The following is a 115,343-nucleotide window of genomic DNA, read 5'->3' as shown; positions in this document are numbered from 1 at the left end:
GCGCCGGCATCACCCAGCGCGCCGAGCTGCTCGAGCTCGTGCTGCGCGACATCTATGGCGAGGGCCGCCTCGTTGCGGAAGGCGCGCTGCCCGCGGCCGCGATCGCCGGCAGCCCCGAATATCTCCGCCCCGTCTGCGGCGTGCCGCCGCCCGGCGGGCGCTACCTTTCGATCTATGCTGCCGATGTCGGCCGCGGTCCCGACGGCCGCTGGTGGGTGCTCGGCGACCGCACCCAGGCGCCGTCAGGCGCGGGCTACGCGCTCGAGAACCGCCTGGTGCTCTCGCGCGCCTTCTCCGATCTCTACAAGTCGATGAACGTGCCGCGCGTCGCCCCGTTCTTCGAGGCGTTCCGCGACAGTCTGCGCGCGCGCGCCGATCGCGACGAGCCGCGGATCGGCGTGCTGACGCCCGGCAGCTTCAGCGAGACCTATTTCGAACATGCGACGCTGGCGCGCTATCTCGGCTTCCTCCTGGTCGAGGGCGACGATCTCGCCGTCAGCGACAATCGCATCCACATCCGCACCGTCGCCGGCCTGAAGCGGCTCGACGTGCTCTTGCGCCGCGTCGATTCCAACTCGCTCGATCCGCTCGAGCTCGACGCCTCCTCGCGGCTCGGCGTACCCGGCCTGATCGACGTGCTGCGCAAGGACGGCGTCGTCGTCGCCAATATGCCGGGCTCGGGCGTCTTGGAGGCGCGGGCGATGCTCGGCTTCCTGCCGGCGCTGGGCCGCCGCCTGCTCGGCGAAGAGCTGAAGATGCCGCACATCGCGACCTGGTGGTGCGGCCAGCGCAGCGCGCGCGACGAGGTGTTGTCGCGGCTCGACGAGGTCGCGATCGAGGGCGCCTATCGCCGCGGCGTTCCCGGCTTCTATTCGAGCGGGCCGGTGCTGGCGAGCGAGCTCGATGCCGCCGGGCGCCAGCGCCTGATCGACGCCATCGCCGCGCGCGGCATGGACTATGTCGGCCAGGAGGTGGTGCGGCTCTCGACCATGCCGGTGTGGGAGCAGGGCCAGATCACGCCGCGTCCCTTCGTGCTGCGCGTGTTCGCAGCCGCCACGGCCGACGGCTGGGCTATCATGCCCGGCGGCTTCTGCCGGATCGCCGAGCAGGCCGACGCGCGCGCGGTGTCGATGGGCGACGGCGCGCGCGCCGCCGACGTCTGGGTGGTCTCCGACAAGCAGGTCTCGACCGCGACGCTCTTGCCCGCGACCGACAAGGTCCGCATCCGCCGCATCGCCGGCGTGCTGCCGAGCCGCGCCGCCGACAATCTGTTCTGGCTCGGCCGCTATCTCGAACGCGCCGAGGCGACGCTGCGCCTGGTGCGCGCGCTGGGATCGCCCAGCGGGCCCAACAAGGGCACCGCGGCCTCGCTGCAATCGTCCGAACGCATCCAGCGCATGCTGGTGGCCTGGGGCGCGATCTCGCAGACCTCGCGCGCGGCATCCGGGCGCATCGTCGCCGAAGCGTTGCAGAGCGAGGCGCGCTTCGGCTCGGCGCTGTCGCTGGTGCGCGCGGCGCAGCGCACCGCGACGTCGTTGCGCGAGCGGCTGTCGCCGGACGCCTGGCAGGTCATCACCGAGATGGCCGAGCGGCTCGCTTACGAGGTCGAGGACGACGACAGCGTGCTCAGCGCCGCCGAGTTGACCCTGCAGGAGCTGGCGAGCTTTGCGGGCCTTGCGCAGGAGAACATGAACCGCGCCGCCGGCTGGCGTTTCCTCGACATCGGCCGCCGCACCGAGCGTGCCATCAACACCACGCGCTTTGCACGTCAGTTTGCCTATGACGAGGCCGGCGACGAGGATCTCGACATCCTGCTGACGCTGGTGGATTCCCAGATCACCTACCGCTCGCGCTATTTGCTGGCGCCGATCCTGGCGCCGGTGCGCGACCTCGCGGTGCTCGACAGCTACAATCCGCGCTCGGTGGCGTTCCAGGTCGCGACTCTGAACGAGCACATCGCGGCGCTGCCGAGCCTGAAGGAGCACGGCCTGATCGAGCAGCCGCAGCGGCTTGCCGTGGCGGTGCAGGCGATGCTGGCGACGGCCGAGGCCGAGAAGCTCGAGGTCAAGACGCTGTTCGCGCTGGAGCAGGATCTGCTCAGCCTCGCCGAGGCGATCGGGCTGCACTATTTCCCGCACGGTCCGAACGCCAGCAGGCCGGAAAAGCTGACGGGGCTGGCGTGATCTACGACATCCGTCACGTCACGACCTACGAATACGAAAGTCCGGTCAGCTTCGCCCGCTGCACGCTGCGGCTGGAGCCCAGAAGCGGCAACGGCCAGGAGCTGATCTCGCACCGGGTCGAGATCCGTCCGCGCCCGTCCGAGCGCAACGTCCGTCGCGACTTCTTCGGCACGCTGACCGAGAGCGTCGTCATCGAGGCCGCGCATCGCAATCTGCGCATCGACTCGCGCTCGCGCGTCTCCGTCTTGCGCCAGCCGCCGGCGCGCGATGCGGACAGTCCGCCCTGGGAGAGCATTCGCGACATCGCGTTCGAAGCGACCAGCCTCGGGCCGTCCTCGCCGGTCGGCTATGTCTTTGCGAGCCCCCTGGTGCCGGTGCTGCGCCCGGTCAGCGCCTATGCGGCGGAGAGCTTTCCACCCGGCGAGGGCGTCCTCAAAGGCGCGGTCGATCTCATGCATCGCATTCGCAACCAGTTTCGCTACGACCCCAAGGCCACCGTGATCTCGACGCCGCTGAACGAGGTCTTCGACAAGCGTCACGGGGTCTGCCAGGATTTTGCCCATGTGATGATCGCTGGGCTGCGCGGGCTCGGTCTGCCGGCGGCCTATGTCAGCGGTTACTTGCGGACCATTCCGCCGCCGGGCCAGCCGCGCCTGCAGGGCGCCGACGCCACCCACGCCTGGGTGTCGCTGTGGTGCGGGACGGAGCTGGGCTGGGTCGATTTCGATCCGACCAACGATCTCCTGGTCGCGAACGACCATATCGTGCTTGCGGTCGCACGCGACTTCTCCGACGTCTCGCCGGTCGACGGCATCATCGTCGGCTCGCCCAAGCAGAAGCTCGGCGTCGCCGTCGACGTGCTGCTGGTGGAGTGACGGCGCGCTCCGCCGTCCCGGCCGCGAAGACGATGCAGGCGCATGCGCCAGGCTGCGGTGCATTGCGCCAGCCTTGCGCTGACGTCCGATAAAGCGAATTTGATTTCCGCGCCTGGGCGGAGCCCAAGACCGGTCGGGTCCGGCTGTGTCGAGCCGTGACCGCAACCACGATCTCGCAGGGCACAAGAGTAACTTAATTTACGGATTTTGCGCCCGGGATTTGGTCCCTCGGCCCAAGTTGGGCTATGCTGGCCCTCGCGTCGAGGACAACAATGGGACGTCGGGAGCTGGCGTGGGACACCACCGACAAGCGGGGCTGCATCCATGATGACGTTGCCAAGACTGGCGGCTGAATCCCTGGAGAAGTTGCTGGGCACGTTCATGCGTCGGCGGTACGACGAGGACTCTGCAAGGATTGTAGAGGGGGCGACGCGTACGGCACTTGAGTGCATTGGCAACAGTGACGCGCTCTACCACAATATCGAGCATACCATGCTGGTGACGCTGGCGGGCCAGGCGATCCTCCAGGGCCGCCATCTGCATGCGCACCTCTCGGCGGAGGATTACACCCACATCTTGGTCGCCTGCCTCGCCCACGACATCGGCTATGTCCGTGGCCTGTTCGAGGAGGATGACGAGGACGGCTTCGTGATCGATGCGGCCGGGACCAAGGTCTCGTTGCCGCGCGGTGCATCGGATGCCAGTCTCATGATGTATCACGTTGATCGGTCGAAGCTTTATGTAGAGCAGCGGCTTCAGCCCGTCGAAGGCCTCGACAGTGAGCGCATTGCCCGCGCCATCGAGGGAACGCGTTTTCCGGCCCGCGAGGGCCAGGACTACGACGAGGACGCCTCGATCCTGCGCGCCGCCGATTTCATCGGCCAGCTCGGCGATCCCAACTATCTGCGCAAGGCCAACGCGCTTTACTACGAGTTCGAGGAAGTGGGCATGAACCGGCAGCTCGGCTACGACTCGCCCGCCGACATCGTGAACCGCTATCCACAATTCTACTGGAACAGCGTCGCCCCGCACATCCAGACCGAGATCGGCTATCTCAACAAGACCGAGATCGGCCGGCAGTGGATCGCCAATCTCTACAGCAACGTGTTCCGCGCCGAACGCGACATCTCGCTGTCAGGGCCGCAGAAGTAGGGCTCTTGTAGCCCGGATGAGCGAAGCGATATCCGGGGCCGGCGGCGCGAAGTCCCGGATGTCGCTTCGCTCGTCCGGGCTACAAATGTCCGACCCCGTGAGCAAAGCATGCAACAAAAAACCATCACCACGGATGTCCTCGACATCGCCTATCTCGACTACGGCGCCGCCGATGGCTGGCCCTGCATCATGGGCCACGGCTTTCCCTATGATGTGAACGCCTATGCCGCGGCCGCGCCGATCATCGCGCGGGCCGGCGCACGCGTGCTGGTGCCCTGGCTGCGCGGCTATGGGCCGACGCGATTTCGTTCCGCTGCAACGCTGCGCTCCGGCGAGCAGGCGGCTCTCGGCGCCGATCTCCTTGCCTTCATGCATGCGCTTCACATCGAACGCGCAATCGTCGGGGGCTACGACTGGGGCGGACGCGCGGCCTGCGTGGTCTCTGCGTTGTATCCCGAGCGCGTCGTCGGGCTCGTCTCCGGCAATTCCTACAACATACAGAACATCGCCCGATCCATGGAGCCGGCCTCACCGCCGGAGGAGGCCGCGCTCTGGTATCAATATCTCTTCCACAACGAGCGCGGCCGCCGCGCGCTGGAAGCAACCGGCGCGGCTTCGCCCGCCAGCTCTGGTCGATGTGGTCGCCGACATGGGCCTTCGACGATCCGACGTTCGAGAACAGCGCTGTGTCCTTCGACAACCCCGACTTCGTCGACGTCGTGATCCACTCCTATCGCCACCGCTATGCGCTGGTCGAAGGCGATCCCGCCTATGCCGCGATCGAAGAAAAGCTCGCCGCGCAACCTCCGATCCGCGTCCCGACCATCGCGATCGACGGCGACAGCGACGGCGTCAATCCCGGCACCGCGCACCATGCGCGCAAGTTCGAGGGCTTCTTCGAGCGCCGCGTGTTCGCCGGCGCCGGCCATAACCTGCCGCAGGAGCGGCCGGCCGAATGGGCGCAGGCCGTGCTGGATGTGCGCGCAGCCGGGTCCTGATTTTCGCGATCGCGGGAACTTTTCGCTCATCCCGCCGTCCAATTCCTGAGTTGCGCGTAAGGCTGTCAGGAGGTGACCATGAGCGAGGACAAGAAGCCAAGCGGGCCGGATCTGACCACGGGCGTATCGCTCGCCGACTTCAAGGACGGCAAGCTGCTCGGCCATGTCGGCGAGGAGGAAGTCCTGCTGGTGCAGGCCGGCGGCGAGATCTTTGCGATCGAGCCCGCCTGCAGCCACTATCACGGTCCGCTCGCCGAAGGCCTGGTCGTGGACGACACCATCCGCTGCCCCTGGCATCACGCCTGCTTCTCCTTGCGCACAGGCGAGGCTAGCCGTCCGCCGGCATTGAATGCGCTGGCGGTGTGGGAGGTGACACGGGACCAGGACAGGATTCTGGTTCAGCGCAAGCGTGAGGCGCCGAAGCCGTCGGCAGCGCATCGTACTGCGCCGACATCCGAAAAGTTCGTCATCGTCGGCGGCGGCGCCGCAGGCTTCGCCGCGGCCGAGACGCTCCGGCGCGAAGGCTTTGCCGGCGCCATCACCATGCTGAGCAACGACGGCGCGATGCCGGTTGACCGGCCCAATCTCTCCAAGGATTACCTTGCCGGCAACGCGCCGGAGGACTGGCTGCCGCTGCGGGGCGAGGACTACTATCAGAGCGCCGGCATCGATCTCAGGCTCAGCACCAACGTTGCGGCGATCGATCCAAGAGCACGCAGCGTGACCCTCGGCAATGGCGACAAGCTGCCATTCGACCGCTTGCTGCTCGCGACCGGCGCCGAGCCCATCAAGCTGCAGATCCCGGGCGCGGAGCAGCCGCACGTCCATACCTTGCGCTCCGTCGCCGACAGCCGCGCCATCATCAAGGCCGCCGGCAGCGCGAAGCGTGCTTTGGTGATCGGCGCCAGCTTCATCGGCCTGGAAGTTGCGGCGTCCTTGCGAGCGCGCAAGCTGGAGGTGCATGTCGTCGCGCCCGAGGAGCGACCGATGCAGAAGGTGCTCGGGTCCGAGATGGGCGACTTCATTCGCACGCTGCATGAAGAGAATGGCGTCAACTTCCACCTCAAGGACACGGTGGAGAGGCTCGACGGCGCCCACGCCACGCTGAAGAGCGGCGCCGTGATCGAGGCAGACCTGGTCGTGGTCGGCATCGGCGTCAGGCCGCGCCTTGCGCTGGCCGAGCAGGCGGGGCTTGCCGCCGATCGCGGCGTCAGCGTGACTGAATTTCTCGAAACCAGCGTCGCCGGCATCTTTGCCGCCGGCGACATCGCGCGCTGGCCCGATCCGCATTCGCGGCACACCATCCGCGTCGAGCATTGGGTGGTCGCGGAGCGCCAGGGCCAGACCGCGGCGCGCAACATGCTCGGCAGGCGCGAACGCTTCGACGCCGTGCCGTTCTTCTGGTCCCAGCACTACGACGTCCCGATCAACTATGTCGGCCACGCCGAGAGCTTCGACGACGTCGCCATCGACGGCAGCATTTCCGGCAGGGACTGCCTGCTGAAGTACCGCAAGGGCGGCCACGTGCTTGCCGTCGCTTCAATTTATCGCGATCTCGACAATCTCAGGGCCGAGCTCGAGATGGAGCGCTCGCGCGGCTGATGCACCGCATTCGACCTTGATTTGCGTCAATGTTGCTGCCGGTACCGGTGCTCTGCTGGCTGTCGTCCCGGCACGGTACGTGCTATTCTGGCGCGTGCCCCCGGGCTACGCAAGCAGGAGTGGCCGTCATGACCAGTGCTTCGGACACGTCTCATCACCCAAGTCTCGGCTCCGGCATCGCGGCGCTGCATGCCAAATGGGGCTGGATCGTCGCGCTCGGCGTCGTCTATCTCATCGCCGGCTTTGTCGCGCTCGGCAGCATGGTGATGGCGACGGTGGCAAGCGTGATCGTGGTCGGCGCCATGATGATCGTCGCCGGCGTCACCGAGATCATCGGCGCGTTCCAGATGAAGAGCTGGGGCAAGTTCCTGATCTGGGCCTTGCTCGGCGTGCTCTACGTGATCGCGGGCTTCCTGACCTTCGAGAATCCGCTGTTCGCGGCCGTCCTGCTGACGCTGTTTCTCGGCGTCTCGCTGATCGCCTCGGGCGCCGTCAGGCTGTTTCTCGCCTTCAGCATGAAGCGCGAGAGTCCGTGGATCTGGGTGGCGCTGTCGGCCGTCATCACGCTGCTGCTTGGCCTGCTGATCGTGGCGCGCTGGCCGGTGAACAGCGTCTATATCCTCGGCCTGTTCCTCGGCATCGATCTGATCATGGCCGGTGCCGGCTGGATCGGCCTCGGCTTCAGCCTGAAGCGGCGCGGCTGAAACCTCCGGCGAAGTGCGCGGTGCTGAAGCGCGATCAGATTCGGATGGATCGTCATCGCGCTTCGGGGTGACGTTTGCGCATGACCTTTCCGGTCAACCGCTTCGCACCTTGCCGGATCATGCTTTGGCAGATCAATCCAGTGGCATCTCGTCGAGCGGCCAAATCGGGCGGCGAACCTTGCGATAGGTGAGGGTCGTGTAGTCATTCGTGGCAAGGCCGCCGCTGTCGGCCAGGATCACCTCCTTGGCCATCGGTCCGAAAGCGGCGCGGAAGTGGTGGGCGGACTTGACCGCGACGACCCGAAACCGCGCCGGCTCCGCGCCGAGAATTCGGAACATTTCCTGATCATAGGTTTGCAGCGTGTTGGTCGACAGGGCGATCGAGATGCCGTTCACCTCGAGCAGGGCGGAGGGGCCGAGCGTCATGGGCTGCCCGGCATTCATCGGTCCCTCGCAGACGAAGGCACCGCCCGACAGCGCGGCGACGCGTCCGGCCAGCGCGAGTGGCGGCCCGTAGCTCGCGGGATCGCGCTTGGCGCCGACAACGACGTCGAGGCTGGCTCCGAGACCTGCGGCATGACAGCGGGCGGCGGCTTCGGGATCGCCGAGGACGCCGAGGAGCACGCCTTTGACGTTCGCCTTCAGCAGCGCCTCCAACAGCCGGACGCCGTCGCCATAGGCGCCTGAACCGGGGTTGTCGCTGTAGTCGGAAATGACAAGGGGACGGGTATCGGCGACATCGGCTGCGGCCTCCACGGCAAGCCTGGTCGCGGTCGGCAAATCATACACGGCGACAGTGACCTCGGCGCGGCGACGGTACATCTCGTCATAGAGCGCGGCCGCAGCCTGCCGCGCCGCCGTCTCGGCGGCGTTATGCGAGGCATCGTAGGTCACCTGCACGCTGGGGCCGACCTCGGCAATGTCCGAGCGGCTGAAACCCGCGCAGACGTCGACCGACAACAAGCCGGGCGTTTGTGCCTCCATGCCTGCTGCGCGCGCCAACAGATCGCTCATCACGCCGCCCTGGGTTCGTCCGTGATTGCATCCGTCGAGCAGCGGTCCTTGCAGGTGGACGACCTTCGGACGGATCTTGCCGTCCATCGCCGATTGCAGCAGATCGGCTGCGCGGAGTGCGGTCTCGTATTGGTCGATATGCGGATAGGTCCGGTAGGGCAGCATGATGTTGGCCAGCCGACCCATGCGTTCGGTGACGTTGGCATGCAGGTCGAGCGTCACCGCGATCGGAATCGTCTCGCCGAGCCGCTTGCGCAATCCTTCCAGCAGCGCACCCTCGGCATCCTCGTCGGTCTCGGTCACCATCGCGCCGTGCAATGCGAGGATGACGCCGTCGAGCGGTCCCGTCTCGCAGGCCTCGTAGACCAGGCGTTGCAGTTCGGCCCAGCAGTCGGCCGTCACCTTGCCGGACGGCGTGGCCGAGGCTGCAATCGGCTGCACCAGGGTCCAGCCGTAGCGTTTGGCCGCAGCCAGATGCCCGGCAATCTCCATCTTGGTAGCGCCGAGCGCGGGGGCGATCTCGGCTCCCAGGAGAAACAGCCGCTTGCGATAATCATCGAGCGTGGTCGGAACGATCGAGAACGTGTTGGTCTCGTGGGCGATCTGCGCGGAGAGCACACGTCGCGTCTGGCTCATGGGGGCTCCTCGTTGTTCATGGAAGCCGCGGGGCCTGATCTCGCGTCCTCACAAGGCACTTCGCTAGCATCGAATCGGGCTGCCCCACCAGCAACTCGACGCAAGACCATCTTGCGGAACTCCGCTGATCTGGCGCGCTGACAAAAGCAGCGCGCAGCGCGGCCGCTTCGCCGCGCGGCGATCATCATCGGGGAGACACCATGAGAGCCGCTTTGGCCCTGGCCGCAGCTTTGGCTGCCGCCTGCCTGTCCACGCCTGCTTCCGCACAAAAATCCTACGGTCCTGGCGTCAGCGACACCGAGATCAAGATCGGCAACACCATGCCCTATAGCGGGCCGGCCTCGCCGCTCAGCATCACCGGAAAGGTGATCGCGGCCTATTTCGACGAGGTCAACGAGAAGGGCGGCGTCAATGGCCGCAAGCTCAATCTGATCTCGCTGGATGATGCCTTCTCGCCGCCCAAGACCATGGAGGCCGCGCGGCGCCTCGTCGAGGGCGACGGCGTCGCCTTCATCTTCGCCACCATGGGCACTGCGCCGAGCTCGGCGATCGCAAAATATCTCAACAGCAACAAGGTGCCGCAGCTCTTTTTGATCAGCTCGGCCTCGAAGTGGAACGATCCCGCCAACATGCCCTGGTCGATGGCGCTGCCCTGGGCGCCGAACTACACCAGCGAGGCCGCGATCGACGTCGCCTATGCCCGCGCCAAGAACCCGCATGCGCGCTTTGCGGTGCTCTATCAGAACGACGACGCCGGCAAGGAATATCTGCGCGGCGTCAGGGAGGCGCTCGGCGCCGACGCCGACAAGGCGATCGCAATGGCCTCCAGTTTCGAGGTTGCCGATCCCACCGTCGATTCCCAGGTCCTGACGCTCGCCAACACCAAGGCCGACGTCTTCATGATCTACTCCGTGACGCCGCGCGCCTGCGCGCAGGCAATCCGCAAGGCGCACGAGGTCGGCTGGCAGCCGACGCGCTTCCTCGCCTCGGGCTGTGCCAACAAGGCGACCGTGATGGCGCCGGCCGGCCTCGATGCCGGCAAGGGCGTGCTGTCGCTCGGCGCGCTCAAGCCGTTCGTCGAACAGCCCAAGGACGACCCGGCGATGACGGCCTATATCGACTTCATGAAGAAGCGCCTGCCCAACGCCGACATCAACAACGTCGCCGGCCTCTACGGCTACACCGTCGCCGAGGCCCTGGTGGTGCTGCTGAAGCAGTGCAAGGACAATCTGACGCGCGAGAACATCATGGCGCAGGCGGCCAACCTGAAGAACGTGCCGCTGTCGCTTCTGATGCCCGGCATCACCCTCAACACCACGCCGCAGGATTTCCGCCCGATCAAGGACGGCTACATGCTCCAGTTCGACGGCAACGACTGGGTCGTGGCGAGCGAGCTGTTGCGCGGGACGTGAGGCGGCGCTCTCTCCGCGAACTCGGAATCGTAGGGTGGGCAAAGGCGCACTTGCGCCGTGCCCACCACCTATCAATGATTATCGAGAGAAAGCGTGGGCACGCTTCCGCCTTCGCTCTTCGAGCTACGGCGGACAAGTCGCTTTGCCCACCCTACGGACTGACGCGCGCGTCGGCGCGCGGGAGGATTAAGATGGACTTTCAACACTCCGCCCGTTCGCTGGAGCTGCAGGAGCGCGTGCGCCAGTTCATGCGAGCGCATGTCGAGCCGGTCGAGGAGCTCTATTACGAGCAGCTCAAGCCGGAGGCCGCGCGCTACAGGACGCCGCAGGTGCTGCAGGACCTGAAACGGCTCGCGCGCGAGCAGGGGCTCTGGAACCTGTTTCTATCCGGCGAGCACGGCCCGGGTCTCTCCAATCTCGAATACGCGCCGGTGAAGGAGATCATGGGCCGCATCCTCTGGGCGCCCGAGGTCTTCAATTGCTCGGCGCCCGATGTCGGCAACATGGAGGTGCTCGCCAACTACGGCACGAAGGCGCAGCAGGAGCGCTGGCTGACGCCGCTGCTGGAGGGGCGCATCCGCTCCGGCTTCTCGATGACGGAGCCGCAGGTCGCCTCCAGCGATGCCACCAACATCCAGTGCGAGATCAAACGCGACGGCGGCGATTACGTCATCAACGGCCGCAAATGGTTCACGTCAGGCGCGATGAACGAGGATTGCGAGATCCTGATCGTGATGGGCAAGACAGCGCCCGACCATCCTGACCGCCATCGCCAGCAATCCATGATCCTGGTGCCGAAGGCGACGCCGGGCGTGCGCATCGTCCGTGACATGCTCACTTACGGCTATGACGACGCCCCGGTCGGCCACCCCGAGATCGTCTACGACAACGTCCGCGTGCCCGCGGAGAACATCCTGCTCGGCGAAGGCCGCGGCTTCGAGATCGCGCAAGGCCGGCTCGGTCCCGGCCGCATCCACCATTGCATGCGCCTGATCGGCTGCGCCCAGCGCGCGCTGGAATTGATGTGCCGGCGATCGGTCTCCCGCGTCGCGTTCGGCAAGCCGCTCGCAGACCAGGGCTCGGTACGCGAGGACATCGCGAACTCCTTCTGCGAGATCGCGCAGGCGCGGCTGCTCACCCTGCAAGCCGCCGACAAGATGGACTGCGAAGGCAACAAGGCCGCGCGCGATCTGATCGCGGCGGCCAAGATCGTGGTCCCCAGCATGGCCGCCCGCGTCATCGACCGCGCCATCCAGATCCACGGCGCCGCCGGCGTCTCGCAGGACACGTTCCTCGCGCGCGCCTACGTCTACGCCCGCTTCATTCGCATCGGCGACGGGCCGGACCAGGTGCATCTGGCGGCCTTGGGCAAGGAGCTGATCAGGCGCGGCGGAGTGATGGTGGGGTAGAGGTGTTGCCCCGCGCCCGGATTCATGGATGTAAGCATAGAAGAACGCCGCGGATCCGGGCAAGGAACTGCGTGTTTCGGCTTGTAGCGGAAATTAACGTTGTGCGGTCAAGATGCCCGACATGCACTCCGAACGGCTTCGTCAGCTGCCCTATCTGGTCCACACCAACAGAGAACTCGGCCTGATGCTGAGGGGTGCGAAGCCTCTCGCATATTTCATGGATATCGTTGGTCGTGAGCCGGACGTCTGTCTTCGGTATTGGCGCATGTTCGACAGGCACGTTGCCGTAGGTCGCCTGATGAGACGCGAGGTGATTGAACCATGTCCGGACCTGCCGCAGCTCGAATATCGGATGCTGTTCTACACCTTGCCGGGCCACGAGTGGCGGGTTGATGCCATGCTCGCGCTCCTGAAGGAATCCGGCGCCTGGTCCGACGATCGCGAACGGCGCTTTGGCGAATTGCTCGGCTACGAGGGCTGGCAGATCGACTACTGGCTGACCTATCGTCGCTCGCATGCTTAAGCGGTAGCTGACTGCCGCTCATTCACGGCCTCGGCGCGCGGCCGGTCGCCGGGGCCTGGCTAATTTTTCATCGCGATGGCCGTTCCGAGTGTTTCGGAGAGTTACCACTTTTGGGAAGGCTTGCCGCGCCGGGTCCATTCGGCGACACTGCTCGTATTTCAAGTAGTTGTTTTAAAGGGGGCCTTTGATGCCCGAGACATTGGAAAGCCTGTTGTGGTGTGCCGCGCTGGCGACGTGGCTGATGCTTCTCTTCGGGATCATGGCTGAGCGCTTGAAGCCGCTCTCGAAACGCTTCGGCCATCTGCTCGAAGTTGCCTTCAGGCCAAAAGCGAAGTGATGCGGTAACGGCCTTCCTTCAAGGCCACATCGTGCTGCCCCAGCGCATTCGCAGCTCCGCGAGTGGCGAAGACATTTGCGCCGCGATTCCAGGCGGGTTCGGGCAAGTTGTCGGCCGCACACCGCGGAAGCGGCCGAAACGAACGTCGCGGCTAGCCCAGTCTCCGATCGAGGGAGAACCGGCCCCCTCCGGTGACAAACATCAACAGAGCGCCGCCCATGATCGTGATGTTCTTCAGGAAATGATTGTACTGCCCGATCTGTTGCGCGCCGGCCGGATATTCCCAGTAACGATGTCCGATTGCAGTCGCCGAGAGTACGAACAAGAACATCACGACTGCGCAGTAGCGCGTGCCGATGCCGAGGATCAGACAAGCCGACATCACTATTTCCAGCGCGACGGTGAAGGTCGTGAACAGCACGGGCGCGGGAACGTTGAGCGACCGGAAATAGCCTACGGAGCCGCTGAAGTTGGTAAGCGCGCCGTACGCGCTGCCGACGAAGACCCAGGCCAGCAGGATGCGGCCGACCAGGATCAGCAGGTCGGCACCGCCGGTGGCGACCTTGTCGATCGCAGATGTGGACCAGGTAGAGCGCAATAACATGGTGGCTGCCTTATCGCTGAGGACGGCACCTGAATATCGATGATCGTAGCACGATCGGCGAACCGCATGAAGGGCGCCTGGCGGATGCATGATGCGCTGCAAGCGCCCCCCTTGCTGATGCTTGTGCGAGCGCGAGCCGCCGACAACTTCGCAAGGCCGCGTCCGCGTCGTGACGACCCCGGCGAGGCGACCCTCCGCATTCCCCGGAGCGAAGCGACGGGAACTCCAGCGCTTTGGCCCTGAAGCAATATTGTTTCAGATTATTGTAGGACAATAGTAACGACTACTGATTGAGAGTAGCGCATCCTGCACCTTGCGAGTCTACGCAAGTTGAACGAGAGCAAGCCGCTTCCGCGCGACGAGAGGGCTTTGCCTGCGTCGGAGGAGGCAGTCCCTGGACTATGCCTGGAAGCAGCTACGGCATGAATCAGCGTTGGATCATCGTGGCCGCGATCCTCCTGACGGCCCTGCTTGTTCAAATACCCGCCGTTCTCAACCCGGACTTGAGCTGCCTGCTTTCTGAAGGAGAGCAAATTCTCGATGGCCGGAAGTTGGGGGGCGACCTCTTCGAACTGAACCCGCCGCTATCGATCTACCTGTACATGCCGGCGGCGCAGCTTGCGCGATTGACCGGCATCGCGCCCGAGATCATCGTGATCGTCCTGGTGATGATCGAGATCATTGGCTCGCTTGTCGTGGTCGATCGCGCCGCTGCGGCGGCAAAGCTGGGTGAAGAGCGAAGTATTTGGACGTGCCTGCTCGCTTTCTTGTTCGCAGTCCTTCCGAGTGCCGTATTCGGGCAACGTGAACACATAGCCGTCATTGCACTGACTCCCTTTGTCGCCGTCACTGCCATTCGCTGGCGTCGGCTTTCCCCCGGACCGGTCGCGATCCTGGCAGGACTGGGGGCCGGTCTGGCCATCAGCATCAAGCCCCAGCTTGCTCTCGTGGCAGGGCTTCCGATCATCCTTGGCGCCATCCACCAACGTTCTCTCAGGCCGTTGCTCACCCCTGAAGCGTGCGCAGCCGCCGCTGTTGTCATCGGTTATGGGGCGCTGCTCGTTGTCGTCTTTCCCGACTATCTGTTGACCCATGCCCCGATGGTCGCTGCCGCCTATCTGCCAATGAGGCGCGATTTAGCGGGCCTGCTTCCTTTCCCGATCGTCGTGATAACTGCCTCCATTTTGTTTCTGCGCCAGGTGGCGCCGCAAGGCCTCAGAATGGGAGGCGATGCAACCCCGTGGCTGGCAGCAGCCATTGGCGGTGCCGTGAGTTTCGTTCTTCAGGGCAAGGGCTGGACCTACACGCTCTACGCGCTTTGCGTGTTCGCGATTGCCGCACCGTTGCTGCATGTTCGCACCAGGACGTTGCCGGCCTCGGTCAGGATCGGCGGCTTTGCTGGCGTTGTGCTCATCGGATTCTGCCTGTCCTTGTCGGTCCGCGAGTTTCCGTCGCTGGAGCGGCACATTCAGGCGCTTGCAAAACATCCGAGGCTGCTCACGATCACCGATCACATCGCGCTGGGGCATCCGCTCGTTCGCCAGATCGACGGGACGTGGGTGGGCAGTTCGTGTGCCCAGTTGCTGACGGCCGGCGCAATCTTGGCCCAGAACGGCTCCCAGCCGACCCAGGGAGAGCGGGCAAAACTCGACGGCATCATCCATTTCGAGCGGCGGCACTTGTTGGCAGACCTGCGAAACGGTCGCCCGGACGTGATTCTCGTGGATACCTATCTGCAGAGCTCGGTCCCGTTCGATTGGCTGGCTTGGGCCAATAAAGATCCCGAGCTCGAAATCGAGTTGCGTCGCTATCGTGAGGTTGAGGATGTCGGCCGCGTTCGAATATTCGTCGATCAATCGAGAGCGGAGCGACAACCCACTCTTGCTCGACGCCTCGAGGGCGAGGAAGGTGCGCAGTAACGCCCAATGGCCATGCTGACATCATGCCAGTGTTTTGCCCGACGGGTCAAATCGAATTCGTAAAATCAGCAGCTGTCGGGCCGGCGGCCAAGCCATTGATAAGGCTGCTGCCGGCTACTGTGCATGGGGTTGTTTTCGCACTTTTTGTCTGCGCGCGAGCCGCCGATCTTTCGCGCGCCCTATCCCGCCCTGGCGATACGATCGTCCGCCGCCCCCGCGCGCAGGTTCTGGAAGAACGTCTCCACCTCCCGCGACAGCGTCTGCGCCGTCTCGGTCAGGCTGCTCGCCGCCGTCAGCACGGATGCGGCCGCCGTATCGGTCTCGCCGATGGCGTCCCGCAGCGAGGTGATGTTGGCGACCAGAGTCTCGTTGCCCTGGGCTGCGCTTTGCGCGTTGGACGAGATCTCACGCGTGGCTTGGTCCTGCTGGCCGACGGCACCGGCAATGGCTGACGTGACCTCGTTGATCTCGCGCACCGCGCCGCCGATCTCGCGCACGGCGTCGACCGCGTTGCGCGTGGAGGCCTGGATCTGGCTGACGTTCTCGCCGATCTCCGCGGTCGCCTTCGCCGTTTGCCCCGCGAGCGCTTTCACTTCATGCGCGACCACGGCAAAGCCGCGGCCGGCTTCGCCAGCGCGTGCGGCCTCGATGGTGGCGTTGAGCGCGAGCAGGTTGGTCTGCTCGGCGATCGCCTGGATCAGGTTGAGCACGCCGTCGATGCGCTGGGTGGCGGCCGCAAGGCTCTCGATCTCCGCGATCGATTTCTCGGTGCGCTGGCCGGTCTGCTCGACCGCGCCGGCGCTCTGGCGCACCTGGCGGCCGATCTCCTCGACCGAGGCCGACAGCTCCTCGGCCGCGCCCGCGACCGCAGTGACGTTGTGCGAGGCTTGCTCGGTGGCGCTCGCCGCCGTGCCGGCGCGGCTGCTCGCGTCCGCCGTGACGCGGGTGATGGTCTGTGCGGTCTCGCGCATGACGGAGGCGTTGTCGCTGAGGCCGCGCATGATGGCGCCGATCGCCTCGCGGAAGGCTTCGACGGATTGCTCGATGTGACGGCTGCGCGCCTCGCGCGCGGCCGAGTCCTGTGAGACCTGCGAGGCGAGGTTGCGGTTGCGCCCCATCGCGTCCTGGAACACCTGGATCGCGCGGGCGAGCGCGCCGATCTCGTCGGCGCGGCCGGAGTGCGGCACCTCGACGTTCTCGGCGCCGTCGGCGACCTGCTTGATGGTCGCGGTGATCGCGGCGAGCGGCCGGGCGATCGAGCGGGCGATGATGACGATGCCGATCACGACGAGGGCCAGCGCCACGCCGCCGAGGCAGGTCAGGACGAAGGACAGGGTGCGGTTGGTCTCGGTTTGCTGGGCGATCTGCCTGGCGCGCTCGGCATAGACCTTGGAGAGCGCCTCGAGATCCTTGTTCAGCGCCGAGCGCACCGCGCGGTTGGCGTCGTTGTCGCCCCATTCGCGGCCCGCGGCCGCGTTGATCTCGACGCCGCGGCGCACCAGCTCCTTGCGAAACTCGACGAACTGCTCGATGCGCTTCTTGAAGGTCGCGAACTGCTCGGCATCGTCGGCTTTGACGATGGTCTCCCAGCGCTTCACGACATCGAGGATCTGGGCGTTGAACTTGAGCAGGCCCTCGCCGTATTTCTTCACCACGGCGGGCTCGGTCGACATGTAGACGCCGCGCGATTCCATCACCACCGCATAGACCAGCGAGTTGACGCGCTCGACGTTCAGCGCGGCCGCATTCGCGGTCTCGATCGCGCTGGTCAGCTCGGCGCTGCGGCGGCTGTTGTAGTCGGACAGCATCGCGATCGCCGCCGTCAGCAGCGCGAACAGCGCGAAGATCGCGTAGAGCTTGGTGGCAAGCGTAAAGCGGCCCGCCAGGGTGGCGGCATTCCCAGATCGGTCGGATGTCATGGTGTTCAAGGGCCCGGAATGGCCGGAAGCGGCCGGTGAGCGCGGTCGTGCGGAATTGATGCAAAACTATGCGAAACGAAGATGGACGCGGCGTTAACGCGCCGCTTGGCGCCCTTCGTCCTTAGTCGAAAGAAAGGTAAGTTATTTCAGCGTCTTGATCAGGAGGTATAGTTTCAGGATAGTGCTGGAGTCGGCCGTTGGCCGACGAGCCCCGGAGAGGTCCTTGGTCTACCGCCACACCATCGACGCCACGACCTACACTTTCCCTGACCTGCGCGACCTGCTCGCCAAGGCGACCCCGCCGCGCTCCGGGGACCGGCTGGCCGGAATTGCCGCTGCCAGCTCCGAGCAGATGATCGCGGCGCGGATGGCGCTCGCGGATGTGCCGCTCGGGCAGTTCCTGCAGGAAGCCGTCATTCCCTACGAGACCGACGAGGTCACCCGTCTCGTCATCGACAGCCATGACGCCAGGGCCTTTGCGCCGGTGGCATCGCTGACCGTCGGGGCCTTCCGCGACTGGTTGCTGTCCGATGCCGCAACGCCCGACATCCTGCGCAAGCTGGCCCCCGGAATCACCCCGGAGATGGCGGCCGCAGTGTCAAAACTGATGCGCAACCAGGACCTGATCCTGGCGGCACGGAAATGCGAGGTCACCACCGCCTTCCGCAATACCGTCGGCCTGAGGGGGCGGATGAGCACGCGGCTGCAGCCCAACCATCCCTTCGACGACGCCAGGGGCATCACCGCCTCGATCCTCGACGGCATCCTGCTCGGCGCGGGCGATGCCTGCATCGGCATCAATCCGGCCAGCGACGATCCGGCCGTCATCGCCCAGTTGCTGCGGCTGCTCGACGAGATCATCGCGCGGCTGAAAATCCCGACGCAAGCCTGTGTGCTCACCCATGTCACGACAACGCTGTCGCTGATCGGGCAGGGCGTGCCGGTCGATCTCGTCTTCCAGTCGGTCGCCGGCACCGAGGCTGCCAACCGCAGCTTTGGCATCGACCTCGCGCTGCTGAAGGAGGGGCAGGCGGCCGGGCTGTCGCAGGGGCGCGGCACGGTCGGGCAGAACGTGATGTATTTCGAGACGGGCCAAGGCTCCGCGCTGTCGGCGGGCGCCCATCACGGCGTCGACCAGCAGACCTGCGAGGCCCGCGCCTACGCGGTCGCGCGCGCCTTTTCGCCGCTGCTCGTCAACAGCGTGGTCGGCTTCATCGGCCCGGAATATCTCTATGACGGCAAGGAAATCATCCGGGCGGGCCTGGAGGATCATTTTTGCGGCAAGCTGCTCGGCCTGCCGCTCGGCATCGACATCTGCTATACCAACCATGCCGAGGCGGACCAGGACGACATGGACAATCTGCTGACGCTGCTTGCGGCCGCCGGCGTCACCTTCATCATGGGCGTGCCCGGCGCCGACGACGTCATGCTGAACTACCAGTCCACGTCTTTTCACGACGCGCTCTATGTCCGCGACGTCTTCGCCTTGCGCCGCGCGCCGGAATTCGACGACTGGCTGGTGCAGTCGGGGATTGCGGGCGCCGATTTCCGCCTTGTCGGCGATGCAGGCCTGCTACCCGATTTCGCCTCGCGGCTGATCGCGTGACGCGACGCCCCGGGGCCGTGAGGAAACCATTGGTCCCTCTCGGAATTATGCTCACGCCACAATATTGAGAAATTCCGGCGACCGCATTACGCTATGTGTCTGGCTGGCAATTTCCGCAACCAGGTCGAGCGTGGCGGGGGAGCTTAGATGCGAGCTGAAAACAACGGTACGTCCCGGCGGATTCTCTGCGTGTTTCCGCGCTACACCTCTTCGTTCGGTACCTTCGAGCATTCCTATCCCCTGACCGATGGCGTCCGCGCCTTCATGCCGCCGCAGGGCCTGCTGCTGATCTCCGCCTATCTTCCGAAGGACTGGCAGGTCAAATTCGTCGACGAGAACCTCCGCCGCACGACCAAGGAAGAGTTCGAATGGGCGGAAGCCGTCTTCGTCAGCGGCATGCACATCCAGCGCCAGCAGATGAACGACATCTGCCGCCGCGCCCATGAGTTCGATCTGCCGGTCGCGCTCGGCGGTCCCTCCGTCAGCGCCTGTCCGGACTACTATCCGTCGTTCGACTATCTCCATGTCGGCGAGCTCGGCGATGCCACCAACCAGCTGATCCAGATTCTGTCGCGCGACGCCTCGCGTCCTGATGAACAGGTGGTCCTCACCACCAAGGACCGCGTGCCGATGACGGAGTTTCCGATTCCCGCCTACGAGCTTGCCGACGTGAAGAAATACTTCCTCGGCAGCATCCAGTATTCCAGCGGCTGTCCCTATCAGTGCGAGTTCTGCGACATCCCCGGCCTCTACGGGCGCAATCCGCGCATCAAGACGCCGGAGCAGATCATCGCCGAGCTCGATCGGCTGCGCGAATGCGGCATGACCGACACGGTCTACTTCGTCGACGACAATTTCATCGGCAACCGCAAGGCGGCGATGGATCTGCTGCCGCATCTGATCGAATGGCAGAAGCGGACGGGCTACGTGGTGCGGCTCGCCTGCGAGGCGACGCTCAACATCGCCAAGCGGCCCGAGATCCTCGAGAAGATGCGCGAGGCCTTTTTCATCACCATCTTCTGCGGCATCGAGACGCCCGACCCCGATGCGCTGAAGGCGATGCACAAGGACCACAACATGATGGTCCCGATCCTGGAGGGCGTGCACACCATCAACTCCTACGGCATGGAAGTGGTCTCGGGCATCATCATGGGGCTCGACACCGACAAGCCGAATACCTCGGACGCGCTGCTTGCCTTCGTCGAGGAGTCGCACATCCCGCTGCTCACCATCAACCTGCTCCAGGCGCTGCCGAAGACGCCGCTGTGGGACCGGCTGGAGAAGGAAGGGCGCCTGGTCGAGGACGACGGGCGCGATTCCAACGTCGACTTCCTGTTGCCCTATGACGAGGTCGTCGCATCCTGGAAGCACGCCATGGCGGTCGCTTACGAGCCCGAGAAGGTCTACGCGCGCTTCCAGTATCAATGCGACCACGTCTATCCTCACCGCCTCAAGGTGCCGGTGGCGGACGAGATGAAGACCTGGCCCAACATCAGGCGCGGCCTCGTCATGCTGCGCAACATCTTCTGGAAGGTCGGCGTGCTCGGCGACTACAAGCGCGTGTTCTGGAAGTTCGCGTTCGGACGCATCAAGCGCGCCGACATCGAAGGCCTGATCGGCTGCACCCTCATCGCGCACCATCTCATCACCTTTGCGCGCGCGGCCTCCAGCGGCAAGCAGAACGCCTCGAACTACTCGATCCGGCTGCGCGAGGCCGCCGTTCCCGCCGAATGAGTGACAAGCCCGTTCCGGCCCGTCCGACCCTCGACCTCAGGTCGTTCACGCCCGCGCGCGTTGCGCTGGGCCGCAGTGGTGCGAGCGTGCCGACAAAGCCGCTGCTCGATTTTACGCTGGACCATGCCCGCGCCCGCGATGCCGTGCATGCGGCCTTTGACGCGCCGCGCCTGGTCGCCGATCTCGGCGCGCTCGGTCTCACCGTCAGCGAGGCGAGGAGCCAAGCCGTCGACCGCGGGGACTATCTGCGGCGGCCGGATCTCGGACGACAGCTCGATCCAGGGTCCGCCGAAGCCCTCGCCCGAGACGCTGCCGGGCCATGCCAGCTCGCGCTCGTCATCGGCGACGGCCTGTCGGCGGCGGCGGTCCACGCCCATGCGGTGGCGCTGGTGGCCCGTCTGCTGCCGCTGCTCGCGGAGGGTGATGCTGTCGCGCTCGGCCATGTCGTCGTCGCCTCGGGCGCCCGGGTCGCGCTCGGCGACGAGATCGGCGCGATTCTCAGCGCCCGCATGGTCGTGATGCTGATCGGCGAACGGCCCGGCCTGTCCGCACCCGACAGTCTCGGCGCCTATCTGACCTTCGCGCCGAAGCCGGGCCGCACCGATGCCGAGCGCAATTGCGTGTCGAACATCCACAATGCTGGGTTGAGTCATGACGAGGCTGCCTTCAAGATCGCCTGGCTCATCCGCGAGGGCCTGGCCCGGGAGGTCACCGGCGTGGCGCTGAAGGACGAGAGCGCGGACCGGGCGCCGCGTCGAATTGGCACAACGCGGCCGGAATGACGGGCATTCCGGCAAAATCGCCGCATCTTGATCGATTCGGCCACCCTCCGCCTGCTTGCGAAAAGGCCTTTTGACCTGCTAAACCGCTGCCGGCGATTTTCCGCGCATTTTCAGGGGGCAAGCCTCCCATTGGTATGGCGTTTTCAAGCCGTTCGCGGGGCGCAATAAGCTCACAAGACCGAGCCGATTTAGGAACTGGATAAGGCATGCTCGAAAAGCACCGCGAGAATGAGGTTCATGTCGACAAGGTCGAGCAGGGACCTGCGTCCTCCATCGCCTTCGGGCTGGAGCGCATCGGGCTGATCGCCGTCCGGGCCCCGATCCTCTCCTGCGTCGTCCTGCTCGCCCTGATTGTCGGTGCCGTATTCGGCATCTACCGGATCAAGATCGACGATTCGCTGTCGCAGCTGTTCCGTTCCGACACACGCGAATTCAAGCAGTATGAAGAGGTGACCAAGAAGTTCCCGGCCGAGGAATTCGACGTCCTCGTCGTGGTCGAGGGCAAGACCCTGCTGGCGCGGAACAACCTCGAGAAGCTGCGTGACTTCGTCACCGACCTGCAGCTGGTCGAAGGCACGCGTGGCCTCGTCTCGCTGTTCTCGGCGCGCCAGGCCCCGGCGCCGGGCAAGCTGCCGGCGGCGCTGTTCCCGCCCGAGCTGCCCGAGGGCGCGGCCTATGACAAGTTCATCGAGACCGTCAAGAACAACGAGATCATTCGCGGCAAGCTTCTGTCGGAGGACGGCACGCTGGCGCTGATCGTGCTCTCGCTCGATCCCGAAGTGGTCGCCTCCAGCAAGCTGACCAAGACCGTCGCCGACATCCGTGCGCTGATGAAGGAAGATCTCAGCGACACCGGGCTCAACGTGCAGCTCTCCGGCGTGCCGGTGATGCAGCTCGAGATCCGCAACGCGGTCGAGCGCGACGGGCTTACCTACAACATCCTCGGCATTCTCGCCGGCTGCGTCATCGCCATCATCTTCTTCCGCAAGATCTCCTTCATGATCGCGGCGGCGTTCCCGCCGATGATCGCGATCTTGCTGGCGCTCGGCGCGCTCGGCTGGGCCAATTTCAACCTCAACATGTTCCTGAACGTGATGACGCCGCTCATCATGGTCATCAGCTTCTCGGACTCGATGCAGCTGACCTTCGCCGCACGCGACCGGCTGATCGCCGGCCAGGACAAGTTCACTGCGTTCAAGAACGCAGTGCTGGTGGTGGGGCCGGCCTGCGTGCTGACGCACGGCACCGCCGGCATTTCCTTCATCGCGCTGCAGTTCTCCGACTCCGACCTGATCCGCAAGTTCGGCGAGGCGGGCCTTGCCGCGACCATCATCGCGCTGGTCGCGGTGTTGTCGCTGGTGCCTGTTTTCGGCGTGCTGTTCGTACGCAACGAGAAGGTCTTCGCGGTCAAGTTCCAGGGCGCCGATGCCGGCGTCCAGGCGCTGCGCAACTTCTGCTACTGGATCGCGGTGCGCATGGTAGGCCGGCCCGGCCTGTTCAGCCTGATCGCAGTGCTGTTCGTCGGCGGCCTCGGCGTCATCTATGCCAATCTGGAGCCGCGCTACCGGCTCGCCGACCAGGTGCCGGACAAGCGCCAGGCGGTCGCCGCCAGCGACCGGCTCGATGCCAAGCTGACCGGCGCCAACCCGGTCAACGTGCTGATCGCGTTCCCCAAGGGTGAAACGCTCTATTCGCCGGAGACGCTGCAGACCATCGCGGACGTGCATGCGACCGTGGAGAAGGCGGCCGGCGTTGGCAACGTCTGGTCGCTCGAGACCCTGCGCCGCTGGCTCGCGGAAAAGGCCGGCAGCGCCGACGTGGCGACGCTGAAGGAATATGTCAGCGTCATCCCCGAGCATCTGGTGCGGCGTTTCATCGACGCCGAGCAGGATGCCGTCGTGGTCGCGGGCCGCGTGCCGGACAAGGATTCCAGCCAGCTGCTGCCGATCGTCGACAAGCTCGATACCGAGCTCGATGCCGTCCGCAAGAAGCATCCCGGCTACGAGATCGCGGTGACCGGTCTTGCCGCCATTGCCGCGCGCAACTCGGCCAGCATGATCGAGAAGCTGAACCGCGGCCTGACCGTCGAATTCGCGCTGGTCGCGATCTTCATCGGCCTTGCCTTCCGCTCCTGGGTCGTGATGCTCGCCTGCATCCTGCCGGGCATCTTCCCGGTGGTGATGTCGGGCACGGTGCTGTGGGCGATGGGCGAGGGGCTGCAATTCGCCAGCGTCGTCGCGCTCACCGTCTCGTTCGGCCTGGGCCTCAGCGCCACCATCCACTTCCTCAACCGCCTCCGGCTCGAGAGCAAGCCGGGCGTCGGCTCGGCGCTCGCGGTGGAGCGGGCGACCGTGCTGGTGGGACCTGCGCTGATCCTGACCACGGTGGTGCTGGCCTGCGGCCTCGTCGTCACCGTGTTCTCCGACCTGCCGTCGCTGCGGCTGTTCGGCTGGCTGAGCGCCTTCTCGATGGTCATGGCGCTCGTCGCCGACCTCTTCATCCTCAGGCCGACGGCGATGTGGCTGATCAACCTGCACGGCAAGCTGCAGGGCCCGGACAAGCCGGCGATCTGAGGGAGGGGCGGCAGACGCCGCCTCGCACTCACGTCTCGATCCGGACGATCCCGTACGGATTGAACTTGAAATCGTCCTCGGCGTAGTCCTGCTCCCGCGAAAGCGTGAGCTTGCGGTCGCGCAGCGTCGCCTCAACGCCGTACTCCGCCATGGCATTGGCGATCTCTTCCATCAGCATCACCGCGGACCATTCGTTGCCGCGCGATTTCGCGACATAGACCTCCGGCAGGCCGACGAGGTGATAGCCGACGGTCTCGTAGTAGCGATCGCCGCCGAGCGGCCGCTTGGCCAACGCAAGACGACAGGCCTTTACGACGGCGAGGGTCATGTTGAGGCCCTGGCTGGTCTTCGCGCCCTTGCGCGCCTGATCGGCGAGACTGCGCCACCGCGCGATGCCGTGGGCGACGCCGGCGCTTTCGCCTTTCGCAGCGATGGCGCCCGCGTCGAACATCTCGTCCACGATCTGCAAGGCGGCCGCTGAATAGGCTGTCGCCTTCTGCTGATCCATCGGTGGGCTCAGCACGTAGAGCACCGCCTTGTGATTGACGACGGCCGCTTCGTCTGCCGCGGACCACGCTTTCGGGAAGACGCGGTCCCAGCACACGCCGAACGACCGCTCCATGTGCTGATCGGGCTTGGCTTGCGAATAGGTGCGGTCGATCTCGAAGCCGAAATCGGTAATCGTCTTGGCCACCGCCTTCGGTGGTTGCAGCAGGCTTTCATTCTTGCCGAGGAAACAGAGCACGTGACGCGGCTTCACGGACGAAGGCTGCATGTTCGTTTCCCGCTGAGTTGGCGGTTTATCGTCGGCGAAGGCGCGACCGGCCACCACGAAGAGCCCGGCGGCTTTCAGCAGATGTCTGCGAATTGGATCCATCTCAGCAGGTCCATCCGGGCAAGTTCATGTCAGCAAAAAGCCCCCGGCTCGCGGAGAACCGGGGGCGTGTTCCTCATCGGTGGGGAAGGGCAATCAGCCCTTCGTCATCGTGATGTTGACGCCGCGAATCTCGCCCTTGGAAGAGATCTGCACCGTCTGCTTGGTGCCGTTGGTGCGCAGCGACAGATTGGCGGCGAAGCCGTTGGCCTCGACGAACACGTCGATCTGGCCGCCGCCGGCGGTGCCCTGCAGATTGCCGAAGATGTTGCGGCTCGCCTCGCTCCAATTGCCGGAGATGCGGTCGCCCTGGCTCGTCACGTCGCTGGTGAGGTCGAACTTGTAGCTGTCGGAGGCGCAGTGCAGGGCCTGCTTGAGGTTGAGGCCACTGCCGGCGACCTTGTAGTCGGCCTTGCAGCGGATGCGTTCGGTGGACCCGTCGGACAGCGAGACCGTGCCGGTGCCGGTCCACGCGCCGTCGAAGCCGGCAAACGGTCCGGACGACTGTGCGTGGCTCGCCGAAACCGAGAAGAGCAGCGCAGCGCCAATGCCGGCCGCGGTGATTGCCAGTCCAGATCGCCCAAAGAATTTCATCACAAATATCCCGTTTTGGAACGACGTCCGTTGAGGGTTAAGGACGTCTCGCCACATCGAAGGTTTAGTGTTCCGAGCCTGTGTCAGGTTCAACGCGCCAGGACCAGAGATGGCGGCTCATCGGGCGCCGGCGAGGGGCCCGGACCTTGCGATTTGCTGTGTTTCGGCGTGTTTCTGGCCGAAACGGCGGGGCGGAGAGATGCAGCGCTGCAACAGCCGTGCAGTAAAATGCGAACCTTCTGAATTATGACGTAGTATCAAACCCTTACATCTGCCAATGAAGGTGCAGGGAAGACCTGATTTGGTGGGGACGGCGCCAATTTGGCCGCATTTGCCAGTGCTTGTGCCTTCTCTGAGGCCGCTACCCTGCGGCGACTTGCCATCAGAACAATCGGTTACGGTCCTCCGCCCAGTGCTGTCCGGGATTGGTGCGATTCTGCCGTCAGAATGAAGGAATACAATGCGTAAGCTTCTCGTCGCTCTCACCCTGCTGTCGGCATCCCTTTCGACGGCGGCGTTCGCCCAGCAAGGGCGCGGCACGGACGCCGAGCAGAAGGCCTGCACGCGCGATGTGCAGAAGTTCTGCCGTCCGGTCATCGACCAGGGCGATTTCACCATCCTGGCCTGCCTGAAGGAGAACCGGGCCAAGATCTCACAGGCCTGCGACCAGGTCCTGAAGAACCACAACCAGTAAGCTCGGCCACTGGCCCACCCAAGGCGGCCCCCGGGCCGCCTTTTTCGGGCCGGATCCGCGAAGGGCAGCCATCGAGAGCAGGATTGGTTTTGCGGCCGTATTCCCCTATATGGGGGCCGCGGCGGCATCGCCGGCATGAGCCCGCGCGTGCGAAAAAGCCCTTCCTGTCCAAACGATTGTAAACCAGCCCTCGATGACCTCTGCGAGCGAATTGCGATCCGGCAAAGGTGACCGCGACGAGAATTTTCCCGTCGCGTCCTGGATCATTCATCCGCGTCATCGCGCCCTGATCCTGGCCTATTACAATTTCGTCCGCACCGCCGACGACATCGCCGACCACGCCACGCTGCCGCCCGATCAGAAGCTCGCTTATCTCGACCTGCTCGAGGCGGAACTGCTCGGCAAGGGCGATACCCAGGCTGAGGCCGTCACGCTGCGCCGTGCGCTGGCCGAGCGCGGCATGGCGCCGCGCCACGCGCTCGACGTGCTGATCGCGTTCCGCATGGATGTGACCAAGCTGCGCTACGAGACTTGGGACGAGGTCATCCATTATTGCCGCTATTCGGCGATGCCGGTCGGCCGCTTCATGCTCGACGTTCACGGTGAGAGCACCTCGACCTGGGCCGCCTCCGATGCGCTCTGCGCAGGCCTCCAGATCAACAATCACCTGCAGGATTGCGGCAAGGATTTCCGCGAGCTCAACCGCGTCTATCTCCCGCGCGACGCGCTGGCCGCGAGCGGCGCCTCGGTCGAGCAGCTTGGGCTTGCGCAATCGCCGCCGGCGATGCTGGCCTGCCTGCAGTCGCTCGCCGCGCGTAACGAGGCGCTGCTCGACGAGGGCAGGTCGCTAGCCGCGGAGATCCGCGATTTCCGCCTCGGGGTCGACGTCGCAGTGATCCAGGCCTATGCCGACCGCATCGTGCGCCTCCTGAAGGTGCGCGATCCCCTGCGTGAGCGCGTGCATCTGAACAAGTTCGAGCTTCTCACCTTCAGCCTCGCCGGCATGATCGGCGAAGTCGGCCGCCGCGCGATCGGACGCAAGGCCATAACCAGACCGGGGACTGCACATGACGCTTGAGGCGGCCACGCCCGGCGCCAGTTATGGCTCGACCGCATCCGGCAGCTCGTTCTATGCCGCGATGCGCATCCTGCCGCACGACCAGCGCGAAGCGATGTTCCAGATCTACAGCTTCTGCCGCCAGGTCGACGACATCGCCGATTCCGACGGTCCGCGCGACGAGCGGCTCGCTGCGCTCCAGCAATGGCGTAACGACATCGACGCGCTCTACCAGGGCAATCCGCCGCCGCGGCTGAAGGACTACGTCGCCTCGGTGAAGACCTTCGCCCTCAAGCGCGAGGATTTCCTGGCCATCGTCGACGGCATGGAGATGGACGTGCCGCAGGACATCCGCGCGCCCGACATGGCGACGCTGGATCTCTACTGCGATCGCGTCGCCAGCGCCGTGGGGCGTTTGTCGGTGCGCGTGTTCGGCATGCCGGAAGAAGACGGCATCCTGCTCGCCTACCATCTCGGCCGCGCGCTTCAGCTCACCAACATCCTGCGCGACATCGACGAGGACGCCGGCCTCGGCCGGCTCTATCTGCCGCGCGAGGCGCTGCTGCATGCCGGCATCACCTCCAATGATCCGAGCCGTGTGATCGCCGAGCGCGCGCTGCCGAAGGTCTGTGTGCCGTTGACGCAGCGCGCGAAGATGCATTTCGAGAAGTCGGACGAGATCATGAACCGCAACAAGCGCCGCGCCGTGCGCGCGCCGCGGATCATGTCGAAATACTATCATTCCATTCTGGACCTCCTGATCGCGCGCGGTTTCAACGCGCCGCGCGAGCCGGTGCGTGTGTCGAAGATCACACGCATCCTGATCCTGCTCCGTTACGCTTTCATCTGATGCAAAACACAGCTCACATCATCGGTGCTGGAATTTCCGGCCTCTCCGCCGCCGTGCGGCTCGCCAATGCCGGCTTCAAGGTCGCCGTGCACGAGGCGACGCACCAGGCCGGCGGCCGCTGCCGCTCCTATTTCGACGGCGCCACCAATCTCACCATCGACAACGGCAATCATCTGCTGCTGTCGGGCAACAGCCACGCACGCGCCTATGCGCGCGCAATCGGCACCGAGGCGGGACTCGTCGGGCCGGATCGCGCACAATTTCCGTTCGTCGACATCAAGACCGGGCAGCGCTGGCAGATCGATCTCGGCGATGGACGATGGCCGACCTGGGTGCTCGACGAAGGCCGCCGCGTGCCCGACACCGGCCTCACCGATTATCTCAAGCTGGCGCCGCTGGTCTGGGCGTCGGAGGAGACGCTGGTCGGCAAGTCCATTCCGACCGAAGGCATCCTCTACCAGCGCCTGGTGCAGCCGCTGCTGCTCGCGGCGCTCAACGTCGATCCGCCCGAGGGATCGGCCGGGCTTGCCGGTGCGATCGTGCGCGAGACGCTGCTTGCGGGCGGGAAGGCCTGCCGTCCCCTGATCGCGCGCGACGGTCTCAGCGCCGTGCTGATCGAGCCGGCGGTGAAGTTCTTGGCTGAGCGTGGCCACACCGTTCAGCTCGGCCATGAGCTGCGTTCGTTCGTAAGCACCGACGGCAAGGTGACCGCGCTGAACTTCGGCGGCGAGGATGTGATCCAGCTCGGTGCAGGTGACGTCATTGTGATGGCAGTGCCGCCGCGCGCGGCAGCTAGCCTGCTGCCGGGCCTGAAGACGCCGACCGAATTCCGCGCCATCGTGAATGCGCATTTCCGTTTTGAGCCGCCGCCGGGCTCGGCGCCGATCCTCGGAGTGATCGGCGGCGTCGTGGAATGGCTGTTCGCGTTCCCGAACCGGCTCTCGGTGACCATCAGCAACGGCGACCGTCTCGTCGACATGCCGCGCGAGGAACTCGCGCAGCAGATCTGGAGCGACGTCTGCAAGGCCGGCGGTGTCTCCGGTGATCTGCCCCCTTGGCAGATCGTGCGCGAACGCCGCGCCACATTTGCGGCGACGCCTGCTCAGAATGCCCTGCGTCCGGGGCCGGTCACGGCGCTGAAAAACCTGTTCCTCGCCGGCGACTGGACTGCTACGGGATTGCCGGCAACCATCGAGGGATCGGTCCGGTCCGGTGACCGCGCCGCCGATCTGGTTCTGGCCGCCAAAGGATCCTGAAAAGCGGCCCTGACGGGCAATGTCCCGGTCAACTTTCAATCGACTATCGGAGCAATCGAGCGACATGGATTCCGTGAACGCGACCAGCCGCGAAGCTTTGGAATCGAGCATTGCGTCGGCGACGCAAGGCGTCATCGGCTTCCAGCAGGCCGACGGCCATTGGGTGTTCGAGCTCGAGGCCGATTGCACGATTCCGGCCGAGTACATCCTGCTGCGCCACTATCTCGCCGAGCCGGTCGACACCGTGCTCGAGGCCAAGATAGGCAATTATCTGCGTCGCGTGCAGGGCGCCCATGGCGGCTGGCCCCTCGTGCATGACGGCGAGTTCGACATGAGCGCCAGCGTGAAGGCGTACTTCGCACTGAAGATGATCGGCGACTCCGTCGACGCCCCGCACATGGTGCGCGCGCGCGAGGCGATCCATGCCCGCGGCGGCGCGATCAACAGCAACGTCTTCACCCGCTTCCTGCTGGCGACGTTCGGCGTCGTGACCTGGCGCGCGGTGCCGGTGCTGCCGATCGAGATCGTGCTGCTGCCGTTCTGGTCGCCGTTCCATCTCAACAAGATCTCCTACTGGGCGCGCACCACCATGGTGCCGCTGATGGTGATCGCCGCGCTGAAGCCGCGCGCGAGGAATCCGAAGGGCGTCGGCATCGACGAGTTGTTCCTGCAGGATCCGCGCTCGATCGGCATGACCGCGAAGGCGCCGCACCAGAGCATGGCCTGGTTCCTGCTGTTTCGTTCGCTCGATGCGATCCTGCGCGTGATCGAGCCGCTGTTTCCGAAGAGCCTGCGCAAGCGCGCGATCGACGCCGCGCTCGCCTTCACCGAGGAGCGGCTCAACGGCGAGGACGGCATGGGCGCGATCTATCCGCCGATGGCCAACATCGTCATGATGTACGACGCGCTCGGCAAGGACGAGAACTTCCCGCCGCGCGCGATCACGCGCCGCGGCATCGACAAGCTGCTCGTGATCGGCGACGACGAAGCCTATTGTCAGCCCTGTGTCTCGCCGGTGTGGGACACGACGCTGACCGCGCACGCGCTGCTGGAAGCCGGCGGCGACAAGGCGGTGCCTGCGGCGAAGCAGGGCCTCGACTGGCTGATCCCGAGGCAGGAGCTCGAGGTGAAGGGCGACTGGGCGGCGAAGCGGCCCGACGTTCGCCCCGGCGGCTGGGCCTTCCAGTACAACAACGCCCATTACCCCGACCTCGACGACACCGCCGTGGTGGTGATGTCGATGGACCGCATGCGCCGCGAGCACGGCGCGACCGGTTATGATTCCGCGATCGCCCGCGGCCGGGAATGGATCGAGGGCATGCAGAGCGACGACGGCGGCTGGGCCGCCTTCGACGTCAACAACCTCGAATATTACCTCAACAACATCCCGTTCTCGGACCATGGCGCGCTGCTCGATCCGCCGACCGAGGACGTCACCGCGCGCTGCATCTCGATGCTGGCCCAGCTCGGCGAGACCGAGAAGACCAGCAAGCACGTCGCCGACGGCGTCGCCTACCTCAGGAAGACCCAGCACCCCGAGGGGTCCTGGTACGGCCGCTGGGGCATGAACTTCATCTATGGAACCTGGTCGGTGGTCTGCGCCCTCAACATGGCCGGCGTCCGCCACGACGACCCCATGATCCGGAAAGCCGCTGACTGGCTGGCCTCGATCCAGAACGACGACGGCGGCTGGGGTGAGGACGCTGTCAGCTACCGCCTGGACTACAAGGGCTGGGAAGCCGCCCCGTCGACCGCCTCGCAAACGGCATGGGCCTTGCTTGCCCTGATGGCGGCAGGCGAGGTTGATCACCCGGCCGTCGCCCGCGGGGTGGAGTACCTGATTGCAACACAGAACGAAAAAGGACTGTGGGACGAGCAGCGGTATACCGCCACAGGCTTCCCCCGCGTGTTCTATCTACGGTATCATGGTTACCCAAAGTTCTTTCCGCTGTGGGCGTTGGCGCGGTATCGGAACTTGCGGAACACCAACAGCAGGGTGGTAGGGGTCGGAATGTGACTTTGGGGATGGGGGACTATATTACCGCGGGTAATGCCATCGACCCGCGGCCGATACTGATCGTGACCGGATTGGTGCAGGAGGCCCGTATTGCGGCCGGTCCTGGCATGGCGGTCATCTGTTCATCCAGCAGCCCGGCCCAGTTGCGGGCGCTGCTGACGGTGGTGGACCCTGAAACGATTCGCGGCGTGATCTCGTTCGGCGTGGCCGGCGGGCTCGACCCGACGCTGCGCTCCGGCGACGTCGTGCTGGCGACCGAGGTGCTGTCCGGCGACACCCGCTGGGCCGCCGGCCTGTCGCTCGGCGACGACCTGATCGAGCGCCTGACCTCGGGCCGCCGCCGCGTGGTGCGCGGCAGCCTCGCCGGCGCCGAGGAGGTGGTCACGAAGCGGTCCTGCAAGGCGGCGCTGCACTCCGAAACCGGAGCCTCCGCCGTCGATATGGAAAGCCACATCGCGGCGGCCTACGCCGCCGAGGCCGGGCTGCCCTTCGCCGCGGTCCGCGTCATCAGCGACCCCGCCCACCGCGCGCTGCCGGCGCTCGCCCGCGCCGCGATCAAGCCGAACGGCCAGATCGACCTCGCCGCAGTGCTGCGCGGCATCGTCCGCAATCCGGCAACGCTGCATGCGCTGGTCTCGACCGGCATCGACTTCAACCGCGCGCTGCGCTCACTGCGCGGCTGCCGCGACTATCTGATCGGCACTGAGCTCGTCGACAGCGAGGCTTTGGTCTCCAAGGCGGCCTGATCTCTTGATGCGATAAAACAAAAGGCCCGGTCATCATTGGCGACCGGGCCTTTTGCGTTTTGGTGCATGCTCACTCGGTCGCCTCCATGCGGTTTCGGTCCACGACCCATAGGGTCCGTCGCACCATGCCCTCGACGATTGCCGCCGACTCGCTTGGACGCAGATAGATCGCCGTGGACTTGAGCAGCCACGGCAACACCGCTTGCTCGAGCCGCTCCTCATAGGCGCGGCGCATCATGTCAAATGCCTGCAGGCCGGGTCCCGCCAGGATCACATGGTGTGGGCGCAGCACCGATATCGTTGCCGCGACCGCCTCGGCAAGCGCGCGACCTGCCTGCTGGAAGACGTGCTCGAGACGGGGATCGCCGCTCCGCGCTCGCTCGCGCAGGAGGGCCATCTGCACCTCGGAGGGCTGTTGCGCCGCCGCCGGCGGCAAGTCGAGAAAGGTGCGAGCGTCGCGGTAGAGCGCATAGTCGGCGAGATGGGCCTCGATGCAGCCGCGCTGGCCGCAGCGACATTGCGGCCCGTTCGATCCCAATTTGATATGGCCAATCTCGCTGCCGGCGCCGGCGCCCCAGCGCGCTTCACCGTCGACTACGACGCCCATGCCGACGCCGTGGCCGACCATGATGGTGGCCGAGAGGCCCTGCGCCAGTGACGGCTCCGCGGCGGTGAGGGCGAGCGCAACCGCGACAGCGTCATTCGCCATCACGACTTCGGCGTCGAAAGCCTGGCGCACCGGCTTCACCAGATCGACATCGGTGACGGACAGCGCCGGACTCCACAGGTGCCGGCCAGTGTCCGCGTTCACGATTCCTTGGAGGGCAATCCCTATTCCCAACAGGCGATGGCGCGGTGTGGCCGTCGCCTCGAGCATCGCATCGATCTGCGCAATCACGAGATCGCATAACGCGCCCGTATCGAGAGCCCGCGTCGCGATTTCGAGCCGCGATTGTGCCAGGCCGGAGCCGCTGAAATCCGCGATCAGTGTTTCAATCAGATTCATGCGGAGCGAGACCGCAATGATGCGGCCGAACTCCGGATTCAGGGTCAGCAGCACGGCCGGCCGGCCACGGCGGCGGCCGTTCAGCCCGTCCGCATCGTCTTCGTCCGTGTCGTCGGACCATGAGGTTGCCGCCGTTTCCGTCTCGCACAGCAACTCTTCCGCGATCAGCCTCGACGTCAAGCCAGACACGGCGGGGAAGCTCAATCCCGTGCTCCGGGCGAGTTCCACACGCGGCAACGGCCCCTGGCGTCGCAAGACCTCGACGAGGCGGCCGCGATTCGAGCCGCGGGACATGCCTGAAATACGTTTCGGGGGCTCAATTTGGTCAGCCATGTTGTCTCTTTAATTCAGTAGGTGAAATTAATAGGCGCGCATCTCATGAAGTGTTGTTGAAAAGGCACAGCTATGGTGCGTCGTTACGTCGCTATATTTACTATTATCATACCTCATGTACTATTTCCGCTTGAAGAAGGAGCCAGTGCATCCTGATTTTGATGTTTTTGCTCTGCGACATTTCTTCGCTTCGTGAATAAAACAAGGCGCAAAAGCGTCGTGAAGCCCCTCATCCGGGGCACCAAAGGGAGGTGCACATGAACGGATCGATGAAGAAATTGCTAGTGCCGTTGCTCGCGACCGCCGCGCTCGCGATGGCGACGGGGATGGCGCAGGCCCAGCAGAAAAAGACCATCGCGCTGGTCACCAATGTTGCGGCCGACTTCTGGACCATCGCCGGCCGCGGGCTCGAGAAGGCTCAGAAGGAGCACCCGGACTACAATATCGAATTGATCGTCACCAACGAAGGCACGGCGGCGGGCCAGCGGCGCGAGCTGGACGACCTGCTGGTGCGTGGCGTCGCCGGCATCTCCATCTCGGTCGACGATGCGCCGCACGCGACCGAACAGCTCAACAAGGTTGCAGCCAAGACCGTGTTGATCACGACGGACAGCGACGCGCCGCAGAGCAATCGTCTCGCCTATATCGGCACCGACAACGTCGCGGCCGGGCGGCAAGCAGGCGAGGAGATCAAGAAGGCGCTGCCGAACGGCGGCAAGATCGCGCTGTTCGTCGGCACGATGGACGCGGACAATGCCCGCGAGCGGGTGCAGGGGATCAAGGACGCGATCGCCGGCACCAAGGTCGAACTGGTCGACGTGTTCACGGACCAAGTGGATTTCGCCAAGGCCAAGGCGAATATGGAGAACGTGCTCGTCAAATATCCCGACATTGCGCTGTTGTCCGGTCTTTGGAGCTACGAGACACCGCTGATCTATGACGCGGTCAAGGCGGCGGGCAAGGCCGGCAAGGTGAAGATCGTCGGCTTCGACGAGGACCAGCGCACGCTGCGGGGAATATCCGACGGCACAATCGAATCCACGGTCGTGCAGCAGCCGTACGAATTCGGGTATCTCTCCGCCACCAACATCATCAAGACGCTGAACGGCGACAAGTCCTGGATTCCGCCGGGCGGCAAGCTGATCGTGCCAACGCAAGTGATCAGCAAGTCCAACGTCGCGGACTTCACCGCAAATCTGAAGGGGCTGCTGAAGAAGTGACTTTCAGCGCCTTTCGACGCCCGGCTGGCACAGTCGGGCGTCGTGCGGGAGGAAACGAATGGCGGAAATCCTGTTCGAACTCGCCGGGATCAGCAAGTCCTATCCCGGGGTCATGGCCCTCGACGATGTCAGCCTGCGTGTGTACCGCGGCGAGGTCTTGGGCCTGATCGGCGAGAACGGCGCCGGCAAATCGACGCTGATGCGCGTGCTGGGTGGCGTGATCGCGCCGAGCGAGGGCGTGATCCGCATCGGCGGCACCGAGCGCGTCCGTATGACGGTGAACGAGGCGACGCAGGCCGGCATCGCCTTCGTGCATCAGGAATTGAACCTTTTCGAAAATCTCGACGTCGCCGCCAACGTCTTCATTGGACGCGAGAGGCTCGTCGGCGGCCCGCTGAAGCTGGTGGACGACGCGGAGATGCGCGCCCGCGTGACGCCGCTGCTGGAGCGGCTGGGCGCCGATTTCACCCCGGACACGCTGGTCGACAATTTGTCGATCGCCGAGCGTCAGCTGGTGGAGATCGCCAAGGCGCTCTCGATCGACGCCCGCGTAATCATCATGGACGAGCCGACCTCCAGCCTGACGATTTCGGAGACGGAACGGCTGCTGGAGGTGATTGCCGATCTGAAGGCGCACGGCATCTCGGTGATCTACATCTCTCACCGGCTCAGCGAGATCATGACCTGCGCCGACCGCGTCGTGGTGCTCCGCGACGGGCGCACGGTGGGAGAGCTGGCGCGGGACAGGCTGAGCCACGCCGCAATGATCCGGCTGATGATCGGTCGCGACCTGAAAGCGCTGCATACACCGCCGAAGCGGCCGCCGCAGCCGGGCGGCTGCGACATCGTCGGCCTCGTGACATCGGCCTTTCCCGACCGGCAGATCGATCTTTCCGTGCGGCATGGCGAGATACTCGGGCTGGCAGGGCTCGTGGGCGCCGGTCGCACCTCCCTGGCGCGCGCGGCTTTCGGCATTGACCCGCCGCTGGGCGGCGAGATCAGGATCGACAACGCGCCGGTCAATGTCGCATCGCCGCGGGACGCGATCAGGCAAGGCATCTATCTGATGCCGGAAGACCGCAAGAAATCCGGGCTCGTGCTGGAGCTGCCGATCCGGGAGAACGTGACGCTGGCCAACCTGCTGAACTATGCGCGGATGTGGCTGGTCAGCGGCCCGGCCGAGCGCAAGGTCGCGACAGAGCAGGTGAGGCGCCTCTCCATCAAGGTGCCGAGCATCGATATGGAGGCCGTGACGCTCTCCGGCGGCAACCAGCAAAAGGTCGTGCTGGGCAAGTGGCTTTCGATGCAGCCGCGCGTGATGTTCTTCGACGAGCCGACCCGTGGCGTCGATGTCGGTGCCAAGAGCGAGATCTACGCGCTGATGCGAGAGCTCGCCGACCAGGGCGTCGCGATCGTGATGATTTCTTCGGACATGGAGGAGGTCATTGGCGTCTCCGACCGGATCGCGGTGATGCACGAAGGGAGCGTCAGCGGCGTGCTGGAGCGAGCGCAGTTCAGCGAATACAACGTGTTGCAGCTTGCAATCGGCCAGGCGCTGGAAACCGTGGAAGCGGCTGCGCCATGAACAAGAAAGAACTCGGCCTGGGCCTGCTGCTCCTGGTGATCGCCGCCGTCACGGGCGCGATCAATCCGGCCTTCCTGTCGCTGGTGAACTTGCTGAACATGGCCAACCTGATCGGCCTGTTCGGTGTGTTTGCGCTCGGCGAGGGGCTCGTAATCATCACCGGCGGCATCGATCTCTCGCTTGGCTCGATGTTCGCGCTGCTCGGCGTCATCTTCATCGACCTTCTGACGACGTATCAGGTTCCCTGGCCCTTGGCGCTGCTGGCCGTGTTGCTGGGCGGGCTGGTGCTGGGAGCAATTCAGGGTTTCCTCGTCACCCGGCTGAAGATGCAGCCCTTCATCGTGACGCTGTGCGGGTTGCTGATCTATCGCGGCGCCGCCCGCTACTATACGTCCGACTCGACACGCGGCTTCGGTTACGGCGACGAGGCCGCGACGTTGAGCAGCATTGCCTCCGGCAATGTGGCGGGCATCCCGAACACCTTTATCCTTCTGATCATCCTTGCGCTCGTCCTCGGCGTGGTGCTGCACCGCTCGGTCTACGGGCGCTGGCTTTATGCCGTCGGCAAGAACGAGGAAGCGGCGCGCTTCTCGGGCATCAACACCGATCTCGTGATCGCAACCGCCTACATCATCAGCGGTTTGCTCGCCGGAGTTTCAACTGTCTTGTTCGTGTTCTACACGAACTCGGTGTCTCCGAGCTCCTTCGGCAATTTCTATGAGCTCTACGCAATCGCGGCTGCCGTCCTCGGCGGGTGCAGCCTGCGCGGCGGCGAAGGCTCCATCCTCGGCATCGTGCTGGGGACTGCGCTGCTGCAGGTGCTGCAGAACCTCGTGAATATCCTGGGCATCCCCAATTCCCTGAACTTTGCGGTGATGGGGACGGTGATTCTGATCGGCGTGTTGGCGGATCATCAGTTGCAGGCCCGGCGGCGGCGCAAGATGGCGCTGGCCGGCCTCGCCCGCACGGCGCCGAGATCGACACTTGAAGGACAGCAGGGCGCAGCACCGCGCGGCGTGGGCGCGCTGCCGGTGAGAACGGGCGACCAGGCATGACGGATCCAGGCTCCAGTTGACACAAGGCAGCTTCGTGGGCGCGCGGCTGTGACGATGTGTGCTGGGGAAGGAGCACGTTCCAGGCTCGAGGGCTTGGCGGGAACGTGAGGCAAGAACGACAAAGCCTGAGACGGCGGGAGGACGAGTAAAATGTTGCGCTGGTTAGTGAGCACTGCACGTGTGTGCGGTGTCGGGATCGCTTTGTCATCGCTGATGGCTGGTGGAGTGCATGCGGCGGATATGGTGACGAAAGCTGCGCCTGTTCCTTATGCTGAAACCGATGATTTCTGGACGAGGCCATACCTGTTCGGCGATCTCGGCAGGACAAAGCTGAAGGAGCAGGGCATCGAGCTGGGCCTGACGCTGGGTAACGAATCCGTCGGCAACGTCACGGGCGGAAGCAAGAACACTGCGGCGAACGCTGGTCAGTTGTGGTTCGGCGCGAAGCTCGACATGGGGAAGCTCGCCGGCATCCAGGGCGGCACCGTCGGCCTTACGCTGGTCGATCGCTTCGGCCGCAACCTGAATGATCAGGCGGGCATTCCCGCCTTGCAGCTGACCAACGAAGTGTTCGGCCGCGGCAACATTCTGCGCCTGACCCAGCTCTACTATTCGCAGAAACTTTTCGATGACCGCCTTGAACTCAAGGGCGGCCGTCTTCCCGTCGGCTCCGACTTCTTCTTCGGTTTGTGCGAGTTCATCAACCTGACCTTCTGCGGCGGCCAGCCCGGCAACATCCAGGGCGGCTACATCTACAACTGGCCAGTGAGCCAATGGGCCGGCGTCGTCCACTACAAGCTGGCGCCGGAATTCACGATTTCGGTCGGCGTCTACGACGCCAATCCGAATTACCTGACGACGTCAGACCCGACCGTCTACTTCTTGCCCGGCGTCCCTCACTCGACCCCCGCCAGTGGCGTGATGGTCCCCGTGGAGTTGGTCTGGGCGCCGACGGGGCCCTTGAACGGGACCTGGAGGTTTGGCGGCTGGTACGACAGCGCGTCGACCATTGATGGTGGCCTTCCCGGTATCATCTCCACCATCCCCGGCGTTGGAGGCGTCCCGGATCAAAATCTCGGAAGTCAAAGGGGCCGCTACGGCGTCTACGAGTCGATCCTGCAGCGGCTGACCGTCGACGGCCCCGGTGCGGTGGGTTGGTATACCTTCCTCAATACGACCGTTGCCGATCACCGGACGTCTTACCAGGACTACCAGATCGCCCTCGGCTTCCGGCATACCGGAACGTTCTCCTGGCGTCCCCAGGACGAAGTCGGCTTCGCGGTGGGCACGACCCACGTGAATTCGGCGGCCTTCGGCCCCAACGCCGGCGGCAACGAAGTTCCGCTCGAAGTCTGGTACGGATGGCAGGCCACCGGCTGGATGAACCTCAAGTTCGACGCGCAATATGTGATCAATCCCGGCGGGCGCGGCTACAACGCCGCGGGCGTGAAGACCGACAATGCCGTGGTTCTCGGCATGCGCACCGAGGTCCACTTCTGATGTGAACGCGAAGCCGCCTGATGCGAAAGCCAGGGCATGCCCGTCGACGGGCATGTCAGGAAGCATCGGAGCGTAAGCAACATGCGGCGGCCCCGCCCTTGGCGAAGCCGCCCTGCAAGTGAGATTTCAGTCATCCCGCACGTTGTCGCTGCCGGTGCAACCCATGCGACGAACGCGAAGCTGAACAAAGCAAAAGGCCCGCTCGCCATTAGCGACCGGGCCTTTGTGTTTCGATGTTCGTAGCCGGCGCTTACGCGGCCGTCGAAGCCTTCCGTGCAGCCTTCTCCTGCGCAGCGGCGGCCTCGTCCTTGCGGATCTCGGAGAGCTTCTTCTGGACCTGCTCGGAGAAGATGTACTGCGCCGGGCGCTGCTTGCTCATGTCGATCTCCGGCACCATCGGGCCAGTGGTCTTGATGCCGCGCAGCGACACCCACATCGCCTTCAGCGGGTTGTTGAGGGCCGCGGTCGCCGCCGTCGGCTCGTAGCCGCAATGGGCCATACAGTCGGCGCACTTCTCGTACTTGCCGGTGCCGTAGGTTTCCCAGTCGGTGGTGTCCATCAGCTCCTTGAAGGTTTTTGCGTAGCCTTCACCGAGCAGGTAGCAGGGCTTCTGCCAACCGAAGATGTTGCGCGCGGGCATGCCCCAGGGTGTGCACTCGTATTCCTGGTTGCCGGCGAGGAAGTCCAGGAACAGGCCGGAATGCATGAAATTCCACTTCTTGCCCTTGCCCATCGCGAAGACGTCGCGGAACAGCTTCTTGGTCTTGGTGCGGTTGAGGAAGTGCTCCTGGTCCGGCGCGCGCTCATAGGCGTAGCCCGGCGACATCGAGACGCCGACACCGAGCTCGACGGTGAGGTCCAGGAACTTCGCGATCTCCTCGGCCGGATGGCCGTCGAAGATGGTGGCGTTGACGTTGACGGTGAAGCCGCGCGCCTTGGCCGCCTTGATCGCGGAGACGGCGCGGTCGAACACGCCCTTCTGCGACACCGCCTTGTCGTGGTGGTCGCGCAGGCCGTCGAGATGCACCGAGAAGAACAGGTAGGGCGAGGGCTCGAACAAATCGAGCTTCTTCTCCAGCAGCAGCGCGTTGGTGCAGAGCGAGACGAACTTCTTGCGCGCGACGAGGCCGCGCACGATCTCGCCGATCTCCTTGTGGATCAGCGGCTCGCCGCCGGGAATGGCGACCATCGGCGCGCCGCACTCGTCGGCGGCGTCCCAGCACTCCTGCGCCGTCATGCGGCGGTTCAGGATCGCGTCGGGATAGTCGATCTTGCCGCAGCCGACGCAGGCGAGGTTGCAGCGGAACAGCGGCTCCAGCATCAGCACGAGCGGGTAGCGCTTGCGGCCAAGCAGTTTCTGCTTGAGCAAATAGCCGCCGATACGCATTTCCTTGAAGAAGGGGATTGCCATTACACGTTTCTTTCTGGGCTTGAAATTCGGGTGGGTCAGCTCGCGGCCAGTTGGGCCGGAAGCCGGAATTCGATGTTTTCCTCGCGACCGGGGAGCACCTGGACCTTGACCGGTCCGATCCGCCGCATCGCTTCGATCACGTCATCCACGAGTACCTCAGGCGCCGAAGCGCCGGCCGTGACGCCGACGGTCCTGGCATCTTTCAACCACTCCGGATTGAGCTCGCTGCCGTCGGCAATCAAATAACTCGCGACGCCGGCTTCAGTGCCGATTTCGCGGAGCCTGTTCGAGTTCGAGCTGTTGGCAGCGCCCACCACCAAGATCACGTCGACCAGCTTGCTCAAGTCCCTTACCGCAGATTGGCGGTTCTGTGTCGCATAGCAGATATCCCGGATATCCGGGCCTTGAATATCTGTAAAGCGGGCCTGGAGGGCCGCGATGATGTCCCTTGTGTCGTCGACCGACAGGGTGGTCTGGGTGATGTAGGCCACTGGGCTATCCGCCGGCAGCGTCAGGGCGTTAACCTCTTCAACGCTTTGAACAAGTAGCACCGGCCCGGGGACCTGGCCCATCGTGCCCTCGACTTCGGGGTGGCCGGCATGGCCGATCAGGATCAGGGTGCGGCCCTTGGTGATGTAGCGCTTCCCCTGATTGTGAACTTTCGTGACCAGCGGGCAGGTGGCATTGAGCACCGGAAGGTCGCGCGCGGCGGCCTCTTCCTCGACGCTGCGGGCGACGCCATGGGCGCTGAAGACCGTGACCGATTTCGGTGGAACCTCGGACAGCTCCTCGACGAAAATGGCGCCTTTGTTCTTCAGGCTCTCCACCACGTATTTGTTATGCACGATCTCGTGGCGCACGTAGACGGGCGGGCCGTATTTCTCCAGGGCCCGTTCCACGATCTCGATTGCACGCACCACACCCGCACAGAAGCCGCGCGGCTGCGCCAGATAAACTTCCATAGGACGCCCATCACGCAAGTTGCACCAATCCGCTTCCTTGTCCCCAGCGGCACCCAAACCTGACCAATGGGTTGCAATAAACGCACCACTGGCCTCGCGCACGCGGTAACTGCCCACCCCAACTGGGCCCGACGCATGGAGGCACAGCACTTTGTGTCAAAAAATCGGCAGAAAGGAAAGCTCAGATGAAACTATAGTTCCCCGCCAGCTGAGTTTTGCGGTAGCATAGTATAGGAAATGCCGTGAGCAGAATGGCGACATTTGTGCTCACCCCTTCGTCACTTTCCCGCCTCAACTGCACGGCTATACCGACCGCCCCGCATGATTTTGCCACGGTCTTCCGCCGTTTACCTCGAACCTTCTTGCGGCGAGAACCACTCAAAACAGCAATAGGTTTCGCCCGGGAACTCCGATAAACAGCGGGCGTTTCCGGCAAGCTGTTAACCGCAGAAAGAAAAGAAGTGCTGCAAAGCGTAGTCGTTGCCATCGTCAGGGCCTGCACCCGGCTTGCCTCCCTCGTCGTCGTTCTCGGGCTCCTGCTGTCGGTGGCCGCGGGCTATTACGCTGCGCGCCATTTCGCCATCAACACCGACATCAATTCGCTGATTGCCAAAAATCTCGACTGGCGGCAGCGCGACCAGCAGTTCGACCGCGCCTTCGACCGCGATGCGACGATTCTGGCGGTCGTCGAGGCGAGGACGCCGGAGATGGCGACCGCCGCGGCGGATGCGCTCTACGCGAAGCTGAAAGACGACAAGACCAATTTCGTGTCGATGCAGCAGCTCGGCACCGGCGAGTTCTTCGAGCGGAATGGCCTGTTGTTCCTGCCGACCGAAGAGGTTGCCAAGGCGACCAGTCAATTCGAATCCGCAGCGCCCCTGATCGAGATCATGGCGGGCGATCCCTCGATCCGCGGCCTGACCGGCGCGCTCGAGACCGGGCTTGCCGGCGTCAAGCGGGGGCAGGTGAACCTCGACGGCACCGCGCGACCCTTCAACCAGATCGCGCAGACCGTCGAGACCGTGCTCAACAAGGGCAATGCGAGCTTCTCCTGGCGCGAGCTGGTCAGCGACGAGCCGCTGTCGGATTCGGACAAGCGGGCCTTCATCGAGTTCAAGCCGATCCTCGACTACAACGCGCTGGAGCCCGGCAAGGACGCCACCGACGCAATCCGCAAGGCGGCCGCCGACCTCGATTTCCCGACCAAATTCCAGGCACGGGTGCGCCTGACCGGTCCGGTCCCGATCGCGAACGAGGAATACGCGACCGTCCAGGAAGGCGCTGTCGTCAACGGCGTCGGCACCGTCCTCGTCGTGCTGCTGATCCTGTGGCTGGCGCTGCATTCGGCGAAGATCATCTTCGCCGTGTTCGTCAATCTCTTCGTCGGCCTCGCGATCACGACCGCAGCCGGCCTGATGATGGTCGGATCGTTCAATCTGCTGTCGATCGCGTTCGCGGTGCTGTTCGTCGGCCTCGGCGTCGATTTCGGCATCCAGTACAGCGTCCGCTATCGCTCGGAGCGCTACAAGCACAACGACCTCTCCGGTGCGCTGGTGCTGGCTGCGAAACGCTCGGCGGTGCCACTGTCGCTCGCGGCGATGGCGACCGCAGCCGGCTTCCTTTGCTTCATGCCGACGGACTACCAGGGCATCGCGGAGCTGGGCCAGATCGCCGGCGTCGGCATGCTGGTGGCCTTCCTCTCCTCGATCACCGTTCTGCCGGCGCTGCTGAAGCTTCTGAACCCGCCCGGCGAGATGGAGCCGGTCGGTTACGCCTTTCTGGCACCGCTCGACCACTTTCTGGAGAAGCACCGCGTGCTGGTCGTCGGGGGCACGCTGCTGCTCGCGCTCGCCGGCCTGCCGCTGCTCTACTTCATGAAGTTCGACTTCAACCCGATGAATCTGCGCAATCCGCACGCCGAGTCGATCGCGACCTTCCTCGACCTGCGCAAGGATCCCAACACCGGCGCCAATGCCATCAACGTGATGACCACGACGGAGGAGCAGGCAAGACAGGTCCAGGCGAAGCTGGAGAAGGTGCCCGAGGTGCTCCGGGTGATGTCACTCGACAGCTTCGTGCCGCAGGACCAGCAGCCGAAGCTGAAGCTGATCGCGCAGGGCGCCAAGGTGCTGAACCCCGCGCTCAATCCTGATCAGATCGATGCGGCGCCGACGGACCAGGAGAACGTGGAATCGCTGAAATCGTCGGTCGACAATCTGCGCCGGACCGCCGGTGACGCGAAGGGCCCGGGCGCGGTCGCCTCGCGCCGGCTCGCCGATGCGCTCGAGAAGCTCGCCAATGGCGACGAGGCCACGCGCAACAAGGCGCAGGACGTCTTCGTCACGCCGATGAAGATCGTGTTCGACCAGCTCAGGAACGCGTTGCAGGCAGGCCCCGTCACCCTGAGCTCACTGCCGCCCGACCTCGTCAGCGCCTGGAAGAGCAAGGACGGCATCATCCGCGTCGAGGCGCTGCCCAAGGGCGATCCCAACGACAACGACACGCTGCGCAAGTTTGCGGCGGCGGTGCTCAAGGCCGAGCCGACCGCGATCGGCGGGCCGGTCTCGATCCTGAAGTCCGGCGACACCGTGGTGAAGGCGTTCATCCACGCCGGCATCTACGCGCTGCTCGTAATCGGCCTCTTGCTGTGGATCACGCTGCGCCGGTTCGTGGACGTGCTGATGACACTGGTGCCGCTTCTGGTTGCCGGCGCCGTGACGCTCGAAATCTGCGTGTTGATCGGTCTGCCGCTCAACTTCGCCAACATCGTCGCGTTCCCGCTGCTGCTCGGCGTCGGCGTCGCGTTCAAGATCTATTATGTCGTGGCCTGGCGCTCCGGCAGAACAAACCTGCTTCAGACCAGCCTGACGCGCGCGATCTTCTTCAGCGCGCTGACGACGGCGACCGCGTTCGGCAGCCTGTGGCTGTCGAGCCATCCCGGCACGTCGAGCATGGGCAAGCTGCTGGCGCTCTCGCTGGTGACGACGCTCGCCGCGGTGCTGCTGTTCCAGCCGGCCCTAATGGGCAAGCCCCGCAATGTCAGGGAGTAGGCAGATGTCGCCGACGGGATCGGCGGCGGCCTTCTGACCGGGCTTGGTCGCGGCGGTCTTCGCGGCCGGCGCAGACGCTGTGGCGCCCGTGGTGGCTTGGGGGGGCGGGGCTGCTTGTTGCGCTGCCTGTTGTGCTCCCTGGGCTTTCGGCGCCGCGCCGGCGGACTTCGGCGCGCCCTTGGCCATGGCATTGGCGGGGCTCAAGGGGATCGGCGGCCCGACTCGGGTCCAGGTCTCGCCACCACAGAGGAAGCCCATCACGCAGCCCTTGATTTCGAGCTGGTCGGTGCCGACAGGTGTGATGGTCGCACTGTAGGTCTGGCCGTCTTGCGCGTTATAGACCTGTCCTTCCCACTGATCGGCGCCGGGCTTCTTCTTCATGTCGATCAGGGTCGGCATGCCCAGCGTGGGCCTGTTCTTTTTCGAGACATCCGGGTTGTTCTCGTCGCGACCGCCGGGCTTCTTTTCCCAGGAAACCGCGCCCCACATGCTGCCATTGCACTGGGCGACGCGGATGTTGGCGACGCCGTCGGCGACCCGCCAGTCGCCGGTGGGATCGGCGGCGAGGGCCGGAGTCAGGTAGGCGTAACCGCCAGCCAGTATAATTCCGGTGTAAAGGGCCAAACGCATGAGTGTTCCTTGGCAGTGCAACATGATCTAAAAGCTGTGCTTGCGAAGATGGTCCGAAAAAGGGCAAAAGGCCGCACAGACCGTTTACAGTAACGGTCCGTTTTCCAGTTGACGAGACGGCCCTCAACCGAAGTATGTAGCGGATGCACAGTCCAAATCCAGACATGTCTCAGCTGTTCGCGGACCGGCAGGCCCAGCGCAGCGCCCTGCATAATCGGTATCTGAACGAGCAGTTCGTCCGGGTCCTGAAGACCATCGGCTACGATGTCGGCTTTCAGAAGGGGCAGGGGCAGTACCTCTACGACCGCGAGGGCGCGCGCTACCTAGACCTGTTGTCCGGCTTTGGCGTGTTTGCGATCGGGCGCAACCATCCGGTCATGCGCGAGGCGCTCAAGAGCGTGCTCGATGCCGACCTGCCCAACCTCGTCCAGTTCGACGTCTCGACGCTCGCCGGCGTGCTGGCCGAGCGCCTGCTGAAATACGTCCCCTATCTCGACAAGGTGTTCTTTGCCAATTCCGGCGCGGAATGCGTTGAGGCCGCGATCAAGTTCGCACGGGGGGCCACCGGCCGCCCCGGCATCGTCTATTGCGCCCACGGCTATCACGGCCTGACCTATGGCGCGCTGTCGCTGACGGGTGATTCGAACTTCCGCACCGGTTTCGAGCCGCTGCTGCCGGGCTGCACCCCGGTCCCGTTCAACGACCTGGCCGCGCTCGAAAAGGCGCTGGCCTCGCGCGAGGTCGCGGCGTTCATCGTCGAGCCGATCCAGGGCAAGGGCGTCAACCTGCCCACCGACGAGTTCCTGCCCGGCGCCGCCGCGCTCTGCAAGAAGTACGGCACGCTGTTCGTTGCCGACGAGATCCAGACCGGCATGGGCCGCACCGGCCGCTTCCTCGCGGTCGAGCACTGGAACGTCGAGCCCGACATGGTGCTGCTGTCGAAGTCGCTCTCGGGCGGCCACGTGCCGGTCGGCGCGGTGCTGACGCGCAAGAGCATCTTCGACAAGATCTTCAACCAGATGGACCGTGCGGTCGTGCACGGCTCCACCTTCTCCAAGAACGACCTCGCCATGGCCGCGGGCATCGCCACGCTCGACGTGATGGAATCGGAGAAGCTCATCGATGCGGCCGCCAAGCGCGGCGCCGAGCTGCGCCTGGCGCTGACGCGCATGGTGCCCGGCTACGAGCTGTTGAAGGAAGTCCGCGGCAAGGGCCTGATGATCGGCATCGAGTTCGGCCCGCCGAAATCGCTGCGCCTGCGCGCCTCGTGGAACGTGCTGGAGGCCGCCAACAAGGGCCTGTTCTGCCAGCTCATCACCGTGCCGCTGTTCAAGGATCACAAGATCCTCACGCAAGTCGCCGGCCACGGCAGCCACACCATCAAGCTGCTGCCGCCGCTCACCATCACCGAGGAAGATTGCAGCTGGATCGAGAAGGCGTTCGACGACGTCATCGCCGGCAGCCACAAGGTCCCCGGTGCGATCTGGTCGCTCGGCAAGACGCTGGTGGACAACGCGGTGCGGCGGTCGGCCTGAGGCTCCGCCGCGGCCTGGTGTCGCGACCTGCGACCTGCTGAAGCAGTCCGCCTCCTGAAACTCCAAATCGGCCTTACCTTCCCGGCATTGGCCTGACCGGGAGAGGAGTGAGCCATGCCCGTGACTGGCGGCTGTCATTGCGGTGCGATCCGCTATGAAGTGAACGGCGACATGATAGTGCACGCACTCTGCCATTGCGTGGATTGCCGTCGTCACGCCGGAGCACCGATGGTCGGCTGGGCGATGTATTCGCTCGATGCAGTCAAGGTGGTCCGCGGCCAGCCCAAGATCTATCATTCCTCCGAGCACGGACGCCGGCACTTCTGCGCCGATTGCGGCACGGGGCTGTTCTACATCAACGAGAACCTGATGCCTGGCGTCATCGACATCCAGAGCGGCACCTACGACGACCCCGACGCCGTTCCGGCGACGATGCACATCCAGGTCGCCGAGCGGATCGGCTGGATGGAGCAGGTTCATGAGCTGCCGGTGTTCGAACGGTTTCCTCCGCTCGAATGACGGCGTGTATCGGCGCAGCTACCCCTCCACATTCGCCTTCATTGCCGCTTCGAACTTGTCGACGAATTCGGCGAGCTCGTCGGCGCCGAGATCGCTGACGGCCCAGAAGTTCAGGCCGCGGCCGCCCCAGCGGCGGCAGTTGAAGCCCTGCATGGTCTGGGTCTTCGGCGGGCGGTGCTCGGTGCTCGCGGTTTGCGACACGAACAGATTGATCACGTGTTGCCGGCGCCGGTAGACCACCGCGCCGATCGCGCGGGCGTCGATGTAGTCGAGCCGGCCGCCGACCAGCGTAAAACCTTGGGCGGTGAGGTCGATCACCGGCGGGGCGACGTCGAGCTTGCCGTTGAACCAGGGCTTGACGGTGTGCTGGTCGGTCGAGACCACGTCGGTGAGGTGTCCGGCCTGGAGCGAGCGCAGATGCGCGGAGACGACCTCCGACAGGATGCGCTGCTGGTCGTCCTGGCGTAGCACCACGGCGACCACGCCGGAGGCGGCAAGCGCAGAGACGGCCGAGCCCATCGCAAAGCCGCGCAGCACGGAGCGGCGGCTCGGTTGCTGGCGTTGCGGCTGCGGCAGCGAGGCCTCGATGCGGGCGCGCAAGTCCGCCGGCGCGGTGTAGCGCAGATTGGTATCTGCCAGCGCGCGGTGCATCTCGCGCTGCGCGGCAAGCTCGGCGGCGCAGGCCGGGCAGCTCGCGATATGCGCTTCGACCTCGCGCGCATGGCCGGCGTCGAGCTCGTTGTCGAGCAGCGCGTGAAGCAGGATCCTTGCTTCGTCGCAGGTCATTTCGCTTGCTCCTCTTCCGCCGTCCAGGCTGCGCGCAGCATGGCGCGGGCGCGGGCGAGGCGGGACATCACGGTGCCGACGGGGACGCCGACGGCCTCGGCGATTTCACGATAGGACAGGTTGTTGATCTCACGCAGCACGAGGGTTTCCTTGAATGGCTCGGCGAGCGCGTCGATCAGCTTGCGGATCGCGCCGGCATCGCGGCTGCGCAGCACTTCAGTCTCGGGGCTCGCCTCGGTCTCCTGCCAGAGCGGCGTCTGCTCGTCGGCGCCGGGCGTGTCCTCGATCGCGCTGGGCCGGTGCGCGCGCCTTGCGTATTCTGCGTTGCAGACGTTGCGCAGGATCGCGAACAGCCAGGGCTTCATCGCCGGCCCGCGGTAGCTGTCAAAATGCTTCAGCGCGCGCAGATAGCACTCCTGCACCGCATCCTCGGCGTCGGAAGCATCGCGCAGCAGATAGCGCGCGAGCGTGTAGACGTCGTCGAGATAGGGCAGCGCCGCCTCGCGGAAGCGCCGTGCCTTCTGCACATCGTCGGTGGCGGGCATCGCTCCTCGCTTTGCCTCTGGTTCTTCTTTTGCCGTGACCGCGGGCGCATGCGCCCGGCCGGCGTGGGACCACCGGCCGGGCAGGACGTTGATGCCTTGGTTGGAGACGTTACTCAACCTTGATCATCCCCGTCATGTGCGGGTGCAGCGAACAAAAATATTTGTAGTCGCCCGCATTGGTGAAGGTGAAGGAGAACTTGTCGTCGGTATCCAGGGTCTTGGACCTGAACTTGCCGGCGGACACGATGGTGTGCGGAATGTCGTCCCGGTTGGTCCAGGTCACGGTGGTGCCGACCTTGATCTTGAGCTCGGCCGGCTGGAACACGAAATTATCGATATGCACGTCCAGGTCGTCGGCGCGGGCTTTGGTTGCGGGCAACAGCATGGCCGCGGCCAGCGCGAGACCGAGGTCGACACCGAAGTCGCGGCGGTTGAGTGTCTTCATTGTTAGCGTCCGTTCAACCTTAGCCCTGCAGCGGCGTGTCGATGATCGCGAGCCGCTGCTCGTTCTGCTTGAAGTTGATGCTGGCTACCCCAAGCATGGAGCGGAGCTTTGCGTCCTCGACCTTCATCGGTCCGGGTGAAGGGGCAGCTCCCGGCGCCGGCTGCGGGAAGGCGGTGGAGCGCGCGGTGTGGAAGGTGACGTTGCCCTCGACCTTCTGCATCACCTGGTGGATATGCCCATTCAGCACGGTGACCGAGCCGAAACCCTTGACGTGTTCCAGCGCGCGACCGCCGTCCTCGGTGCCCCAGCCCCATTCGGGATAGACGGTCCAGAGCGGGATGTGGGCGAACAGCACGATCGGTGTCGATTTCGACTTGCCGCGCAGGTCGTCCTCGAGCCAGGCGAGCTGCTCGGCGCCGAGATTGCCGAGACCGCCGGCCTTGAGGTCGACGACGTTGACGAGGCCGACGAAGTGCACGCCGCCGGCGTCGAACGAGTACCAGCCGTGGCCCTTGGTGCCGCGGCCGTAGCGCTCACGATAGAGCTTCACCTCCTCATCGATGAAGTCGTGCTCGCCGGGAACGTAGTGCACGTCGAGCTTGGTCTGCGAGATGATGCGCTCGGCGTTGTCGAATTCGGCCGCTTTCGACAGATGCGTGATGTCGCCGGTGTGGATCATGAACGATGGCTTTGCCGGCATCGCGTTGATCTTGTTCACGGCCTCCTCCAGCGTGCCGAGCGCGTTGGGATTGGCCGGCTTGTCGAAGCCGACATGGCTGTCGCTGATCTGGAGGAAGCTCATGCCGGGCGTCGCCGCCGTTGCGGCCTCGGCGGAATCGATGATGCCGAGCGAGCGTGGCACGCCGCCCGTCACGGTCCAGAGCACCCCGGTGCCGGCCCAGGTCATGCATTCCAGCACCTTGCGGCGGCTGACGCCGTCATCCCCGTGATCTTGTCCGCTCATCGCGCATCTCCTCTCACCCGGAATTGGGCTTCGGGGAGGTGATTGCGGAAGCGGGGGAGTTATTCCCGGATGCGATGACGATTTCGTGAGGGGGATTTCGTGTCCCGGACGGGGTGCAGCGCCTTTTGGCGGTGCGCCGCAGAGCCGGGACCCACGCGGCTCGGGCGGTCTAGGCCCCGGCTCTGCGCAGCAGCGTTGCACGCTGCAGCGCGTCCGGGGCACGAGATCTATTTCGCGAACTCATTCACGGCCTTCACCACGGCCGCGGGCACTTCCTGCGCCACACAATGCCCGGCACCTTCAAAGACCAGCGTGCTGACCCGCGGTATCAGCGACACGGCGCGTTGCACCATCTCCTTGTAGATTGGCCCCGATTTTGTGGCGGTCGTGATGCGCACCGGGCAGTCGATCTCGGCCAGCCCTCCAAACGGATTGCCGCGGGCATCGCCAACGTAAACCTGCGTCATCGCCTCGTAGATCGGACGCAGCATCGCGAACTCAATCTCGGGCGTGCAGCAAAGCCGTACACGGCCATCATCGAGGGGCACGAAGCCGTGTTGCACATAGGCGCGCAGCGAGGCCTCTGTCCAATCCGCAAATGCCGGTGCCGCGCGGTAGCGGTTGAAGACGGCATCGGGGCTGTCGAATTCTGCCTGACGGCGCAGCGCGCCTTGCACGCGGGACAGGGAGTCTTCGTCCAATCCGCCGGAGCGTGCCACGCGCGGGTCCATGATGGTCGGCTCCATCACGAACAGGCGTGTGAAACGGCCGGGCAATAGCGTTGCCGCCAGCACAAGATCGGTCGCGCCGGCGCTGTGGCCGATGCCGTAGATGTCGCGCAGCCCGAGCGCATCGATGACCCGACAGACGTCCTCGGCAAAGTCCAGGAAGTGATAGGCTCCAGGCTTGTGGCTAGCGCCGTGGCCGCGGCGATCGAGTGCATAGACGGTATAGATCGATGCAAGCTCGCGCGCGACCTCGTCCCAGACATCGGCGACGAAACCGGTGCCGTGCACGAGCAGAGCAGGTGGTTTCGCGCTCTCGCCCCATTGCAACACGGCGATCTCTCCGCCGGCGGGGCCGATTGAAAAGCGCTGGCTGACCATGGGGACGGATGCTACTTCGCATCCTCCAGGATCATGGTCGCGCCCTTCTCCGCAATCATCGCCGTCGGCGTGTTGGTGTTGCCCGAGGTGATGGTCGGCATGATCGAGGCATCGACGATGCGCAAATTGCCAAGGCCGTAGAAGCGCAGGCGTTCGTCGACCACGGCCATCGGGTCGTTCGCCGTGCCCATCTTGGCCGTGCCGACGGGGTGGAAGATGGTGGTGCCGATATCGCCGGCGGCCTTCGCGAGCGAGGCGTCGTCGTCGCCGACGGAGGGGCCGGGCAGATATTCGCTCGGGCGATATTTTGCCAGCGCCTTCTGCTGCATCAGGCGCCGCGTGGTGCGGATGGCGTCGGCGGCGACCTGGCGGTCGTCCTCGGTCGACAGGTAGTTTGGCGCGATGATCGGCTTCTCATCAGGCGTTGTCGCGCGCAGCCGCACGGTGCCGCGGGAGGTCGGCTGCAGATTGCAGGCGCTGACCGTGATGGCGGGGAAGCGGTGCAGGGGATCGCCGAACTTGTCGAGCGACAGCGGCTGCACATGGAACTGAATGTTGGCACGGGCGCGCGTCGCATCGGAGCGCGTGAAGATGCCGAGCTGCGACGGCGCCATGGTCAGAGGACCGCGGCGGCGGAAAGCATAGTCGAGCCCCATCAGGCCGCGGCGGAACAGATTGTAATAGGTCTCATTCAGCGTGCGTACGCCCTCCACCTTGTAGATCGCGCGCTGCTGCAGATGGTCCTGCAGATTGCGGCCGACGCCGGGCTTGTCCATGACGATGTCGATGCCGAGCGGCGAGAGCCAGTCGGCCGGCCCGATGCCGGAGCGATGCAGCACCTGCACCGAGCCGATGGAGCCTGCCGAGAGCACCACCTCGCGTTTCGCGCGCGCCTCGATGATCTCGCCGTTCTGGATGAAGCGCACGCCGACGGCGCGGCCCTGCTCTATGATGAGGCGGTCGACCAGCACGTGCTTCTCGAGCCGCAAATTGGGGCGGTTCAGCGCGGGCTTGAGGAAGCCGCGCGCCGAGGACCAGCGCCGTCCGCGCTTCTGGTTGACGTGGAAATAGCTGGTGCCTTCGTTGTCGCCGGTGTTGAAGTCCGGGATGCGCTTGATGCCCATTTCTTCCGCGGCGTCCCCGACGGCATCGAGAACGGCCCAGGACAGCCGCGGTGCCTCGATGCGCCAGCCGCCGCCGGCGCCGTGATGTTCGCTGGCGCCGAGGAAGTGGTCTTCGAGGCGCTTGAACAGTGGGAGAACGTCGTCATAGCCCCAGCCGGTCATGCCGAGCTGACGCCAGTGATCGTAGTCGGCGGCCTGGCCGCGCATCGAGATCATGGCGTTGATCGCCGAGCAGCCGCCGATCACCTTGCCGCGGGGATAGGCCAGCGCGCGGCCGTTCAGGCCCGGTTCGGCCTCGGTCTTGAACATCCAGTCGGAGCGCGGATTGCCGATCGCGAAGAGGTAGCCGACGGGGATGTGGAACCAGATCCAGTTGTCGTCGCCGCCGGCTTCGAGGATGAGCACCCGGTTGCGGGAATCTGCCGAGAGCCGGTTGGCGATGACGCAGCCGGCCGTGCCGGCGCCGACGACAATGTAGTCAAATTCACCTTCGAGCCGTCTCGGCATTCTGCTTCCACCCGTCGCTTAACGTTCCGTCCTAATAGGCAGACCTGCCGGACCGGGACAAGCCCGGCCATGTCTGTTCGTCAGGGCCAGACCCCGATCGCAGGGAGTTGGGTGGACTGACGCTTGCATGGTAGACAGTCCTGTATTCCCAACAAAGCTTGAGACCCTCCATGCCCATCGTGAACCGTGTCGCCGACCTTCAACCCGATATTCAGGCCTGGCGCCGGGACATCCACCAGCACCCCGAGCTGCTGTATGACGTCCACCGCACCGCAGCATTCGTGGCGGACCGGCTGCGCGAGTTCGGCTGCGACGAGGTCGTGACCGGCCTTGGCCAGACCGGCGTGGTCGGCGTGATCAAGGGCAGCAAGCCGGCCGGCGAGGGGCTCAAGGTGATCGGCCTGCGCGCCGACATGGACGCGCTGCCGGTCGAGGAGCAGACCAACCTGCCTTACGCCTCCAAGACCCCGGGCAAGATGCACGCCTGCGGCCATGACGGCCACACCGCGATGCTGCTTGGTGCCGCCCGCTATCTCGCCGAGACCCGCAACTTCGCCGGCGATGCGATCGTGATCTTCCAGCCCGCCGAGGAGGGCGGCGCCGGCGGCGCGGCCATGGTCAAGGACGGCCTGATGGAACGCTTCGGCATCGAGCAGGTCTACGGCATGCACAACGGTCCGGGCATCCCGATCGGCTCGTTCGCGATCCGGCAGGGGCCGATCATGGCGGCGACCGACGAGGTCGACATCATGATCGAGGGTCTCGGCGGCCATGCCGCGCGCCCGCACAAATGCATCGATTCCGTGCTGGTCGGCGCGCAGGTGATCACGGCGCTGCAGTCGATCGTGGCGCGCAGCGTCGATCCGCTGGAATCGGCGGTGATCTCGATCTGCGAATTCCACGCCGGCAACGCCCGCAACGTCATTCCGCAGACCGCGACGCTGCGGGGCACCATCCGGACGCTGTCGCCGGAGGTGCGCAAGCTGGTCGAGAAGCGCGTGCACGAGGTGGTGGCGGGCGTGGCGCAGATCACCGGCGCCAAGATCGACCTGCACTACAAGCGCAATTATCCCGTCGTGAACAACCACGCCGCCGAGACCGAGGTGGCGCGGGGTATTGCCAAGCAGGTCGCAGGCGATGCCAACGTGCACGAGATGCCGCCGCTGATGGGCGGCGAGGATTTCGCCTACATGCTGGAAGCGCGCCCCGGCGCCTTCATCTTCTGTGGCAACGGCGACAGCGCCGGCCTGCATCACCCCGCCTACAATTTCAACGACGAGGCGATCGTGTTCGGCACGTCCTACTGGGTGAAGCTGGTCGAGGAACAGCTGGCGGCGTCGTAAGGTCTCTTGTTCACCTCGCCCCGCTTGCGGGGAGAGGTCGATCGCGTAAGCGATCGGGTGAGGGGGACTCTCCGCGAGCCCGTCTCTCACTGTGATCGCGGAAGCAGCCCCTCACCCCAACCCTCTCCCCGTAAGAACGGGGAGAGGGAGAGGAACTCAGAAGATCCGTGAGAAGATCACGTAGAGCGTGGCCGACAGCATGATCGCGCAGGGCAGCGTCAGCACCCAGGCCATCAGCAGGTTGCGGATCGTCGACCATTGCAGGCCCGAACCGTTCGCGGCCATGGTCCCCGCGACGCCCGACGACAGCACATGCGTGGTCGAGACCGGCAGGCCGAACACGTCGGCGGCGCCGATCGTGGCGGCGGCCACGAGCTCGGCCGAGGCGCCCTGCGCGTAGGTGAGATGGGACTTGCCGATCTTCTCACCGACGGTGATGACGATGCGCTTCCAGCCGATCATGGTGCCGAGGCCGAGCGCGATGGCGACCGCGATCTTCACCCAGTTCGGGATGAACTTCGTGGCAGAGTCGAGCGAGCCCTTGTAGGCGTTGAGGGTCGCGATCTCCTCCTTGTTGAGATCGTTCTCCTTGTCCTTCATCAGGAAGCGGATCGCTTCCGACGTCATGTACATGTCGTTGCGGGTGTTGCCGACGGCTTCCGCCGGGACCTTGTTCAGCGAACCGTACTTGGCAACCTGGTCGCCGACGTCCTTCACCAGCACGGCGAGCGAGGGATAGGTGCCCTCGTTGATGTGGCGCAGCGTGATGTACTGCGTCACCGCCGGACGGGGATCGCCGATGATGCTGTGGCCGGCGCCTTTCGCCGAGATCACCTTCGAGGCGGCTTCCGAGGTCTTCTGGAACTGGGCGACCTGGGATTCCGGCAGCGCGCGGTTGAGCGCGTAGGCGGTCGGCACGGTGCCGATCAGGATCAGCATGATCAGGCCCATGCCCTTCTGGCCGTCATTCGAGCCGTGCGCGAAGCTGACGCCGGTGCAGGTGGCGATCAGCAGCCCGCGGATCCAGAGCGGCGGGGCCTTGTTGCCCTCGGGCGCAGAGTACAGGGCCGGGTTGCGTACGATGAACTTGAGCAGCAGCAGCAGCACGGCGGCGCAGATGAAGCCGAACAGCGGCGACAGCAGCAGCGCGTAGCCGATCTCGGTGGCTTTGGTCCAATCCACGCCCGAGGTGCCGTCGCGGCCGCGCATGACGGCGTTGGCGATGCCGACGCCGATGATCGAGCCGATCAGCGTGTGCGAGGAGGAGGCGGGCAGGCCGAAGAACCAGGTGCCGAGATTCCACAGGATCGCCGCGATCAGCAGCGCGAACACCATGGCGAAGCCGGCGCTGGAGCCGACCTGGAGGATCAGCTCGACCGGCAGCAGCGAGACGATGCCGAAGGCGACGGCGCCGGAGGACAGGAGCACGCCGAGGAAGTTGAAGAAGCCCGACCACATCACGGCGACTTCGGCTGGCAGTGAGTGGGTGTAGATCACGGTCGCCACCGCGTTGGCGGTGTCGTGGAAGCCGTTGACGAATTCGAAGCCGAGCGCGATCAGCAGCGCGACGAACAACAGGATGTAGGGCAGGAAGGTCGTCACGCGCGTGCCGGTCGCGTTGACGTCGATATAGATGCTGTAGGCGACGAACAGCAGGCCCGCGGCGAGGATGCCGAAGAACAGGATCATCGTCAGCGGATTGAAGCCCTTGTCGAGATTTGGCCGCGAGGCCGGCTGGATCGGCGCGGGATCGGCTACCGCGCGGTCGAATGCTACATCGGTCATGTCAGGACGCCCCTTAACTTTCAGGTAAGGGTATTGTCCGCGATGGATTTGAAGGCTGGATGACAAGCGGTGGTTGAAAAGCGTTTTCCCGCCAGTATTTAGGCGGCGCGCGCGGATTTCCTCTGCAGGCTGGCGGCGATCTTCAGGTCTTCGACAAAGCGCTGATATTCCAGCATCTTGGCCTCCGGATCGGGCAGCCGCAGCAGATAGGACGGGTGCACCGTCACCAGCGCCTTGCGGCCGTCGGGAAGGTCGATCAGCCGGCCGCGGTTCTTGCCGATAGGCGTGATCTTGCCGAACACACTCTGCGCGGCGGTCGCGCCCATCGCGACGATGAGGTCGGGCTGGAGTGCCGAAACTTCCCGCTCATACCATTGCCGGCACGCCCGGATCTCCGGCGTATTCGGCTTCTGGTGCAGGCGGATCTTGCCGCGCGGCACGAATTTGAAGTGCTTCACGGCGTTGGTGACATAGACCTTCTTGCGGTCGACGCCGGCCTCCTCCAGCGCGCGGTCGAGCATCTGGCCGGCCGGGCCGACGAAGGGGTGGCCGGCGAGGTCTTCCTTGTCGCCGGGCTGCTCGCCGACCAGCATGATATTGGCGTTCTTCGGACCCTCGCCGAACACGGTCTGCGTCGCGTCCTTGTAGAGATGGCAGGCGCGGCAATGAGCGGCTTCCTCGCGGAGCGCTTCGAGATCGTCGGCAGCAATTTTGCGTGTCATCGGAGCCTCCGGCCGCTTCTGAGGCTTGTGCGGATCGGTTGCGGCATGGGCGATCATGGCGCCGGTCATGCGCTCGGCATCCTCGATCAAGGGCTTAATGATCGAAGCCTCGGGCAGGTTCCTCCAGTATTTCTTCGGCATCTCGGTCTGCATCGCCTTCACCTTGAGCCGGGCCGGATTGAAGATGCTGGCATAATAGCGCCGCCAGGTTTCCTCCAGCCGGTCTTCGCCGGGCGCTTCGCTCTTGCTGACACCTGATGTGAACGAGAGCGCATGGCCGTCCCAATGCGCGCACAGATCGGGGGTGAGGATCGACCAGGGCATGTCGGCAAAGCGCTTGGCGAAGAACGGGGCTGCGAGCTCGACGATGTGGTGCTCCGGCTCGAACCAGGCGACGTAATGCGCTGCGCGTTCCCTTCCGATTTCGCGGAAGCGCACGAAGGCGTGCATCTTGTGCTCGTCGCGATGGACGGCTCTTGCCATCGCCGTCACCTGCGCGACGTCAGGATCGGTCGCGACCTCGATGAGATCGTGGTTGTCCTTCAGTCGGAACAGCAGGCGATAGAGGATGGCAAAGCGTTGGAGATCGCGATGCAGGATCGCGGCCTTCGCCAGCTCGACGAATTTTGCCGAGACGTTGAAGGTGCCGTCGTTCACCTCGAGGATCGGAGACGGCGCGGGCGGTGCAAACAACTCCGCTTCGCCGCCTTTCACGGTCCAGGTGACATCGCTGGGCTGCACGTGGTGAAGCACGAGGCTACGCGCGGCTTGGCGCCAGCCGTCGAAATCGGTTTCGGTATCGAGGGTAATGTACTGCATCAGAAGCCAAATCCCAGTTGCGTTGCCTTCGGCTTGAATCGTTCGATCAGCCCGGCAGCGTCGAGCCGATGTGGTGAGGGACGGTGATCGCTGAGGACGATGAACGGCAGCGCCTTGTTGCGGGGCACGTGCAGCCGCGCGAGATCGGCGAGGCGGATCGTGGTGGTACGCCGCGTTGCGATGATGCGTTCGACCGCCTTGGTGCCGAAGCCCGGCACGCGCAGCAGCTCCTCGCGGCTGGCGCGGTTGACGTCCAGCGGGAAGCGGTCGCGATGGCGCAGCGCCCAGGCGAGCTTCGGATCGATGTCCAGCGGCAGCATGGCGCTGTCGTCGACAATCTCGCCGACATCAAAGCCGTAGAACCGCATCAGCCAGTCGGCCTGGTAGAGCCGGTGCTCGCGCAGCAGCGGTGGCTGTACCAGAGGCAAAGCGCGGCTCGCATCGGGGATCGGGCTGAAGGCGGAGTAGTAGACGCGCCTCAACTTGTATGAGCCGTAGAGATTGGCGCTGGTGTGGAGAATGGTGTGATCGGAGGCGCTATCGGCGCCGACGATCATCTGCGTGCTCTGGCCGGCCGGCGCGAAGCGCTGCGGCTTTGCCTTCGTCTTCGCGCTACGATCTTCCTCGGCCTCGTCGAGCTTCAGCCGCAGCCGGCCCATGGTGCGGCGGATCGCGCGGACGTCCTTCTCGGGCGCGAATTGCTTAAGGCTCGTTTCCTCAGGCATCTCGATGTTGATGGAGAGACGATCGGCATATTTGCCGGCTTCCGCGATCAGGGCGTCGTCGGCCTCGGGAATGGTCTTGAGGTGGATATAGCCGCGGAAGTGATGCTCCTCGCGCAGCTTTCGCGCGACGCTGACCACCTGCTCCATGGTGTAGTCGGGGCTGCGGATGATGCCGGAGGAGAGGAACAGGCCCTCGATGTAATTGCGCCGGTAGAAGTCGAGCGTCAGCTTGACCACCTCCTCGATGGTGAAGCGGGCGCGCGGCACGTTGGAGGAGGCGCGGTTGACGCAATAGAGGCAATCGTAATTGCAGGCGTTGGTCAGCAGTACCTTGAGCAAGGAGATGCAGCGTCCATCGGGCGCATAGGAATGGCAGATGCCCATGCCGGGCGCGGTCGAGCCCATGCCCTTGCCGTCGCTGGAATCCCGCGTCTCGGTGCCGCTGGAGGCGCAAGACGCGTCGTATTTGGCGGCATCCGCCAGAATCTCCAGCTTGCGTTGTACGTCCATCCTGGAATCCCTTTGATTTAGCTCATGAATCCCTGGCCCGCCAATTCGATTGACTCTTCGGCCGCCGTTAGCTTTATATTAGAACATATCATGAACAAATGAGCCAGTCGTTGGTTCTCTTTTGGAGAGCCATTGGCAATCACCCCTGAAGGAGCGGCGAGCATGAGCGGCGCACGGACAAGCGCGCTTGCGACCTTGCGCGGCCAGATCGAGCGCATCGAGACGGCGGAGGTCGTGCATCAGCAAGACCGCGTCGCCCTCGGCCACGGCGAAGTCGATCGCGTGCTGAAGGGCGGGCTCGCGCGCGCGGCGGTCCACGAGGTGTTTTGCGAAGGGCGCCAGGGCGCGGCCGCGACCGGCTTCGTCATGGGGCTTGCGGGGCGTGTCTCAGCGCGCCGGCCGCTGCTGTGGGTGCGGCAGGATTTTTCGGAAGTCGAGGCCGGCGCGCTGTCGATGAGCGGGCTCGCCGAGCTCGGCCTCGATCCGCGCCGCGTGGTGATGGTGCGCGCCGCCGATGTCGAGAGTGCGCTGCGCACCTCGGCCGATGCGCTCGCCTGCGATGCGCTCGGCGTCGTCGTGCTCGAGCTCTGGGGCGATATCAGGCAGTTCGATCTCGTGGCGAGCCGCAAGCTGACGCTGGCTGCGCAAGGCTCCGGCGTCACCGGTCTGATGCTGCGCATGGCCGCCCAGCCGCTGCCTTCGACCGCGGAGACGCGATGGATGCTGCGCGCGGCGCATTCGCCGCCGGGCTCAGCTTCAATGCCTGCGGCGCCTTGGAGCGCCTGGGGCGCGCCGCGCTTCGATGCCGAGCTCTTGCGCAATCGTCATGGCCCGTGCGGCCGGTGGATCATGGAATGGAATTGTGATGAGTGCCAGTTCAGTGAACCCTCGACGTATTCTCAGCCTGTGGCTGCCGCGCCTGCCCATCGACCGGATCCAGCGGTTCTTCAACAGCGCCGGGCTGGGTAAGGCCAATCATGAGCCGAGCATTGTCGTCATCAAGAACAACAATGCGCTGGTGATCCATGCGGTCGACGAAACCGCCGAGCGTCTCGGCCTGTACATCGGCCAGCCGCTCGCCAATGCGCGGGCGATGTGCCCGGACCTGAAAGTGTTCGACGCCGATGTCGTGGCCGATGCCAAGACGCTCAGTGACATCGCCGACTGGTGCGACCGCTTCACGCCGCTGGTGGCGCTCGATCCGCCGCATGGGCTGTTTCTCGACATCACCGGTTGCGCGCATCTGTTCGGCGGCGAAGCGGCACTGTTGCAGACACTGGTTCGTGCCCTCGCACGTCAGGGCTTTGCCGTCAGCGCGGCGATCGCCGGCACTTCGATTTGCGCGCGCACGCTGACACGGCAGGCATCCGGCACCATCGTGGCCGATGGCGGGGAGGGGGCGGCGATCGACCGGTTTCCGGTGTCCGCGCTCGGTGCGGGCGAGGCCATCACCACCGGCCTGCGTCGTGCCGGCCTGAAGACCATCGGCGATGTCGCCTCGCGCAGCCCCTCCGAGATCACGGCACGGTTCGGTGCGCGGTTTTCGACTTTGCTCGCGCATGCGCTGGGGCAGGGCGATGCGCCGATCAATCCGCGCAAGCCGCTGCCCGATTACATCGTCGAGAAGCGCTTTGCCGAGCCGATCGCGACCGACACCATGATTGCGATTACGCTGTCGCGGCTTGCGGACACGCTGATCGCGTCCATGGAGAAGCAGGGCAAGGGCGCGCGGCGGCTGGAAGCCGCCTTCTTCCGCACCGACGGCGCGGTGCGCGCGATCATGGTCGAGACCGGGCGTCCGGTGACGCGCAGCGCGGTGATCGACCGCCTGTTCCGCGAGCGTCTCGATGCGCTCGCCGATCCCTTGGATCCCGGGTTCGGCTTCGACATGGTGCGCCTGTCGGCGAGCCGCACCGAGATCGTGGTGCAGGAACAGCGCGACCTCGACGCCCATGTCCACGACAATGACGAGCTCGCCGCTTTGATCGATCGCATCGCCGCGCGCATCGGGGGAAAACGCGTCGTCGTGCACCTGCCTGAGGATACCCATATCCCCGAAAGCGCGGTGCTGGCCGCGCCTGCACAGCATCATCTCGCCGCCGCCATGCAGGCCGAATGGCCTGTTCGCACCGAGAGCGAGCCGCCGCTGCGTCCCTTGCGGCTGTTCGACAAGCCGGAGCCGATCAAGGTGCCGTTCGCGACCGTACCCGACGGCCCGCCGCATCAGTTCACCTGGCGCCGTGCGCTGCATGCGGTGGTGCGGGTGGAAGGACCCGAGCGCATCGCCATGGAATGGTGGCGGCAGGACGGCAAGCAGCTGACGCGGGATTATTTCCGCATCGAGGATGCCGAGGGCCTGCGCTTCTGGATCTTTCGCGACGGTCTCTACGAGGGAGAGGTGTTCGACGGTGACGGCAAGCCCGCGTCTCCCGGCTGGTATGTGCACGGTCTCTTCGCATGATTACGTCCGCCTATGCCGAGATCGGCATCACCACGAATTTCTCCTTCCTGTGCGGCGGCTCGGATCCGCGCGCCTATGTGCATCAGGCGAGCGCTTTGGGAATTCCGGTGATCGGCATTGCCGATCACAACACGCTCGCCGGCGTGGTGCGGGCCTACAAGGAGCTCGACAATGACAAGGTGCTGCACAAGCCAAAACTGCTGATCGGCGTGCGCATCGTTTTCATCGACGGCACACCCGACATTCTGGTCTATCCGCGCGATCGCGCGGCCTATGGCCGGCTCTGCCAGCTCCTCACCCGGGGCAAGCGCGGCGACGACATCACGCGGATCGAGAAGGGCGAGTGTCATCTCACCTTTGCCGATCTCCTGGAGTTTTCGCAAGGCCAGCTCCTGGTGTTGACGCTACCCCATCGTTTCGAGCCGGCGCAGGCGCTGGATGTCCTCGCCAAGCTCAAAGCCAGCCGCGCCGAGGGCGTATGGCTGGCGGCGAGCCTGCTCTATCGCGGCGACGACCGGCGGCGCCTGGCGCGGCTCGACGATCTCGCCGCCAAGGCAAAGGTGCCGCTGCTCGCGACCAACGAGGTGCTCTATCACGACCCCGGCCGCCGTCCGCTGCAGGACGTGCTGACCTGCATCCGGGAGAAGACCACGATCGAGGCGGTCGGGCGGAAGCTCGAGGCCAATGCCGAGCGCTTCCTGAAGGAACCCCGCGAGATGGTGCGGCTGTTCCGCGATTTCCCCGACGCCATCGCGGAGACCATGCGGTTTGCGGACAGGATCGACTTCTCGCTCGATCAGCTCAAATACCAGTATCCGGACGAGCCGGTGCCGCCGGGCAAGACCGCGCAGGGGCATCTGGAGGACCTGACCTGGGCGGGCGTGCAAAAGTATTTCGGCGGCGAGATCGACGACAAGCTGCGCGCCACTCTGAAGAAAGAGCTCGCGCTGATCGCCGAGCTGAAATACGCGCACTATTTCCTCACCGTGCACGACATCGTCCACTATGCGCGCAGCCAGAACATCCTGTGCCAGGGCCGCGGCTCGGCGGCGAATTCGGCCGTCTGCTACGTGCTCGGCATCACCTCGGTCGACCCGACCAAGGTCGACCTGCTGTTCGAGCGCTTCATCTCCAAGGAGCGGCTGGAGCCGCCCGACATCGACGTCGATTTCGAGCATTCGCGGCGCGAGGAGGTGATGCAATATGTCTATCGTCGCTATGGCCGCCACCGCGCCGCGATCATCGCCACCGTCATCCATTACCGCCCGCGCAGTGCCATCCGTGATGTCGGCAAGGCGCTGGGTCTGACCGAGGACGTCACCGCTGCGCTCGCCGATACCGTCTGGGGCAGCTGGGGCAAGGGCCTCAACGACATGCAGGTCAGGCAGGCCGGGCTCGATCCGCAAAACCCGATGATCAACCTCGCGGTCGAGCTTGCGACCGAGCTGATCGAATTCCCGCGCCATCTCTCCCAGCATGTCGGCGGCTATGTGCTGACCCAGGACCGGCTCGACACCTATGTGCCGATCGGCAACGCCGCGATGGACGACCGCACCTTCATCGAATGGGACAAGGACGACGTCGATGCGCTCAGCATGATGAAGGTCGACGTGCTCGCGCTGGGCATGCTGACCTGCATCAGGAAATGTTTTGACCTGATCGATCTGCACAAGGGCAAGCGTTGGGTTCTGGCGAGTGTCCCGCAGGATGACCCCAGGGTTTACGACATGCTGTGCGCCGGGGAGTCGCTGGGCGTGTTCCAGGTCGAGAGCCGCGCGCAGATGAACATGCTGCCCCGGTTGAAGCCGCGGACCTTCTACGATCTCGTCATTGAAGTTGCGATCGTGCGGCCGGGTCCGATCCAGGGCGACATGGTGCATCCTTATTTGCGGCGGCGAAATGGGCTCGAGAAGGTGAGCTATCCGTCTCCGTCGCCGGACCAAGGCGACAAGGACGAGCTTTACAATGTGCTGCACAAAACCTTGGGCGTTCCGCTGTTCCAGGAGCAGGCGATGCGGATCGCGATCGAGGCCGCACATTTTACGTCCGAGGAAGCCAACGGCCTGCGCCGCTCGATGGCGACCTTCCGCAATGTCGGCACCATCGGTCAATACGAGGAGAAGCTGATCGGCAACATGGTGGCGCGCGGCTACGATCCCAACTTTGCCAGAAGCTGCTTTGACCAGATCAAGGGTTTTGGCTCCTACGGCTTTCCGGAGAGCCATGCCGCGAGCTTCGCGCAACTGGTCTACATCTCGTCGTGGCTGAAGCATTACCATCCCGACGCCTTCTGCTGCGGCCTCCTGAATTCGCAGCCGATGGGCTTTTACGCCCCGGCGCAGATCGTCGGCGATGCCCGCAAGAACGGTATCGAGATCCGCGACATCGACGTGTCCTTTAGCTTTGCGCAGAACACGCTGGAAAATGCAGAAGACAAGTATTGCGCCGTGCGCCTGGGCTTCCGCCAGATCGACGGCTTCCATTGGCTGGATGAAGATGAAGAGAGGCTAAAACGTTCTCAGTCGTCATTCCGGGGCGCGCCGTTCGGCGCGAGCCCGGAATCCATTGGGCCGCATACGCCTGGAGGAATGGATTCCGGGCTCGACGCTGCCGCGTCGCCCCGGAATGACAGGAGAGAAGACTGGGCCGACCGCATCGTCGCGGCCCGCAACCGCCGCCCCTTCACCTCGCTGGAAGATTTCGCCCGCGACACCGGCCTGCCCAAGCGCGCGCTGATCCTGCTGGCCGATGCCGATGCGTTCCGCTCGCTCGGGCTCGACCGCCGCGAGGCGTTGTGGCAGGTGCGGCGGCTGCCCGACGACGTGCCGCTGCCGCTGTTCGAGGCGGCGACCGCGCGCGAGCAGCCGGACGAAGGCGCAAAGCCGCTGCCGGCGATGCCGCGTTCCGAGCAGGTGGTCGCGGACTACCAGACCATCCGGCTGTCGCTGAAGGGCCATCCGATGGAATTCTTGCGCGAGATGTTTACGCGCGAGCGCGTCGTCGCCTGCAAGGATGTCAGCCACGAGAACGAGCGGCGCCGCGTCCGCTGCGCCGGCGTGGTCCTGGTGCGGCAGCGGCCGGGCAGCGCCAGCGGTGTCGTGTTCATGACGCTGGAGGACGAAACCGGCATCGCCAATGTCGTGGTCTGGCCAAAGATCATGGAGCAGTACCGCAAGGAGGTGATGGGCGCGCGGCTCATCCTGGTCGAGGGCTATATCCAGAGCAGCCCCGAAAAGGTGACGCATCTCATCGCCCAGCGCATGATCGACCGCTCGTACGATCTGGTCGGCCTCGCCAACGATGCCCTAAGCGGCAAACATCCGGTGCCGGCAGGCGCCACCGTCGTCGAGCCGCTCAACGAAGACCCCCGCGCCCTCGCGGACATGCCCGCACAAAAAATCCGCCACCCCCGCAACGTCCGCATCCTGCCGCCGTCGCGAGATTTTCATTGAGTGTTGTAAGGCGGGCTGCCCACTACGCCGTCATTGCGAGCGCAGCGAAGCAATCCAGACTGTTACCGCGGAAAGATTCTGGATTGCTTCGCTACGCTCGCAATGACGAGTGTGTCGCAGCGGTGCGCGCCACACTTTCAGTCGTCAAGCCCGGCCATGACGGCAGAGGGAGCCTGAGCGATCGTACTAAAAATTCACCCGGTTCGAAATTGCGCCGTCCACGACGAGGTTCGACCCCGTCGTGAACCCCGACACCGGGCTCGCCAGAAACACCGCCGCGCTGGCGATCTCCTGCGGCGTCGCCATCCGGCCGGTCGGGTTGCGCTTCATCGCGTCCTGGTAACGCTCGGGCATGTTCTTCTCGACCATCTCCCAGACGCCGCCCTTGAAATAGACGGTGCCGGGCGACACGACATTCACGCGGATCTTCTTCTTCGCATGTTGCCGCGCCAGTCCCTTGGCCATGTGGATCAGCGCGGCCTTGATCGGGCCGTAGGAGCTCGCCGTGTCCGCCTGCGCCGCGGAGATCGACGAGATGATCACGAAGGCCGCATCGCCGCTGCTCGCGCCACTTGTCTCGAGAAACGGCCGCGCGGCGTCGAAGGCGTGCACGGCACCGAGCACGTCGAGCCGGAAATTCTGCTCCCAGGACGCGGGATCGCCGCCCTGCGCCATTGCGCCGGCATTGGAGAACAGCATGTCGATGCCGCCGAGCTCTTTTGCGGCACCCTCGATCCAGCTTTTCAGCGCCGCGCCGTCGGTCACATCCACCGGGCTGCCGGTGGCTCGGATTCCGCTCGCCTTCAGCTCCGCGACCGTTGTCGCAACCTGATCCGCGTTGCGCGCGCACACCGCGACATTGCTGCCTTCACCGGCCAGCGTCGCCGCAATCGCCCGCCCAATGCCGCGCGTGCCGCCGAGGACGATGGCGTTCTTGCCTTTGAGACCGAGATCCATTGTTGGTTTTCCTTGTTGTTGGTGCAATGAGTGTAACTGTTTCAGAAGACCCGCAGAAGCCTCCACATCGTCATTGCGAGCGCAGCGAAGCAATCCAGAAATGCATCTGCGGAAACCAGTCTGGATTGGTTCGTCGCAAGGGCTCCTCGCAATGACGTGGAGAGAGGCGGGCCCCCCCTCATTCCGGCGACGCCCCAACTGGCGGGCCGCCGGGCGGCCGGTGCAGGAAGGTCAGCGAGGCGTAGGCGCCGGCCCATGAGCCGATTGCAGCGAAAGCGACATAGAACGGGTTCTCAGTGTAGCTGATCACGGCGTAGGAGGAGAGCATGTACCAGACGGCGCTCCAGTTCGCTGCTGACATGCGCTTGCGCGCGATCACGGCCGAGGTGAACATGACATAGACCGCGTCTGTGGCCGCCGTTGCGATGAACACGGCACCTGCGGTGAGAGGGTCGATGGCGGCCATTGCATTTCCTTATGTGCTAATAGGATGCTGAAGGCTAAAGGGAGAGAAGGGTCATGCAAAGCCCCGCCGATATTCTTAGGGATATCTGGACCTCTGCCGGTGGTGACGCGGCTGCGCTCGACCGCGTGCACCTGACCGGGGACGAGCCGCAAATCCCGTCCTCATTTCGTGTCGCCGTTGCCGGACAAGCCACGATCGCTGCCGCCGGCCTCGCAGCGGTCGAAATCTGGCGCTTGCGCAGCGGCGAGGCGCAAAATGTCACCGTCGACATGCGCCACGCCGTCGCCGAATGCCGTTCCGAGCGCTATCTGCGCCTCGACGACAAGCCACCGCCGCCGGCCTGGGACGCGATCGCCGGTGTCTACCGGACCGGCGATGGCCGCTTCGTCCGCTGCCACACCAATTTCCCGCATCACCGCGAGGCCGTCTGCAAGGTGCTTGCTTGCGAGCCTGAGCGCGAGAAGGTGCAGGCCGTGCTGATGCAGTGGAAGGGCGAGGATTTCGAGACTGCGGCTTACGCCGCGGGCGGCGTTGTCGCGCTGATGCGCTCTCACGACGAATGGTCGGCGCTGCCGCAGGCGCGTGCGCTCGCGGAGTTGCCGCTGATCTCGATCGAGAAGATCGGCGAGGCCCCGCCAAGGCCGTGGCCGAAAGGCGATCGTCCACTCGCGGGCCTGCGCGTGCTCGATCTCTCCCGCGTCATCGCTGGCCCCGTTGCCGGCCGCACGCTCGCCGCGCACGGTGCGGATGTGCTGCTGGTGTCCGGGCCCGAGCTGCCGGCCATTCCCTGGCTCACCATCGACACCGGCCGCGGCAAGCTCACCACCTTCATCGAGCTCAAGAGCGCGGCGGGCAGGGCGCAATTGCGCGAACTGCTGAAGGACGCCGACATCTTCTCGCAGGGCTATCGCCCGCGCTCGCTCGCCGCCCTCGGCTTTGCGCCCGAAGAGGTCGCCACGATCAGTCCCGGCATCGTCTACGTCACGCTGTCAGCCTATGGCCATGCCGGCCCCTGGGCCGAGCGGCGCGGTTTCGACTCGCTGGTGCAGACCACGACCGGGTTCAACCAGGCCGAGGGAGAGGCCGCCGGCATCCACGGTCCCAAGGAATTGCCGGCGCAGATGCTCGACCACGCCACCGGCTATCTGATGGCGTTCGGCGCGATGATGGCCAAGACACGCCAAGCGCGCGAAGGCGGCAGCTGGCACGTCCGCGTGTCGCTGGCGCAGACCGGCCGCTGGCTGTGGAATCTCGGCCGGCTCGACGGCGGACTGAACACCCCGGATCTTACGGGTGAGGCTGTACATACGGCGTTCATCGAGCCCATGCCATCTGGCTTCGGCACATTGAAGGCGGTGCAGCATTCGGCACTGCTGTCCAAGACGCCGGCGCAATGGAGCCGTCCGGCGATGCCGCTCGGCAGTCATTCGGCACAGTGGCCGGCCCGAAACTGACGTGGGGCTGACGCGTCGCAAAATTTTAACGCAAACGGAAAGGCGCGAAGCGTTTTTTAGGTTGTTTGAACTCTCAATTCGGCACTATTAGCGCGACCGATGAGGCTATCGTTTGCCGACATCGTCGCAGACAAGACCGGGCCCTATGGTAGTTGAAAATACCAAGCGATTGCAGGTGCTTACAAAACAGCGGGTGATCACATCCGTAGTTTTACTAGCTCTTGCCGGCGGTGGGGCCTACGGCTTTCTCCGCGCGGGCGCCAAGGAGAAGAGCCACTCCGAGATTTCCAGCCAGTCGCGCAGGAATGCGCAGAATTTCACGCCGACGCCGTCCGAGTGGGCGACGCTGACGATCGAGCCGGTCAAGGCCAAGACCTTCCGGGCCGAATATGTCACCGAGGGCAAGGTCGCGGTCGATGAGGATCGCTCGACGCCGGTGTTCTCGCCTTATGCGGGTAGGGTCACCAAGCTGCTCGCCAAGCCCGGCGAGACCCTGACACAAGGTCAACCGCTGTTCACAATCGAGGCCGCCGACACCGTGCAGGCCCAGAACGATTTCATCGCCGCGATGACCGCGCAGAACAAGGCGAAGTCTGCGATCGATCTCGCCGACATCCAGTTCAAGCGCGCCAAGGATCTCTATGAGGGCCACGCCATCCCGCTGAAGGACTATCAGCAGGCGGAAGCGACCCAGGTCCAGGCGCAAAACGACATGCGCTCCTCGGTGACGGCGCTGGAGGCCGCACGCAACAAGCTGCGCATCCTCGGCTTCACCGACGACACCATCAAGGCGTTCCAGGACAAGGGCACCATCAATCGGGAGATCACGATCTACTCGCCGATCTCCGGCACGGTCGTGCAGCGCAAGATCGGCCCGGGCCAGTACGTCAATTCCGGCGCCAGCGATCCGGTGTTCGTGATCGGCGATCTCTCGACGGTCTGGCTCACCGCTTTCGTGCGCGAGAGCGATGCGGCCGCGGTGTGCATCGGCCAGGACATCACCGTCAACGTGATGGCGCTGCCGGGCCGCCCGCTCACCGCGAAGATCAACTACGTGGCCGCGGCGATCGATCCGACCACCCGCCGCCTCTTGGTCCGCGCCACCATCGACAACAAGGATGGCCTGCTCAAGCCGGAGATGTTCGCCAACGTCACGATCTATTCGGCCGGCGACCGTGCCGCGCCGGCGGTGCCCAAGCAGGCTCTGATCTACGAGGCCGACAAGGTCCGTCTCTGGGTCGCGCGCGAGGACAAGTCGGTCGAGCTGCGCGAGATCAAGATCGGCCTCATCAACGGCAATCTCGTCGAGGTCACCAGCAACCTGAAGCCCGGCGAGCAGATCGTCGTCAAGGGCAGCCTGTTCATCGACCGCGCGGCGTCCGGCAGCTGATCGACGACCCAAGAAACAAGACAAGCTGAAGACCTGAATGGATCGCCTCGTCGCCCTTGCCGTCAACCGGCGCTACCTGATGGTCGGCATGTTCGTCGCTGTGCTGATCGGCGGCCTGATCGCGTTCAACCAGCTCAATATCGAGGCCTATCCCGACCCGACCCCGCCGATGGTCGACATCGTGACGCAGAGCCCGGGTCTGTCGGCCGAGGAAATCGAGCGTTACATCACGATCCCGATCGAGACCCAGGTCGCGGGCCTGAAGAACATCACCACCATCCGCACCATCTCGCTCTATGGTCTCTCCGACGTCAAAATTCAGTTCTCCTTCGCCTATACCTATGACGAGGCGTTGCAGCAGGTCCTGAACCGCCTGGCGCAGCTCGCGCCGCTGCCGGGCAATGTGCAGCCGCAGATCTCGCCGCTCAGCCCGATCGGCGAAATCTTCCGCTACCGCCTGGTCGGCCCGCCGAACTACAGCGTGCTCGATCTCAAGACCATCCAGGACTGGATTCTGCAGCGCCGCTTCCGCGCCGTGCCCGGCGTCATCGACGTCACCGGATGGGGCGGCAAGAGCAAGACCTACGAGCTCCAAGTCGATTTCAACAAGCTCGTCGCCAACGGCCTGACGCTGCCGCAGCTGCTCCAGGCGGTCGGCAATTCCAACGTCAATGTCGGCGGCAACACCGTCAATATCGGCCAGCAGTCGGCCGTGGTGCGCGGCGTCGGCCTGATCCGCTCGATCGACGATCTCGCCAACACCATGGTCTCGCAGACCAACGGCAACCCCGTGCTGGTCAAGGACGTCGCCACCGTCACCGTGGGGCAACGGCCCCGTCTCGGCATCGCCGGCCTCGATGATTCCGACGACATCGTGCAGGGCATCGTCCTGATGCGCCGCGGCGAGCAGAGCTCGCCGACCATCAAGCGCGTCCACCAGCTGGTTCAGACCATCAACAACTCCAGCATCCTGCCGCCCGGTGTGCGCATCGAGCGCATCTACGATCGCGGCGACCTGATCGAGCTCACCACCCACACCGTGCTGCACAACATGGTGGTCGGCATCCTGCTGATCGTGCTGTTGCAATGGATCTTCCTCGGTGACCTCCGCAGCGCGCTGATCGTCGGCGCCACCATTCCGTTCGCGCTGTTCTTCGCCGTGATCATCCTGGTGCTGCGCGGGGAATCGGCGAACCTGTTGTCGGTCGGCGCGATCGATTTCGGCCTGATCGTCGATGCCACCGTCATCATGGTGGAGGCGATCTTCCGCCGCCTGACGCAGACGACGCCGGTGTCGGAACACGAGCATATGTCGAACGAGACGCTGTTCGGCATGAAGAGCCACGCCATCCTCAGCGCGGCCGCCGACGTCTCGCGCTCGATCTTCTTTGCCGCCGCGATCATCATCGCGGCCTTCCTGCCGCTGTTCACGCTCTCCGGCGTCGAGGGCAACATCTTCGGGCCGATGGCGCGGACCTATGCCTACGCGCTGGCCGGCGGCCTGCTTGCCACCTTCACCGTCACGCCTGCGCTGTCCGCCATCATCCTGCCCGCGCATGTCGAGGAGACCGAGACCAAGGTCATGCTGATCCTGCACCGGATTTACATGCCGGTGCTGAACTGGGCCGTGGCCAACCGCAGCATCGTGCTTGGCGGCGCGATCGGCCTCGTGGTGATGACGGTGGCGCTGGGCCGCCTGCTCGGCCTCGAATTCCTGCCGAAGCTGGAAGAGGGCAATCTCTGGATCCGCGCCACGCTGCCGCCGACCATCTCGCTCCAGGAAGGCAACAGCTACGTCAACGAGATGCGCAAGGTGATCCGGGCCCGGCCCGAGGTGGAATCCGTGGTGTCGCAGCACGGCCGCCCCGACGACGGCACCGACGCCGCCGGCTTCTTCAACGCCGAGTTCTTCGCGCCGCTCAAGCCCGTCAGCCAATGGCCGGGCACGCGCGACAAGGAAGAGCTGACCGCGGAACTGCTCAAGCAGCTCGACGACCGCTTCCCCGGCGTCGAGTTCAACTTCTCGCAATATCTGCAGGACAACGTCTCCGAAGCCGTCTCCGGCGTGAAGGGCGAGAACTCGATCAAGCTGTTCGGCAGCGATCTGCAGGCGCTCACCGACACCGCCAACAAGATCAAGCAGGTGCTGTCGACCGTGCAGGGCGTCACCGACCTTGCGGTGTTCACCTCGCTTGGCCAGCCGACCGTCCAGATCGACATCGACCGCGCCAAGGCCGCGCGCTACGGGCTCGCGCCCGGCGACATCAACGCCACCATCAAGGTCGCGATCGGCGGTGACACCGCGGGCGATCTGTACGAGCCTGGAAGCGACCGCCACTTCCCGATCATCGTTCGCCTTGCGCCGGAATTCCGCAGGAGTGCCGAGGCGATCCAGAATTTGCGCATCGGCGCGCCCGGGCCGAACGGCACCGTCACGCAGATCCCGCTCAGCGAGGTCGCCACCATCAGCCTTGTCTCGGGCGCGGCTTATATCTATCGCGAGCAGCAGGAACGCTATTTGCCGATCAAGTTCTCGGTGCGCGAGCGCGACCTCGGCAGCGCGATCCGCGAGGCGCAGCAGAAGATCGCCGACCAGGTGCAGTTGCCCCCGGGCTCGCACATGGAATGGGTCGGCGAGTTCGGCAATCTCCAGGACGCGATCCGGCGGCTGTCGATCGTGGTGCCGATCTCGCTGGCGCTGATCGGCGTCCTGCTCTGGTTCAATTTCGGCTCGATGACCGACACGCTGCTCGCGATGAGCGTGATCCCCATGGCGATCTTCGGTGGCGTGCTGGGGCTGCTGATTACCGGCACTGCGTTCAGCGTGTCCGCGGCGATCGGCTTCATCGCGCTGTTCGGCATCGCGGTCATGGACGGCATCATCATCCTGTCGCAGTTCAACCAGCTGATCGAAGAGGGCATGGACCGCATGAGCGCGGTGATCCGCACCGGTGAGCTGCAGCTCCGCCCCGTGCTGATGACCTGCGTGGTCGCGGGCGTCGGCCTGCTGCCGGCGGCGCTGTCCGAAGGCATCGGCTCCCAGGTGCAGAAGCCGCTCGCGGTCGTCGTCGTCACCGGCATGATGCTGGCGCCGGTCGTGATCCTGGTGACGCTGCCGGTGCTGATCTCCTTCTTCTCCCGCCGCGCGCGCTGACGTCAGAAACCGTAGAGTCGCGCCGGATTGTCGACCAGGATCTTCTTGCGCACATCCGCATCCGGCGCCCACACCGGAAGCTGATTGAGCAGGCGGGCGTCGTCGATCTGGTAGAGCGGGGCGATGTCGGTGGCTTTGCGTCCCTCGACACGGCTCGAATCCGGATGCGGCCAGTCGGTGCCCCAGACGATGCGGTCCGGGTTGGCCGCGATCAGCGCCCGCGCGAACGGCACGATGTCCTGATAATCCGGCGCGAGCTTCGACGAGCGATAGGCGCCGGAGATCTTCGCATAGGCCTTGCCGGACTTCACCAGCGCAGCGAGATCGGAGAAACCCGGCTGCTCCAGGCCGAGCGAAGCTTCCAGCCCGCCGAAATGGTCGAACACGACAGGTACCGGCGCGCTCTCGACGAGGTCCTTGATCGCCGAGATCATGGGAAGCGTGGTGTAGAGCTGCACGTGCCAGCCGCGCGCCTTCATGCGCTCGACGGCGGTGGTGAAGCGTGACCTGCCGACATTGGGGTCGTTGACGCCGCCGGTTGCGAGATTGAGGCGCATGCCGCGGAAACCGTCCGCCTGCATCGCATCGAGCTGCGCCTCGGTCGTCTTGTCGTCGATCACGGCGACGCCGCGCGCATTGGCGCCGCGCGCCTTCATGCCGAACAAGGTCGCCGAATTGTCGGTGCCGTAGACACTGGGGGTGACGATCACCACGCGTTCCATATGCAGCGCCTTGTGCAGTGCAGCCATTTCTTCAGGGCTTGCCGGTTCCGGCGTGTAGACGCGCCCGGCAAAGAACGGAAACTTCTCGACATCGCCATGAATGTGAGTGTGGCAGTCGCAGGCATGCGCGGGGACGTCGAAATTCACCGGCGTCGCAGGCTGCGCCGCGCGGGCGTGGGCTCTGTTGGTCATGGCTACTCCGGCGGCAAGGGAGGCAAGCAGGACGCTGCGTCGGTTGAGCACGGTTCTCTCCCTGGTTGTTTTATTTGGCAGTGTGCCGGGACGGTATCACATCAGCCGGACAGAAGCTGCGCTTCGTTGCATAGCTGCTCGACAAGGTCCGCAAGCAGACGTGAGCCGTCGACGCGCACGACCGGGCAGGGCAGGCCCGCGAGCCAGGCCTCATCTCTTGCGAGACTGCGGCCCTCGCGATCGCCGGCTTCGTAGCGCGAGGCCCATTCGACGAACGACTCCGTCTCCTCATGACGCCAGCCGCCCTGTGCGACGGCATCAGCTCCGAAATGCGCAGCCTCGCGGCCACGGAGGCGCTGCAAGCGAAGCTCGCGCGGCGTCGTCACAAAGACGACGAGATCGAAGAACGGGATGAGCTCGTTGCCCCAGCCGGTGACGGTACCGCTCAGCACCCAATCGAGACGCGGCAGAAACATCTCGCGCATCAGGCGCAGACGATCGGCGGCGGAGCGCGTCGTCTGGTAGGGCGGCACGGTCGGCAGCCAGAAATAATCGTCGCTGTCGTGATGCGGCAGTGCAAGCCGGCCCGCCAGCGCCCGGCCGAGCGTCGTCACGCCGGAGCCCGAAGCTCCCATCAGATGGATGCGGCGGCTTTTCATATTCCCATCTCGAGGACTCGAACCGGTTTGGTGGGCGGTGACGGCGACCACGACGTTTTGGAGCGCCGGACCGTGGCGCGTTCCCTCAAGCGGCGCGACGGCGCTTTGGCGTTCGTCCGCTTGTCGCGGGTTGGGCTGATAGTGTCAGACCCAACGCTCCGACAATGCGCATGACCGTGCCGAACTCGGGATTTCCGGTCTCTCCGAGGGCCTTGTACAGGCTCTCGCGGTTCAAGCCGGCTTTCTTCGCGATCGCACTCATGCCGCGCGCACGCGCGACGAGGCCAAGCGCGTCACGCACGAAATCGGCGTCGCCGGTTTCGAGGGCCGCTGCGATATAGGCGGCCTGACGCTCTTCGGTGTTGAGATAGTCGGCGGCGTCGAAACGCGTCGTCTTGGATGCCGTTTTGGCCGTCGTTTTTGCTGCCTTTGGCATCACGATGTCTCCGCCAGTTGCTGGGCTAGCTCGATGTCTTGTCGTTGTGTGCGCTTGTCGCCGCCACACAGCAGGATCACGATCTGCGCGCCGCGCTGTACATAGTAAATCCGGTAGCCCGGGCCGTAATCGATGCGCATTTCCCGGATGTTGCGGCCGACGCTCTTGCTGTCACCGGGATTGCCCATCTCCATGCGGCGAATCCGGACGGTGATCCTGGCTACCGCGCTGGCGTCCCTGAGGCGGCTCAGCCACTCCGAGAAATGCTCAGTCTGCCTCACCTCGACCATGAAGCGAGATTGTAGCTCATGGGCTACAGAATGTCAAAGAGGCCGCGCGGCGCATCGAGATGGCGAGCGGTGCAGAGAGCTTTGAAGGCGCTGTGGGACGCCTACTGCCCCGACGGCGTGCGCAGGCCGTGCCAGGCGTCGCGGACCTGCTGGTAGTGCACCTCGGGCAGATAGTCCGGGGTGTTCAGGTTCAAGGTCTTGACGTCGAGGTGGCCGACGGCGCTGAGCAGCGTGTAGGAGGCAATCACGCGGTCGCGCAGTGCGCCGATCAGGCGGGCCTTCGCCTGGATCAAATCGGCCTGCGAGTTCAGCACGTCCACAGTCGTGCGCTGTCCGCCGGCGGCTTCGCGCTGCACGCCCTGGAGCGCGACGGTTGCCGCCTTCACCTCGGACTCCGAGGCCGAGACCGCGATCTTGGCGCCTTCATTGGCGACCCAGGCGCTGACCGCCGCCGTGCGCGCCTGGTTGCGCACCTGGTCGAGCACGAGCCGGCTCTGTGCCGTGACCTCCTTGGCCTGCCGGGTCTGCGCGGCGGCCTGGCCGCCGTCATAGATCGGCACGGTGACATTGGCGACGATCGAGGCCTGGTCCTCGGCGAAGGTTCCGAGCGTCGGGTCGTTGTTGCGGCTCTTGCTGGCGCTGCCCTGGACGCTGGCGCTCGGCAGCAGCGCGCCTTCGGCGACGCGGATGTTGGTGGAGGCGACGTCGACGTCGAAACCTGCGGCCATCACTGCCGGGTGCTGGCGGATCGCCACCGAGAGCGCATCCTCGCGGCTCTTCGGCAGATAGCGGTCGACCACCTCGGCGGGCTTGAGCTGCGACGGCGCGTTGCCGATCACCTGGGCATAGGTCGCCTGGCTGACCGCAAGCGCGACCTCGGCGGCATTGAGGTCGGCGAGGCCGCGGTTGAGCCGCGCCTCGGCTTGCGCGCTGTCGGTCGGCGTGACGTCGCCGGCATTGAGGCGGCGCTGGGTGACCGCGAGGGTCTCGCGCAGGAAAGCCACGTTGGAGCGCTGCGCCTCGACCAGCGACTGGTTTGCCAGCACGTTGGTATAGGCGGTGACGGCGTCGAGCAGCACGCCCTGGCCGACATTGCGCAGCGCCTCGCGGCCCGACTGCACCTGGAGCTCGGCGGCCCGCACATTGTTGGCGGTGCGGAAGCCGTTGAACAGGGTCTGCGTCACCGTGACGCCGATGACCCACGGCTTCAGATCGGCGGTCTGGATCGTGTTGTTGGGCAAGAGGTTGCGCACCGATTGCAGGCCGGCGCTGAGGCTCGCCACGAGCTGCGGCCGGTAGCCGGCGAGCGCCTGCGGCACGTTCTCGTCGGTCGCGCGCTGGCGCGCGCGCTCGGCATTGAGCTGCGGGTTGGTCTGGTAGGCTTTTGCCAATGCCTCCGGCAGGGCCTCGGCAGTTGCGGCCGAGGGCAGGGCGCACGAGAGCGCCAGCGTGGTCCATGTCGCAAGCACAGGACCCACGCCCGATCGACGCCGCGTCATCACGCGACCAGCTCTGGCGGCACGCCCAATCATGTAATCCCGCTAAACCCCGGCTGTCCGCCCCCGCCGACGGTGGCCTCTTAACTGTTTAACCAGCCGGGGTCGCGCAGGCAAACTGCCGCGGGGAAAACTCCCATCTATTCCGTGCTTGTTGCAGGTGCGTCACAGCATTTTTGCGAAAAGACGCCAGAGCCTTACACCAGCCTGACCGCGCGCTCGCGTCACCGGTTCTTGTTCACCGGCTTGCGCTTCTCGATGAACGCCGCCATGCCCTCGGAGCGGTCTTCGAGTGCGAAGGTCGAGTGGAACAGGTTGCGCTCGACGCTCATGCCCTCGGCAAGCGTCGTCTCGAAGGCGCGGTTGACCGCCTCCTTGGCCATCGCGGCTGCCGGGCGCGACATCGACGCAATCTTCTCGGCGGCGGCCATGACCTCGTCCATCAGCTTGTCCGCGGGCACGATGCGGCTGACGAGGCCCGAGCGCTCGGCTTCGGCTGCATCCATCATCCGCCCGGTGAGGCAGAGGTCCATCGCCTTGGACTTGCCGATGGCGCGGGTCAGGCGCTGGGTGCCGCCGATGCCGGGAATGGTGCCGAGGGTGATTTCGGGCTGGCCGAACTTGGCGGTGTCGGCGGCGATGATGAAGTCGCACATCATGGCGAGCTCGCAGCCGCCGCCGAGCGCGTAACCGGCGACCGCGGCGATGGTCGGCTTGCGGCAGCGCGCGACGCGGTCGCCGCCGATCGCGGCGAAGTCTTCGGAGAACATGTCGATGAAGCCCTTCGGCTGCATCTCCTTGATGTCGGCGCCGGCGGCAAAGGCCTTCTCGCTGCCGGTCACCACGATGCAGCCGATGGCGTCATCGGCCTCGAGATCGTCGACCGCAGCGGCGATCTCGCGGAAGACGCCGAAGGAGAGCGCGTTGAGCATCTTCGGCCGGTTCAGCTTGACGATGCCCACCGCGCCTTTGCCTTCGACGATGATGTGTTCGAACGTGCTCATGCTCCACCCACGCTTTTTGATTGGGCGGGCAATGTGCCTGCTGGCGCGGTGGGCTTCAAGAGCCCAAGGAAGCCTTCGGAACAAGGCCGGAACACGCTGCAAGTCGCGCGTTCCAGGCCAGGAAACTTAGGCCGGGAAACTTAGGCCATGAACATGCGCGCGGCGGACGCCAAGGTCAGCAGCGTGCCGACGCCGATGAAGATCTTGCCGATCAAGGAGCTCTGGTCCCAGGCCGAGCTCTGATGGCTGCTGGCCATCACCGGCGCGGGACGCGGCTGCGCCTCGGTTGCGGCAAGCACCGCCTTCTGGGCGGGTGGGTTGTCCTGTTGCGCGGCGCGGTCGAGATCGTTCGGCTGGTCGGGGGCGACGATCTGGCTCTCGGCATTCGGGGCCGCGGTATTATCGGCTGCGGCCTGGACGTTGTCGTTAGCGCGGCCGGTCATGGCGGAGGCCGCAGCCGCGGGCGGCGTATCGGCGGCGGCAAGCTGCGCATTGGCGTTGGCGACCTCCTGCGGCATCTGGCTCCATGCGGGCAGGCCGCTATCGGCCTTATCGGCAGTCTTGGCCTCGCCGGCCTTGGCCGCGGTGTCCTTGCTGTCGGCCTTGTCCCCGGAGGACTTCTGCGCCGTCTTGCTGCTGGTGCGGCGAGAAGACTGGTGCCGGTGCTTGCTCGGTTTGACTGCATCGGCCTGTTTGCCCGCGCTGTCCGATTGGCTGCTCGCGGTCGAGGCTGGCGCCGCCTGTGCAGCGCCTCCGAACAGCAGGAAAAGCCCGGCAAGAAGAATCAGGGCAGCGCGCCCGCTGGTATTCATCATGTGACGATCTCCCCAATTCACCCCTCCCCAGGACCGAACAGAGACGCCGCGAGGTGACGACAGCGGGGCAGAAAAGGGGAATCTTCGGGCCACACGGGGCGAAAGCGGGGCAGGCCGTCCGTTGCGGCCGGCCGCCGGGTGCGGACGGGACCGATCGGTGTTATGAGCCGTCGCGAGTTTTCGCGGCCGCATCGGAGCACCGGTTCTCAGTGTCGATCACGAGTTCGTGATCGTACGGGTCCGGCGTAACAAATTGAAAGAGCGGCCGAATTGCATGGTGAGGGGCGCGCGTGCGCGGACGTGAGGACGAATGGACCGGCCTGATGCGGTCGGCCATGGCAGGCGATGATGCGGCGTATCATCGCCTGTTGAAGGCGGTCACGCCGGTGCTGCGCGCTGCCGCGAGGCGCGGCCTGGCGCGGGCCGGGCAGCCTCCCGACCAGGCCGAGGATATCGTGCAGGAGATTTTGTTGGCGGTGCACCTGAAGCGGCACACCTGGGACAGCGAAGCGCCCTTCGCGCCCTGGCTGTTCGCGATCGCCCGCAACAAGCTGATCGATGCGCTCAGGCGCCGCGGCAGGCGCGTCTTCGTCAACATCGACGATTTCGCCGAGACGCTGCCGGGCGAGGCGCCGCAGGAGACGGCTTCCGCGGGCGAGGTTGCGGCGCAGCTGGGCGCGCTGCCGCAGCGCCAGCGCGACGTGCTGCAGTCGATCGCGGTCGAGGCCGCCTCGATCAAGGACACGGCGGCGAAGTTCTCGATGAGCGAAGGTGCCGTGCGGGTCGCGCTGCACCGCGGCCTTGCCGCACTGACTGCCAAACTGCGGGACCACTAGTCATGGATACCGATCAACTCATTCGCTCGCTCGCGGCCGACAACGCCCATCGCGCGCCGCGCGTCGGCGCCGTGCTGACGATGGCGCTGCTGGTGGCCGCGCCGCTGTCGATCCTGATCTTCGCGACCTTCCTCGGTGTGCGCGCCGACGTGATGAGCGCGATGGGTAATCCGTTCTTCGACATGAAGTTCGCGGTGACGCTGTCGCTCGCGATTCCCGCGATCATCGTCAGTCTGCATCTGTCGCGGCCCGAAGCCCTGCTGCGCGGCTGGGGCTGGCTGTTGCTGCTTCCCGTCGGCCTGCTTGCAGTTGCGATCGGCAGCGAGGCGATGATGGCGCCTGCCATGCCGATGACGATGCGGCTGATGGGCAAGAACTCCAGGACTTGCCTGATGGCGATCCCCGCGATGTCGCTGCCGCTGCTTGCGGGGGCGCTGATCGGCCTTCGCCACGGCGCGCCGTCGCGCCCTGCGCTTGCCGGTGCACTCGCCGGCCTGGTCTCGGCCGGACTTGCCGCGACGCTCTATGCCTCGCACTGCACCGACGATTCACCGCTGTTCGTCGCGACCTGGTACACGATCGCGACCGCGGTGGTGACCGTGATCGGCGCGGCGATCGGCTCCAGGGTTTTGCGGTATTAGAGCGTTTTCGAGTGAAGTGGATACCGGTTCGCGTAAAGAAAACGCATCAAAACAAGAACCGACCCGGCGGCCTCAAGCCGCCGGCGTGGCGCCCTGCATGCGGTGGAAGCGCAGCACCTGCTGCGCGGTGGAGCTGCGCAGGGCCTCGTAGGTGTCGCGCAGCGCCAGCATGTCCGCCGTCGCGCCGCCTGCCAGTTTCTCGCGCATCGCGATGATCGCGCGCACGCTCGACCATTGCATGCCCGCGACCTTGGCGAGGATCATCACGCCCTCGGTGCGGCTTTCGATCATCATGGTCTCGGCGGTCTCGACCGCGACGCCCGCGAGCGCGGCGAGCCCGGCATTGGTCTCGTCGAACTTGCCCTGTTCGGCGAATGTGGTGACCTGGAATTCGTTGAGGCGGCCGTCCTCGTGCAGCGACTTCACCAGCGCGCGCGCCATTTCCGTTTGCCTGGTCATGGCGGCGGCGCGGACCCGCTGAGCCGCCTCCTGCACCACGCTCGATACCTCGTCCGCGAGCTCGGGATGGGCAGCCTCCAGCTTCCTGCGCACGCTCAAGGACGCCTTCGCAACCAGCTTCAGGTAGTGATGGCGCGGCAGGCTGGGCCGCAGGCCGATGCAGGTGGCGAGGCCGTCGTCGCGCTCGGCGCGCGTGACGAGGTCGGTGAGACTTTCCTCGGAGAGCCGCGCGCCCGGATTGCTGACGGTCGATTGCACGACGTCCTCGTCGCCGCGCGTCACCAGCACGTCGGTCAGCGCTTCCGACAGAACCCGCCGCAGCGAGATCGCCTTCAGATGGGCCTGGCCGCGCGTGCGCGCGATCTGGATCAGCGTCGCCTCGTCCAGCCGTTCCGATTTCGTCAGCACGGGTCCTGCGACCTCGATGACCTCGTCGAGCGCGAGCGTGCGGATGATCTTGGGCGGTGCGGCCGCGATCGGTGCGAGGCGGTCGGCAAGCAGCGCCCTGGCCGACGTCTCGATCTGCTCGATCAGGCATTCGAACACGTCGTCGAACACGCGAATGTGGTCGTCGGAATAGTCCACCGCGTTGCCCACGAAGAGATCGGTGACGCGGCGCAATGTCTCGACTCGCCGCGCGACGGTGCCGTGCGAGAGCGCGGCCTGCAATTCTTCAAGCAAATTCTCGGATGATTTCTCGGATTTGGATCTCATTGCCCTGTCCTGGAGCGTTCGGTCCGGTGGAGCCTCTGGCGCCCCGGGAGAAAATGGATTGGTCAGTTCGTTACGATGCGGTTGCGCCCTTGCGCCTTTGCGGAATAAAGCGCGCTGTCGGCGCGCGCGAGAAACGTGTCGGCAGTATCATTGTCGCGAAGCGTCACGACGCCCGCTGAAATCGTCACGTGCATGCCCGGAGAAAATGCGCTCCAGTCGAGCTCGGCGACGACGCGGCGCAGGCGCTCGAGCATGCGCGAGGCGGCGCCGCCTTCGGTATCCGGCAGCAGCAGCAGGAATTCCTCGCCGCCGTAGCGGCCGAAGCTGTCGGCCGGACGGATGTTGGCGAAAATCGTGATCGCGAAGGTGCGCAGCACCTCGTCGCCGACGGGATGGCCGTGGGCGTCGTTGATGCGCTTGAACCAGTCGAGGTCGATCAGCGCGATCGCGCAAGGCCTCGATGTCCGCCGCGACGTTTCGATCTCGGCGTCGAGCAGACGCATGATGCAGCCGCGGTTGTAGGAGCCGGTCAGCTCGTCGAGCTCGGCCAGTTCCTCGATGCGCTGATAGGCGGCCTTCAGCTCGATGCTGCGCTGATACAGGATCTTGCGCAGCGTGGCGCCGAACAGGCCGAGGAAGGCGCACTGGCCGATCACCAGCACGAAGCACAGCATCGAGGCGGTCCGCTGGAGCTTCGTCGCAACGGGCATGCCGATCGGCAGGTCGGAGGCGAGGAACACGGCGGCAAGGCCGACGGTCGCAAGCGCCCAGGTCAGCATCGCCTGGGTCGAGGTCATGCGCAGCGTGCCGAAGGCGAAGATCAGGAACAGCACGCTGATGAAGGCGATGCCGATGGTCGGGGCCGACAGCAGGAATACGAATTGCAGCGCCATATGCGCCGAGATCTGGAAAACGGTGAGATAATGGTCGGTGAATTTGTCGCCGATGCCGGCCTCCGACAGCACGGTGAAGGTGCCGATGATCAGCAGGCCGCCGACCCAGAACAGCGAGGCAATGTCGATCGAGATCACGCCGTCATAGGCGTAGAGCAGCAGGACGGAGGCGCCGAGCGAGTAGCTTGCCACCTGGCCGATATACATCTGGCGGCGCTGCCAGGCCCGGCGCGCCCGGACCGCCGGCGCCGCCGCCGCGGGCGTGAGGACGAGATCCGCGACCTCAGCGGCATTCCTCTCGGGAAGCGACGTCGCGGCCGTGTTCATGGTCCCGCCAATGGTGGATGTCAGCCCAAAAATCTACGTGGCAAGCCTTTAGGTTTGGTATCCTTGGAAATCGAATCCGAAGCGTGCAGCGCGGAACAGGATGACCTTGGCCGGACGGGGGAATTTGCCGGCGGTTAGGCATCGTTTGCGATGCGGTCGAGCCAAAGCGGGGGGTCGTGAGACATACGTCGTGCAGGACTGCTATGGAACCGGACTTGATCGGCCCGCCCGTGCCGGGCAGGCAATCCGCAGGAAAGTGTTTCAGTATTATGTTACCGATCTGGATTGATGCGGGCGCCCGCCGCGGGTGGGGCAAGAAAAGCACATGTATGTGGGACAGATCACACGGGTCCCCGTACGATCGCGGTAGCTTGAACAATTTTGCACCGCCCGTCGAACCCTCCGCCGCATCGACCCGACCAACCTTGCGAGACGAGCTTTGAGCGTGACACAGGCGGCTTCGGACGAGGTCCTGATCGCCAGGATCGCTCAGGGCGACCGGCTCGCCATGCAGGTGCTGTACGGGCGGCACCATGTCAGGGTCTACAGGTTCGGGCTGAGGCTCGTGCGGGACGAGCAGGCGGCGGAAGACCTCATCAGCGAGGTGTTTCTCGACGTCTGGCGTCAAGCCGGCAAGTTTGAAGGCCGATCCGCCGTTTCCACCTGGCTGCTGGCAATCACCCGATTCAAGGCCCTCTCGGCGCTTCGGCGCAGGAAGGATTTTGAACTGGACGAAGACGCCGCGAACGCGATCGAGGACCAGTCCGACGATCCGGAAACGGTGGTGCAGAAGAAGGATACCAGTGCAGCGTTACGGGAGTGCCTGACGGGCCTCTCGCCGGAACATCGGGAAATCGTCGATCTCGTCTACTACCACGAGAAGTCCGTGGAAGAAGTCGCCGAAATCGTCGGGATCCCGGAGAACACTGTGAAGACGCGCTTGTTCTATGCGCGCAAGAAACTGGCCGAACTGCTAAAGGCAGCCGGCGTTGAGCGAGGCTGGCCATGATGGCTTTGAGCAAGAAGATGCTGGAGCAAGAGCCCAGTGAAATTGAACTGCTGCTGCCCTGGCACGCCGCCGGCACGCTGAACGCGCGCGATGCCCGCCGCGTCGAGGACGCGCTGGCGCGCGATCCGGAGCTCGCCAAGCAGTATGCCGCGATCCGCGGCGAGTACGAAGAGACCATCCATCTGAACGAGAGCTTAGGGGCTCCGTCGGCGCGCGCGATGCAGAAGCTGTTCACCGCGATCGATGCCGAGCCGGCGCGTGCGGTCGGTTCGCTGCCGCTGTCGGCGCGCATTGCGACCTTCTTCGCGAGCCTGTCGCCGCGGACGCTGGCCTGGTCGGCGAGCCTGGGCGCCATCGCGCTGCTGCTGCAGGCCGGCATCATCGGCGCGGTGCTGATGAAGACCCAGACCGCGACCTTCCAGACCGCCTCGCTGTCGACCGGCGCGCCGATCACGCGCGAACTCGGTGCATCCGCAGCACCGGCTCGCGCCCTGGTGCGCTTCACGCCCGAGGCGCGTGTCGCCGACATCACGGCATTGCTCGACGGCTACCAGGCGTCGATCATCGGCGATGCCAAGGGCGGCATGTTCCGCCTCCAGTTCGACAAGGCGATGAGCCAGGACGAGCTCGCCGCGCTGCTCGCCAGGATGCAGCGCGAGAAGTTCGTCAACCTCGCCGTTGCGGCGCCGTAGGGCGCCCCTGAACCGATGACGCGCAAGTCCGAGAGTAAGTTGCGAGCCGCGGCCTACGCCTCGTCGGTCGGGGCCGCGCTGCTGCTCGCCGCCTGCCTCGGCGTCGAGGTCGCGCAGGCGCAGGCAATCATGCGCACGCCCACGATCAGCGTTCCCTCGCGCACGCCCACGATCTCTCCCAGCATCGCCGCGCGGGCGGTGAGCGTCAGCCGCGGCCCGGGCCCGATCACGACGACCGCCCGGATCCCTTCGACGCGGATCGGGACGCCGGTGCTGCCCTATGCGCGCTATTCGCCCAATCTCTACCCCAGCTGCACGGCGCCCTATCGCGGTGCCGACGGCGAATGCCTGGCGCAGCCGAATGCGGGCGGCGAGGGCAACGGAAAATCGGGCAAGAAGGTTGCCAGCAAGGGACGCGGCAACAACACGCCGGTTGCGGTGAACCAGCGCATCTTCGCAGGCGAATTCGTCGCCGAGATCGACGGCGCCCTGTCGGTGACGGAGGCCGACGAGCTCGCGCGCCGCCATGGCCTCGCGCGCGTCGCATCCGAGAATTTTCCGCTAATCGGGGCCACGTTCGGCCTGTTCCGCATCACCGATGGCCGGCCCACCGAGACGGTGCGGCGCGAATTCGCCGCAGACGGCAGTGTGCGCTCGGTTCAGCCGAACTTCCGCTACGCGCTCCAGGACCAGAAACCCGCCGTGCCGGTCGAAGGCGACCCGGCGCAATACGCGCTGGCAAAGCTTCGCCTGCCGCAGGCGCACACGCTGGCGCATGGCGCCAATGTGACGGTTGCGGTGATCGACTCCGGGATCGATGCCAAGCACCCCGAGCTCGCCAATTCCATCTCCGATAATTTCGACGCGCTCGGCAGCGCCGAGGGCCCGCATGTGCACGGCACCGGCATTGCCGGCGCCATCGTGGCGCATGCCAAGCTGATGGGCAGCGCGCCCGAGGCGCGCATCATCGCCATCCGCGCCTTCGGCGGCACCACGGGCGGCGCCGAGAGCTCGTCCTACATCATCCTGCGTTCGCTGAATTACGCCGCCGAGCACGGCGCGCAGATCGTCAATATGAGCTTTGCAGGCCCGAAGGACGCCGTGATCGAGCGCGCCATCGCGGCGACCGCCGCGCGCGGCCTCGTGCTGATCGCCGCGGCCGGCAATGCCGGCGCGAAATCGCCGCCGCTATATCCCGCCGCCAACCCCAATGTGATCGCGGTCAGCGCGACCGACCAGCAGGACAGACTGTTCTCGGCCTCCAACCGCGGCAATTACATCGCGCTGGCCGCACCCGGCGTCGACATCTTCCTGCCGGCGCCCGAGGGCAAATACCAGATGACGTCGGGAACCTCGTTCTCGGCCGCCTATGTCTCCGGCGTCGCGGCGCTGCTGCTCGAGCGCAATTACACACTCAAGCCGGAAGCGCTGCGCATGACGCTCGCGAAGACCGCGCGCGATCTCGGATCACCCGGGCGTGATGATCTGTTCGGCGACGGCGAGGCCGATGCGTTTGCCGCGGTGACGGCCGTTCCCGCCAACAGTGCGACGCCGGTTGCGGCTGCGTCCGGTACAACAAAACGTGAAGATGCCGACAAGCGTCACGACGAGCCGGGCATCCGCGCGATCGAGCAACCCTCGCTGTCGAGCGCAGGCGATAAAGCCGCGATATCTCAGGCGGATAGGCCGGCGACGCGATAGTCGCTGCGACAACTTTGCGCGCACGCCGAAGGTTAAAAAATCAAACCCCGCATTTGAACGTTCAGCCGGCCAGCACGACCAAATTATGTGGGAGCGGTCATCCCTCCCCATCAGTCATATCAGGCGCGAGCGCCCATCCACCCCAAGCGCCCATATGGCTCGACCCGTCCGGTTGTCCCCCCGGACGGGTCTTTTCTTTTGGGCATCCGATTCCTTGAAGCGATATTCGGAATCAGCTTCCGGTTGAGCGATCGCGGTGGCGCCGAGCGCCAGCGTCGATCAAGTGCCGCGCACGTCCGTCATGCTTGTGCGAAGCTTGACTCGAAATCACAGCAATTCTCCGCGCGACTACGGTCTTTCATGACGGACGGCGCGCCGTTGCTGGACAAGTCAAAACTTTTCCACAAAATATTCATGTCGCGTCTAAATTGATTCGTGTGCGTTGCGTCCCCCGCGTCCGTGTTTTCTCCCAACGGGCTGGTTCATGACACATCGCCAAGAGTCTGGTTACGCGCCTTTCCGCGCGGAGGCTTGCAGCCGCGAAGTTGCGGCGCGCTGGTGCACTCTCGCCGAACAGCGGCTGGAACATCTCTCCGAGATGTTCGAGACCGGACGCTGGCGCCGCTATCACTCCGAGCTCGCCTTTCTCGAAAACATCCAGGAAGCCAAGCGCGCCGTCCAGACCTGGCGCGCCATCGCCACGGGCGGGGACGTCGCCGCGGCAGCCGCGAGCGTCACCTCCGCATTCGGCTGGTCGCCGGCGACGATGCCTCGCGTGTTTCCGCGCGAGCAGCAGGTGCAGACCGTGCAGCCCAAGACCTTGGAGCCCAAGACCTTGCAGCCCAAGACCTTGCAGCCAAAGGCCGTCCACATTACCGCCGAGACCGCCGTGCCGGTCAGGCTCGATCCCAAGCCGGATGTTCTCGCCGAAGTCCCCGAAGCCCCGCTCGTGCCGCTGGCTGCGCCCGTGGCGATGGCCTCGTTCACCGCTCCGTTCGAGATGCCGCCGCTCAGGGCTCCCGCTGCGAGGACGGCGTCAGCCGCGTCCGCTGTGAGGCCGCCGGTCGCCGCGCCCGCTGCACTGGCCCCGCGCACCGCACCTGCCGTAAGGCCACCGGTCGCCGCGCCTGCCGCGATGGCGCCATTCACAACGCCCGCTGTGAAGCCGCCGGTCGCGACGCCTGCCGCAATGGCAACCCTCCTGCCACAGTTCGCTCCGCCGGCCGCCGAAATCGTCGCAGCCCCCGAGCGCGTCGTCGAATTCACCCTCAGCCTCGACGGCATCGAAGCGAAGTACCCGCTGCTGCGAAACGCGTTCTAGCGCCTGGAAGCTGGAGGCGAAGGGCGGCACCTACCGCCGCACCGCATTCCCGCCAACCATGACCTGCGCAAAGCGCTGGGCGCCGTCGGCCGACAGGTCCGCCGTCACCGCGCGGGCGTGGTCGAGGCCGACGACGGCGCCGCGCGGGGTCTCCGAGATCATGTTGTTGTTGACGAGCGCGGTGCCGGCGCCGGGCACCACGGAGACGCCGACGCCGGCCAGCGCCTTGCGGATCACGTTGCCCGTGATCGCGACGTCGCGCAGATATTTGCCCCAGCCGGCGACGATGCCGTAGGAGGGCGCATTCTCGATCACGTTGCCGGTCACCGAGGTGTCCGCCTCGATGTAGATGCCGACGCCGGCATCGTCGTCCGGCGCGGTGCCGATGGGGCGCTTCGGGATCAGATTGCGGATGATGTTGCCCTGGACCACCGCGATGCGGCCGCCCTCGTTGAAATTGCAGACGGAGACGCCGACCGCGGCGCCATCGACTGTGTTGTTGGCGATCACGGCGGCTTCGAACGCGAACTCGGAATACAGCGCGACCTCGCGCACGTCGCTGACGCTGTTGCCTGTTATGTGGATGTTGGAGGCCGAATTGCCGCGCACCGCGGAATAGTCGCAGTTCCTGATGCGGTTGCCGCGCACGATCACATTGCCGGCGCGGAAGGCGTTGATGGCATTGCCGTACTGCCCGGAGCCGCCGGGCCCGGCCTTGATGTTCTCGATACGGTTGTCGGCCACCAGCGTGCCGTCGTCGCCGATCGCGGTGCGCAGGATCTCGATGCCGTTGTCATTGGTGCCGAGAATTGTGTTGCGCGAGACGCTGAGGCCCCTGGCGTCGAAGGAGACGACCGCCGTCACCGCAATGTTGGTGCAGATGTTGCCCGAGATGTCGCCCGTGACCTGCTCCAGCCAGATGCCGCTGCCGCCGGAGTTCGTGATCTCGCAATCGGTGATGCGCACATCGCGCCCGCCGAGCACATGGATCAGCCCGCGCCGCGTCGGCAGCGCAATGCCGCCGCCGTCGAAGGTGATGCCGGTGAGACCGATCGCATCGGAGCCGTCGCTCTGGATCGCCGAGGCGCCGCCGGTGAAGACGAGTTTGGTCGCGCCGCGCACGCCGATCAGTTGCGCGCCGTTCGGCAGCCGCAGCAATCCGCTGCGGTAGACACCGGGCGGCAAGGCGAGCGGCATTTGCGCCCGCGCGGCCTCGTCGATCGCGCGCTGCAGCGCGCGCGTCTGGTCCTCGCTGCTGCCGGGCCGCACGCCATATTGCGTGGCATCGCGGCCGAGCAGCGACGTCAGCGGCGCCGCGCGCGCGGCGTCGGCCGGCATGGCCAGCGCGCCGGCGATGCCAGCGGTCGAAGCCCCGATGAGGTGACGGCGATTGAGGTCCATGACGCGTCCTCCGGCGGACGCGGGGGCCCGCAGCGGATTAGGTAGCGCAGGGCGGCGGGGGTCGTGAGGATTGTTCGCGGTAGGGTTAAATGTTTACGCAAAGCGAGGTGCCGTAGGGTGGGTTAGCCGTAGGCGTAACCCACCATGTCACCGCGAGTACGGAACCGTTGATGGAGAAGAGGTGGATTACGCTTCGCTAATCCACCCTACGAAGCGCGCCGCTTCCTTGCCAACGCCACCATCTCCATCAGCATCGCTTCCCCCGCATCCACCAGCTCGTCCAGCGTGATGCGCGGCGCCCCCTTGCGCCGCACCGCGCCGCTGCGCGCGAGCAGGGGAATGTGGATGAACGCCGCCAACTTTGGCCCGCCCGCCCTGACGTTCTCGATCGCGCGCCAGCTCAGATAGTTGCAGAGATAGGCGCCGGCATCGCGCGAGGCGCGCGCGTCGGTGCCGGTGAGGCGCGCGGCGCGCAGCAGCCTTGCCGTGTGCGGGCCGAACATCATCGCGTCGGCATGGCCGGCGATGCCGCGCTTGCTGGAGCGGGTGTTGGCCGCATCGGGCCAGAGCATGGTGACCGCGTTGCGTGCGCGGGTCTCGATGCGCAGATATGGCGTGCGCGCGGCGAGGCCGAACATAAGCAGTGCGTCAGGCTTTTGCGCAGCGAGCACGTCAGGCAATTGCCGGTCGACGGCAGCATAGGTGACCGGGAAGATGTGGCTCGTGATCGCGACATTATCGAGCGCCGGACGGCGCAGTTGGGCCAGCCGTGCCACCAGCGGCTGGGTCGGATTATAGGGCGCGCCGGGGAACGGACCAAAACCGGTGAGGAGAATGCGGAGCTTGTCGCTCATTGCAGCAACTCCAGGATCTGCTCGGCGGCGAGCGCCGGCGTGAGATGGCCATCGGCGACTTCTGTCTCGATCTTGCGGACCTTGGTCCGCACCGAGGCCTCGGTACGCAGCCGTGCCAGCATGCGCTGCTCCAGCATCGACCACATCCACTTCACTTGCTGCTCGCGCCGCCGCGCGGCGAAATCGCCGGACGCATTCATCGCCTTGCGGTGATCCAGAACCTTCTGCCACAACTCGGCGATGCCGGTGCCGGCCAACGCCGAATAGGTGACAACGGGTGGATGCCAATGCTCGGATCGCGGCGCCAAAATATGCAGCGCGCCGCGATAGTCGGCAGCGGTGATGTTGGCGCGCTTGAGGTTGTCGCCGTCGGCCTTGTTGATCGCGATCATGTCGGCGAGCTCGACCAGGCCCTTCTTGATGCCCTGCAGCTCGTCGCCGCCGCCCGGCAGCATAAGAGCGAGGAAGAAATCGGTCATGTCGCAGACAGCAGTCTCGGACTGGCCGATGCCGACCGTCTCGACCAGCACGACGCCGAAGCCGGCCGCCTCGCACAAGAGCATCGCCTCGCGCGTCTTGGCGGCGACGCCGCCGAGCGTGCCCGAGGACGGCGAGGGGCGGATGAAGGCGTCGGCGGAGGCCGACAACCGCGCCATCCTGGTCTTGTCGCCGAGGATCGAGCCGCCACTCCGTGCCGAGGATGGATCCACCGCGAGCACCGCAACCTTGTGGCCCTGCTCGATCAGATAGGTCCCGAGCGCGTCGATGGTGGTGGACTTGCCGACGCCGGGCGAGCCGGTGATGCCGACACGAAACGCCTTGCCGGTGTCGGGGAGCAGCTTCTGCACCAGCTCCCGCGCCAGCGCCTGGTGGTCGCTGCGACGGCTCTCCACCAGCGTGATGGCCCGCGCGAGCGCCGCGCGGCTGCCGGCGCGCAGGTCGCGGGTGAGGGTCTTGATGTCGATGGATTTGCTACTGGTCATCGTTGTTTTCGCGTCCAGCCGCTAGCGGCCCGACATGCGAATGTGTCTTTCAGCGCAGGATTTCAACGGCGGAAGGTGAGTTTGAATGATGTCCCAAACGATCTCGGCTTTCGTCATGTGGTAGGCATGACGCAGAAGATTTCCGAAGTCGATCATCTTGCGCCAGTCGATTCCGGGCTCGGTTCGCTTGACCTCATCTGGGATGAATCTCGATGCCTCGCAGATGATCTCGAGCAGCCGTTCATCGAAAGTGAGACCCTTCACGACACTTTCGATGTCGGTGATGCCTTCCAGAATATCTCGCAGCCGGTCTTCAACGGTCGGCGGCATTCAGAAGACCTCGACCAGATCATCCGCGATCCGCTCAGCCATGCGCGGCTTCAGCAAGTCTCGCATTGATATCTGAGCTCGAAGGCCGACCTGATCCTCGATCAGGTGCAGGACCCTGAAGTAGTCGAACCGCGGCGTTTGCTCGCGCGAGGTCGTCTCGACCAGCACGTCGAGGTCGCTGTCAGGCAGGGCGTCGCCGCGCGCACGGGACCCGAACAGGTAAAGCCGGGTGACACCCGCAGCCCTCAGGGCGGGAGCAAGCTCTCGGAGCTTCCCGACAAGTGTCTGGAGTGGAATGTCTGCGACCTCGGTCATGGCCGGACACTAGCACAGGGCGCCCGCCCGGCCCAGCAATAGCGAGGCCGGGCCGACCACCCAGGAGGGGGCAGGCGAGGGCCGCCCGCCCGATATCACCGGGATGTCGCCGCGGCCGTCTGCATCGGTTTCACCTTCCGCCACACCCACACCATCACCGGCCAGAGCAGGGCGCCGATCGCCATGGCGGCGAGGATTGCGGCGACGGGGCGCTCGAAGAACGGCAGGATGCTGCCATCCGACTTGATCAGCGAGGTGACGAAGGCCTGCTCGACCATGGTGCCCATGACGATGCCGAGCACCATCGCGGCGACGGGATAGCCGTTGGCTTCCATGACGTAGCCGATCACGCCGAAGGCGGCGACGGTGACGACGCCGAACATGTTGTTGCCGATCGCGAACGAGCCGACCGCGCAGCACAGCATGATGATCGGCATCACGGTCGAGCGTGGCGCCAGCAGGATGTAGGCCGCGACGCGGATCATGGCGATGCCGAGCGGGATCATCAGGATGTTGGCGATGATGAACATCAGATAGATCGCGTACATGCTCGACGCCTTCTCGGTGAACAGCGTCGGGCCGGGATTGAGGCCCTTCATGTAGAGCACGCCGATCGCGATCGCGGCGATGGTGTCGCCGGGGATGCCGAACAGCAGCGAGGGCACCCAGCCGGAGGCGATGCTGGCATTGTTGCTGGCGCCGGCCTCGACCAGGCCCTCGACATGGCCGGTGCCGAACTTTTCCTTCTCCTTGGAGAAGCGCTTCGACATCGCGTAGGAGACCCACGCCGCCATGTCGGCACCGGCGCCGGGCAGCACGCCGATGATGATGCCGACGATGTTCCCGCGCGTCATCTGCCAGTGGTATTTTCGGGTCAGCCTCCACTGGCCGGCCATGATGCTTCCGAATTTTCGGCGCGGCAGCGGCGGCGGCTCGGGCGTCAGCATCGTACGCATCACCTGCGCCACCGCGAATACGCCGACGAGGGCCGGGATCGGCTCGATGCCGCCGAACAGATCGGTGATGCCAAAGGTGAAGCGCGGGATACCGCCGGGATTCTCGATGCCGATGCAGGAGACCAGCAGGCCGAGGAACATGCCGGCGATCGCCTTCACCGGCGAGGAGCGCGCCACCAGCGTGGCGCACATCAGGCCGAGCAGCGCCAGCCAGAAATATTCGAAGGTCGAGAACGACAGCGCGATCTCGGCGAGCGGAGGCGCCAGGATCATCAGCGACAGCACGCCGGCAATGCCGCCGACGGCGGAGAACCAGACACCGGCACCGAGCGCGAGCTCGGCCTGGCCCTTGCGCGTCATGGCATAGGCTTCGTCCGCGTAAGCAGCGGAGGCGGGCGTGCCGGGAATGCGCAAGAGCGCGCCGGGAATGTCGCCGGAGAAGATCGCCATCGAGGACGCCGCCACGATGGTCGCGATCGCCGCGATCGGCGACAGGTAGAAGGTGACGGGGACGAGCAGGGCAGTCGCCATGGTCGCCGACAGGCCCGGCAGCGAGCCGATGACGAGGCCGTACACGGAGGCCGCGAACATCGCGATGATGACCTCCCAGGTGGAGATCAGCGCGAAGGCATCAATCAGGGTCTTGAGCATGGGATTACCAGGGCGTCGGCAACAGGCCGGCGGGCAGCGGCACGCGCAACAGTTTGCCGAAGATGAGGTGGATGGCGAAGGGCGACAGCGCGGCGAGCGGCAGCGCCAGCTTCCACTTGGCGCCGAGCGCCGTCGAGGTGACGTAGACCATGATCGCCGCGGTGATGATGAAGCCGAGCCGGTCGGCGGCAAAGACGTAGAACAGCAGCAGCGCCGGCGGCAGCAAGGCGCGCAGGCCGTAGAACCTGCCCTGCGGCGGCGGGGCAGCTGCCTGGCCGTCCTCCATCGGGATCAGCTCTTCCTCCTCCTCGAAGGAGTGGCCGATGCCGAACACGATCGCGAGCCCGCATAGCGCAAGGCCCGTACCGATCACGAGCGGAAACACGTTGGGGCCGACCGGCTGCCCCGGCACCGGCGGCAGGATGTAGCCGCCATAGGCGGCAGCCGCGCCGAGCACGACGAGAAACGATCCCGTGACGGAGTCGGGAAGACGCATGACGAGGGGTCCTGTGGGCTATCTTCTCCCTCTCCCCGTTCTTACGGGGAGAGGGTTGGGGTGAGGGGACTTTCCGCGCGAACGGTGAGAGTTGGATTCGCGGAGATCCCCCTCATCCGAACGTCACGCCTTGCTCAGCCCCGCGGCCTTCATCGCTTCGCCCATCTGGGCATCGCCCTTGTCCATGAAGCCGGCGAAATGGGCCGCGTCGCCCCAGACGGTGCCGAAGCCGCGATTGCTCATGAAGTCCTTGAACTCGGCGGAGTCGTAGACCTTCTTCAGCGCCGCGGTGAGCTTGGTGGCGATCTCCGGCGGCAGGTTCTTCGGTGCGCCGATGCCGCGCCAGGCGCCGGTCGCGTAGTCGATGCCCATCGCCTCCTTCAGCGTCGGCACGTCCTTGAAGATCGGGTTGCGCGCCGGCGCCATGATGGCAAGGCTCCTGGCCTTGCCGGCCTCGATGATGGCGCGCGCCTCCGGCACCGAGCAGGTGGTGAGGTCAAGGCCGCCGGCGGCGAGATCCTGCATCGCAGGGGCCGCGCCGTTCGAGGGCACCCAGGCGACCTGGTTGGCGGGCAGGCCCATGGCCTGCATCCAGCCGACGAGCGCCAGGTGCCAGATGCCGCCCTGACCGGTGCCCGAGGCCTTGAACTTGCCGGGAGGCGCCGCCTTGATCGCTTCGGCGAGCTCCTTCACCGTCTTGTAGGGCGAGGAGGAGGAGACCTGGATGCCCGGCGGGTCCTCGTTCATCAGCGCCAGTGGGGTGTAGCTCTTCGGCGTCAGCTCGGTGAGGCCCTGCCAATGCATCATCGAAATCTCGACCGTGAGCATGCCGATGGTGTAGCCGTCGGGCTGCGCGGTCGCGATCGCGCTATGGCCGACCACGCCGGAGCCACCGGTGCGGTTGACCACGTTGAAGGGCTGGCCGAGATCCTTTTCCAGCAGTGCTGCGACAATGCGCGCCGTCGCATCGGTACCGCCACCGGCGCCCCAGGGCACGATCACGGTGACCGGCCGGGCCGGATAGGCCTGCGCGAGCGCGGGCTTGAACCCGAATGCAGCGGATGCCGCAACGGCGGCGGTCGAAGCCGCAAACGTGCGGCGCGAAATCTTGGACATGAATGCCTCCCAGCGGCGCCCGTAACACCGGGCGCTCTTGTCAATGGCGACATTCTAGTCGGCTTTGCAGCGAGGCTGCAAGGTAGCGCTACCAGTGAGACCAATGCGCTGTGCGAAACCCGGATGCCCACCGGCTGAGCAGTCGGAAATCGGGTGGGTTTACCCACGCGGATCGCGATCAATGGGCGCATCGCCGAAGCCAAGGGCAACCTCCGATGACCCAAGCCTATTACAGCGCCGTGCTGGACCATCCACTGGACACCGTCTGGTCGCTGATCCGCGATTTCAACAACTATCCCGCTTATATCGACGGGGTGAGCGAGAGCGTGATCGAAGACGACAAGCGCGGCGACGAAGTCGGCGCCATCAGACGCTTCTGTTATCTTGGAAACTGGATTCGCCAGCGCCTGGTCGAACACTCGGACCGGCAGCACATCCTGACCTATGCCGGTCTCGAAGCGCTGCCATATCCGCAAGATGACAGAAGCCAGAGCGCAGCGCCGACGCGCTACCAGGGCACGATGCACCTGCGCCCGATCATCGACGGCGACCGCACCCTCATCGAATGGTCGGTCGCCCTCGATACCGAACCGACGGACGCCGATCGCTGGCAGGCCCTGTTTGCCTCCTGGATCCCTGATTGGACGGATTCACTCGCGCGGACACTGGCTCGGGTGCGTCCGCAACACGATTAGCGCCCGCTCACTGCGCCTCCGCGTCACCTTTGGGTCGCGCGCCGCCGAAGACGCGCGCGCCTTCCGCGGTGAGGTAAGGCTTCAGCGTCTCCCAGGGCACGAACGCGACATATTCGCCCTCGGCATAGGGGCCGACCGCATAGGGCGGATAGTGGAAGGAGAGCCCGGAGCTCATGCCCGCCTCGGTCGACGGGGCGAGCGTCACCGCACCGATCTTGAGCAGGCTCGGCTCGACGCCCTTGAACCATTCGTCGGTCGCGGTCTCGCTGGTGTCGCGCTTCTTCTTCTCAGCCTTGAGCGAGGCGATCACGGCCTTGACCATCGCCTTCATGGCGGGACCGCCATCGGCGGTCTCGGTGAAGAACGGGCGGATCGAGATGCGCTTGTTCGCCGTCCTGTCCCACAGGATCGTGTTCACGTCCGAATTGGGGTGGGCGCCGTGGGTGTCCATGTAGTCGTTGCGCAGGATGCTGACATAGCGGTCGGCCACGACGGAACGGATGCTGTATTTGCGCTCAAAGTCCCAGCCGCCGTTCTTGAAGAACTGTGGATCCTCCTTGCGCGAGGCGGCAGCTTCCGCTGCGTTCTTGTCGAGCCACTTCTTGCCCTCGGTCAGGCAGTCCGCAGCCAGCGCCGCATCCGCCTTGATCCCGTCATCGAGGAAGATGCGCGCCTCGATGCTCTTGTTCTTCAGGACGGCATCGGGCTTGGGGTCGGCGGCGAGGGCGGAAAACGCGCATGTTGCGCTCAGCGCCAGGGCGACGCTCAAACCGGTCATGAACTTCAAGGATGGTGCTCCTGCGTGAGCGTCAGAATATTTCGAAAATGTCGCCCGCAATGTGCTCCACAAAGCGAGGTGAAATGGAGTGCCGGACGGTCGCCTGCGTCTGCAAGCCAGTCGCATCCTCGATGATCTGCTCGACATCGATCAAATTGAGCAGCGAGAAGGATGTCTCCGGTTCGACCTCGACAAGGACGTCGATGTCATTGTCCGGGCGGTAATCCTCATTGGCGCGTAAACCCAATACGGCAAGCTTTGACACGCCCTTGCCTTTGATGGCATCGGCGTTCTTGCGTATCGCGGCGACGATCTCGTCACGTGTCATGATACAATCTGGCCGGTTACGCGGCCAGTCTAGCATTTACTCCGCCGCCTCGCTATGCCCGAGCCGCGCGTTCAGCTTCCGGATCAGCTCCTCGGCCGCATCCGCGATCACCGTGCCCGGCGGGAAGATCGCTTCCGCTCCGGCGGCATAGAGCGCGTCGTAATCCTGCGGCGGCACCACGCCGCCGACGATGATCATGATGTCGTCGCGGCCCTGCTTCTTCAGCGCGGCCTTCAGCTCGGGCACGGCCGTGAGGTGGGCGGCGGCCAGCGAAGAGACGCCGAGGATGTGCACGTCGTTCTCGACCGCCTGGCGCGCGGCTTCATCGGCTGTCGCGAACAGCGGGCCGATGTCGACGTCGAAGCCGATATCGGCAAAGGCCGACGCAATTACCTTCTGGCCGCGGTCATGGCCGTCCTGGCCGATCTTGGCGACGAGGATGCGGGGGCGGCGGCCCTCCGCCTCCTCGAACGCGTCGATCAGCGCCTGAACCTTCTCGACCTGGTTGCCCATGCTGGACGCCTCTCGCTTGTAGACGCCGGTGATGGATTTTATTTCGGCGCGGTGGCGGCCGAACACTTTTTCCATTGCGTCAGAGATTTCACCGACGGTCGCCTTTGCCCGGGCCGCGTCGATGGCGAGCGCGAGCAGATTGCCGTTGCCTTCGCCGGCCGACCGCGTCAGCGCGGCGAGCGCGGCTTCGACGTCCTTCTGGTTGCGCTCGGACTTCAGCCGCGTCAGCTTGTCGATCTGCAAGCGCCGGACATTGGTGTTGTCGACCTTCAGGATCTCGATCCTGTCCTCGTCGGTCGGCTTGTACTTGTTGACGCCGATCACCGCCTGCTTGCCGGCATCGATCCGGGCCTGGGTCTTGGCCGAGGCCTCCTCGATGCGCAGTTTCGGCACGCCGGCTTCGATGGCTTTCGCCATGCCGCCGAGCTCCTCGACCTCCTGGATGTGGCTCCAGGCCTTTGCGGCGAGATCGCGCGTGAGGCGTTCGACATAATAGGAGCCGCCCCAGGGATCGATGATCCGCGTGGTGCCGCTTTCTTGCTGCAGGAACAGCTGGGTGTTGCGGGCGATCCGCGCCGAGAAATCCGTCGGCAAGGCCAGCGCCTCGTCGAGCGCGTTGGTGTGCAGGGACTGGGTGTGGCCTTGCGTCGCCGCCATCGCCTCCACCGTCGTGCGCATCACGTTGTTGAAGACGTCCTGCGCGGTCAGCGACCAGCCCGAGGTCTGGCTGTGCGTGCGCAGCGACAGCGAGCGCGGGTCCTTCGGATTGAACGGCTTGAGCAGCTTCGCCCAGAGCAGGCGTGCGGCACGCAGCTTGGCGACTTCCATGAAGAAGTTCATGCCGATCGCCCAGAAGAACGACAGCCGCGGCGCGAAGCGGTCGACATCGAGGCCTGCGGCAAGACCGGCACGCAGATATTCGACGCCGTCGGCGAGCGTATAGGCGAGCTCGAGATCCTGCGTCGCGCCGGCCTCCTGCATGTGGTAGCCGGAAATCGAGATCGAATTGTATTTTGGCATCCTCGTGGAGGTGTAGGCGAAGATGTCCGAGATGATCCGCATCGAGGGCGCAGGTGGATAGATGTAGGTGTTGCGCACCATGAACTCTTTCAGAATGTCGTTCTGAATCGTCCCTGAGAGCTTCTCCGGCGGCACGCCCTGTTCCTCGGCGGCGGCGACGTAGAGCGCGAGGATCGGCAGCACCGCGCCGTTCATGGTCATGGACACGCTCATCTGGTCGAGCGGAATCCCCGCAAACAGCGTGCGCATGTCGTAGATGGAATCGATGGCAACCCCGGCCATGCCGACATCGCCGCCGACGCGCGGATGGTCGCTGTCATAGCCACGATGGGTGGCGAGATCGAAGGCGACCGAGAGGCCCTTCTGTCCGGCCGCGAGGTTACGGCGGTAGAACGCGTTGGAATCCTCAGCCGTCGAGAAGCCGGCATATTGCCTGACGGTCCAGGGCTGGTTGACATACATGGTCGGGTAGGGGCCGCGCAGATAGGGCGCGATGCCCGGATAGGTCTCAAGGAAATCGAGCCCGGCGAGATCCGCCTCGCCATAGGCAGGCTTCACCAGAATGCCCTCCGGCGTCAGCCAAGGCTCGGCGCTGCCTGACGTCGCGGCGGTGGCGCTGCGCTCGAAGGCGACATTTGCGAAATTGGGAATGCGGTTCATGGCTTCAACCATATCATAGGCGCTCAATCATAATCCGGATGCTGATGGCTGACGATGGTCGCCATCTTCTCCGGTCCGTAATTCTGCTGCGTGGTCTGGCTCGGCAAATTGGCGATGCCGACCACCCAGCCGAGGCGGGATTCAGTGCCGTATTGCCGTGTCGGCACCACGTGGTCCGGCCGGTCGAAGGCGCCGGTCATGATCTCGATGCGCGGGCCATCAATGCGGCGGAAGCTCAGGGGCGTGCCGCAGGCGGCGCAGAAATCGCGCATCGCGATCGACGAGGATTGGAACGCCGATGGCGTGCCCTTGGTCCATGCAAAGTCCGTCTTCTCGATGTCCGCGAAGGAGGCAAACGGCGCGCCGCTGGCCTTCTGGCACATCCGGCAATGGCAGATCGAAATCTTGTTCGGCGACGCCGTCAGCGCAAAGCGCACCGCGCCGCATTGGCAGCCACCGGTAAGAACGGGTTTGCTGGTCTCGGTCATGCCATTTCCATCCGTCGATAGGCGTCCTGCAACGTGGCAACCGCATCACCCCCGGCGAAGACAAAACCCGTGACGCCGGCGGCCCGCAGAGCCGCCTCGGCCTCAGTCGGGCGGCCTGCCAGATAGATATGTCGCCCGCCGGCCGATTGCAGGGCCTTCGCCGCAGCTTCGGCGTGTTCCGCATAGACCTTGTCGCTGGAACAAAGGCAGGCAAGCGCAGCGCCGGAGGCCTTGAAGGCGGCGGCCAGCTTGGCCGGATCGGCCAAACCCTCGCTCTCGACGGCCTGGATGCCGCCGGCCTCGAAGAAGCTTTTCGCAAAGGTCGCGCGCGCCGTGAAATCGGCAGGCGTGCCGAGATTGGCCAGGAACACCTTTGGCCGCGCACCGCGCGCCTTCAGCGCCGCATCGGATTTGTCGCGCAGCGCCTCGAACGGCTCTGCCAGCCGGATCGGCGGCAGCGCCTCGAACTTGTATTTCTGTTCCCCGTAAGGCGCGAGCGTAACAGGCGTTGCCTTCAGCACCGCGGTTTCGCTCTCCTGCAAGTTCGGAAACTCGCTGGCGCCGGTCAGAACGTCGCGCCGCTTTGCGATGTTGGCATCGCGCGCCTTTCGCGCGGCCGCGACCTTGCTCTGGAACAGGCCCTGCTGGAGCGCGGCGAAGGCGCCACCGGCTTTCTCGCTCTCCTGGAACAGCGCCCAGGCCGCTTCGCACAGCTGCGCGGTCAGCGTCTCGATGCCGCCTGCGCCGGCCGCGGGATCGCTGACCTTGGCGAGATTGCTCTCCTCCAGCAGCAGGAGTTGCGTGTTGCGCGCCACGCGACGCGCGAACGGATCGGGCAGACCGAGTGTCAGCGTATGCGGCTGCACGGTGATGGCATTGGCACCGGCGAGTCCCGCCGCGAACGTCGCCATGGTCGCGCGCAGCATGTTCACGTAAGGGTCGCGCTGCGTCAGCATGCGCCAAGCCGTATCCGCGGCAATGAACAGCGGCTTTGGCGTCAGCCCGCATGCGGTCTCGATGCGCGCCCACAACAGCCGCAGCGCGCGGAATTTAGCCATGGTCAGGAACTGGTCTGCATCGGCAGAGAGCCGCGCATAGACCATGCCTTGCGCCTGCTCGAGCGGAACGCCGGCACCCTCGATCGCGCGCAGATAGGCGACGCCGCAGGCGAGCACGAAGGCGAGCTCCTGCACTTCCGATCCGCCGGCATCGTGGATCACACGTCCGTCGGCGGAGGCAAACGGCCCCTTGAAGCCGAGTGCGGCCAGACCCTTGATGGCTCCGGTGACGGCGGGAACGATCTCCTCCCACGTATAAGGGCTGTGGCCCCACACCGCGCCGGCCGCGAGTGGATCGAGCCCGAAGCGGATGTTGCAGGCCGCGGGATCGAGGCCGTTGCTCTTCACATATTCCGCGACATGGATCGCGGCCATCCGCGATTGCGGACCGATCTCGAGGTCGATCCCGATTCCGGCGTCGAGATGAATGTCCTTCAGGACCTTTGCGACCGCATCAGCCGTAGGTTCCAGGCCGAAACCGCGAGCGCCGTTGGCGCCGGCGAACACCAGCGCGAGCCCCGTCGCGCCGTTCTCCAGATCCTGCAAGGCCTGCGCATTCGCGAGTGCCGCGTCGGGATGGTCAATCCGCTGCACGATCTGCCACGGTGCTGCCGCCGGCCGTCCCACCACGGGCGCAACGCCCCTGGCGCGCGGATAGAGCGGGTCGATCTTGATGCCGTCATAGGTCTTGCCGACCAGCTTCTCGAACGGCGCGCCCTTCAGCACGCCGTCGACCAGCTTGCGCCAGTCTTCGACGGTGGCCTTGGGAAAATCCGCCGCCAGCGGCAGGTCGTCAGTCACGGAGGTCATGCGGCGAGGGGCTCCCGAAAATCTTGTTATTCGCAGGCGAAATTGCCACGGCCGACCGTCCCTGCAAACGGTTGTTTTTGGTTAACCGGTATCCGGAAGCCGCTCAATGCCTTGCGTCGAGACGCTGGCGAGCCCGTCACGCACACGAATGCCCGAGATCACGCGGTCGGGCGCGATTTCGGCCAGCGGCACCAGCACGAAAGCGCGCTCGAACAGGCGCGGATGCGGCAGCGTCAGGTCGGGCTTCTGCAAGGACACATCGTCGTAGGCGATCATGTCGAGATCGAGCGTGCGCGGGCCCCAGCGCTGCTCCTTGTCCCGCGTGCGGCCGAATTTCTGCTCGACCTTTTGCAGCACGAACAGCAGCGCATGTGGATCGAGGCTGGTCTCGATCTCGACGCAGGCATTGATGAAGGGGGCCTGGTCCTCGTCGCCCCAGGGCGGCGTCGTGTAGTCCGAAGAGCGCGCGATCACCGCAGCCTGCGCCATGCCGCAGATGTGCGCGATCGCCTTTTTGAACGTCGCGCGGACATCGCCGACATTGCCGCCGAGTGCGATCAGCACGCTTGCCATCAGGGATGCCGCGAGCGCGTCAGCATGATGCCGACGTCGTCGAAGATCGCCGCGATTGGCGCGTGCGGCTTGTGCACCGTGATCTTCACCGCACGGATGCGCGGGAAGTGCGACAGGATGGCATCCGCAACCGCGCCGGCCGCGCCTTCCAGCAGCTTGTAATTGGTGTTCTTGAACGCCGCCGTCGTCGTCGACACGACTTCGGCGTAGGACACCGTGTCGGCGAGCCGGTCGGTGCGCGCCGGCTCGGACAGATCGGTGTAGAGTTCGAGGTCGATCACGAAACGCTGGCCGACTTCGGTTTCGTGATCCATCACGCCATGGCGCGCATGGATCGACAGGCCGGTCACGAAGATCGTATCGGTCATTGCTTGCTCTCGATTGCGTGTGCCACCCGCAGGGCCTGCAAGGTCTCGGCGACGTCATGGGTCCGGATGATCCTGGCGCCACGCTGCGCGGCAATCAGGTGCGCGGCGATCGAGCCGGCGAGGCGCTCCGATGGCTCCGACGGCGACACCGAGGCGATGAAGCGCTTTCGCGAGGCACCGACGAGGATCGGCAGGCCGAATATGTCGAGTTCGCGCAGCCGGGCGAGCGCGATCATGCTCTGCTCGGCGGTCTTGCCGAAGCCGATGCCGGGATCAAGCACGATGCTCTCGCGCGCGATGCCGGCCTTCGCGGCGATATCCAGCGAGCGCAGGAAGAATGCTTTCATCTCCGCGACGATGTCGATGGCGGGATCGACGCTGTCGCGGTTGTGCATGACGATGACGGGGACGCCTTTTGCGGCGACCAGCGGCGCCATGTCGGCGTCGCGTTGCAGGCCCCAGACGTCGTTGGCGATCACCGCGCCCTGGTCGAGCGCGAATTTCACCACCTCCGCCTTCATGCTGTCGATCGACACGGGCACGCCGAGCGCGACGACGCCTGCCAGCACCGGTTTCAGCCGGGCAAGCTCGTCCTCGGCCGTCACGGCCTTGGCGCCGGTGTAGGGCCGGGTGGATTCGGCGCCGATGTCGATGATGTCGACGCCAGCCTCGATCATCGCCCGCGCTCGCTTCAACGCCTGCTCAGGTGCGATGAACTGGCCGCCGTCGGAGAACGAATCCGGCGTGATATTGAGCACGCCCATGACCGCCGGGATCGGCCGGCCCACGAGCGTCCGCAGCGCATCAAGCCCGGCCGAGCCGGCCGGCGGGACGGATGGGGAGCGCGAGGCATTCATGCGCGTGGCATTGCGCTGTCGGGAGGGGGGAGTCAAGATGTTGTGGCATTCTCGCGCATCACTCCCGCTGTCGTCCCGGCGAAGGCCGGGACCCATACCGCGGAATCTATCGATTGCGGAAGGGTCGGAGTACCGAACGACTAGTCTTCGCCAAACCACTCCCTGTGGTTATGGGTCCCGGCCTTCGCCGGGACGACACCGAGAAGGTCGCGCGAGAATCCGTCTGCGGAGAGCGCCACCTTAATACGTGATCTTCGGCGGCAGCTTCTTGGCCTTGGCGATGATGTCGCCGACCGACTTCTCCGACGGCAGGATGCGGACCAGCTTCTTCCTCTCGTTGGCCTCGCGCATGCTCTGGGCGAGCCTCGCCGGATTTCGATAGGAGAGCTCGCGCACGGTGGTGACGCCGGCGGCGCGGACCAGGCCGACCTTGGCTCGGCCCATGCCGGGGATGCGCATGTAGTCGGAGACGTTGGCCCATTCCAGCAGCAGCTGCTCGCTGATGCCGGTCTTGGCGGACAGCGCCTTGCGGCCCTTCACGGTCGAGGCGGCGTCGAGCAACGCGGCGGTGGTGCGGATGCCCTGCGCCTTCAGCTTGTTGGCGGCAAAGGAGGGCAGGCCCTCAATCTCGGAGATCGGATATGTCATGATACTCGATATGAAAAGCGTCGCTCAGGCGAACTGGCTGAGGCCCGGCGTCCCCGCGATGATCTTGCCCATCTGATCCGCTCCGATTTTGTCTCGGCCGTAGCGGAAAAGTTCACGGGCAATGGTCTGAATCTCGGACATGCCGAGGCCCAGCCCCATCAGGCGCGTGCCCACAGCCATCAAGCCGCCGCCCATCAGCCGCGACAGTCCGCCGCCGCTTCTGGACGCCTCGATCGCCGCTTCCGCTCCGGGAATCTGATTGATCAGGGCTTCGACGTTCTCGGAAGGGCCTTCGTTGCGGAGAAAGCCCAGGATAATGCCGACGGTCTTTTCGGCCACAGCACTATCTATGCTGGCGTTCGCCGCCAGCCGTCCGATCAGCTCGTCCATATGGCCTGCCCCTCAGCCGGTTCACATGCCGGAGTATTGTTTTCGAAAATGATCTTGAGCCGGTGCGATCTGAAATACAAGCGATGAACGCGACCAACGTCCGATTCACTCCCGAACGCGCGAAAAGTGTTGCAGCGATGCAAGAGCGGAGATGGAATCAGCAAGAAATTACCGCGGTGCGAACGCCTCGTTCCAACTTTCGGCTGATGTCGCGCGCTTGTTTCCGACAATGTCGCATGCTCAGGCCGTGTTGAACGGTTTTAATCGGCGCGCAACATGCGTTAAACTACGGAACTGGCGCATTTGGGTTTCAATACGCGAAACACGGCAGAGAGATCAGAGAGAATAATGACGGCACAGGACAGCAAGCTCGGCGACACTGACGACAAGATCTTCGTCGGCAAGGGAGACGAGCAGGCATGGCTGACGCTGGCGCTCGCCAATCGCCATGGCCTTGTCACCGGCGCAACCGGAACCGGCAAGACGGTATCGCTGCAGGTCATGGCGGAAGGATTTGCGCGCGCCGGTGTCCCGGTCTTCGCCGCCGACATCAAGGGCGATCTCTCCGGCATCTCCGAGATCGGCGTGCCTAAGGACTTCATCGTCAAGCGCGCCTCCGAGATGGGGCTGAAATTCCAGCCCGATCAGTTCTCGACGGTGTTCTGGGACGTGTTCGGCGAGCAGGGCCACCCGGTGCGGGCGACCGTCACCGAGATGGGGCCGCTGCTGCTCGCGCGCATGCTCGATCTCAACGATGTGCAGGAAGGCGTGCTCAACGTCGCCTTCCGCGTCGCCGACGACAACGGGCTGACCCTCATCGACATGAAGGATCTGCGCGCGCTGCTCGATGCCATCGTGCCCGATAGCGGGAAGAAGGGGGCGGATGCCGAGGACAGCCCGCTTGCCGACATCAAGAAGGAGGCGCAGGGCTTCGGCAACGTCACCAAGGCCACCGTCGGCACCATCCAGCGCCAGCTCCTGGTGCTGGAGAACCAGGGCGGCACCAAGTTCTTCGGCGAGCCGGCGCTGGCGCTGAAGGATTTCATGAAGACCGATCGCGACGGCCGCGGCATGGTCAACATCCTGGTCGCCGACAAGCTGCTGCAGAGCCCGCGGCTTTACGCGACATTCCTGCTGTGGATGCTGTCGGAGCTGTTCGAGGAGCTGCCCGAGGCCGGCGACCTGCCGAAGCCCAAGCTGGTGTTCTTCTTCGACGAGGCGCATCTGTTGTTCAACGACGCGCCCAAGGCGCTGATGGACAAGATCGAGCAGGTGGTGCGCCTGATCCGCTCCAAGGGCGTCGGCGTCTATTTCGTAACGCAGAACCCGGTCGACGTGCCGGACCGCGTGCTCGGCCAGCTCGGTAACCGCGTGCAGCATGCGCTGCGCGCCTTCACCCCGCGCGACCAGAAGGCGGTCGCGGCGGCGGCCCAGACCTTCCGCCCCAACCCGAAGCTCGACACCGCCAAGGTCATCACGGAGCTGGGCAAGGGCGAGGCGCTGGTGTCCTTCCTCGAAGGCAACGGCACGCCGACCATGGTCGAGCGTGTCATGATCCGGCCGCCATCGGCCCGGATCGGGTCGATCACGCCGGAGGAGCGCAAGGCGATCATGGATGCAAGCCCGGTGAAGGGCAAATATGACACCGCCGTCGATGCTGAATCCGCCTACGAGATGCTTCAGAAGCGCATCGCCGGCACCGCGGCCACGGCCGACGGTCCGGCTGGCGAAAGCGGTGGCGGCATCCTCGGCCAGATCGGCTCGATCGTCGGCACCATCTTCGGTACCAATGTCAAGCGCGGCCGCCTCTCGACCGGCCAGGTCATTGCGCGCGATGTGACGCGATCGGTGACGAACCAGGTGATTGGCGGGCTGGCCGCCAATGTCGGCAAGTCGGTCGCCGGCCAGCTCGGCGGCTCGATCGGCCGCACCCTGGTCCGCGGTGCGCTCGGCGGGCTGCTGCGGAGATAGGCAGAGCGCCCTCTTGGGGCAATCCGTGTTCGGTCGGCTTGACTTCGGCCTGCATGGTTCGCCCGGCGATGCGAAGCATCGTCCGGGCCCGCTGCGCGGGCTCCTCACCATGAGGGTCTGAGATCTTGCCGCGAAACGAGACCTCATTCTGAGGAGCCCGCCAAAGGCGGGCGTCTCGAAGGATGGCCGCGGGGAAACGACCCATCACCACCAGCACAATTTCAAGTGAGGGGCTCTCCAAGCCCGCGCCGGTCTGCTACGTGCTATTTGTTGCCGACTGGACATAATGTGACCTCGACCGACCCATTCCCCAAGCCTGATGCGCCGAGACGCCTGTCGCTGCGTGCGCCGCTGGACCTGCTTTTCCTCCTCTGCTGTGTCATTCTGACCGCCGACGTTCTCGTTCCGGAGATCTTCGGCCACGGCAAGACCAAGGACTACGGGCTGTGGTACTGGGCCGGGCAGCAGGTTCTGAACGGCGGGCCGCTCTATCCCGCCGACATCCACTCGTATTTTGAATTCATCTATCCGCCGCTTCCCGCCATCCTGCTCGCGATCCCGAGCTGGTTCGGCAAGATCCCGCTCTACATCGTGCTGTCGATCCTGAATGTGCTGGCGTGGTGGTACACCGGCACATTGTCCAATGCGATGACCGGCTCGGGCCGCACGGCTGGCCCTTGGCTCGAGGCACTGCCGGCTTTCGTTACGGTGACCTTCGTGTTCGACATGTTCGACCTCGGCCAGCCGAACCTTCTGCTGCTGGCGATGATGCTCTACGGTTTCTGGAGCCTGCAGCATCAGCGAGCGTGGCTCGCAGGCTTCATGTTCGCGCTCGCCACCGCCATCAAGGTGTTTCCGATCGCGGTGCTGCCCTATCTGATGTGGCGGAGGAAGTGGGCCGCCGTCGCCGCGACGGTCGCCTTCACCGGCATCCTTCTCTATGTCGTGCCGGCCCCGATCCGCGGTTTCGAGCGCAACGCGGCCGAACTCAAGACCTGGTATCAAGGCATGGTCGGGTCGAGCTCGGAAAGGGGCTTTGGCCAGCGCGACGAGCAGAACTGGTCGTGGGTCAATCAGTCCCTCATCGCCGTGACGCATCGCCTCGTCCGCCCGATCAACTATAATCAGGAGGATCCGAACAAGCCGCCGCGCACGATGAATGTCATCGACGTTGATTACAAAACGGCGAACTTGATCGTGCTGGCTGTCTCAGTCCTGCTCGGGCTCGGCTTCGTTGCGGTCATGCCGCCGCGACGACGGCGAACGGCGCGCTCGGATGCCGAGGAGCTCGGCATCCTGTTCTGCCTGATGACCGTGGCCTCGCCGCTCGCGCGGCAATACTACTTCATGTGGCTGTTCTTCCCGATGACGGTGCTGATGCATCGTGCCGCCTTCGACGAGCGGGCGAATGTGCGGCTGGGAACCTGGCTCGCGCTGGGCGCGGCCGGCACCCTCATGCTGCTGGCGCTGCCGTGGTTTCCCAATGTCATCCAGGCCTGGGGCAACAACCTCGCCGCCACGGCCATTCTTGCCGGGAGCCTCGCATGGCACATGCGGCATCCGCCGGTTGCCGCTGGCTCCGGGCCTGCGACGGGGCTAAAACCCAACAATCTTGAGAAGCCGTCTTGAGACTCAATAGTCAGGAATCCGACAATGGCCAATGCGCAGCTTCAATCCGTGCTCGACCACATCGACAAGGATTTTGACAACAGCCTGGAGCGTCTGTTCTCGCTGTTGCGGATCAAGTCGATCTCCGCGGATCCGGCCTTTGCGGCCGATTGCAAGGCGGCGGCCGAGCATCTGGCCAAGGATATCGCCAGCCTCGACGTCGCCACCGAAGTGCGCCCCACTGCCGGCCATCCCGCTATCGTCGGCAAGACCAAGGCGGGCGGACGGCCGCATGTGATCTTCTACGGCCATTACGACGTGCAGCCGGTCGATCCGGAAAATCTCTGGAACCGTCCGCCGTTCGAGCCCGTGGTCACCGACCACGCCGACGGCCGCAAGATCATCGTCGCCCGCGGCGCCGAAGACGACAAGGGCCAGGTCATGACCTTCGTCGAAGCCTGCCGCGCCTGGAAGAAGGTGACGGGCTCGCTGCCGATCGACGTCACTTTCCTGATCGAAGGCGAGGAGGAGGTCGGCTCGAAGAATTTCGTGCCCTTCATCGAGGCCAACAAGGACGAGTTCAAGGCCGACTACGTGCTGGTCTGCGACACCGGCATGTGGGACCGCAACACGCCCGCGATCACGACCTCGCTGCGCGGCCTGCTCTACGAAGAGCTGAAGATCACCGCCGCCAACCGCGATCTGCATTCCGGCGTGTTCGGCGGCAGCGCGATGAATCCGATCCGGGTGCTCACCAAGATTCTCGGCGGCCTGTTCGACGACGACAACCGCATCACCATTCCCGGCTTCTATGACGGGGTGAAGGATCTGCCGCCCGATATCCTGGAGCAGTGGAAGAAGCTCAACCTGACGCCGGAGATGTTCTTGAAGCCGATCGGCCTGTCGATCCCGGCCGGCGAGAAGGGCCGGTTGCTGATCGAGCAGGCCTCCTCGCGTCCGACCTGCGACGTCAACGGCATCTGGGGCGGCTACATCGGCGAGGGCTCCAAGACGGTGATCCCCTCGCATGCTTCCGCCAAGGTCTCGTTCCGCCTGGTCGAAGGGCAGGATCCCGCAAAGATCCGCAAGGCCTTCCGCGACTATGTGACGGCGCGCCTTCCCGGCGACTGCAAGGTCGAGTTCGGCGACCACTCCGCCGCGCCCGCGGTCGCGCTCGACTGGAACATGAAGCCGCTCGCAGCCGCCAGCAAGGCGCTGGCGGAGGAATGGGGCAAGGAGACCGTGCTGATGGGCTCCGGCGCCTCGATCCCGATCGTCGCCGACTTCAAGCGTACGCTTGGCCTCGACTCGCTGCTGGTCGGCTTCGGCCTCGACGACGACAACATCCATTCGCCGAACGAGAAGTACGACCTCCGCAGCTTCCAGAAGGGCATCCGCTCCTGGGCCCGGATTCTCGCAGCGCTGGCGGAGGTGAAGTAAGCACGGTGCCGTAGGCACCAGTGCCGTAGGGTGGGCAAAGCGCAGCGTGCCCACCACTTCCCAAATGAGCTGCAAGATCGTGGGCACGGCGCTGCGCGCCTTTGCCCACCCTACGAGACCTCTCCTCGTCATTGCGAGCGAAAGCGAAGCAATCCAGAAATCCCTCCGCGGAGACAGTCTGGATTGCTTCGCTGCGCTCGCAATGACGGGGCAGGCGGCCGGCCAAAAATAAAAACGCCGCCCGGAATTGGGCGGCGTTTCATTCCAAAAGGCGTAGAGGTTCGTTGAGCGCTACCCTACACCAAATCCGGAAAATCTCAAGACCGGTAGCCGGGATTGACGCGGTCGAGCTTGCGCAGCAGCGGCGGCCACACGAGGTTGTTGGCGCGCAGCTCGGCGCGGTCGCGGTTCGCGAGCAGCTCGGTGTTCTTCTCGATCGCGATCTCCTCGACCGGATACACCGGCGTGCCCAGCGCGCGCGTGCGCACCTGCATCGAGCAGGCGCGCTCGAGGTGATACATGCGCTCGAAGGCGGAGGCGACCGAGCGGCCGACGGTCAGCGTGCCGTGGTTGCGCAGGAGCATGTGATTGTGGTCGCCGAGGTCCTTCTGCAGCCGCGGCCGCTCCTCGTGATCAAGCGCGATGCCTTCATAGTCGTGATAGGCGAGGTCGTGGGTGACGAGCTGCGCGGTCTGGTTCAGCGGCAGCAGGCCTTCCGCGCTGCTCGACACCGCGGTGCCGTCGAGGGTGTGGAGATGCAGCACGCAGATCGCGTCCTCGCGTACCTCGTGGATCGCCGAATGGATGGTGAAGCCGGCCGGATTGATGCTGTACTCGCTCTCGGAGAGCTGGTTGCCGTGCAAATCGACCTTGACGAGGCTCGAGGCCGTGATCTCCTCGAACATCAGCCCGTAGGGGTTGATGAGGAAGTGGTGGTCGGGACCGGGAACGCGCGCGGAGATGTGGGTATCGACCAGATCGTCCCAGCCGTACAGCGCGACGAGGCGATAGCAGGCGGCGAGGTTGACCCGTTGCTGCCACTCGGCCTCCGTCATGTTGGAGGGCATTTCCCTCAGGCGGGCTTCTGCTGGTGACATGGCAATTCTCTCCGAACCTCGTTGTTGCGGAGCGAGAGCCTAGACTTGGGTGAGGCTGGCAGCAAGGCGGTCAAATCGCAGCAGCCAAGCGTAGCCCGCATGAGCGAAAGCGATATGCGGGGGACCGCGCGAAAGGTCCCGGATGTCGCTTCGCTCATCCGGGCTACGGGACTGTCCCGGAATTCGGAACTGCAGGAGAGGAATCTTACGGCGCGGGGATCGAGAGCAGGCTGGAAATGCTGCGGCCGCGGATGTCGTAGACGCGGGCGAACACCACGTCGTCGCGCTTGATCTCGACCATGACCGGCGCGGTGAGGCCCTTGCAGTAGAACTCGCCGAGCGTCATGGCGAAATCGGCCGCATTGGAATCCCAGCCGATGGTGAAGTCGGGCCCGAGCGCGACCTGCGCCGGACGCTGCGGACCGCACACGGCGACCTTCCATTTGCGATTGACGGGCGGAACTTCCTGGCGCTCGACCAGCTGCTCGCGCAGCTCGTCCGAGGCCTGCTTCAGCGCGAGGCCCCAATAGTCCAGCATGAAGCGATCGTCTGCGGCGCGCACGGTGCCGGCGATATGGTTGAAGTGGGTGTACTGGTAGGGGTGCAGCCGGATCATCTCGGCGAGCGAGAGCGCGAGGCCGAAGCAGAAGGTCGCGAGGACGACCGGCTGCCAGGTGCGGTGGTTGGCGCGCAGGCGCTCCATGCTCCAGGCGAAGGCGACGCCGCCCAGCACCGCCATCGGCGGGATCACGAAGACGAAATGGCGGATGCCGTTGTAGAGCGCGGGACGCTTCACCATCGCGATCGCGAGCGGCAGGGTCGCAGCCAGCGTCAGCATCAGGAGAATGGTCTTGCGGCGGGCCGGAACGTCGCCGCGCGGCAGCAGCGCGAAGGTGCTGACCACGGCGCCGCCCATCAGCACCAGCATCACCTCTGGCAGCTGCAGCGCGAACAGCGTCGGCAGGTAGGACCAGGGCATGTCGGGCACGGACACGATCGCGCCGTCGAACATCTCCTTCCACGGCTTCTCGAAGAAGTGCGAGAAGTAGGTCAGCGCCTCGAACGGATTGCCGGGCTCCATGATCGACCACGGCCAGATCAGGCCCATCACGAGATAGCCGACCACGAGACCGGGCAGCAGCACATAGACGACATGGGCGAAGCGGCGGACCGATTCGCGCAGGCCCTCGGTGCGCAGTTCCTCCAGGAACAGCGGGATGAAACCGAGGATGGCGTAGACCAGTGCGAGCCCGCCGAGAACGCGGCAGCCGAGCGAAAGACCGGCTCCTAAGCCGACGATGAGGATCGTGCGCGGCGAAGGCTGCGGATATTCCTCGGCGAGCCGGACCAGGCCCAGCATCAGGATGATCATGGCCACCGCGAAGGGCGCATCCTTCGGGTTCATGAACATGTGGCCGTAGAAGATCGGGCACAGCGCGAGCAGCAGGAGCGATGCAAGACCCGCGAGTGGGCCGCCGACGCGGCGGCCGAGCCGCCAGGTCACCGCAAGTCCGACCACCCCGACGATCGCTCCGACCAGGCGGCGCGTCTCGAACAGCTCGAGCGGGAGCACCTTGTGCAGGAGAGCCGCGACCATGTCGAAGCCGCCGCCATACATGTAGAGATTGGCGAAGGAGAGCGCCGCAGTGTCCTTGAAGCCGGACCCGAACATGCGCAGCAACAGGTCGGCATATTCAGCGTGGGTGTAATCGTCCCAGCCGAGCCCGTAGTCGCGGAAGGTCAAGCCTGCAATCACGGCGACCGCGGCCAGCACCAGCATGGCGAGATCGTCGCAAGTCCGTTCGACCGAGCGCCGCAGAGGCGTGTCGATCGCCGAAGTCGTGATGGATGTCATGGCTATTGGTGACCCGGAATCCCCTCTTGGCCCAGCTGGTGCGCGCGGGCCACTTCCCCGGTCTCCCTATAGCGCAGTTCCATTACCAAGTAATTGGGCATTATGGCTAAATTCCTGATGCGACGCAGCAAATCCTTGCAACCGGGAGCTTCCCAACAGTAGCGAGCCGTAGCTGAAGGGAATGTGAATAAGTCCCTGATTTCCTTCTCTTTAGGAACGCCGACCACAATTCACGGTTGGCGTGGAACGCCGTATGACGGTATCGTGGCGTGACGGGTGTCGCGTGTGGATGCGCGGCCGGGGATGAGTTCGATGAGCTTGGCAATGTTGATCGTGGGGATTGTCGCCGTGGTGGCGGGCCTCCTTGCGATCCTGTTTGGCTTCACCGTGAGGGAATTCAGCCTCGGCAGCACTCTCATAATCTCCGGCACGATCGGCGTCTGCTCCGGGATGTTACTGGCCGGCCTGCACCTGGTGCTGCTGGAGCTGAAGGGCATCGCCCGGCGGCTCGCCGGCGCACCGTCCGAGGTTCGGGTCAGGCCCGTGCTGCCGGGCCTCGCGGTGCCGGGCGCGGCTGCGTCCGAGCCGATGCCTGCTCCGGCCATGCGGGCCGAGCCGACGCCTCCGCCATCGCCGGCAACGGCGCCGCCATGGCTGGGCGAAGCGCCGGCGCGGGAGCGTCCGCGCGCCGAGCCGCCGCCGGAGCCGGTCGCACCGACGCCTCCTGCGGCGCCGGAACCGCCGCGCCGTCGCAACCTGATGTTCGCCTCGACCTCACGCAAGGAGCGCGAGCGCGCGGAGGCCAAGGCCGTCGAGGGCGCGCCGCCGACTGCAGAGCCCGCAGCACCTGCCGCGCCGGACACCCCGCCTGCGAGCTTCGACGATGCCTGGCCGAAGCCGGATCGCATGCGCCCGCCGGAACCGCCGGCTTCCGCACGCCGTCCGCCCCCGCCACCGCGCTCGCCCTCGACCTTCACCGAGGCTCCCCCGCCGCCGCCTGCACCCGAGCCGGAGCCGGCGGCCGAACAGCCGCCCGTGACGGTGCTCAAATCCGGTATCGTCGACGGTATGGCCTATTCGCTCTTTTCCGACGGCTCGATCGAGGCACAAATGCCGGAAGGCATGATGCGCTTTGCCTCGATCGACGAGTTGCGCGCGCATCTCGATCAGCGGTCCTGAGATCTGAGGTACGCAAGTCCGGGCTACGCAAGTAAAGCGCGACCGTTCTTGTCACGTCGCCAGTCGTCAGCTCATATTCGCCAGTTGTCGTATTTTCGCCGAACGTATTGTTGACACGGAATACTTTGGCGTCGTCAATCCCGCGCGGCGCAACAGGGAAGGGGCAAGCCCATGTCGGATGCCGGGACTAAGAATTTCATCGAGCTGACGGCGAGCATCGTGTCGGCCTATCTCGGCAACAATCCGACGCCGGCCGCCGAGATTCCGAACCTGATCAGCCAGGTGCACGGCGCCCTGGTGCGGGTCTCGACGGGCCGCACCGAGGCGGCGCCGCTCGAGCCGGCAAAGCCTGCTGTGTCGCTGAAGAAGTCGATCGCGCCCGATTATCTCGTCTGCCTGGAAGACGGCAAGCGCTTCAAGTCGCTGAAGCGCCATCTGCGCACGCAGTACAACATGACGCCGGAGCAGTATCGCGAGAAATGGGGCCTGCCGGCCGACTATCCCATGGTCGCGCCGAACTACGCAGTGGCGCGCTCGCAGCTTGCCAAGCAGATGGGCCTCGGGCAGCAGCAGCGGAAGCGGAAGTAGTTCAGGTCGAGATCCCGTAGGTGGGCAAAGGCGCTCTTGCGCCGTGCCCACGAATTCTCACCAATCACACGCAAATGGTGGGCACGCTCCGCTTTGCCCACCCTACGGGTCTGCCGTCACGGCACCAGACGTGCGCTCCTCACGATGGCTGTCTAGGACGCTTCCGCGAGCGCCTCTTTCGCATCCGTTTTGATGCGCTCGACCATCGAGCGCAGGCCGTTGGAGCGCTGCGGCGTCAGATGATCGCGGAAGCCGAACTCGTTGAACACGGCGATCGCGTCGGTCGCGAGGATTTCCTGCGGCGTGCGGCCGGAATAGAGAGCGAGCACGATCGCGACCAGCCCGCGCACGATATGGGCGTCGCTGTCGCCGCGATATTTCAGGATCGGCGCGCCATTGCTGCGGTCGACCAGCTTCTGCAGCCAGACCTGGCTGACGCAGCCCTGCACCTTGTTCTCGGCGGAGTGCTCCGCCTCCGGCAGCGGTTCCAGGGTGCGGCCGAGCTCGATGACATACCGGTAGCGGTCGTCCCACTCGTCCAGAATCTCGAAATTGTCCCTGATTTCGTCGATCGTCGTCATATTGGCCCACGGTTCCGGTTAAGGCCAATATAGGGACGCGAAGCCGTGAAATCGATAGGGTTTGGGCCCTAATTCGCTGCCTGAGGGCCGCGCCATTCCAGCGCAAGGTCGTCCTGGGTCAGGGTGTCGCGCGGCGCCTCGCTGGCGGCCGCGTCGCCTTCGCCGGCCATCGCGATCGAGCCGGTATGGTCGGGTGCCTTCTTATGGTCGTTCTTGGGGCCGTCGTTCTTGTCGTTGGTGATCTGCTCCTTCTTGTCGTTGATGATCTGGTAGATTTTCTTCGCGCCGTCCTGGGCGCGCTGGCCGATGATGGTCGCGGCCTGGCCGCCGACCTCGCAGGCCGCCGGCTGGCGCTTGCAGAACTGGGTCATGTCGGAGACGGCCGCGGTCGCAGCCGAGACCGCATCGGCGGCGCCGATCTGCGGCAGCTTCTCCGATTCGGGTGTCTTGTCCCTGGGCAGGAGCACCAGCACCAGCCCGAGCCAGAATGTGATGCGGAGCAGAAAGCGCATCTTGTCGACCTGTACTTTAGATCCCGCCGCGGCGATCTCCGCGGGCTTGCGACCTAGCAACTCTCGATAAATCGCAAGTGATTGCCTTGAGCTTAATTCGCGGAAAATTGACGCAAAAATCTTCGCACGGCCCCGGTCTCGTAAATTTTCCATTGATGCTGCGGCCCGTGACCTTCCGGGGCCGCGCGTCCACCATTTCGAAACCATGCGGCGGATGGTGAAACCCTGTGTTCACCATCCTCACCGAAGACGTCGTCAAATCGTCTAAAAAGCTCCGCGATGACACGGTGTCCGGCTGCACGCGTTGCCGCCTTAGCACTCGTTTAAGGTCGCTCTGACAGGTTGGCTCAACGACAAGGAGGCGTTCCGGCGCGTCTTCTCAAGACGATTGAGCCGAAGCGCGAGACCCGTGACAGTTTTGAGTATCATCCGCGATTGTCTCGATGCGCTGCTGCATCCCTCCGCGCGTTACGATGCGCTGACGCGAGCGCGCCATCGTGCCTTCATGGCGCCGCGGCTGCTGGGCAGCCTGGCAGCGTTTGCCGCATTCCCTGTTTATCTTGCCATGCGTGGCGCGCCGAGCGCAGTCGAGGTCGCGGCCTTTGCCTGGCTGATCGCGCCGATCATGCTGTCCTGGTTCCTGTCGCGGACCGGCCGCTACGAGGGCGCGCACGTGCTGTCGTCGCTGGCGCTCTCCGGCCTGATCATGGCGGTCGCGGTCACCACCGGCGGAATCGATTCGTTCGCGGCGGTCTGGCTGGTCGTGGTTCCCCTCGAAGCTGCGCTGTCGGCCTCGCGCCGCGTCGCGGCCTTCGCCTCGCTGCTCGCGCTGTCCTGCGCGGGGATGCTGATCCTCGTCAGCCAGCTCGGCTGGTTGCCGGTGGAGGAGCCGAGCGCTGCGCAGCGCGGCGTGCTGATGGCCTTCGGCGTTGCCTCGGCCACTCTTTATGCTGCGGGCCTTGCCTTCGGCGCGGAATCGCTTGCGCGCACCAGTGTCGCGCTGCTGTCGCGCGAGGAGGAGCGCTATCGCCTGCTCGCGCGCAACATGAGCGACGTCATCTCGCGGCACCAGCGCAACGGCGCGGTGCAGTTCATCTCGCCGGCCGCCGAGGCCATGCTCGGCCTATCAGTGACGCAGCTGCACGGTCACGGCCTGTTCGACCGCGTCCATGTCGCCGACCGTCCGGCCTATCTCACCGCGTTGTCGGATGCCGCGCGCGGCGACGTGCGCAGCGTCGAGTTCCGGGTGCGGCGCGAGCCTGCCGGTTCGGAGCGAGGCCAGGTTGATTTCATCTGGGTCGAGATGCGCTGCCGGCCGCTCGACCAGGATCGGGACCGCGATCCCGCGCGTGAGGCCGAGGTCGTCGCCGTGATGCGCGACGTCACCGATCGCAAGCATTCCGAGCAGGCGCTCGATCAGGCCCGCAGCGCTGCGGAAGCCGCCGATGCCGCCAAGACGCGCTTCCTCGCCACCATGAGCCATGAGCTGCGCACGCCGCTCAACGCCATCATCGGCTTCTCGGAGATGATCGCGCAGGAGCAGACCCTGATGCTGGGTGCGGCCCAGCGCAAGGAATATGCCCAGCTCATCAACGATTCCGGCCAGCATCTGCTCTCGGTCGTCAACGGCATCCTCGACATGTCGAAGATGGAATCGGGCAATTTCGAGATCGCATCGGAGCCGTTCGCGCCGCGCGCCTCGCTGCTGCATTGCTGCAACCTGCTGGCGCTGAAGGCGCGCGAGAACGGCGTCGACCTCGTCACCGACGCGCCGCAGGACCTGCCGGTCATGACCGGCGATCCCAGGGCCTTCAAGCAGATCGTGCTCAACCTCGTCGCCAACGCCGTCAAGTTCACCGAACGCGGCGGTCAGGTCTCCGTATCAGCAGCGGTGACCGGATCGCAGCTCACGCTGCGCATCAGCGACACCGGCGTCGGCATCGCGCCCGACGATCTCAAGCGCATCGGCGCGCCGTTCTTCCAGGCCGGCAAGACCTATCAGCGCCGTCACGAAGGTACGGGACTTGGATTGTCCATCGTCAAGAGTCTTGTGGCATTGCATCTCGGCGAATTGACGGTACAAAGCCGGTTAGGTGAGGGCACCGCCGTCACCGTCAAGCTGCCGCTCGTCTATACACCGCCGCAAGCCAAACCGGTCGAGAGCAAGGTCACGACCTTGACGCCGGTGCCGCGCCAAGAACTTCAGAAAGAAGAAGAACTCAACGATCAACGTCACGACCAACCCGCTCCGGTGAAGAAAAGTGCCTAAGAAGTCTGCCAAGGACGAAGCTGCTCCGCGCCGCCGTGGTGCCAAGGGTGGGGCCAAGGCTGCGGTCATCGATGTCGAGACCGAGCGCAACCTCGTGATGCGCGTGCTGCTGCACAGTCCGAAGGACACGCTGGCCGGCCTCGTTGCCGTTGCCGCG

Annotated in this window: 99 protein-coding genes and 1 pseudogene (2 of these 100 running past the window's edge); 49 read left to right on the top strand and 51 right to left on the bottom strand. The window is 65.2% G+C overall.

All coding sequences use genetic code 11. The features are described 5' to 3' along the window. The 6 genes and pseudogenes from N2603_RS31105 to N2603_RS31080 all read left to right on the top strand — a co-directional run. A protein-coding gene (locus N2603_RS31105) for a circularly permuted type 2 ATP-grasp protein (RefSeq protein ID WP_260385135.1) crosses the window boundary here: on the top strand, positions 1-2,183 show its 3' portion. It extends 331 nt beyond the left edge of the window; the window shows 2,183 of its 2,514 coding nt (coding positions 332-2,514); its start codon lies beyond the left edge, outside the window; the stop codon is at positions 2,181-2,183. Then, positions 2,180-3,058: a transglutaminase family protein gene (locus N2603_RS31100; RefSeq protein ID WP_260385134.1), complete on the top strand. Its 879-nt coding sequence runs from the start codon at positions 2,180-2,182 to the stop codon at positions 3,056-3,058. Before N2603_RS31105 ends, N2603_RS31100 begins: the two co-directional genes overlap by 4 nt. A gap of 324 nt (positions 3,059-3,382) precedes the next feature. Beyond that, entirely contained in the window at positions 3,383-4,210 is an 828-nt protein-coding gene (locus tag N2603_RS31095) for a hypothetical protein (protein WP_026312826.1), read from the top strand. Between the two features lie 108 nt (positions 4,211-4,318). Then, positions 4,319-5,208: pseudogene (locus N2603_RS31090) on the top strand (alpha/beta fold hydrolase). A 78-nt stretch (positions 5,209-5,286) separates the two neighbouring features. Further along, on the top strand, positions 5,287-6,810 hold the full coding sequence (locus N2603_RS31085) for an FAD-dependent oxidoreductase (protein WP_260385133.1): 1,524 nt from the start codon (positions 5,287-5,289) through the stop codon (positions 6,808-6,810). 128 nt (positions 6,811-6,938) lie between these two features. Further along, positions 6,939-7,514, top strand: coding sequence for an HdeD family acid-resistance protein (locus N2603_RS31080; protein WP_260385132.1), 576 nt, complete (start codon positions 6,939-6,941; stop codon positions 7,512-7,514). 132 nt (positions 7,515-7,646) lie between these two features. On the opposite strand, the gene N2603_RS31075 is transcribed toward N2603_RS31080, so the two are convergent. Beyond that, positions 7,647-9,164 carry a M81 family metallopeptidase gene (locus tag N2603_RS31075; RefSeq protein ID WP_260385131.1) on the bottom strand — a complete coding sequence of 506 codons (1,518 nt, stop codon included), beginning with the start codon at positions 9,162-9,164 and terminating at the stop codon, positions 7,647-7,649. A gap of 200 nt (positions 9,165-9,364) precedes the next feature. Here N2603_RS31075 and N2603_RS31070 point away from each other — a divergent pair, with 200 nt between their 5' ends. The 4 genes from N2603_RS31070 (at position 9,365) to N2603_RS31055 (ending at position 12,845) form a co-directional block, all read left to right on the top strand. After that, positions 9,365-10,576 carry an ABC transporter substrate-binding protein gene (locus N2603_RS31070; protein ID WP_260385130.1) on the top strand — a complete coding sequence of 404 codons (1,212 nt, stop codon included), beginning with the start codon at positions 9,365-9,367 and terminating at the stop codon, positions 10,574-10,576. A 191-nt stretch (positions 10,577-10,767) separates the two neighbouring features. After that, positions 10,768-11,985, top strand: coding sequence for an acyl-CoA dehydrogenase family protein (locus N2603_RS31065; protein WP_260385129.1), 1,218 nt, complete (start codon positions 10,768-10,770; stop codon positions 11,983-11,985). A 310-nt stretch (positions 11,986-12,295) separates the two neighbouring features. Continuing rightward, complete coding sequence (locus N2603_RS31060) at positions 12,296-12,508, top strand: hypothetical protein (RefSeq protein WP_260385128.1); 213 nt, start codon at positions 12,296-12,298, stop codon at positions 12,506-12,508. A gap of 187 nt (positions 12,509-12,695) precedes the next feature. Beyond that, entirely contained in the window at positions 12,696-12,845 is a 150-nt protein-coding gene (locus N2603_RS31055; protein ID WP_260385127.1) for a hypothetical protein, read from the top strand. 151 nt (positions 12,846-12,996) lie between these two features. On the opposite strand, the gene N2603_RS31050 is transcribed toward N2603_RS31055, so the two are convergent. Then, entirely contained in the window at positions 12,997-13,551 is a 555-nt protein-coding gene (locus N2603_RS31050) for a DoxX family protein (protein ID WP_260385126.1), read from the bottom strand. Between the two features lie 320 nt (positions 13,552-13,871). Between N2603_RS31050 and N2603_RS31045 the strand changes: the two genes are divergently transcribed. Continuing rightward, positions 13,872-15,368, top strand: coding sequence for a hypothetical protein (locus N2603_RS31045; protein ID WP_260385125.1), 1,497 nt, complete (start codon positions 13,872-13,874; stop codon positions 15,366-15,368). A gap of 179 nt (positions 15,369-15,547) precedes the next feature. Here N2603_RS31045 and N2603_RS31040 read toward each other — a convergent pair whose 3' ends face one another. Then, positions 15,548-17,287, bottom strand: a complete 1,740-nt coding sequence (locus N2603_RS31040; RefSeq protein ID WP_260385124.1) for a methyl-accepting chemotaxis protein — start codon at positions 17,285-17,287, stop codon at positions 15,548-15,550. Positions 17,288-17,510: 223 nt separating this feature from the next. On the opposite strand from N2603_RS31040, the gene N2603_RS31035 reads away from it, so the two are divergent. The 4 genes from N2603_RS31035 (at position 17,511) to N2603_RS31020 (ending at position 23,982) form a co-directional block, all read left to right on the top strand. Beyond that, positions 17,511-18,893, top strand: coding sequence for an ethanolamine ammonia-lyase subunit EutB (locus N2603_RS31035; RefSeq protein WP_260385123.1), 1,383 nt, complete (start codon positions 17,511-17,513; stop codon positions 18,891-18,893). A gap of 147 nt (positions 18,894-19,040) precedes the next feature. Beyond that, positions 19,041-20,627 (top strand): B12-binding domain-containing radical SAM protein, encoded by a 1,587-nt coding sequence (locus tag N2603_RS31030; RefSeq protein ID WP_260385122.1) that lies wholly within the window; start codon positions 19,041-19,043, stop codon positions 20,625-20,627. Beyond that, positions 20,624-21,409: an ethanolamine ammonia-lyase subunit EutC gene (gene eutC / locus N2603_RS31025; protein WP_260385121.1), complete on the top strand. Its 786-nt coding sequence runs from the start codon at positions 20,624-20,626 to the stop codon at positions 21,407-21,409. The genes N2603_RS31030 and eutC overlap by 4 nt, the downstream gene beginning before the upstream one ends. Before the next feature lie 206 nt (positions 21,410-21,615). After that, positions 21,616-23,982, top strand: a complete 2,367-nt coding sequence (locus tag N2603_RS31020) for an efflux RND transporter permease subunit (RefSeq protein ID WP_260385120.1) — start codon at positions 21,616-21,618, stop codon at positions 23,980-23,982. A 28-nt stretch (positions 23,983-24,010) separates the two neighbouring features. On the opposite strand, the gene N2603_RS31015 is transcribed toward N2603_RS31020, so the two are convergent. Next, complete coding sequence (locus N2603_RS31015) at positions 24,011-24,757, bottom strand: hypothetical protein (protein WP_260385119.1); 747 nt, start codon at positions 24,755-24,757, stop codon at positions 24,011-24,013. A 195-nt stretch (positions 24,758-24,952) separates the two neighbouring features. Beyond that, a complete protein-coding gene (locus N2603_RS31010) occupies positions 24,953-25,450 on the bottom strand; it encodes a hypothetical protein (RefSeq protein ID WP_260385118.1) in 498 nt (165 codons plus the stop codon). 460 nt (positions 25,451-25,910) lie between these two features. Here N2603_RS31010 and N2603_RS31005 point away from each other — a divergent pair, with 460 nt between their 5' ends. The 6 genes from N2603_RS31005 to N2603_RS30980 all read left to right on the top strand — a co-directional run bounded on the left by N2603_RS31005 (position 25,911) and on the right by N2603_RS30980 (position 32,070). Next, positions 25,911-26,144 (top strand): hypothetical protein, encoded by a 234-nt coding sequence (locus N2603_RS31005; protein ID WP_008553259.1) that lies wholly within the window; start codon positions 25,911-25,913, stop codon positions 26,142-26,144. 193 nt (positions 26,145-26,337) lie between these two features. Then, positions 26,338-27,222 carry a squalene synthase HpnC gene (gene hpnC, locus N2603_RS31000; RefSeq protein WP_260385117.1) on the top strand — a complete coding sequence of 295 codons (885 nt, stop codon included), beginning with the start codon at positions 26,338-26,340 and terminating at the stop codon, positions 27,220-27,222. Continuing rightward, complete coding sequence (gene hpnD, locus N2603_RS30995; protein WP_260385116.1) at positions 27,212-28,051, top strand: presqualene diphosphate synthase HpnD; 840 nt, start codon at positions 27,212-27,214, stop codon at positions 28,049-28,051. The genes hpnC and hpnD overlap by 11 nt, the downstream gene beginning before the upstream one ends. Continuing rightward, on the top strand, positions 28,051-29,307 hold the full coding sequence (gene hpnE / locus N2603_RS30990) for a hydroxysqualene dehydroxylase HpnE (RefSeq protein WP_260385115.1): 1,257 nt from the start codon (positions 28,051-28,053) through the stop codon (positions 29,305-29,307). Before hpnD ends, hpnE begins: the two co-directional genes overlap by 1 nt. Before the next feature lie 64 nt (positions 29,308-29,371). Beyond that, a complete protein-coding gene (gene shc, locus N2603_RS30985) occupies positions 29,372-31,324 on the top strand; it encodes a squalene--hopene cyclase (protein WP_260385114.1) in 1,953 nt (650 codons plus the stop codon). Further along, positions 31,321-32,070, top strand: a complete 750-nt coding sequence (locus N2603_RS30980) for a phosphorylase (RefSeq protein WP_260385113.1) — start codon at positions 31,321-31,323, stop codon at positions 32,068-32,070. Before shc ends, N2603_RS30980 begins: the two co-directional genes overlap by 4 nt. Positions 32,071-32,140: 70 nt before the next feature. Here N2603_RS30980 and N2603_RS30975 read toward each other — a convergent pair whose 3' ends face one another. Further along, entirely contained in the window at positions 32,141-33,409 is a 1,269-nt protein-coding gene (locus N2603_RS30975) for an ROK family protein (RefSeq protein ID WP_260385112.1), read from the bottom strand. Between the two features lie 257 nt (positions 33,410-33,666). On the opposite strand from N2603_RS30975, the gene N2603_RS30970 reads away from it, so the two are divergent. From N2603_RS30970 to N2603_RS30955, 4 genes are all read left to right on the top strand, one after another. Next, positions 33,667-34,629 (top strand): sugar-binding protein, encoded by a 963-nt coding sequence (locus tag N2603_RS30970; RefSeq protein ID WP_080648176.1) that lies wholly within the window; start codon positions 33,667-33,669, stop codon positions 34,627-34,629. A 58-nt stretch (positions 34,630-34,687) separates the two neighbouring features. Next, positions 34,688-36,214, top strand: coding sequence for a sugar ABC transporter ATP-binding protein (locus N2603_RS30965; RefSeq protein WP_260385111.1), 1,527 nt, complete (start codon positions 34,688-34,690; stop codon positions 36,212-36,214). Beyond that, on the top strand, positions 36,211-37,269 hold the full coding sequence (locus N2603_RS30960) for an ABC transporter permease (protein WP_260385110.1): 1,059 nt from the start codon (positions 36,211-36,213) through the stop codon (positions 37,267-37,269). The genes N2603_RS30965 and N2603_RS30960 overlap by 4 nt, the downstream gene beginning before the upstream one ends. A gap of 150 nt (positions 37,270-37,419) precedes the next feature. Next, positions 37,420-38,769: a carbohydrate porin gene (locus N2603_RS30955; RefSeq protein WP_260385109.1), complete on the top strand. Its 1,350-nt coding sequence runs from the start codon at positions 37,420-37,422 to the stop codon at positions 38,767-38,769. A 250-nt stretch (positions 38,770-39,019) separates the two neighbouring features. Here the strand turns inward: N2603_RS30955 and hpnH are convergent, their stop codons facing one another. Both hpnH and ispH read right to left on the bottom strand, forming a co-directional pair. Next, positions 39,020-40,180 carry an adenosyl-hopene transferase HpnH gene (gene hpnH, locus N2603_RS30950; RefSeq protein WP_260385108.1) on the bottom strand — a complete coding sequence of 387 codons (1,161 nt, stop codon included), beginning with the start codon at positions 40,178-40,180 and terminating at the stop codon, positions 39,020-39,022. Positions 40,181-40,215: 35 nt separating this feature from the next. Then, a complete protein-coding gene (gene ispH / locus N2603_RS30945; protein WP_018648008.1) occupies positions 40,216-41,142 on the bottom strand; it encodes a 4-hydroxy-3-methylbut-2-enyl diphosphate reductase in 927 nt (308 codons plus the stop codon). 461 nt (positions 41,143-41,603) lie between these two features. On the opposite strand from ispH, the gene hpnN reads away from it, so the two are divergent. Further along, positions 41,604-44,192: a hopanoid transporter HpnN gene (hpnN, locus tag N2603_RS30940; protein WP_260385107.1), complete on the top strand. Its 2,589-nt coding sequence runs from the start codon at positions 41,604-41,606 to the stop codon at positions 44,190-44,192. Here the strand turns inward: hpnN and N2603_RS30935 are convergent. Continuing rightward, positions 44,160-44,822: a DUF2147 domain-containing protein gene (locus N2603_RS30935; protein ID WP_260385106.1), complete on the bottom strand. Its 663-nt coding sequence runs from the start codon at positions 44,820-44,822 to the stop codon at positions 44,160-44,162. The genes hpnN and N2603_RS30935 overlap by 33 nt on opposite strands. Before the next feature lie 143 nt (positions 44,823-44,965). On the opposite strand from N2603_RS30935, the gene hpnO reads away from it, so the two are divergent. Both hpnO and N2603_RS30925 read left to right on the top strand, forming a co-directional pair. Next, positions 44,966-46,357: an aminobacteriohopanetriol synthase HpnO gene (gene hpnO, locus N2603_RS30930; protein WP_260385105.1), complete on the top strand. Its 1,392-nt coding sequence runs from the start codon at positions 44,966-44,968 to the stop codon at positions 46,355-46,357. A gap of 114 nt (positions 46,358-46,471) precedes the next feature. Next, positions 46,472-46,876: a GFA family protein gene (locus N2603_RS30925; protein WP_260385104.1), complete on the top strand. Its 405-nt coding sequence runs from the start codon at positions 46,472-46,474 to the stop codon at positions 46,874-46,876. Between the two features lie 18 nt (positions 46,877-46,894). On the opposite strand, the gene N2603_RS30920 is transcribed toward N2603_RS30925, so the two are convergent. From N2603_RS30920 to N2603_RS30895, 6 genes are all read right to left on the bottom strand, one after another. Further along, positions 46,895-47,662 carry an anti-sigma factor family protein gene (locus tag N2603_RS30920; protein ID WP_260385103.1) on the bottom strand — a complete coding sequence of 256 codons (768 nt, stop codon included), beginning with the start codon at positions 47,660-47,662 and terminating at the stop codon, positions 46,895-46,897. Beyond that, positions 47,659-48,207, bottom strand: a complete 549-nt coding sequence (locus N2603_RS30915) for a sigma-70 family RNA polymerase sigma factor (RefSeq protein WP_260385102.1) — start codon at positions 48,205-48,207, stop codon at positions 47,659-47,661. The genes N2603_RS30920 and N2603_RS30915 overlap by 4 nt, the downstream gene beginning before the upstream one ends. Positions 48,208-48,316: 109 nt before the next feature. Further along, positions 48,317-48,652, bottom strand: coding sequence for a cupredoxin domain-containing protein (locus tag N2603_RS30910; RefSeq protein WP_260385101.1), 336 nt, complete (start codon positions 48,650-48,652; stop codon positions 48,317-48,319). 19 nt (positions 48,653-48,671) lie between these two features. Next, positions 48,672-49,616, bottom strand: coding sequence for a metallophosphoesterase family protein (locus N2603_RS30905; protein ID WP_260385100.1), 945 nt, complete (start codon positions 49,614-49,616; stop codon positions 48,672-48,674). A gap of 227 nt (positions 49,617-49,843) precedes the next feature. After that, a complete protein-coding gene (locus tag N2603_RS30900) occupies positions 49,844-50,722 on the bottom strand; it encodes an alpha/beta fold hydrolase (protein WP_260385099.1) in 879 nt (292 codons plus the stop codon). 11 nt (positions 50,723-50,733) lie between these two features. Continuing rightward, positions 50,734-52,353: a GMC family oxidoreductase gene (locus N2603_RS30895; protein WP_260385098.1), complete on the bottom strand. Its 1,620-nt coding sequence runs from the start codon at positions 52,351-52,353 to the stop codon at positions 50,734-50,736. Positions 52,354-52,523: 170 nt separating this feature from the next. Between N2603_RS30895 and N2603_RS30890 the strand changes: the two genes are divergently transcribed. After that, positions 52,524-53,696 (top strand): M20 aminoacylase family protein, encoded by a 1,173-nt coding sequence (locus N2603_RS30890; protein WP_018647997.1) that lies wholly within the window; start codon positions 52,524-52,526, stop codon positions 53,694-53,696. 156 nt (positions 53,697-53,852) lie between these two features. Here the strand turns inward: N2603_RS30890 and N2603_RS30885 are convergent, their stop codons facing one another. The 3 genes from N2603_RS30885 to N2603_RS30875 form a co-directional block, all read right to left on the bottom strand. Next, positions 53,853-55,481 (bottom strand): inorganic phosphate transporter, encoded by a 1,629-nt coding sequence (locus N2603_RS30885; protein ID WP_260385097.1) that lies wholly within the window; start codon positions 55,479-55,481, stop codon positions 53,853-53,855. Between the two features lie 98 nt (positions 55,482-55,579). Then, entirely contained in the window at positions 55,580-57,022 is a 1,443-nt protein-coding gene (locus tag N2603_RS30880) for a UdgX family uracil-DNA binding protein (RefSeq protein WP_260385096.1), read from the bottom strand. Then, entirely contained in the window at positions 57,022-58,257 is a 1,236-nt protein-coding gene (locus tag N2603_RS30875; RefSeq protein WP_260385095.1) for a putative DNA modification/repair radical SAM protein, read from the bottom strand. The genes N2603_RS30880 and N2603_RS30875 overlap by 1 nt, the downstream gene beginning before the upstream one ends. 162 nt (positions 58,258-58,419) lie before the next feature. On the opposite strand from N2603_RS30875, the gene N2603_RS30870 reads away from it, so the two are divergent. The 3 genes from N2603_RS30870 to N2603_RS30860 are packed head-to-tail and all read left to right on the top strand — an operon-like array spanning position 58,420 to position 64,170. Then, positions 58,420-59,226 carry an ImuA family protein gene (locus N2603_RS30870; RefSeq protein WP_260385094.1) on the top strand — a complete coding sequence of 269 codons (807 nt, stop codon included), beginning with the start codon at positions 58,420-58,422 and terminating at the stop codon, positions 59,224-59,226. Beyond that, complete coding sequence (locus N2603_RS30865) at positions 59,123-60,718, top strand: Y-family DNA polymerase (RefSeq protein WP_260385093.1); 1,596 nt, start codon at positions 59,123-59,125, stop codon at positions 60,716-60,718. The genes N2603_RS30870 and N2603_RS30865 overlap by 104 nt, the downstream gene beginning before the upstream one ends. After that, entirely contained in the window at positions 60,715-64,170 is a 3,456-nt protein-coding gene (locus N2603_RS30860; protein WP_260385092.1) for an error-prone DNA polymerase, read from the top strand. Before N2603_RS30865 ends, N2603_RS30860 begins: the two co-directional genes overlap by 4 nt. 186 nt (positions 64,171-64,356) lie before the next feature. Here the strand turns inward: N2603_RS30860 and N2603_RS30855 are convergent, their stop codons facing one another. Both N2603_RS30855 and N2603_RS30850 read right to left on the bottom strand, forming a co-directional pair. Further along, positions 64,357-65,127: an SDR family NAD(P)-dependent oxidoreductase gene (locus tag N2603_RS30855; protein WP_260385091.1), complete on the bottom strand. Its 771-nt coding sequence runs from the start codon at positions 65,125-65,127 to the stop codon at positions 64,357-64,359. Positions 65,128-65,305: 178 nt separating this feature from the next. Next, the gene (locus N2603_RS30850) at positions 65,306-65,593 is read right to left on the bottom strand and encodes a hypothetical protein (RefSeq protein ID WP_018647989.1); all 288 of its coding nucleotides are present in this window, start codon (positions 65,591-65,593) and stop codon (positions 65,306-65,308) included. A 53-nt stretch (positions 65,594-65,646) separates the two neighbouring features. Here N2603_RS30850 and N2603_RS30845 point away from each other — a divergent pair, with 53 nt between their 5' ends. The 3 genes from N2603_RS30845 (at position 65,647) to N2603_RS30835 (ending at position 71,591) form a co-directional block, all read left to right on the top strand. After that, the gene (locus tag N2603_RS30845; RefSeq protein ID WP_260385090.1) at positions 65,647-67,047 is read left to right on the top strand and encodes a CoA transferase; all 1,401 of its coding nucleotides are present in this window, start codon (positions 65,647-65,649) and stop codon (positions 67,045-67,047) included. A 145-nt stretch (positions 67,048-67,192) separates the two neighbouring features. Continuing rightward, positions 67,193-68,437 (top strand): efflux RND transporter periplasmic adaptor subunit, encoded by a 1,245-nt coding sequence (locus tag N2603_RS30840; protein WP_260385089.1) that lies wholly within the window; start codon positions 67,193-67,195, stop codon positions 68,435-68,437. A 37-nt stretch (positions 68,438-68,474) separates the two neighbouring features. After that, positions 68,475-71,591 carry an efflux RND transporter permease subunit gene (locus N2603_RS30835; protein WP_260385088.1) on the top strand — a complete coding sequence of 1,039 codons (3,117 nt, stop codon included), beginning with the start codon at positions 68,475-68,477 and terminating at the stop codon, positions 71,589-71,591. Positions 71,592-71,593: 2 nt separating this feature from the next. On the opposite strand, the gene N2603_RS30830 is transcribed toward N2603_RS30835, so the two are convergent. The 7 genes from N2603_RS30830 to N2603_RS30800 all read right to left on the bottom strand — a co-directional run bounded on the left by N2603_RS30830 (position 71,594) and on the right by N2603_RS30800 (position 77,205). After that, complete coding sequence (locus N2603_RS30830; protein WP_018647985.1) at positions 71,594-72,556, bottom strand: amidohydrolase family protein; 963 nt, start codon at positions 72,554-72,556, stop codon at positions 71,594-71,596. A gap of 50 nt (positions 72,557-72,606) precedes the next feature. After that, the gene (locus tag N2603_RS30825; protein ID WP_260385087.1) at positions 72,607-73,164 is read right to left on the bottom strand and encodes a P-loop NTPase family protein; all 558 of its coding nucleotides are present in this window, start codon (positions 73,162-73,164) and stop codon (positions 72,607-72,609) included. An 85-nt stretch (positions 73,165-73,249) separates the two neighbouring features. Next, positions 73,250-73,600 (bottom strand): addiction module antidote protein, encoded by a 351-nt coding sequence (locus N2603_RS30820; protein WP_018647983.1) that lies wholly within the window; start codon positions 73,598-73,600, stop codon positions 73,250-73,252. Further along, a complete protein-coding gene (locus N2603_RS30815; protein WP_018647982.1) occupies positions 73,600-73,890 on the bottom strand; it encodes a type II toxin-antitoxin system RelE/ParE family toxin in 291 nt (96 codons plus the stop codon). Before N2603_RS30815 ends, N2603_RS30820 begins: the two co-directional genes overlap by 1 nt. Positions 73,891-73,991: 101 nt before the next feature. Further along, the gene (locus N2603_RS30810; RefSeq protein WP_260385086.1) at positions 73,992-75,422 is read right to left on the bottom strand and encodes a TolC family outer membrane protein; all 1,431 of its coding nucleotides are present in this window, start codon (positions 75,420-75,422) and stop codon (positions 73,992-73,994) included. A 188-nt stretch (positions 75,423-75,610) separates the two neighbouring features. Beyond that, positions 75,611-76,390, bottom strand: a complete 780-nt coding sequence (locus N2603_RS30805) for an enoyl-CoA hydratase (protein WP_260385085.1) — start codon at positions 76,388-76,390, stop codon at positions 75,611-75,613. Between the two features lie 140 nt (positions 76,391-76,530). After that, complete coding sequence (locus N2603_RS30800) at positions 76,531-77,205, bottom strand: hypothetical protein (RefSeq protein ID WP_260385084.1); 675 nt, start codon at positions 77,203-77,205, stop codon at positions 76,531-76,533. Between the two features lie 290 nt (positions 77,206-77,495). Here N2603_RS30800 and N2603_RS30795 point away from each other — a divergent pair, with 290 nt between their 5' ends. Both N2603_RS30795 and N2603_RS30790 read left to right on the top strand, forming a co-directional pair. Beyond that, positions 77,496-78,041 (top strand): sigma-70 family RNA polymerase sigma factor, encoded by a 546-nt coding sequence (locus N2603_RS30795; RefSeq protein WP_018647978.1) that lies wholly within the window; start codon positions 77,496-77,498, stop codon positions 78,039-78,041. 2 nt (positions 78,042-78,043) lie between these two features. Continuing rightward, a complete protein-coding gene (locus N2603_RS30790) occupies positions 78,044-78,682 on the top strand; it encodes an NrsF family protein (RefSeq protein ID WP_018647977.1) in 639 nt (212 codons plus the stop codon). 72 nt (positions 78,683-78,754) lie between these two features. Here N2603_RS30790 and N2603_RS30785 read toward each other — a convergent pair whose 3' ends face one another. Both N2603_RS30785 and N2603_RS30780 read right to left on the bottom strand, forming a co-directional pair. Next, on the bottom strand, positions 78,755-79,855 hold the full coding sequence (locus tag N2603_RS30785) for a DUF2336 domain-containing protein (RefSeq protein ID WP_260385083.1): 1,101 nt from the start codon (positions 79,853-79,855) through the stop codon (positions 78,755-78,757). Positions 79,856-79,917: 62 nt separating this feature from the next. Continuing rightward, positions 79,918-81,075, bottom strand: a complete 1,158-nt coding sequence (locus N2603_RS30780; protein WP_260385082.1) for a GGDEF domain-containing protein — start codon at positions 81,073-81,075, stop codon at positions 79,918-79,920. A gap of 439 nt (positions 81,076-81,514) precedes the next feature. Here N2603_RS30780 and N2603_RS30775 point away from each other — a divergent pair, with 439 nt between their 5' ends. From N2603_RS30775 to N2603_RS30760, 4 genes are all read left to right on the top strand, one after another. Then, on the top strand, positions 81,515-82,084 hold the full coding sequence (locus tag N2603_RS30775; RefSeq protein ID WP_018647974.1) for a sigma-70 family RNA polymerase sigma factor: 570 nt from the start codon (positions 81,515-81,517) through the stop codon (positions 82,082-82,084). Further along, entirely contained in the window at positions 82,081-82,776 is a 696-nt protein-coding gene (locus N2603_RS30770) for a hypothetical protein (protein ID WP_260385081.1), read from the top strand. Before N2603_RS30775 ends, N2603_RS30770 begins: the two co-directional genes overlap by 4 nt. Before the next feature lie 15 nt (positions 82,777-82,791). Continuing rightward, positions 82,792-84,477, top strand: coding sequence for a S8 family serine peptidase (locus N2603_RS30765; RefSeq protein ID WP_260385080.1), 1,686 nt, complete (start codon positions 82,792-82,794; stop codon positions 84,475-84,477). 484 nt (positions 84,478-84,961) lie between these two features. After that, entirely contained in the window at positions 84,962-85,798 is an 837-nt protein-coding gene (locus tag N2603_RS30760) for a TIGR03809 family protein (RefSeq protein ID WP_260385079.1), read from the top strand. Between the two features lie 30 nt (positions 85,799-85,828). Here N2603_RS30760 and N2603_RS30755 read toward each other — a convergent pair whose 3' ends face one another. The 8 genes from N2603_RS30755 to N2603_RS30720 all read right to left on the bottom strand — a co-directional run bounded on the left by N2603_RS30755 (position 85,829) and on the right by N2603_RS30720 (position 92,900). Beyond that, positions 85,829-87,199, bottom strand: a complete 1,371-nt coding sequence (locus N2603_RS30755; protein ID WP_260385078.1) for a TIGR03808 family TAT-translocated repetitive protein — start codon at positions 87,197-87,199, stop codon at positions 85,829-85,831. A gap of 206 nt (positions 87,200-87,405) precedes the next feature. Further along, complete coding sequence (locus tag N2603_RS30750) at positions 87,406-88,053, bottom strand: pyroglutamyl-peptidase I (RefSeq protein WP_260385077.1); 648 nt, start codon at positions 88,051-88,053, stop codon at positions 87,406-87,408. Continuing rightward, complete coding sequence (gene meaB, locus N2603_RS30745) at positions 88,050-89,036, bottom strand: methylmalonyl Co-A mutase-associated GTPase MeaB (RefSeq protein ID WP_260385076.1); 987 nt, start codon at positions 89,034-89,036, stop codon at positions 88,050-88,052. Before meaB ends, N2603_RS30750 begins: the two co-directional genes overlap by 4 nt. A 21-nt stretch (positions 89,037-89,057) precedes the next feature. After that, positions 89,058-89,366 (bottom strand): HepT-like ribonuclease domain-containing protein, encoded by a 309-nt coding sequence (locus tag N2603_RS30740; protein ID WP_260385075.1) that lies wholly within the window; start codon positions 89,364-89,366, stop codon positions 89,058-89,060. Then, positions 89,367-89,681, bottom strand: coding sequence for a nucleotidyltransferase family protein (locus tag N2603_RS30735; RefSeq protein WP_260385074.1), 315 nt, complete (start codon positions 89,679-89,681; stop codon positions 89,367-89,369). It abuts the gene before it with no gap. A gap of 95 nt (positions 89,682-89,776) precedes the next feature. After that, positions 89,777-91,288 (bottom strand): tripartite tricarboxylate transporter permease, encoded by a 1,512-nt coding sequence (locus N2603_RS30730; RefSeq protein ID WP_260385073.1) that lies wholly within the window; start codon positions 91,286-91,288, stop codon positions 89,777-89,779. A gap of 4 nt (positions 91,289-91,292) precedes the next feature. Beyond that, the gene (locus N2603_RS30725) at positions 91,293-91,784 is read right to left on the bottom strand and encodes a tripartite tricarboxylate transporter TctB family protein (RefSeq protein WP_018647965.1); all 492 of its coding nucleotides are present in this window, start codon (positions 91,782-91,784) and stop codon (positions 91,293-91,295) included. 123 nt (positions 91,785-91,907) lie between these two features. Further along, positions 91,908-92,900, bottom strand: a complete 993-nt coding sequence (locus tag N2603_RS30720) for a tripartite tricarboxylate transporter substrate binding protein (protein ID WP_018647964.1) — start codon at positions 92,898-92,900, stop codon at positions 91,908-91,910. A 215-nt stretch (positions 92,901-93,115) separates the two neighbouring features. Between N2603_RS30720 and N2603_RS30715 the strand changes: the two genes are divergently transcribed. Further along, positions 93,116-93,595 carry an SRPBCC family protein gene (locus N2603_RS30715; RefSeq protein WP_260385072.1) on the top strand — a complete coding sequence of 160 codons (480 nt, stop codon included), beginning with the start codon at positions 93,116-93,118 and terminating at the stop codon, positions 93,593-93,595. Positions 93,596-93,602: 7 nt separating this feature from the next. On the opposite strand, the gene N2603_RS30710 is transcribed toward N2603_RS30715, so the two are convergent. The 10 genes from N2603_RS30710 to N2603_RS30665 form a co-directional block, all read right to left on the bottom strand. Next, positions 93,603-94,373, bottom strand: coding sequence for an RsiV family protein (locus N2603_RS30710; protein WP_260424301.1), 771 nt, complete (start codon positions 94,371-94,373; stop codon positions 93,603-93,605). A 31-nt stretch (positions 94,374-94,404) separates the two neighbouring features. Next, a complete protein-coding gene (locus tag N2603_RS30705) occupies positions 94,405-94,701 on the bottom strand; it encodes a nucleotidyltransferase family protein (protein ID WP_018647961.1) in 297 nt (98 codons plus the stop codon). A gap of 36 nt (positions 94,702-94,737) precedes the next feature. Continuing rightward, the gene (gene scpA / locus N2603_RS30700) at positions 94,738-96,894 is read right to left on the bottom strand and encodes a methylmalonyl-CoA mutase (protein WP_260424300.1); all 2,157 of its coding nucleotides are present in this window, start codon (positions 96,892-96,894) and stop codon (positions 94,738-94,740) included. A 23-nt stretch (positions 96,895-96,917) separates the two neighbouring features. After that, on the bottom strand, positions 96,918-97,382 hold the full coding sequence (locus tag N2603_RS30695) for a GFA family protein (RefSeq protein ID WP_260385071.1): 465 nt from the start codon (positions 97,380-97,382) through the stop codon (positions 96,918-96,920). Further along, complete coding sequence (locus N2603_RS30690) at positions 97,379-99,250, bottom strand: methylmalonyl-CoA mutase family protein (protein WP_260385070.1); 1,872 nt, start codon at positions 99,248-99,250, stop codon at positions 97,379-97,381. The genes N2603_RS30695 and N2603_RS30690 overlap by 4 nt, the downstream gene beginning before the upstream one ends. Before the next feature lie 81 nt (positions 99,251-99,331). Next, positions 99,332-99,823 (bottom strand): 2-amino-4-hydroxy-6-hydroxymethyldihydropteridine diphosphokinase, encoded by a 492-nt coding sequence (gene folK, locus N2603_RS30685; RefSeq protein ID WP_260385069.1) that lies wholly within the window; start codon positions 99,821-99,823, stop codon positions 99,332-99,334. Further along, a complete protein-coding gene (gene folB / locus N2603_RS30680) occupies positions 99,823-100,191 on the bottom strand; it encodes a dihydroneopterin aldolase (RefSeq protein WP_018647956.1) in 369 nt (122 codons plus the stop codon). Before folB ends, folK begins: the two co-directional genes overlap by 1 nt. After that, positions 100,188-101,048, bottom strand: a complete 861-nt coding sequence (folP, locus tag N2603_RS30675) for a dihydropteroate synthase (RefSeq protein WP_260385068.1) — start codon at positions 101,046-101,048, stop codon at positions 100,188-100,190. Before folP ends, folB begins: the two co-directional genes overlap by 4 nt. A gap of 240 nt (positions 101,049-101,288) precedes the next feature. Beyond that, on the bottom strand, positions 101,289-101,696 hold the full coding sequence (locus tag N2603_RS30670; protein WP_260385067.1) for a DUF4332 domain-containing protein: 408 nt from the start codon (positions 101,694-101,696) through the stop codon (positions 101,289-101,291). Positions 101,697-101,720: 24 nt separating this feature from the next. Next, positions 101,721-102,086 (bottom strand): hypothetical protein, encoded by a 366-nt coding sequence (locus tag N2603_RS30665; protein WP_018647953.1) that lies wholly within the window; start codon positions 102,084-102,086, stop codon positions 101,721-101,723. 348 nt (positions 102,087-102,434) lie between these two features. Here N2603_RS30665 and N2603_RS30660 point away from each other — a divergent pair, with 348 nt between their 5' ends. From N2603_RS30660 to N2603_RS30650, 3 genes are all read left to right on the top strand, one after another. Beyond that, entirely contained in the window at positions 102,435-104,057 is a 1,623-nt protein-coding gene (locus tag N2603_RS30660) for a DUF853 domain-containing protein (protein ID WP_260385066.1), read from the top strand. A 288-nt stretch (positions 104,058-104,345) separates the two neighbouring features. Further along, positions 104,346-105,686 (top strand): glycosyltransferase family 87 protein, encoded by a 1,341-nt coding sequence (locus tag N2603_RS30655; RefSeq protein WP_260385065.1) that lies wholly within the window; start codon positions 104,346-104,348, stop codon positions 105,684-105,686. 24 nt (positions 105,687-105,710) lie between these two features. Further along, positions 105,711-107,105, top strand: a complete 1,395-nt coding sequence (locus tag N2603_RS30650) for a M20/M25/M40 family metallo-hydrolase (RefSeq protein ID WP_260385064.1) — start codon at positions 105,711-105,713, stop codon at positions 107,103-107,105. A 317-nt stretch (positions 107,106-107,422) separates the two neighbouring features. On the opposite strand, the gene N2603_RS30645 is transcribed toward N2603_RS30650, so the two are convergent. Both N2603_RS30645 and N2603_RS30640 read right to left on the bottom strand, forming a co-directional pair. Further along, positions 107,423-108,202 carry a class II aldolase/adducin family protein gene (locus N2603_RS30645; protein ID WP_018647949.1) on the bottom strand — a complete coding sequence of 260 codons (780 nt, stop codon included), beginning with the start codon at positions 108,200-108,202 and terminating at the stop codon, positions 107,423-107,425. Positions 108,203-108,407: 205 nt separating this feature from the next. Beyond that, a complete protein-coding gene (locus tag N2603_RS30640) occupies positions 108,408-110,057 on the bottom strand; it encodes a glycosyltransferase family 39 protein (protein ID WP_260385063.1) in 1,650 nt (549 codons plus the stop codon). Between the two features lie 312 nt (positions 110,058-110,369). Here N2603_RS30640 and N2603_RS30635 point away from each other — a divergent pair, with 312 nt between their 5' ends. Next, complete coding sequence (locus N2603_RS30635; RefSeq protein ID WP_260385062.1) at positions 110,370-111,236, top strand: DUF308 domain-containing protein; 867 nt, start codon at positions 110,370-110,372, stop codon at positions 111,234-111,236. 171 nt (positions 111,237-111,407) lie between these two features. Further along, positions 111,408-111,824 (top strand): Ros/MucR family transcriptional regulator, encoded by a 417-nt coding sequence (locus N2603_RS30630; RefSeq protein WP_260385061.1) that lies wholly within the window; start codon positions 111,408-111,410, stop codon positions 111,822-111,824. 152 nt (positions 111,825-111,976) lie between these two features. On the opposite strand, the gene N2603_RS30625 is transcribed toward N2603_RS30630, so the two are convergent. After that, complete coding sequence (locus N2603_RS30625) at positions 111,977-112,405, bottom strand: SufE family protein (RefSeq protein WP_260385060.1); 429 nt, start codon at positions 112,403-112,405, stop codon at positions 111,977-111,979. Between the two features lie 68 nt (positions 112,406-112,473). Further along, positions 112,474-112,917 carry a DUF5330 domain-containing protein gene (locus N2603_RS30620; RefSeq protein WP_018647859.1) on the bottom strand — a complete coding sequence of 148 codons (444 nt, stop codon included), beginning with the start codon at positions 112,915-112,917 and terminating at the stop codon, positions 112,474-112,476. 409 nt (positions 112,918-113,326) lie between these two features. Between N2603_RS30620 and N2603_RS30615 the strand changes: the two genes are divergently transcribed. Then, positions 113,327-115,186 (top strand): PAS domain-containing sensor histidine kinase, encoded by a 1,860-nt coding sequence (locus tag N2603_RS30615; protein WP_260385059.1) that lies wholly within the window; start codon positions 113,327-113,329, stop codon positions 115,184-115,186. Further along, a protein-coding gene (locus N2603_RS30610) for a peptidoglycan-binding domain-containing protein (protein WP_260385058.1) crosses the window boundary here: on the top strand, positions 115,179-115,343 show its 5' end (the start). 555 nt of this gene lie beyond the right edge of the window; only the first 165 of its 720 coding nucleotides appear in the window; its start codon is at positions 115,179-115,181; the stop codon falls past the right edge of the window. Before N2603_RS30615 ends, N2603_RS30610 begins: the two co-directional genes overlap by 8 nt.

Source organism: Bradyrhizobium huanghuaihaiense (genome assembly GCF_025200885.1).
In the GTDB taxonomy this organism is placed as follows: domain Bacteria; phylum Pseudomonadota; class Alphaproteobacteria; order Rhizobiales; family Xanthobacteraceae; genus Bradyrhizobium; species Bradyrhizobium huanghuaihaiense.
The sequence above is the reverse complement of the archived record's forward strand: the minus strand, read 5'-3'. Positions and strand labels throughout refer to the sequence as shown.

Bases quoted from the DNA above. Each gene is read 5' to 3' on its own strand.
- N2603_RS30845 (WP_260385090.1), top strand. From the start codon at position 65,647: ATGCAAAGCCCCGCCGATATTCTTAGGGATATCTGGACCTCTGCCGGT.
- hpnH (WP_260385108.1), bottom strand. From the start codon at position 40,180: ATGGCAATCCCCTTCTTCAAGGAAATGCGTATCGGCGGCTATTTGCTC.
- scpA (WP_260424300.1), bottom strand. From the start codon at position 96,894: ATGAACCGCATTCCCAATTTCGCAAATGTCGCCTTCGAGCGCAGCGCC.
- N2603_RS30640 (WP_260385063.1), bottom strand. From the start codon at position 110,057: ATGACATCCATCACGACTTCGGCGATCGACACGCCTCTGCGGCGCTCG.
- N2603_RS30720 (WP_018647964.1), bottom strand. From the start codon at position 92,900: ATGTCCAAGATTTCGCGCCGCACGTTTGCGGCTTCGACCGCCGCCGTT.
- N2603_RS30925 (WP_260385104.1), top strand. From the start codon at position 46,472: ATGCCCGTGACTGGCGGCTGTCATTGCGGTGCGATCCGCTATGAAGTG.
- N2603_RS30755 (WP_260385078.1), bottom strand. From the start codon at position 87,199: ATGGACCTCAATCGCCGTCACCTCATCGGGGCTTCGACCGCTGGCATC.
- N2603_RS30705 (WP_018647961.1), bottom strand. From the start codon at position 94,701: ATGACACGTGACGAGATCGTCGCCGCGATACGCAAGAACGCCGATGCC.
- N2603_RS31075 (WP_260385131.1), bottom strand. From the start codon at position 9,164: ATGAGCCAGACGCGACGTGTGCTCTCCGCGCAGATCGCCCACGAGACC.
- N2603_RS30855 (WP_260385091.1), bottom strand. From the start codon at position 65,127: ATGGATCTCGGTCTCAAAGGCAAGAACGCCATCGTCCTCGGCGGCACG.
- N2603_RS30800 (WP_260385084.1), bottom strand. From the start codon at position 77,205: ATGATGAATACCAGCGGGCGCGCTGCCCTGATTCTTCTTGCCGGGCTT.
- shc (WP_260385114.1), top strand. From the start codon at position 29,372: ATGGATTCCGTGAACGCGACCAGCCGCGAAGCTTTGGAATCGAGCATT.
- N2603_RS30660 (WP_260385066.1), top strand. From the start codon at position 102,435: ATGACGGCACAGGACAGCAAGCTCGGCGACACTGACGACAAGATCTTC.
- N2603_RS30645 (WP_018647949.1), bottom strand. From the start codon at position 108,202: ATGTCACCAGCAGAAGCCCGCCTGAGGGAAATGCCCTCCAACATGACG.
- N2603_RS30820 (WP_018647983.1), bottom strand. From the start codon at position 73,600: ATGCCAAAGGCAGCAAAAACGACGGCCAAAACGGCATCCAAGACGACG.
- N2603_RS30810 (WP_260385086.1), bottom strand. From the start codon at position 75,422: ATGATTGGGCGTGCCGCCAGAGCTGGTCGCGTGATGACGCGGCGTCGA.
- N2603_RS30975 (WP_260385112.1), bottom strand. From the start codon at position 33,409: ATGGCTGACCAAATTGAGCCCCCGAAACGTATTTCAGGCATGTCCCGC.
- N2603_RS30765 (WP_260385080.1), top strand. From the start codon at position 82,792: ATGACGCGCAAGTCCGAGAGTAAGTTGCGAGCCGCGGCCTACGCCTCG.
- N2603_RS30730 (WP_260385073.1), bottom strand. From the start codon at position 91,288: ATGCTCAAGACCCTGATTGATGCCTTCGCGCTGATCTCCACCTGGGAG.
- N2603_RS31065 (WP_260385129.1), top strand. From the start codon at position 10,768: ATGGACTTTCAACACTCCGCCCGTTCGCTGGAGCTGCAGGAGCGCGTG.
- N2603_RS30620 (WP_018647859.1), bottom strand. From the start codon at position 112,917: ATGCGCTTTCTGCTCCGCATCACATTCTGGCTCGGGCTGGTGCTGGTG.
- N2603_RS30665 (WP_018647953.1), bottom strand. From the start codon at position 102,086: ATGGACGAGCTGATCGGACGGCTGGCGGCGAACGCCAGCATAGATAGT.
- N2603_RS31020 (WP_260385120.1), top strand. From the start codon at position 21,616: ATGCTCGAAAAGCACCGCGAGAATGAGGTTCATGTCGACAAGGTCGAG.
- N2603_RS30785 (WP_260385083.1), bottom strand. From the start codon at position 79,855: ATGAGATCCAAATCCGAGAAATCATCCGAGAATTTGCTTGAAGAATTG.
- N2603_RS30725 (WP_018647965.1), bottom strand. From the start codon at position 91,784: ATGCGTCTTCCCGACTCCGTCACGGGATCGTTTCTCGTCGTGCTCGGC.
- N2603_RS30935 (WP_260385106.1), bottom strand. From the start codon at position 44,822: ATGCGTTTGGCCCTTTACACCGGAATTATACTGGCTGGCGGTTACGCC.
- folB (WP_018647956.1), bottom strand. From the start codon at position 100,191: ATGACCGATACGATCTTCGTGACCGGCCTGTCGATCCATGCGCGCCAT.
- N2603_RS30760 (WP_260385079.1), top strand. From the start codon at position 84,962: ATGACACATCGCCAAGAGTCTGGTTACGCGCCTTTCCGCGCGGAGGCT.
- folK (WP_260385069.1), bottom strand. From the start codon at position 99,823: ATGGCAAGCGTGCTGATCGCACTCGGCGGCAATGTCGGCGATGTCCGC.
- hpnE (WP_260385115.1), top strand. From the start codon at position 28,051: ATGCAAAACACAGCTCACATCATCGGTGCTGGAATTTCCGGCCTCTCC.
- N2603_RS30905 (WP_260385100.1), bottom strand. From the start codon at position 49,616: ATGAGCGGACAAGATCACGGGGATGACGGCGTCAGCCGCCGCAAGGTG.
- N2603_RS30875 (WP_260385095.1), bottom strand. From the start codon at position 58,257: ATGGACGTACAACGCAAGCTGGAGATTCTGGCGGATGCCGCCAAATAC.
- N2603_RS30835 (WP_260385088.1), top strand. From the start codon at position 68,475: ATGGATCGCCTCGTCGCCCTTGCCGTCAACCGGCGCTACCTGATGGTC.
- N2603_RS30695 (WP_260385071.1), bottom strand. From the start codon at position 97,382: ATGACCGAGACCAGCAAACCCGTTCTTACCGGTGGCTGCCAATGCGGC.
- N2603_RS30885 (WP_260385097.1), bottom strand. From the start codon at position 55,481: ATGACCGATGTAGCATTCGACCGCGCGGTAGCCGATCCCGCGCCGATC.
- N2603_RS30955 (WP_260385109.1), top strand. From the start codon at position 37,420: ATGTTGCGCTGGTTAGTGAGCACTGCACGTGTGTGCGGTGTCGGGATC.
- N2603_RS30740 (WP_260385075.1), bottom strand. From the start codon at position 89,366: ATGCCGCCGACCGTTGAAGACCGGCTGCGAGATATTCTGGAAGGCATC.
- N2603_RS30635 (WP_260385062.1), top strand. From the start codon at position 110,370: ATGAGCTTGGCAATGTTGATCGTGGGGATTGTCGCCGTGGTGGCGGGC.
- N2603_RS30750 (WP_260385077.1), bottom strand. From the start codon at position 88,053: ATGAGCGACAAGCTCCGCATTCTCCTCACCGGTTTTGGTCCGTTCCCC.
- N2603_RS30960 (WP_260385110.1), top strand. From the start codon at position 36,211: ATGAACAAGAAAGAACTCGGCCTGGGCCTGCTGCTCCTGGTGATCGCC.
- N2603_RS30670 (WP_260385067.1), bottom strand. From the start codon at position 101,696: ATGACATATCCGATCTCCGAGATTGAGGGCCTGCCCTCCTTTGCCGCC.
- N2603_RS31010 (WP_260385118.1), bottom strand. From the start codon at position 25,450: ATGAAATTCTTTGGGCGATCTGGACTGGCAATCACCGCGGCCGGCATT.
- N2603_RS31030 (WP_260385122.1), top strand. From the start codon at position 19,041: ATGCGAGCTGAAAACAACGGTACGTCCCGGCGGATTCTCTGCGTGTTT.
- N2603_RS31080 (WP_260385132.1), top strand. From the start codon at position 6,939: ATGACCAGTGCTTCGGACACGTCTCATCACCCAAGTCTCGGCTCCGGC.
- ispH (WP_018648008.1), bottom strand. From the start codon at position 41,142: ATGGAAGTTTATCTGGCGCAGCCGCGCGGCTTCTGTGCGGGTGTGGTG.
- N2603_RS30915 (WP_260385102.1), bottom strand. From the start codon at position 48,207: ATGCCCGCCACCGACGATGTGCAGAAGGCACGGCGCTTCCGCGAGGCG.
- N2603_RS30970 (WP_080648176.1), top strand. From the start codon at position 33,667: ATGAACGGATCGATGAAGAAATTGCTAGTGCCGTTGCTCGCGACCGCC.
- hpnD (WP_260385116.1), top strand. From the start codon at position 27,212: ATGACGCTTGAGGCGGCCACGCCCGGCGCCAGTTATGGCTCGACCGCA.
- N2603_RS31015 (WP_260385119.1), bottom strand. From the start codon at position 24,757: ATGCAGCCTTCGTCCGTGAAGCCGCGTCACGTGCTCTGTTTCCTCGGC.
- N2603_RS30825 (WP_260385087.1), bottom strand. From the start codon at position 73,164: ATGAAAAGCCGCCGCATCCATCTGATGGGAGCTTCGGGCTCCGGCGTG.
- N2603_RS30815 (WP_018647982.1), bottom strand. From the start codon at position 73,890: ATGGTCGAGGTGAGGCAGACTGAGCATTTCTCGGAGTGGCTGAGCCGC.
- N2603_RS30805 (WP_260385085.1), bottom strand. From the start codon at position 76,390: ATGAGCACGTTCGAACACATCATCGTCGAAGGCAAAGGCGCGGTGGGC.
- N2603_RS30965 (WP_260385111.1), top strand. From the start codon at position 34,688: ATGGCGGAAATCCTGTTCGAACTCGCCGGGATCAGCAAGTCCTATCCC.
- meaB (WP_260385076.1), bottom strand. From the start codon at position 89,036: ATGACCAGTAGCAAATCCATCGACATCAAGACCCTCACCCGCGACCTG.
- folP (WP_260385068.1), bottom strand. From the start codon at position 101,048: ATGAATGCCTCGCGCTCCCCATCCGTCCCGCCGGCCGGCTCGGCCGGG.
- N2603_RS30780 (WP_260385082.1), bottom strand. From the start codon at position 81,075: ATGAACACGGCCGCGACGTCGCTTCCCGAGAGGAATGCCGCTGAGGTC.
- N2603_RS31085 (WP_260385133.1), top strand. From the start codon at position 5,287: ATGAGCGAGGACAAGAAGCCAAGCGGGCCGGATCTGACCACGGGCGTA.
- eutC (WP_260385121.1), top strand. From the start codon at position 20,624: ATGAGTGACAAGCCCGTTCCGGCCCGTCCGACCCTCGACCTCAGGTCG.
- N2603_RS30715 (WP_260385072.1), top strand. From the start codon at position 93,116: ATGACCCAAGCCTATTACAGCGCCGTGCTGGACCATCCACTGGACACC.
- N2603_RS30790 (WP_018647977.1), top strand. From the start codon at position 78,044: ATGGATACCGATCAACTCATTCGCTCGCTCGCGGCCGACAACGCCCAT.
- N2603_RS30710 (WP_260424301.1), bottom strand. From the start codon at position 94,373: ATGACCGGTTTGAGCGTCGCCCTGGCGCTGAGCGCAACATGCGCGTTT.
- N2603_RS30630 (WP_260385061.1), top strand. From the start codon at position 111,408: ATGTCGGATGCCGGGACTAAGAATTTCATCGAGCTGACGGCGAGCATC.
- N2603_RS31055 (WP_260385127.1), top strand. From the start codon at position 12,696: ATGCCCGAGACATTGGAAAGCCTGTTGTGGTGTGCCGCGCTGGCGACG.
- N2603_RS30840 (WP_260385089.1), top strand. From the start codon at position 67,193: ATGGTAGTTGAAAATACCAAGCGATTGCAGGTGCTTACAAAACAGCGG.
- N2603_RS30735 (WP_260385074.1), bottom strand. From the start codon at position 89,681: ATGACCGAGGTCGCAGACATTCCACTCCAGACACTTGTCGGGAAGCTC.
- N2603_RS30920 (WP_260385103.1), bottom strand. From the start codon at position 47,662: ATGACCTGCGACGAAGCAAGGATCCTGCTTCACGCGCTGCTCGACAAC.
- N2603_RS30910 (WP_260385101.1), bottom strand. From the start codon at position 48,652: ATGAAGACACTCAACCGCCGCGACTTCGGTGTCGACCTCGGTCTCGCG.
- N2603_RS30650 (WP_260385064.1), top strand. From the start codon at position 105,711: ATGGCCAATGCGCAGCTTCAATCCGTGCTCGACCACATCGACAAGGAT.
- N2603_RS30900 (WP_260385099.1), bottom strand. From the start codon at position 50,722: ATGGTCAGCCAGCGCTTTTCAATCGGCCCCGCCGGCGGAGAGATCGCC.
- N2603_RS30890 (WP_018647997.1), top strand. From the start codon at position 52,524: ATGCCCATCGTGAACCGTGTCGCCGACCTTCAACCCGATATTCAGGCC.
- N2603_RS30880 (WP_260385096.1), bottom strand. From the start codon at position 57,022: ATGCAGTACATTACCCTCGATACCGAAACCGATTTCGACGGCTGGCGC.
- N2603_RS31045 (WP_260385125.1), top strand. From the start codon at position 13,872: ATGAATCAGCGTTGGATCATCGTGGCCGCGATCCTCCTGACGGCCCTG.
- N2603_RS30690 (WP_260385070.1), bottom strand. From the start codon at position 99,250: ATGACCTCCGTGACTGACGACCTGCCGCTGGCGGCGGATTTTCCCAAG.
- N2603_RS30895 (WP_260385098.1), bottom strand. From the start codon at position 52,353: ATGCCGAGACGGCTCGAAGGTGAATTTGACTACATTGTCGTCGGCGCC.
- N2603_RS30850 (WP_018647989.1), bottom strand. From the start codon at position 65,593: ATGGCCGCCATCGACCCTCTCACCGCAGGTGCCGTGTTCATCGCAACG.
- N2603_RS31040 (WP_260385124.1), bottom strand. From the start codon at position 17,287: ATGACATCCGACCGATCTGGGAATGCCGCCACCCTGGCGGGCCGCTTT.
- N2603_RS30625 (WP_260385060.1), bottom strand. From the start codon at position 112,405: ATGACGACGATCGACGAAATCAGGGACAATTTCGAGATTCTGGACGAG.
- N2603_RS31070 (WP_260385130.1), top strand. From the start codon at position 9,365: ATGAGAGCCGCTTTGGCCCTGGCCGCAGCTTTGGCTGCCGCCTGCCTG.
- N2603_RS30870 (WP_260385094.1), top strand. From the start codon at position 58,420: ATGAGCGGCGCACGGACAAGCGCGCTTGCGACCTTGCGCGGCCAGATC.
- hpnO (WP_260385105.1), top strand. From the start codon at position 44,966: ATGCACAGTCCAAATCCAGACATGTCTCAGCTGTTCGCGGACCGGCAG.
- N2603_RS30860 (WP_260385092.1), top strand. From the start codon at position 60,715: ATGATTACGTCCGCCTATGCCGAGATCGGCATCACCACGAATTTCTCC.
- N2603_RS30865 (WP_260385093.1), top strand. From the start codon at position 59,123: ATGAGTGCCAGTTCAGTGAACCCTCGACGTATTCTCAGCCTGTGGCTG.
- N2603_RS30770 (WP_260385081.1), top strand. From the start codon at position 82,081: ATGATGGCTTTGAGCAAGAAGATGCTGGAGCAAGAGCCCAGTGAAATT.
- N2603_RS31005 (WP_008553259.1), top strand. From the start codon at position 25,911: ATGCGTAAGCTTCTCGTCGCTCTCACCCTGCTGTCGGCATCCCTTTCG.
- hpnC (WP_260385117.1), top strand. From the start codon at position 26,338: ATGACCTCTGCGAGCGAATTGCGATCCGGCAAAGGTGACCGCGACGAG.
- N2603_RS31095 (WP_026312826.1), top strand. From the start codon at position 3,383: ATGATGACGTTGCCAAGACTGGCGGCTGAATCCCTGGAGAAGTTGCTG.